59 protein-coding genes and 3 pseudogenes are annotated in these 89,151 nt (G+C 69.3%); 38 read left to right on the top strand and 24 right to left on the bottom strand.

Annotation, left to right across the window (positions count from 1 at the left end; all coding sequences use genetic code 11):
- A partial coding sequence (locus ACFV3E_RS34395) for a hypothetical protein (protein ID WP_500538504.1) occupies positions 1-261 on the bottom strand: 261 nt, incomplete at its 3' end.
- A 694-nt stretch (positions 262-955) separates the two neighbouring features.
- Here ACFV3E_RS34395 and ACFV3E_RS34390 point away from each other — a divergent pair.
- Positions 956-1,249, top strand: a complete 294-nt coding sequence (locus ACFV3E_RS34390; RefSeq protein ID WP_500538502.1) for a hypothetical protein — start codon at positions 956-958, stop codon at positions 1,247-1,249.
- Positions 1,250-1,292: 43 nt separating this feature from the next.
- On the opposite strand, the pseudogene ACFV3E_RS34385 reads toward ACFV3E_RS34390, so the two are convergent.
- From ACFV3E_RS34385 to ACFV3E_RS34365, 5 genes and pseudogenes are all read right to left on the bottom strand, one after another.
- Positions 1,293-1,745 (bottom strand): annotated as a pseudogene (locus ACFV3E_RS34385) (transposase family protein); the annotation flags it as partial.
- Positions 1,746-2,362: 617 nt separating this feature from the next.
- A complete protein-coding gene (locus ACFV3E_RS34380) occupies positions 2,363-4,819 on the bottom strand; it encodes a galactose oxidase early set domain-containing protein (RefSeq protein WP_500538500.1) in 2,457 nt (818 codons plus the stop codon).
- On the bottom strand, positions 4,819-6,033 hold the full coding sequence (locus ACFV3E_RS34375) for a glycosyltransferase (protein WP_500538498.1): 1,215 nt from the start codon (positions 6,031-6,033) through the stop codon (positions 4,819-4,821). The genes ACFV3E_RS34380 and ACFV3E_RS34375 overlap by 1 nt, the downstream gene beginning before the upstream one ends.
- The gene (locus tag ACFV3E_RS34370) at positions 6,030-7,679 is read right to left on the bottom strand and encodes an ArnT family glycosyltransferase (RefSeq protein WP_500538496.1); all 1,650 of its coding nucleotides are present in this window, start codon (positions 7,677-7,679) and stop codon (positions 6,030-6,032) included. Before ACFV3E_RS34370 ends, ACFV3E_RS34375 begins: the two co-directional genes overlap by 4 nt.
- The gene (locus ACFV3E_RS34365; RefSeq protein ID WP_500538510.1) at positions 7,676-8,893 is read right to left on the bottom strand and encodes a glycosyltransferase; all 1,218 of its coding nucleotides are present in this window, start codon (positions 8,891-8,893) and stop codon (positions 7,676-7,678) included. The genes ACFV3E_RS34370 and ACFV3E_RS34365 overlap by 4 nt, the downstream gene beginning before the upstream one ends.
- A 1,258-nt stretch (positions 8,894-10,151) precedes the next feature.
- On the opposite strand from ACFV3E_RS34365, the gene ACFV3E_RS34360 reads away from it, so the two are divergent.
- From ACFV3E_RS34360 to ACFV3E_RS34290, 15 genes are all read left to right on the top strand, one after another.
- Complete coding sequence (locus tag ACFV3E_RS34360; protein WP_500538494.1) at positions 10,152-11,174, top strand: lytic transglycosylase domain-containing protein; 1,023 nt, start codon at positions 10,152-10,154, stop codon at positions 11,172-11,174.
- Between the two features lie 119 nt (positions 11,175-11,293).
- Positions 11,294-12,367: an RNA polymerase sigma factor gene (locus tag ACFV3E_RS34355; RefSeq protein ID WP_500538492.1), complete on the top strand. Its 1,074-nt coding sequence runs from the start codon at positions 11,294-11,296 to the stop codon at positions 12,365-12,367.
- A 111-nt stretch (positions 12,368-12,478) separates the two neighbouring features.
- On the top strand, positions 12,479-13,408 hold the full coding sequence (locus ACFV3E_RS34350) for an ABC transporter ATP-binding protein (RefSeq protein WP_500538490.1): 930 nt from the start codon (positions 12,479-12,481) through the stop codon (positions 13,406-13,408).
- Positions 13,405-14,175, top strand: a complete 771-nt coding sequence (locus tag ACFV3E_RS34345; protein WP_386993462.1) for an MlaE family ABC transporter permease — start codon at positions 13,405-13,407, stop codon at positions 14,173-14,175. Before ACFV3E_RS34350 ends, ACFV3E_RS34345 begins: the two co-directional genes overlap by 4 nt.
- 3 nt (positions 14,176-14,178) lie before the next feature.
- A complete protein-coding gene (locus ACFV3E_RS34340) occupies positions 14,179-15,003 on the top strand; it encodes an MlaE family ABC transporter permease (protein ID WP_386993463.1) in 825 nt (274 codons plus the stop codon).
- 11 nt (positions 15,004-15,014) lie between these two features.
- On the top strand, positions 15,015-16,271 hold the full coding sequence (locus ACFV3E_RS34335; RefSeq protein ID WP_500538508.1) for an MCE family protein: 1,257 nt from the start codon (positions 15,015-15,017) through the stop codon (positions 16,269-16,271).
- Positions 16,268-17,308: an MCE family protein gene (locus ACFV3E_RS34330; RefSeq protein WP_500538487.1), complete on the top strand. Its 1,041-nt coding sequence runs from the start codon at positions 16,268-16,270 to the stop codon at positions 17,306-17,308. Before ACFV3E_RS34335 ends, ACFV3E_RS34330 begins: the two co-directional genes overlap by 4 nt.
- Positions 17,305-18,462 carry an MCE family protein gene (locus ACFV3E_RS34325; RefSeq protein ID WP_500538485.1) on the top strand — a complete coding sequence of 386 codons (1,158 nt, stop codon included), beginning with the start codon at positions 17,305-17,307 and terminating at the stop codon, positions 18,460-18,462. Before ACFV3E_RS34330 ends, ACFV3E_RS34325 begins: the two co-directional genes overlap by 4 nt.
- Positions 18,459-19,568 (top strand): MCE family protein, encoded by a 1,110-nt coding sequence (locus ACFV3E_RS34320; RefSeq protein WP_500538483.1) that lies wholly within the window; start codon positions 18,459-18,461, stop codon positions 19,566-19,568. Before ACFV3E_RS34325 ends, ACFV3E_RS34320 begins: the two co-directional genes overlap by 4 nt.
- Positions 19,565-20,848: an MCE family protein gene (locus ACFV3E_RS34315; protein ID WP_500538481.1), complete on the top strand. Its 1,284-nt coding sequence runs from the start codon at positions 19,565-19,567 to the stop codon at positions 20,846-20,848. Before ACFV3E_RS34320 ends, ACFV3E_RS34315 begins: the two co-directional genes overlap by 4 nt.
- The gene (locus ACFV3E_RS34310) at positions 20,845-22,116 is read left to right on the top strand and encodes an MCE family protein (protein WP_500538479.1); all 1,272 of its coding nucleotides are present in this window, start codon (positions 20,845-20,847) and stop codon (positions 22,114-22,116) included. The genes ACFV3E_RS34315 and ACFV3E_RS34310 overlap by 4 nt, the downstream gene beginning before the upstream one ends.
- An 8-nt stretch (positions 22,117-22,124) precedes the next feature.
- Positions 22,125-22,598, top strand: coding sequence for an Rv1363c family protein (locus tag ACFV3E_RS34305; protein ID WP_500538477.1), 474 nt, complete (start codon positions 22,125-22,127; stop codon positions 22,596-22,598).
- Between the two features lie 34 nt (positions 22,599-22,632).
- Positions 22,633-23,394 carry an Rv1363c family protein gene (locus ACFV3E_RS34300; protein WP_500538475.1) on the top strand — a complete coding sequence of 254 codons (762 nt, stop codon included), beginning with the start codon at positions 22,633-22,635 and terminating at the stop codon, positions 23,392-23,394.
- Between the two features lie 299 nt (positions 23,395-23,693).
- Positions 23,694-25,514, top strand: coding sequence for a sialidase family protein (locus tag ACFV3E_RS34295; RefSeq protein WP_500538474.1), 1,821 nt, complete (start codon positions 23,694-23,696; stop codon positions 25,512-25,514).
- Positions 25,511-26,014: a hypothetical protein gene (locus tag ACFV3E_RS34290; RefSeq protein WP_500538472.1), complete on the top strand. Its 504-nt coding sequence runs from the start codon at positions 25,511-25,513 to the stop codon at positions 26,012-26,014. The genes ACFV3E_RS34295 and ACFV3E_RS34290 overlap by 4 nt, the downstream gene beginning before the upstream one ends.
- A gap of 447 nt (positions 26,015-26,461) precedes the next feature.
- Here the strand turns inward: ACFV3E_RS34290 and ACFV3E_RS34285 are convergent, their stop codons facing one another.
- The 3 genes from ACFV3E_RS34285 to ACFV3E_RS34275 all read right to left on the bottom strand — a co-directional run bounded on the left by ACFV3E_RS34285 (position 26,462) and on the right by ACFV3E_RS34275 (position 30,063).
- Positions 26,462-27,634: a hypothetical protein gene (locus ACFV3E_RS34285; RefSeq protein ID WP_500538470.1), complete on the bottom strand. Its 1,173-nt coding sequence runs from the start codon at positions 27,632-27,634 to the stop codon at positions 26,462-26,464.
- Positions 27,635-27,672: 38 nt separating this feature from the next.
- Entirely contained in the window at positions 27,673-29,022 is a 1,350-nt protein-coding gene (locus tag ACFV3E_RS34280; RefSeq protein WP_500538468.1) for a replication-relaxation family protein, read from the bottom strand.
- A gap of 798 nt (positions 29,023-29,820) precedes the next feature.
- Complete coding sequence (locus ACFV3E_RS34275) at positions 29,821-30,063, bottom strand: winged helix-turn-helix domain-containing protein (RefSeq protein ID WP_500538466.1); 243 nt, start codon at positions 30,061-30,063, stop codon at positions 29,821-29,823.
- Positions 30,064-30,481: 418 nt separating this feature from the next.
- On the opposite strand from ACFV3E_RS34275, the gene ACFV3E_RS34270 reads away from it, so the two are divergent.
- A complete protein-coding gene (locus ACFV3E_RS34270) occupies positions 30,482-30,787 on the top strand; it encodes a hypothetical protein (protein WP_500538464.1) in 306 nt (101 codons plus the stop codon).
- A gap of 992 nt (positions 30,788-31,779) precedes the next feature.
- On the opposite strand, the gene ACFV3E_RS34265 is transcribed toward ACFV3E_RS34270, so the two are convergent.
- Positions 31,780-33,663: a DNA/RNA helicase domain-containing protein gene (locus ACFV3E_RS34265; RefSeq protein WP_500538462.1), complete on the bottom strand. Its 1,884-nt coding sequence runs from the start codon at positions 33,661-33,663 to the stop codon at positions 31,780-31,782.
- Between the two features lie 651 nt (positions 33,664-34,314).
- On the opposite strand from ACFV3E_RS34265, the gene ACFV3E_RS34260 reads away from it, so the two are divergent.
- Together ACFV3E_RS34260 and ACFV3E_RS34255 are read left to right on the top strand one after the other, a co-directional pair.
- The gene (locus tag ACFV3E_RS34260; RefSeq protein ID WP_500538460.1) at positions 34,315-36,417 is read left to right on the top strand and encodes an McrB family protein; all 2,103 of its coding nucleotides are present in this window, start codon (positions 34,315-34,317) and stop codon (positions 36,415-36,417) included.
- Complete coding sequence (locus tag ACFV3E_RS34255; RefSeq protein ID WP_500538458.1) at positions 36,410-37,666, top strand: McrC family protein; 1,257 nt, start codon at positions 36,410-36,412, stop codon at positions 37,664-37,666. The genes ACFV3E_RS34260 and ACFV3E_RS34255 overlap by 8 nt, the downstream gene beginning before the upstream one ends.
- Before the next feature lie 142 nt (positions 37,667-37,808).
- Here ACFV3E_RS34255 and ACFV3E_RS34250 read toward each other — a convergent pair whose 3' ends face one another.
- A complete protein-coding gene (locus tag ACFV3E_RS34250) occupies positions 37,809-38,519 on the bottom strand; it encodes an 8-oxoguanine DNA glycosylase OGG fold protein (RefSeq protein WP_500538456.1) in 711 nt (236 codons plus the stop codon).
- 208 nt (positions 38,520-38,727) lie between these two features.
- Between ACFV3E_RS34250 and ACFV3E_RS34245 the strand changes: the two genes are divergently transcribed.
- From ACFV3E_RS34245 to ACFV3E_RS34215, 7 genes are all read left to right on the top strand, one after another.
- On the top strand, positions 38,728-40,248 hold the full coding sequence (locus ACFV3E_RS34245) for a gamma-glutamyltransferase (RefSeq protein ID WP_500538454.1): 1,521 nt from the start codon (positions 38,728-38,730) through the stop codon (positions 40,246-40,248).
- Positions 40,249-40,941: 693 nt separating this feature from the next.
- A complete protein-coding gene (gene pglW / locus ACFV3E_RS34240; RefSeq protein ID WP_500538452.1) occupies positions 40,942-45,399 on the top strand; it encodes a BREX system serine/threonine kinase PglW in 4,458 nt (1,485 codons plus the stop codon).
- An 89-nt stretch (positions 45,400-45,488) separates the two neighbouring features.
- Positions 45,489-49,235 (top strand): BREX-2 system adenine-specific DNA-methyltransferase PglX, encoded by a 3,747-nt coding sequence (pglX, locus tag ACFV3E_RS34235; RefSeq protein ID WP_500538450.1) that lies wholly within the window; start codon positions 45,489-45,491, stop codon positions 49,233-49,235.
- 24 nt (positions 49,236-49,259) lie between these two features.
- Positions 49,260-53,177, top strand: coding sequence for a DUF6079 family protein (locus ACFV3E_RS34230; protein WP_500538448.1), 3,918 nt, complete (start codon positions 49,260-49,262; stop codon positions 53,175-53,177).
- The gene (gene pglZ / locus ACFV3E_RS34225; RefSeq protein WP_500538446.1) at positions 53,174-55,969 is read left to right on the top strand and encodes a BREX-2 system phosphatase PglZ; all 2,796 of its coding nucleotides are present in this window, start codon (positions 53,174-53,176) and stop codon (positions 55,967-55,969) included. The genes ACFV3E_RS34230 and pglZ overlap by 4 nt, the downstream gene beginning before the upstream one ends.
- Positions 55,970-57,301 (top strand): BREX system ATP-binding protein BrxD, encoded by a 1,332-nt coding sequence (gene brxD, locus ACFV3E_RS34220; RefSeq protein WP_500538444.1) that lies wholly within the window; start codon positions 55,970-55,972, stop codon positions 57,299-57,301. It begins immediately after the preceding gene.
- Positions 57,298-59,442, top strand: a complete 2,145-nt coding sequence (locus ACFV3E_RS34215; protein ID WP_500538442.1) for a DEAD/DEAH box helicase — start codon at positions 57,298-57,300, stop codon at positions 59,440-59,442. Before brxD ends, ACFV3E_RS34215 begins: the two co-directional genes overlap by 4 nt.
- A gap of 289 nt (positions 59,443-59,731) precedes the next feature.
- Here ACFV3E_RS34215 and ACFV3E_RS34210 read toward each other — a convergent pair whose 3' ends face one another.
- Positions 59,732-60,430: a hypothetical protein gene (locus ACFV3E_RS34210; RefSeq protein WP_500538440.1), complete on the bottom strand. Its 699-nt coding sequence runs from the start codon at positions 60,428-60,430 to the stop codon at positions 59,732-59,734.
- Between ACFV3E_RS34210 and ACFV3E_RS34205 the strand changes: the two genes are divergently transcribed.
- A complete protein-coding gene (locus tag ACFV3E_RS34205) occupies positions 60,425-60,952 on the top strand; it encodes a hypothetical protein (protein ID WP_500538438.1) in 528 nt (175 codons plus the stop codon). The genes ACFV3E_RS34210 and ACFV3E_RS34205 overlap by 6 nt on opposite strands.
- Positions 60,953-61,232: 280 nt before the next feature.
- Entirely contained in the window at positions 61,233-62,237 is a 1,005-nt protein-coding gene (locus ACFV3E_RS34200) for a hypothetical protein (RefSeq protein ID WP_500538436.1), read from the top strand.
- A 172-nt stretch (positions 62,238-62,409) separates the two neighbouring features.
- Here the strand turns inward: ACFV3E_RS34200 and ACFV3E_RS34195 are convergent, their stop codons facing one another.
- The 4 genes from ACFV3E_RS34195 to ACFV3E_RS34180 are packed head-to-tail and all read right to left on the bottom strand — an operon-like array spanning position 62,410 to position 67,338.
- Positions 62,410-63,768, bottom strand: coding sequence for an AAA domain-containing protein (locus tag ACFV3E_RS34195; protein WP_500538434.1), 1,359 nt, complete (start codon positions 63,766-63,768; stop codon positions 62,410-62,412).
- Entirely contained in the window at positions 63,765-65,267 is a 1,503-nt protein-coding gene (locus ACFV3E_RS34190) for a hypothetical protein (RefSeq protein ID WP_500538432.1), read from the bottom strand. The genes ACFV3E_RS34195 and ACFV3E_RS34190 overlap by 4 nt, the downstream gene beginning before the upstream one ends.
- Positions 65,264-66,415 (bottom strand): hypothetical protein, encoded by a 1,152-nt coding sequence (locus tag ACFV3E_RS34185; protein ID WP_500538430.1) that lies wholly within the window; start codon positions 66,413-66,415, stop codon positions 65,264-65,266. The genes ACFV3E_RS34190 and ACFV3E_RS34185 overlap by 4 nt, the downstream gene beginning before the upstream one ends.
- A gap of 56 nt (positions 66,416-66,471) precedes the next feature.
- Entirely contained in the window at positions 66,472-67,338 is an 867-nt protein-coding gene (locus ACFV3E_RS34180) for a hypothetical protein (RefSeq protein WP_500538428.1), read from the bottom strand.
- 222 nt (positions 67,339-67,560) lie between these two features.
- Here ACFV3E_RS34180 and ACFV3E_RS34175 point away from each other — a divergent pair, with 222 nt between their 5' ends.
- The 8 genes from ACFV3E_RS34175 to ACFV3E_RS34140 all read left to right on the top strand — a co-directional run bounded on the left by ACFV3E_RS34175 (position 67,561) and on the right by ACFV3E_RS34140 (position 78,113).
- The gene (locus tag ACFV3E_RS34175) at positions 67,561-68,124 is read left to right on the top strand and encodes an Rv1352/Rv1906c domain-containing protein (RefSeq protein ID WP_500538426.1); all 564 of its coding nucleotides are present in this window, start codon (positions 67,561-67,563) and stop codon (positions 68,122-68,124) included.
- Positions 68,125-68,186: 62 nt separating this feature from the next.
- Positions 68,187-68,516 (top strand): hypothetical protein, encoded by a 330-nt coding sequence (locus ACFV3E_RS34170; protein WP_500538424.1) that lies wholly within the window; start codon positions 68,187-68,189, stop codon positions 68,514-68,516.
- 130 nt (positions 68,517-68,646) lie between these two features.
- A complete protein-coding gene (locus ACFV3E_RS34165; RefSeq protein ID WP_500538422.1) occupies positions 68,647-69,081 on the top strand; it encodes a hypothetical protein in 435 nt (144 codons plus the stop codon).
- Between the two features lie 283 nt (positions 69,082-69,364).
- A complete protein-coding gene (locus ACFV3E_RS34160) occupies positions 69,365-71,377 on the top strand; it encodes a TerD family protein (RefSeq protein ID WP_500538420.1) in 2,013 nt (670 codons plus the stop codon).
- Positions 71,378-71,499: 122 nt separating this feature from the next.
- A complete protein-coding gene (locus tag ACFV3E_RS34155) occupies positions 71,500-73,932 on the top strand; it encodes an AAA family ATPase (protein ID WP_500538418.1) in 2,433 nt (810 codons plus the stop codon).
- 119 nt (positions 73,933-74,051) lie between these two features.
- The gene (locus ACFV3E_RS34150; RefSeq protein WP_500538416.1) at positions 74,052-74,417 is read left to right on the top strand and encodes a hypothetical protein; all 366 of its coding nucleotides are present in this window, start codon (positions 74,052-74,054) and stop codon (positions 74,415-74,417) included.
- Between the two features lie 328 nt (positions 74,418-74,745).
- Positions 74,746-76,035: a helicase domain-containing protein gene (locus ACFV3E_RS34145; protein ID WP_500538414.1), complete on the top strand. Its 1,290-nt coding sequence runs from the start codon at positions 74,746-74,748 to the stop codon at positions 76,033-76,035.
- Positions 76,023-78,113, top strand: a complete 2,091-nt coding sequence (locus ACFV3E_RS34140) for an ATP-binding domain-containing protein (protein ID WP_500538412.1) — start codon at positions 76,023-76,025, stop codon at positions 78,111-78,113. Before ACFV3E_RS34145 ends, ACFV3E_RS34140 begins: the two co-directional genes overlap by 13 nt.
- Positions 78,114-78,600: 487 nt before the next feature.
- On the opposite strand, the gene ACFV3E_RS34135 is transcribed toward ACFV3E_RS34140, so the two are convergent.
- A complete protein-coding gene (locus ACFV3E_RS34135; protein WP_500538410.1) occupies positions 78,601-81,111 on the bottom strand; it encodes a tetratricopeptide repeat protein in 2,511 nt (836 codons plus the stop codon).
- A 285-nt stretch (positions 81,112-81,396) separates the two neighbouring features.
- Positions 81,397-81,891 (bottom strand): DUF3293 domain-containing protein, encoded by a 495-nt coding sequence (locus ACFV3E_RS34130; RefSeq protein WP_500538408.1) that lies wholly within the window; start codon positions 81,889-81,891, stop codon positions 81,397-81,399.
- 444 nt (positions 81,892-82,335) lie between these two features.
- Here ACFV3E_RS34130 and ACFV3E_RS34125 point away from each other — a divergent pair, with 444 nt between their 5' ends.
- Complete coding sequence (locus tag ACFV3E_RS34125; protein ID WP_500538406.1) at positions 82,336-82,767, top strand: hypothetical protein; 432 nt, start codon at positions 82,336-82,338, stop codon at positions 82,765-82,767.
- Positions 82,768-82,839: 72 nt separating this feature from the next.
- Here ACFV3E_RS34125 and ACFV3E_RS34120 read toward each other — a convergent pair whose 3' ends face one another.
- The gene (locus ACFV3E_RS34120) at positions 82,840-83,172 is read right to left on the bottom strand and encodes an integrase core domain-containing protein (RefSeq protein WP_500538404.1); all 333 of its coding nucleotides are present in this window, start codon (positions 83,170-83,172) and stop codon (positions 82,840-82,842) included.
- A 568-nt stretch (positions 83,173-83,740) separates the two neighbouring features.
- A complete protein-coding gene (locus tag ACFV3E_RS34115; RefSeq protein WP_500538402.1) occupies positions 83,741-84,367 on the bottom strand; it encodes an SHOCT domain-containing protein in 627 nt (208 codons plus the stop codon).
- A gap of 740 nt (positions 84,368-85,107) precedes the next feature.
- On the opposite strand from ACFV3E_RS34115, the pseudogene ACFV3E_RS34110 reads away from it, so the two are divergent.
- Positions 85,108-85,266, top strand: a pseudogene (locus ACFV3E_RS34110) (integrase); the annotation flags it as partial.
- A 132-nt stretch (positions 85,267-85,398) separates the two neighbouring features.
- On the opposite strand, the gene ACFV3E_RS34105 reads toward ACFV3E_RS34110, so the two are convergent.
- The 4 genes and pseudogenes from ACFV3E_RS34105 to ACFV3E_RS34090 all read right to left on the bottom strand — a co-directional run.
- Positions 85,399-86,907, bottom strand: coding sequence for a UvrD-helicase domain-containing protein (locus tag ACFV3E_RS34105; RefSeq protein WP_500538506.1), 1,509 nt, complete (start codon positions 86,905-86,907; stop codon positions 85,399-85,401).
- A 176-nt stretch (positions 86,908-87,083) separates the two neighbouring features.
- Positions 87,084-87,428 carry a DnaB-like helicase N-terminal domain-containing protein gene (locus ACFV3E_RS34100; RefSeq protein ID WP_500538400.1) on the bottom strand — a complete coding sequence of 115 codons (345 nt, stop codon included), beginning with the start codon at positions 87,426-87,428 and terminating at the stop codon, positions 87,084-87,086.
- A 137-nt stretch (positions 87,429-87,565) separates the two neighbouring features.
- Positions 87,566-88,450, bottom strand: a complete 885-nt coding sequence (locus ACFV3E_RS34095; protein ID WP_500538398.1) for a DUF6083 domain-containing protein — start codon at positions 88,448-88,450, stop codon at positions 87,566-87,568.
- 453 nt (positions 88,451-88,903) lie between these two features.
- Positions 88,904-89,151 (bottom strand): annotated as a pseudogene (locus ACFV3E_RS34090) (hypothetical protein); the annotation flags it as partial.

Below are 89,151 nucleotides of genomic sequence, written 5' to 3'. Positions count from 1 at the left end.
CTGCCACTGCGTGGCGCTCATCGCACGGTTGTCCGTCACGTCGATGCTGGCGGAGGACACCTTCCAGCCACCGCTGATGGCATTGGTGCCCGCAGCGCAGGTGACAGTGACGGTCTTGCTTTGGTTGGCCTCGATCGACCCCACCGGACTGTTCACGGTGTCGGGGGACGAGGCGGTCACTTCCACAGCCAGCGCAGGGGACGCGAGGCTAAGAGCCAGCGCGGGGGCGGCGGCCAGGGCGAGGAGCTTGGTGCGGGTCATGGTTCGACCTCCCTTGAGTGGCTCGTGCATTCGGACGAATCGAACGCACGAGCCCAGACTGGGCGGGGCGGAAGGGAACCGCCATTCGATACCCCCATTGGAGTGATGGAATGCGTAGCGTTGTTTATTGATCGTGGTCGAGTGAGATTGACGACCGCCGAAGGCCCCGCACATCGGCGCAGGCCGCGAAGCCCGCGGCTTCGACGACGACCCCGGGATGGGGATCGAAGTGGCCGTCCATGAGGACCCGCAGTTCGGCCTCCTGGCGTCCCTCGCGCCGTACAGCATCCATGCAGTGGGATGGAGCCGAGGCGCCGCGGTGTACAGCACCGGGCCTGTTGGGGCGAAGTACCCCAAGGTCGCCAGGGTGGCCGTTGGCTGTGTTCGCTGCGGTTCGCCCAGGTCGAAGCAGGAGCACTGGCGGGCGCTGGATCACGCGCGGGACGACGTGTACGCGGGGGTTCGCTGCCCGGAATGTCGCTGGGGAGAGGGTGGCGAGATCGCGTGGCAGGCGGCTCTCACTGCCAGTCGCCCGGGGGTCACGTCCGGCGCCGAGCCGCTCCCCGATGACGAGGGATTCGCCGGCGTCCAGCTCCAGGACGTCGGGGCAGTCGCTGTAGGCGGTCGACCCGCGCTCGGCGGGCGTCGATCCGATATGGCACAGGGGACTCCTTACAGTGACAGGATCGGTGCTATGGGCACCGAGACGGATTGGGTGTACCGGGTCTTCGAGCCGCACGGCTCGGAGGGATGGCGCCCTTATGGCAGGGCTTCCGAGCGGTGGCGGGGCACGATCACCGCAGATGATTCGAACGAGGGCCCCCGATACGCAGTCGCCCTCGTCGTCGCCGACCTGATGACCGAGTGGAAGGTGAGCGGCCTTTCCAGGGCGAGGCACGTGCGCGTCCTCCTCTGGCGTGACGAGGAGGGCGACCAGGCGGACGCGGACATCATCGTGGAGGTCCGGCCGGACATCCACGGTGAGTGACCGGCGGGTGTCCGATTCACCCGCAGCCGAGTATGCGGGTGCCGCCCGCGCCCAGGTAGGCCAGATCTGCCGAGACGGGGATGCCGAGGCGGACGCAGGTGGTCACGATGCGATGGGTGCGGGCCGCGGTCAGATCGTGGGTGCGTCCGGGCAGAGCGCGAGAGGTCCACACGATCTCCCCTTACGGGTCGGTGATGACCTGGAGATTCACGCCGTGGCGGCGGTGCTTGCCGGAGTAGTCAGCGCGCCTGTCACCGGCCCGGTCGCACTCGGCGAGGGTGCCGTCCACCAGCACATACTCCGCATCGGCTGCGCGCGGGGCATGGGCCAGGCCGGGAGCACGGCGGGCAAGGAGACTGGTGACGGATCGGACGTAGGCGTGGGCGGTGCCGACGCTGATCCGGAAGCCGGCAGCGATCTGCGCGAGGGTTTCGTGCTTGCGCAGGTACACCAGCACGACCAGGGCCCGCCGTGAGGGCCGGAGCTTGCAGCGGCGCCGCAGGGCGAGCCGGGTGTCGCAGTCGAAGGTGATCGCGTGGAGCTTCCTGCAGAATTTACCGAAAACCTATTGACTTGCTACATATGTTGTGCATCGTGGTTTATAGGCCATAACACCGGAAGAGTTGCAAAGTCGATGAGGACGTCTAGTCGGCGGAGTGACTTGGACAGGATGTGGTTCAGGCCCCCGGCAAGCCGGCGCGATACCGAGGCGACAGTGACGGCTGAAGCTTCAGGACACGCGCAGATCTACCGGGGACTGTTTTGCCCTCGGAGCCTTCGCACGGGCCGAGCGCCAGTGCGAAGGCTCTGGCACGTCCACTCTCCCAGCGGAATCGAAGAGCAGCAGACGTAGCCCTTTCCTGCAGGCGAGACCTGTTCATTGGACGTCCGCCTACTCGATCAAGGCGCTCCCATCACGCACAGCTCGGCGGCGCGCGGCCCGACGCCTCGGGCCGCCGCTCCTCATGGGGACGTGACCCGGAGGAGAGCCACCAGGACGGGCGGGATGGGCACTGGACGGTCGGTGTTCACTTCCCTGGCCTTCAGCCGCGCCGGTCGTGCCGCATCCCGGCACCGGTCCACTTGCGACCGGTCGGGCATGTGCCCGCGAGGTCACCTGGGTGACGCGCGGTCGCCGCGGTCGCAGGCCATGCCGTTGTTGTCCGGATCGAGCCGCAATGGGTCCTTCGGGTCGTTGACCTTGAGGGGGAGCCGGTAGCCCTGCGCGTCCAGCCAGCCGCAGCGGGCGGCGGAGGTGCGGGCGACCGCCTTCGGGAACGCGACCGGGACGCATACGTCCGGGGTGCCGTAGCGGGGGTCGCAGCCGGAGACGCTGACCTTCACCGGTGCCGAGGTCCGCTTCCTGCCGGGTTTCAGGGGTGCGTTCGCGAGGTCCCGGGCGAAGTCGTGGATGTGCGGGGAGGGGGTGTCCGCGTCGGCCTGGGTGGTGGAGCGCAGCGCCGGCCCGGTCCCGGCGGAGTCCAGGTGGATCCATTTCGCGACCGAGGGCACGCCGTTGGCGTCGGTGGTGAAGAGCATGTACCAGCCGGGCGGGGCGAGGTTGGGGTTGGTGGTGACGTTGAGGTCGATGGTGTTGGCGTTGACGGTCAGTGGCAGGTCGACGAGGCGCTGGTTGGGGTCGGAGGAGTGGGTGACGGCGGCGGGGCGGATCAGTTCGGCCTTGGTGATGGGGCGGTCGACGGTGATCTGCTGGGTGCTGCCGTAGGTCCAGTGGTCGTCGGTGACCGAGGTGATCTGCGGGCGGGGGCCTTTGAAGAGGTAGGCGGGGGTGTAGATCGACACGTTGTGGTTCCAGGTGCCGTTGCCGGGGTTGTCGCCGGTGGCCATGACGCGGCCGTCGGGCAGTAGGAAGGCCGAGGAGTGGTAGCCGCGGGCTTGGGGGTCGGCCGCGACGGGGTGGAAGGTGTCGGTCTGCGGGTCGAAGAGGGAGGTCTCGTGGACGGGGTCGGCCCGGTTGTGCAGGGCGCCGCCGGTCTCCAGGACCTTGCCGTCGGGCAGCAGGACGGCGGAGACGTACATCTTGCCCTGGGTGCCGGTCTGGGGGACGGTGCCGGTGGGCAGGTCGACGGTGCCTTGGGGCAGTGGCGGGCCGGGGGTGTGGGCCGGGTTGGGCTGTTTGAGGTCGATGAGGTCGGTGAGCCGGTTGGCGTCGGGGTTGGTCTCGATGTTGCCGCCGCCGAGGGTCAGTACCCGCTGGTCCTGGGCGGGGGGCAGCAGCACGCTCGCGGACTGGTCGCGCTGGTCCTTGTTCTGCAGCCCGGACACGGGGGTGACGGTGTTGGCGTCGTAGTCGTAGATCGCGGATCCGGTGCCGGGGATGCCGTTGCCGAAGACGTGGCTGCCGGAGTAGAAGAGCCGGCCGTCCTGCATGAGGATCATCGACGGGTACAGGCCCCAGTACGACCAGGTCTGGTTGACCTGCCACAGCGGGAGCCACTTGTCCTGCGCGGCGGACCACCGTTCGGCGGTGACGGAGCCGGTGGAGTCCTCGCGCAGGCCGCCGAAGGACAGGACGTCGCCGTTGCCGAGCTCGGTGGCCGAGGGGTACCAGTGGCCGTCGTTGAGGTCGTTGGTTCGCGTGTAGGTCTCGGTGCCGGGGTCGAAGACGTAGGAGTGGCGGTAGCCCTCGTAGCCGTGCGAGCCGTCGGCGGCCGGGTAGGCCTTGTTGCCGCTCATCACCAGGACCCGGCCGTCGGACAGTTGCACGTGCCCGGAGCAGAACATGTCGTCCGGGGTGGGGATCACCTTGTAGGTGCCGTTCTGCGGGTCGTACACGGCGGAGGTGAACGAGCCGGCCGCGAAGTTGTCGGTGTTGTTGCCGGAGCCGGCGATGAGCAGCACCTTGCCGTTGTTGAGGACGACGGAGTGCATGGAGCGCACGGGGTTCTGCGCGGGCAGGACGTCCCACTGGCCGTCCTGGCACTGGGCGGCGGTGCCCGTGCACACCGGATCCGGTGGTGGGGCGGCGACGAGCTCGGTGGTGTAGTCGTCGGTGGTGACGCTGCCGGCGCCGTAGACCGACACGCCCCAGGTGAGCTGGTCGGTGCCGGCGGGGACGGGCGGGGTGCGCACCTCGGCCCGCGACCACGTGGCGCTTTGCGGGGGGTTGGTCAGGTCGGTCCAGTACTGCCAGCCGTTGGTGGTGTCGTGCCGGAAGAGCGTGACGGAGGTGTCGACGGTGGTCGACCTGTACCAGACGGACAGGTCGTACTGCCGGCCTGCCGTCACGTGGGGGGCGCAGTCGGCGGTCTCGGTCATCATCGCCTTGCGGTCGCCGTCGGCGCGGCGGGTCAGGGCGACGGTCACCGCCGTGCTTCCGGAGTGCGCGTCGGCGGTGGTGGAGAAGGTGAAGTCGTTGTCGCCCCAGCCGGACCTCTCCCAGCAGGCGGGCATGTCGCGGGTGCCGGCCGTCTCGAAGCCGGGGTTGACGATCAGGTTGGTGCCCGCCTGGGCCTGCGGCGGCGCCGACAGCAGGACGAAGGGGGCTGCCACGGCGGCGAGGATGAAGGCGGTGGCGGCCGCGAAGGGGCCGCGGGCGCTGTTCGGCATCAGGACTCCCCCGTCGTCGGGCGGCCGCGCCGGGCCCGGCGCGGCAGGTAGACCAGTACCTCGGTGCCGGCGAAGCGCAGCAGGAAGGTGACCACCAGCGCGAGCGTGGTCGCCGGGAGCACGTCCAAGCCGAGGTGCGCGACGAACAGCGCGATCAGCGGGATGCGCAGCAGCAGGTCGGCGTTGGCGAGCAGCGCGAAGCGGCCCACGCGGTCGGCCCAGTGGCGGTGCCCGCGCCGGTCGCGGAAGATCAGCAGCTCGATGAGCAGGAAGTTCCAGAGCACGCCGAGCTGGTTGGCCGCGATCTCGGCCGGCACATAGTGCATGCCGAGCCCGGTGAGCGCGGCGAGGGCGGCCAGGTTGGGTACGAAGCCGGTGAGCCCGATCAGGCCGAAGAGCACCGCCCGGGCGACCGGGGAAGCGGTGCGCAGGCCCAGCAGGTGGGCGAGGAAGCGCATCCCCTCCCTGGCGGTGGACTTGGACTGGCCGGCGTAGCGGTCCTGGAAGGCGAAGGGCACTTCGGTGACGGCGCGCGGGCGGCAGCGCACCGCCAGCTCCAGCAGGATCTTGTAGCCGAGCGGACGCAGCGCGCCGTTGTCCCGCTGCTCGCGCACCGTGTCGCGGCGGATGGCGAAGAAGCCGCTCATCGGGTCGCTGATGCCGCGCAGGGCGCGGGGGAACAGGGCTTTGGTGAGCCAGGTCGCACCGCGCGAGACGGCGACGCGGTACGCGCCGGCCAGCCCGGCGCGGCTGCCCCCGCCGGTGTAGCGGCTGGCGACGACGAGGTCGGCGCCGGTGCGGGTGCCGGCCCGGACGAGTTCGGGGACGAGGGACGGAGGGTGCTGCAGGTCGCCGTCCATCACCACGACCCACTGCGAGCGGGCCGCCTTCAGTCCTTCGACGACGGCCCCGCCGAGGCCGCCGGCCGGGATGTCGCGGTGGATGACGGTGACGGGGAACGGGCAGTCGCGGCCGGCCGCCTCGGCGACGGCGGGGGTGTCGTCGGTGCTGTCGTCGACGAAGACGACCTCGCCGGCGCCCACCCGCCCGGGCAGTGACTCGCTGAGCCGGGCGAGGAGTTCGCGGATGTTGCCGGACTCGTTGAAGGTGGGGATGACGACGGTGACGGTGCCGGCCGCGGCGGGCGCGGCCGACGCGGCGGCGCGCAGATCGGGGTCGTCGAGCTCTTCGGTTCCGGTGCTGAACACGGTCACCTGGTACCTCCGGTGATGCGGCGGATCTCGATGCGGTCCTCGCCCCGGCCGAAGACCACGACGGGGGTGGAGTGCTGCAGTGCCGCCTCGACGGTCGGCAGGTCGACGGCGTCCCGGCGCACGGTCGGGGAGGCGACCACGTAGTCGACGTCGCGCCAGCCGTTCGGCAGCGTCTTGGCGACGGCCGGGTCGAGGTCGGCCTTGTAGAACCAGATGGCGCCGTCGCCCGGCCGGTACCCGGCGTGCACCAGGTCGAGCCACAGGGCGTCGTCGACCAGGACCCGGGTGCGGCCCGGGTCGGGCACGCCGTCGCGCATCCAGGCGGCGGCCGCGCGGTAGGACGCGTTGGCGTCGGTGGTGAGCGCGGTGAGGTCGCCGTCGTACCAGTGCGGTACGACCAGGACGGCGGCAGCCGCGCCCAGGGCGGCCAGCGCCGTGGCGCGTACGTACCGGGAGGTCCGGCCGGCCCGTCCCGCGCCGCGGCGCAGCACCGCGTGGGTGACGCTCGCGGCCGCTCCGGCGGTGATCAGCGCGAGGAACGGCAGCGCCTGGATGACGTACATGGCGGGCAGATAGCCCGACGGACGCATGATGACCAGGGCAAGGGTCGCCACGGCGAGTGCGGGACCGGCCAGTGCTCTGGCCGTCACCGACCGGCGCACAGTGACCAGCAGCAGGACGGCGCCGGCCAGTCCGGCCAGCGGCAGCACGCGGTCGTAGTAGAGCCAGGACTCGAAGACGGTGTGCGCGTCGGTGCCCTCGGCGAGGATGAAGCCCGAGCCGTCGCGGCTCATCTGGTACGTGATGCCGTCGACCAGCGAGACGTGGCCGCTGCCCGGGAACAGCTCGCTGTTGAGCAGCGCGAACAGCGGATAGCCCAGGCCCGTCAGGCCGCAGGCGGCGACCGCGCCGGCCACCGCGAACTTGCGGGTGTCGCGGTGGCTGTGCCGCCACATCGTCACCAGCAGCGCGGGCAGCACGACCAGCATGGTCTCCTTGCTCAGCACGCCGACGGCGGCGGCGAGCCCGGCCCCGAAGTGGTGCCACAGATGGCGGCTCGGGGAGGCGGCCAGGCAGAACGCCAGCAGCATCCACAACACCGCGATGTTGTCCAGGAAGATCCCCCGGTGGAGCACGACCGCCAGCGGCGACAGCCCGAACAGGGCCATGCCGAGCCCCGCCGCCCAGCGCGGCAGCCCGAGCCGCCTGGCCAGTACGAACAGCAGTACCGCGCCGGCCCCGCTGACCAGCAGCATCGTGTACCGCATCGTCGCCACGGTCATCACGCCCGGGTCGAGCAGCGAGACCGGCCAGGTGACCAGGGCCAGCTGGATCCAGCCGACGGGTGGATGGTCGTACCAGTACGTGTAATGGGCCAGTCCGGTGCCCTGCTGCACCGCCCAGGCCTGGGCGAGATAGGTGCCCTCGTCGTCGCTGAACGTCGGGAAGCGGGTGATGTTCCAGCCCTGGACGGTCAGGATCACCGTCAGCAGGGCGCCGCACAGCACAAGGTCCGGGCGCGAGGTGCGGAAGCGGAATCGAGGCGCGGGGCTTTGCGCGACGCGGTGCTTGCCGCCGCGCGGCGCGGGCACCGTCGCGGGCAGCGTGGCGGTGGGCAAAGTGGCGGCCGGCCGGGTGACGGTCACCGGAGCACGTCCTTCCGGGTCTCTTCGGTGAGATGGGCGCCGACGTGGCGGGTCAGTTCCCAGTCGGTGCGGCCGCGTTGCTCCCGCCACACCGCGCGGGTGGCGGCGCCGGCCAGCAGGAGCTGGTAGAACGGTCCGCCCGCGATGAGCTTGAGGTAGTGCACCAGGCGCACCCGCAGTGCGTACTGGCGGCCGAAGTCGTGCAGGCCGACGACCTCGAAGACGAAGGTGACCACGGCGGTCAGAGCGGGCAGGAAGGTGAACACCGCGATGCCGACCGGGACGTCGAGGAAGAGCGCCACCGCGACGTTGAGCGGGATGATCACGCCGGTGAACGCCTGGAAGAACGGCGTCATGAGCGTGTAGCGGGCGAGCATCCGCTGCCCCAGGGTGGGCAGTTGCTTCCAGTCCCTCTTGCGGTAGACCTGCAGGAAGCCCTGGTTCCAGCGGGTGCGCTGCTTCAGCAGGCTCACCAGGGTGCCCGGCGTCTCCTCGCGGGTGACCATCTCCGAGTCGTACGCGACGACCACCCGCTTGCCCCTGCTGGAGAGCCGGACCCCCAGGTCGCAGTCCTCCGCCAGGCAGTTCTCGTCCCAGCCGCCCGCCTCGCGCAGCACCTCGGTGCGGACGAAGACGGTGTTGCCGCCGAGCGGGATGAAGCCCTTGAGGGCGTGCAGGTGGAGCCGGCTGCGGAACCAGAAGAAGTACTCCAGGCAGTTGCGCAGGCTGTACCAGCTGGAATGGAAGTTGATCAGCTGCACCCCACCCTGCACGACGTCGGCGCCGGTGGTGCGGAAGGCGTGGTCGACGTGGGCGAGCAGCGCCGGGTGGACCTGGTCCTCGGCGTCGAAGACCCCGACGACGGCTCCCGAGCAGTGCGGCAGCGCGGTGTTCAGCGCCTTCGGCTTGTTCTTGGCCTCGTTGGTGTCGACCACCACCCGCACGCGGTCCGGGGCGGAGGCCGCGACGCGCTGCGCGACCTCGGTGGTGCCCGGGTCGTCGTGGCCGACGATGACGATGATCTCGTAGTCGCCGTGGGTGGACCGCAGCAGTCCGTTGACCGTGTGCTCCAGGACCGCCTGTTCGTGCCGGGCCGGCACCAGTAGCGAGAACGACAGCCCGGCCTCCCCCTCGGGACGGGCGAAGCGGGTCGCGGCCAGCGTCTCCGGTGTGCGCCAGGCATGCATCTGCCACCAGAGAGTGAAGGCGGCCATCCAGAACAGCGCCAGCGACGTGGCGGTGATGAGCACGGAAAGCAAGAAAGGCCCCTCAGACGGGCTGTGGAGCGCCACAGCTGTGAACGGGTTCCCCACGGGCTGGTGCCGGTCGCGGAGTCGGCGATGGGAAATCTGGTGATGCTCTTGTTTCCTGGTCGCATGCGCGGACCCGGGCGCGTGCCCGGCGACATGCGGGAGTTCGCACGTCACGAAGGTGGTGGCGTGCGGCAGTGGCTCTGGTTCAGGGCATGTGGCTGAATCGCCCGGTGCACCGGCCTGGTGGAGGGGCGGAAATGTGGAACGAAGGGAATCGACATGCCGTCCCGGTCGGCACGGGCTGCCGCATCAGCGGTCGGTGGTTCTTTTGCGCGGCGTCACCTGTGACGCCGGAGGAGCGGATCCGAGTAGCGCGCGCCCTGCAACTGCCCTCGTACGGCGGCCGGGTGCGGCCTCGCCCTCAAACGGGACAGCCTGCGTACTCGTGGTCGCGTCGCGAAGGCGCCCTCCGTGACGGCCGGAGGCAGGCGCGGCGGTTTCCTCCGCCGCTTGCCCAGAGCCTCGAGGCTGGAGGCGGCCCCGCGGACTCGCTGTCGGGTTCTGGGACGTCGGGCATGGTGATTCCTCTTCGTGACGGGCGCAGGTAGACGTGCGGCGTACGCGAGTGCGCGCACACCATCCCGTCCAGCATCATTGGACGATCTGTCCGGCAAGGCTGGACGCTAGATGCTGTGCGGATCGGCGTGCAAGCCGCTCCCGCGGGAGGTTTCCGTACCACTTTCACCTAAAGGAGAAACCAGCAGGTGAGCGGCCCACGAGCACGGCACGGCCAGGTGCCGGCGCGGAACCGGGTCACTCATACGAGTCAGCCCCGGCCCGCCGGTCTCCCCTCACGTTCCCAGCCGGAGGGCGTGGGCTAGGCACCGCTGCTGCGGCAGCACGCGAACTCCCGGGTGTCACAAGGCAGATCCGCATGGGGCAGGGCCGAAGCCTGAAGCGGGAATCGGCGGGCCGCTCGCCGGTGCTCGACGTGAAGGTCAGGTCCGGGGCTTTCATGAAGGACATCGGCCTGACCCTCAATACAGCTAGCGGCTCGGACAGGGCTGCGGGGCCGGTCCGCCTCACATCGTCCACACGTCTGGCCCGCCGCCACGCCCTCTGAAGAGGCGCCCGCCCGATCCCCAGATTTTTGCGCGACGGACCTGCCCTCCGGCCGCGTAGAGCAGACAACGGATTCATGCACGGAGGGGACTGCACGATGACAGTGCGTGCGCTCATTGGACCACTGAGGGGTGCCAGGGGTACGGCGATCGCGGCGGCGGCGATTGCCGTGCTGACCGCGTCACAAGCGCCAAGGGCGGTCACGGCCGAAGCCGAAGAGCCCGCACGGAAGGCGGCACCCGCCGAGCACGGCCTCAGCGTTTCCGGCGACACCCCGTACCGCACCGAACTTCCGCCGCTGCGGACGCGGAAGAAGGGCATGGCACAGGGAGTGACTGGCGGCAATGTGCCTGCGAGTGTGTTCGCCGCGTACCGGCGTGCCGAGGAGGATCTGGCGCGCACCGCGCCGCGCTGCCACCTGCGCTGGCAGTTGTTGGCCGCGATTGGCCAGGTGGAGTCAGGGCAGGCACGGGGCGGCTGGGTGACTCGGGACGGTACCACCGCGACGCCCATCCTCGGCCCGCGGCTGACCGGCGGCGCCTTCGCTGTCGTGGCGGATACCGACGGCGGCGCGTACGACGGGGACGCGGTGTACGACCGCGCGGTCGGTCCGATGCAGTTCATCCCGTCCACCTGGGCCCGCTGGGGAGCGGACGGTAACGGCGACGGACGGACGGATCCGAACAATGTGTACGACGCGGCGCTCGCAGCCGGCCGCTACCTGTGCGCGGGCGACCGGGACCTGTCGAACCCGGCCGACCTGGACCGGGCGATACTGGGCTACAACCACTCGGACGCCTATCTGCGTGCCGTCGAGGCGTGGTACGTGTACTACCTGACCGGACACCGCGTGGTGCCGGACGCATCCGCCGGATCCCGGCCGGTCCGGCCGAAGCCGTCCGGCCCGAAGAGGCAGAAGCTTGCGCCGCCGAAGCCGTCGGACGACCGGAAGCCGAGCACTGGTCCTTCGCGCATGCCGTCGACGTCGCCCACCGCACCCTCCCCCGGGCCGTCCCTCGCGACCGGGGTCCCGAAGGCGTCCGCGACGCCGCTGGTTCCCGTCCCCGAACTGACCCTCTCGCTGCCCGGGGGCGGCGTGTTGCCTGAGGTTGGCCGCTGACCACTGGCCAGGGCCGGAACGCGATGGGTGTCTGCCCCTCCACAACTGCCACTACTCGGCGGTAATCTCGCCACGTCGGAAGCATGTACCGGCGGGTGAGTGCGAAGGGGCGGGCCCTCATGGCGACGGATATGCCTGCGGACACGGCGGCCGCCGACGAGCGCTGGCAGCGCCTGTGGAGCCATCGTGAGCAGTTGCTCAAGGTGGCCCGGCGGCGATCGGTGAGCCGGGAGGACGCCGAGGACGCCGTTCATGAGGCGATGTTGCGAGCCGCGGAGCGCCCGGACCTCGACGACGAGCGGCTCGGCGCGTGGTTGACGACGGTAACGATGCGGCTGTGCGTTGACCGGCACCGGCAGGTCAACCGCGAGGCCGAGGTGGGCAGCCGCCCCGCACTCATGACACCGGGCCCGGTACCCGTCGAGGAGGCGGTGTGTGACCGGGCCGAGGCGAAGTGGCTGGCGGTGCGCAGCGGCGAATTGCCCGCCCGGCAGGCGGAGGCGCTTCGGCTGAGGTCCGAGGACCTGGACGTGAACCAGGTCGCGGTGCGGATGGGGCTCAGCTACCGGACCGTCGAGTCGCTGTTGGCCCGGGCCCGGCGGACTTTGCGTGCCTCGTTGGCCGGAACGCTCGGGCTGGTGCTGTTCCTGGTCGGGCGCGGACGGTTGCGCGGGGGCGGCAATGCGCAGGCGGTCGCGTTCACTACGACGGCGGCAACCCTGGTGGTGGCGGGGTTCGTGCTGCCGTACGCGCTCGACGCGGGCGGAAACGGGACTGGTCCGGCGCCGCGGCCGGCCGTGTCCAGCGACCCGCGGCTCCTGCACGGCGAGGTCACGGGCCGGGGGCACGCCCCCGCAGCACCCACCCCGTCGTCGCCGGCGCACGGGCCTTGGGGCCGGACGCCCTCACCCACCGGGGGAACGTTTCTGCCGGTGCCGGTGCCATCCCTGGCGGACGTGTCGGCGTTTCCGCCCTCGGCGCCGCAGGTCCCTCAGGTGCCCGGGGTTCCGAAGGTGCCGGGGCTGCCGACGGCCGTGACGGGCCTGCCGACCGTCGTGCCGGGTCTGCCGACGGGGTCGGTCGCCTCGTCACTCCCGTCGCTCCCGTCGCTTCGCCCGACCTCGGTCGTACCTCCGCTGTCTGTCTCCAGCCCGGGGACGCCTTCGCTCACGTCGTCGCCGAAGCTGCCGTAGCGCCCCGCACACACGTCCGCAAAAAAGATTCTTGGTTCACCGCGACGGACGCGCCTCTCTTCCCCGTAGAGCAGTTGTCGGAACTGCTCCACGGCCGAAGGATGGAACCGGATGGGTGTCGAGATCTGTGTGGAAGGGCTGACCAAGTCCTTCGGCCACCAGGTCATCTGGCAGGACGTCTCGCTGACGCTGCCTGCCGGGGAGGTCTCGGTGATGCTCGGCCCCTCGGGGACGGGCAAGTCGGTGTTCCTCAAGACGCTCGTGGGGCTGCTGAAGCCGGAGCGGGGATCGGTGAAGGTCGCGGGCCGGGACATCACCCGCCTGCGCGAGCGCGACCTGTACGAGGTGCGGAAGCTGTTCGGCGTGCTGTTCCAGGACGGCGCGCTGTTCGGCTCGATGAACCTCTACGACAACATCGCCTTTCCCCTGCGCGAGCACACCCGCACGTCCGAGAGCGAGATCAAGCGGATCGTTCTCGAAAAGATGGACATGGTCGGGTTGATCGGCGCTGAGGGGAAGCTGCCCGGCGAGATCTCCGGCGGTATGCGCAAGCGGGCCGGGCTCGCCCGTGCCCTGGTCCTCGACCCGGAGATCATCCTGTTCGACGAACCGGACTCGGGCCTGGACCCGGTCCGCGTGGCCTACCTCAATCAGCTCATCGTCGACCTCAACGCACAGATCGACGCGACCTTCCTCATCGTCACCCACGACATCGCCTCGGCCCGTCAGGTGCCGGACAACATCGGGCTGCTGTTCCGGCGCGAGCTGGTGATGTTCGGGCCCCGCGAGGAGCTGCTGGCCAGTGACGAGCCCGTCGTACGGCAGTTCCTGAACGGCCGGATGCAGGGGCCGATCGGCATGGCGGAGGAGAAGGACGCGGCCCAGGTCGAGCGGGAGCTGGCCCGGATCGATGAGGGTGTTCGGGCCGATGTGCTGGCCCCGCGCCTGCTGCCCAGCCCCGGCATCACCCGCCCGCCCCGCTGGGATGCGATCGCGAGGCGCGAGGCCAAGCTGCACGGTAGGGGGGTGAGGGGCGCATGAGGCTCTCCCCGACGGGTGCGCTGCGGCACTCGGGCAGCCTCTTCGCGATGGCGCTGGACGTCGTCCGGTCCCTGCCCCGACGGCCCTTCCAGGCGAGGGAGTTCATTCAGCAGGCTTGGTTCGTCGCGAGCGTCACGATCCTGCCGACGGCTTTGGTCTCGATTCCGTTCGGGGCGGTCATCGCGCTGCAGATCGGGAGTCTGACCCGGCAGTTGGGCGCGCAGTCCTTCTCTGGTGCTGCGTCCGTGCTCGCCGTGCTGCGGGAGGCATCGCCGATCGTCACCGCGCTGCTGATCGCGGGCGCGGGCGGCACGGCGATCTGCGCGGACCTCGGGGCGCGCAAGATCCGGGACGAGATCGACGCGATGCAGGTGCTCGGCATCGACCCGATCCACCGGCTCGTCGTACCGCGGGTGCTGGCGTCGATGGTGGTAGCCGTACTGCTCAACGGCCTCGTCTCGGTGGTTGGTGTTGCGGGCGGCTATTTCTTCAACGTCGTTCTCCAACACGGCACGCCCGGCGCATACCTGGCGTCCTTCACCACCCTCGCTCAGCTACCTGACCTGTGGGCGGCGGAGATCAAGGCGCTGGTGTTCGGGGCCATCGCTGCGATCGTCGCCTCGTACAAGGGGCTGACGGCGCAGGGCGGGCCGAAGGGCGTGGGCGATGCCGTCAACCAGTCCGTGGTGATCACTTTCATGTTGCTGTTCGTGACCAACTTCGTGATGACGGCCGTGTACTTCCAAGTCGTCCCGCAGAGGGGTTAGCCGATGAGACCGCAAAACCTCCTCGATCGCCCCTTGCGCTCGCTCGAAGAGCTGGGTGCCCAGCTGTCCTTTTACGGGCGCTCCTTGGCTTGGACGGGCCGCACCCTGCGACGCTACAAGAAGGAGGTCCTGCGGCTCCTTGCCGAGGTGAGCTTCGGGCGCGGCGCGCTCGCCGTCGTCGGCGGCACGGTCGGTGTGATCGCGTTCCTTTCCTTCTTCACTGGCACCGAGGTCGGCCTTCAGGGCTATGCGGCCCTCAACCAGCTCGGCACTTCGAACTTCGTGGCGTTCTTGTCGGCGTACTTCAACACTCGGGAGATCGCCCCGCTGGTGGCCGGACTCGCCCTGTCCGCGACGGTCGGGGCGGGGTTCACCGCGCAGCTGGGTGCGATGCGGATCAGCGAGGAGACCGACGCGCTGGAGGTGATGGGCGTCCCGTCGCTGCCGTTCCTTGTGACGACGCGGATGATCGCCGGCTTCGTCGCGGTGATCCCGCTGTACGTGATCGGGCTGCTGTCCTCGTACCTGGCCGCCCGCACCATCACCACTGGCTACTACGGGCAGTCGACCGGCACGTATGACCACTACTTCCACCAGTACCTGCCGCCCGTCGACGTGTTCTGGTCCTTCGGCAAGGTGATCGTCTTTGCTCTGCTGATCATCCTGGTGCACTGCTACTACGGCTATCACGCGAGTGGCGGACCGGCCGGTGTCGGCGTCGCGGTGGGCCGGGCGGTGCGGACCTCGATCGTCGCCATCAACGTCCTGGACTTCTTCCTGAGCCTGGCGATCTGGGGCGCCAACACGACGGTGCGGGTGGCGGGGTGAGAGCGGTGCGCATGCAGAGAATGCGGTTCAGGCTGTACGGCATTGCCTTCCTCGCCGTGCTCGCGCTGCTGCTGTCGCTCGCGGTGGCCGTCTACCAGCAGGCGTTCACCTCGGTGGTGCCCATCACCCTGGAGGCCGACACCCTCGGCAACCAGCTCGATGCACGCGCCGACGTCAAGCTGCGCGGGCTGCTGGTCGGCGAGGTGCGCGAGGTTCATGCCGACGGCACCAAGGCGACCCTGGACATCGCGCTGAAGCCGCAGTACGTGTCGTACATCCCCTCGAACGTGCACGCGCGGCTGCTGCCCAAGACGCTGTTCGGCGAGAAGTACGTCGACCTGGTCGCTCCTGCCGGCGCTGCGCGCGCGTCGGCTCGGCCTATCCGTGCGGGTGACGTCATCACCCAGGACCGAACGAAGGTCGGCATCGAGGTGCAGCAGTTGATGAACGACCTGCTGCCGCTGCTGCGCACGGTCCGGCCGGGTGAGCTCAACGCCACGCTGTCGGCGTTCGCCACTGCGCTGGAGGGCCGCGGCGACCGGATCGGAGGCAATCTCACCCAGGTCGAGGGTTATCTGCGCCGCCTCAACCCGCACATGCCCTCCCTGAAGGAGGACATCACACGGTTCGCGGACGTCGCCGAGGTGTACGGCGACGCCGCGCCCGACCTGATGCGGATCCTGCGCAACACCGTCACCACCAGCCGGACGATCGTCGAGAAGAGGGAGCAGTTGGTGTCGGCTCTGCGCTCGACCGCCTCCGTGGCGGGCACAGCGAACGACTTCCTGTCCGAGAACGGCGACCGGCTGATCACCCTGGGCCGGGTCTCCCGCCCCACGCTGGAGCTGTTCGCCCGGTACTCCCCCGAGTACCCGTGCCTGTTCCAGGGCCTGGTCCGGCAGGAGAAGGCCTCCGAGGAGGCGTTCCGGGGCGGCGAGATGCGGATCACCCTTGAGGTCGTCCGGCCGCAGGAGGCGTACCGGCCCGGCGAGGAGCCGGCGTACGGCGCCCGGTCCGGCCCGAACTGCCGCGGTCTGCCGCATCCGCAGGTGCCCGGGCCGAAGCCCCATCTCGACGACGGTACGTCGGCCGGAGGTTCCGGCGGCGCACTCCCCGGAGGTGCCGACGTGTCCGCCACCCGTGCCGAGCAGCGGGCCGTGGGCTCGCTCGTGGCCCCCGCCATGGGCGTCCCCGCGGACGAGGTGCCGCCCGTGGCGACCCTACTGTTCGGGCCGCTGGCGCGCGGAACGGCGGTGACTGTCGCATGAGCGGGTCCGCAGCGCGGCAGACCGCCGCCCCGCTGATCAAGTTCAGCCTCTTCGCGCTGGTAACGATCGCGGCGACGGCGCTCCTCGCCGCCACCATCGTCAACGTCTCCTTCACCCCCAAGGACACCTATCACGCCGTGTTCACCGACGTCACCGGGCTGGAGAACGGCGACGACATCCGGGTGGCCGGAGTGCGGGTGGGAGAGGTCGAGGGCATCCGGATCAAGGACCGGACGCTGGCGGAGGTCACGTTCACCGTCAGCGCGGACCGGCCGCTGCTCGCCGGGACCCACGCGGTCGTCCGCTACCGCAACCTGGTCGGGCAGCGGTACGTCGCACTCACCGAGGGCACCGGCGACGGCACCGCCCGGCTGCGGCCGGGCGGCACCATCCCGCTGTCCCGGACCGAGCCGGCGCTGGACCTCAACGCCCTGCTGAACGGCTTCAAGCCGCTGTTCGCGGCGCTCAGCCCGAACGACGTCAACCAGCTCGCCACCGAGATCGTCCAGACCCTCCAGGGCGAGGGCGGCACGGTGAACAGTCTGCTCACGCACACGGCCTCGCTCACCAGCACCCTCGCCGACCGCGACAAGCTGATCGGATCGGTGATCGGCAACCTCAACACCGTCCTGGCGACGCTCGACGAGCGCGGCTCCCGCTTCTCCGGACTGCTGACGCAGCTGCGCCGAGTGGTTGCAGGGCTGTCCGCCGACCGCAAGCCCATCGGGGAGTCGCTGGTGAGCATCGGCGACCTCACGGACGTCACGTCGGAGCTGCTCAAGGACGCGCGTCCACCGCTGAAGGACGACATCGCCCGGCTCGGCGATCTCACCGGAACGCTGAACAAGAACGAGCACACCGTCGAGGGCGTCCTGAAACGGCTGCCGAACAAGCTCGAGAAGCTGACGGGGACGGCCTCGTACGGCTCGTGGTTCAACTTCTACCTCTGCGACTTCGACGGCCGGATCGTGCTGCCGAAGACCAAGCAGGTGATCACCCCGGAGCTGCACGTGGCACGGGCGAGGTGTGGCGGATGAGCCTCCGCATCAGGCGGCGCGATGGCCGCCGCCCCGAGCCGCTGGTGAGGTTCCCGGTCCTGCCACCGAAGCTGCCCAGGCTGCTGCCGAAGCCCAAACCAGGCCAGGGACCCCTCGCGAAGGTGCGCGTCCTACCGCCGAAGCTGCCCAGGATCCGGCTCACACGCCCACGCCTGAAACCCTTCCGCGAGCACAACCCGGTCGTCGTCGGCGCCGTAGGCCTCACCGTCCTCGCGCTGCTCACCGTCGCCGCCTTCAACGCCGACAGCCTGCCGCTGATCGGCGGCGGCGACACCTACAGCGCGGCCTTCTCCGAGGCCGGCGGGCTGAGGCCGGACGACGAGGTACGGATCGCCGGGGTCAAGGTCGGCAAGGTCGAGGACGTCGACCTGGACGGCGACCACGTCAAGGTGACCTTCAAAGTGAAGGGCCGGCCGGCGTTCGGCACCGGCACGGGGGCGTCGATCCGTGTCAAGACGATCCTCGGCGCGAAGTACCTGGCCCTCTACCCGAAGGGGCCCGGCCAGTTGAAGCCGGGCAGCGAGATCCCGCTTCGGCGGACCGTGTCGGCGTACGACGTCGTCCAGGCCTTCAGCGACCTGACGACCACCACCGAGGAGGTCGACACGGGCCGGCTCGCGAAGGCACTGGACACGATCGCCGACACCTTCCAGGACTCCCCCGAGGAAGTGCGGGCGTCGATCAAGGGACTGTCGCGGATATCCCGGACCGTCGCCGCCCGCGACAAGGCACTGCGCCAGCTCCTCGACCACGCGAACGGAGTCACCGAGGTGCTGGCCGATCACACGAATGACGTCTCCGCACTGGTGAAGAACGGCGACGCCCTGTTCAAGGAGATCGACAAGCGGCGCTGGGCGATCCACAAGCTGCTCAAGAGCTCCGCGCTGCTGGGCATCGAGCTGTCCGGCCTGGTCGACGACAACAGCAAGGAGATCGGACCCGCACTGAAGAACCTCAACACCTTCCTGGGGATGCTCGAACGCAACCAGGCGAGCCTCGACCGCAGCGTCCGGCTGCTCGCCCCCTACGTCCGCCTCTTCACCAACACCCTCGGCAACGGCCGCTGGTTCGACTCCTATATCCAGAACATGGTCGCCGCCCCGGTCACGCCACGGACGGGAGGCACCCGATGACCCGCAGACTCCTGGCCCTGTTCACCGCGCTCGCGATCGTCGTCGGCCTCGCCGTCGTCCTCTGGCCCGGCCCCGGCCCCGTCCGCGTCACGGCGTACTTCCCTCGGACTGTCGGCATCTACCCCGGCTCCGACGTCCGCGTCCTCGGTGTCCGCATCGGCGAGGTCAGGAAGATCACGCCGGAGGGCGGCCGGGTACGGGTCGAGCTGGAATACGACAGGGGCCGCAAGGTCCCCGCCAACGCACAGGCCGCCATCGTCAACTCCTCGGTGGTCAGCGACCGTTACGTGCAGCTGCTGCCGGTGTACCGCAAGGGCGCGGTGCTGCGGGACGGAGCCGTCATCCCCGAGTCCCGTACGGCTGTTCCCGTCGAGCTGGACCGGATCTTCGACAGCCTGCACACCACCGCCGAGGCGCTCGGCCCGAACGGTGCCAACAACAAGGGTTCGCTGTCCCGGCTGCTCGGGGTGAGCGCGGACAACCTCCAGGGGCAGGGCGTAAGCCTCAACCAGACGGTGCAGGACCTGTCCCAGGCGGTCACCACGCTGTCCGACGGGCGCGGCGACCTGTTCGGGACCGTGCGGAACCTTCAGGTGTTCACGGCCGCGCTGGCGGCGGACGATACCAGCGTGCGGTCGTTCAACACCGACCTCGCCGACGTGGCCGGGCAGCTCGCCGGGGAGCGTAAGGATCTCGCGGCCGCGCTGAAGTACCTGGCTGCCGCACTCGGCGACGTGTCCGGCTTCGTGAAGGGAAACAAGAAGGCGCTGACCTCGGACGTGCAGGGCCTGGCCGAGGTCACCAAGGTCCTCGTCACCCAACGAGACGCTTTGGAGGAGCTTTTGACCGTCGCGCCCACGGGCCTGTCGAACCTGGAGAACGCCTACAACCCCTCCGCCGGCACTCTCGACACCCGCAACAACGCGCAAACCTCCCAGGACCCGTCGTCCCTTCTCTGCTCGGTCTTGAAGACGACCGGCGACGACCATGACAACTGCGAGGGGCTGAAGAAGCTCTTCGCCTCCTTGCCCGAGGTTCCGCCGGTCCCGGCGTCGACGGGCTCGGTCGACAAGACCCTCGGCGGCATTCTGGGGGCACCGGCATGAGCGTGCGGCGCAGGGGGCGGGTGGCCGCCTGGACGGCGGTCTGCTCGCTGCTGCTGACCGGCTGCGAGTTCAACGGCTGGTATGACGTCCCGCTGCCCGGCGGCGCGGCCTCGGACGGTCACGCCTACCACGTCACCGTCGAGTTCCGGGACGTCCTGGACCTCGTGCCGCAGTCGTCGGTCAAGGTCAACAACGTCACCGTCGGCACGGTCGAGAAGGTGGAACTGGACGGCTGGCACGCCCGCGTACGGCTCAGGATCGCCGACTCGGTGAAGCTGCCTGGCAACGCGGTCGCCGATCTGAGGCAGACCAGCATGCTCGGCGAGAAGTACGTCGCCCTGTCCGCACCGGCCGGCACACGCCCTGTCGGACGTCTCCGCGACGGCGACCGCATCCCGCTGTCCCGCAGCGGCCGCAACCCGGAGGTCGAGGAGGTGCTGTCGGCGCTGTCCGCGCTGCTCAACGGCGGCGGGGTGGCGCAGCTCAAGACGATCACCATCGAGTTGAACCAAGCCCTCAGCGGCCGCGAGGACCTGGTCCGGTCCCTGCTGAAGCAGCTCGACATCTTCCTCGGCGGCCTCGACGGCCAGCGGGCGGACATCGTGCGCGCGCTGCAGGGCGTCGACCGGCTCGCGCAGCGCCTGAGGAGGGAGAAGAAAACGATCGCCTTGGCCGTCGACACCATGCCGCCCGCTCTGAAGGCCCTCGCCGACCAGCGCGAGGACCTGACGAAGATGCTCACCGCCCTGTCCAGGCTCGGCAAGACCGGCACCAAGGTGGTGAACGCCTCCCACGACGACACCGTCACCAACCTGAAGAAGCTCCAGCCCATTTTGCAGGAGCTGAACGAAGCAGGAGACGACCTGCCCAACTCCCTCGAACTCCTCACCACGTACCCGTTCCCGCGCAACGCGACGGACGCCGTCAAGGGCGATTACGTCAACCTGAAGATCACCGCCGACCTCGACCTGGCGGACCTCTACGGCAACGTCACCGGTAAGCCGGGCAAAGGCGGGAAGTCCCCGGCCCCCGGGACACCGCATCTTCCCGGCCACCCCACTCCCATCCCTCTCCCGTCCGTCCCGTCCCTGCCGGGCATCCCGTCCGTGCCCTCTGTTCCCTCCGCGCCCGCCGTGCCCTCGACGCCCTCCCACGGCAGCACCCTGCTGTGCCCGCCGGTGTGCACCTCCTCCTACGGCACCGGGGACGGCGCGCGTCGCTTCCCGCCCGGGGTCGATCCCGCGCTCGCCGAGCTGCTGCTGAAGGGGATACTGCCGTGATCACACGTACGGTCAAGGCCCAGTTGCTGGCCTTCGCGACCATCACCGCCCTGGGGGTGGCGTACGTCGGCGCCCGGTACACGGGCCTGGTGGACGACGTCTTGCACCGCGGGTACACCGTGCGCGCCGACTTCGCCGAGTCAGGGGGCGTCTTCCCAGGTGCCGAGGTCACCTACCGGGGGGTGCCGGTGGGCCGCGTGGGCGATCTGCAGCTGACCGGATCCGGGGTCTCGGTGGCGCTGAGGATCAAGGACGACGCCCCGAGGATCCCGGCCGACACGCTCGCAGTGGTCGCCGCCCGATCGGCGGTGGGTGAGCAGTACGTCGACCTCCAGCCGCGGCGGTCGGGCGGCCCGTACCTCAGGGACGGCAGCCCGATCCCGCGCAGCCGCACCCGGACCCCACTGCCGGTCACCGACCTGGTCCTCAGCCTCGACCGGCTGGTCAACTCGGTCGGCAAGGACGATCTGCGGGTCACCGTCGACGAGCTGGGCAAGGCGTTCTCCGGCACCGGACCGAACCTGAGCCGGCTGGTGGACGCCGGTGACGCGCTGGTTGAGGCGGCATCGCAGTCGCTCCCCCAGACGGTCTCGCTGATCGAGGACTCGCGGAAGGTACTCAGGACACAGGCCGACCAGGGCTCGGCCATCAAGTCGTTCTCCCGCGATCTCGCCACGCTCACCGGACAGTTGAAGTCGAGCGACGGCGACCTTCGCCGGCTGATCGGCAGCACCGTGCCCGCCGCGCGGCAGGTCGATTCGCTGCTCAAGTCCACGCGGCCGCACGTGCCGATCCTGCTGGCCAACCTCATCAGCGGCGGCCAGATCACCGTGGCCCGGTTGCCCGGCGTCGAACAGGCCCTGGTCACGCTCCCGCTCACTGTCGCGGGCAGCTACACGGTCCTCCCCGGCGACGGCACCACCCACTTCGGGCTGACCGTGAACGCCGACGACCCTCCCGCTTGCACCCAGGGCTACAACACCCAGCGGCGCGACCCAGCCGACACCGGCACGCGCCATGCGAACACCGACGCGCGCTGCACGCTACCGCGCGGCAGCAAGTCCTCGGTGCGCGGAGCGCAGAACGCGCCCGGCGCCACCGGCCCGCACAGCGGTGACCAGGCCGCGTTCGTGGCCCCGTACGACCCGGAGACCGGCACCGTGACCGGCCCGGACGGAACGCTCCTCGAGATCGGCTCGACGGGCGGGGAACAGGCCGTGTTCGGAGAGGAGTCGTGGCAATGGCTGCTCGTGGGACCGATGGTGTGAGAGGCGGCATGAGGCTGCTGTCTGCGGGGCTCGTCGCTGCGACCGTGTTGACGACCGTGCTGTGTGTCTGGCTGGGCTGGAAGCTGTCCGACCAGCGCGCGGCGGAACAGCGCCGTCAGGACATCTTGGCTGCGGCCCGCCAGTCGGCGCTGAGCTTCACCTCGCTCGACTACCGGCACTACGACCGGGACAGCGCCAATGTGCTGGCGAACGCCACCGGCGAGTTCAAGAGGGAGTTCGCCTCGCAGACCGAACAACTGACGAGGCTGGTCGCACAGAACAAGTCGGTGTCCGACGGACAGGTCCTGGAAGCGGGCATCGTGCGGTACGACGGGCGCTCGGCCCGGGTCCTGGTCGTGTCCGACAGCGAGGTGACCAACAGCGCCGCGCCCGAGGGCCAGGCGCGCACCTACCGGCTCCAGCTCGACCTCGCGTATGTAGCAGGTCGCTGGTTGACCTCCGACGTCGTGTTCGTGGGCTGACCCGGCCGTGAGACCAACAATGAGGAGAGACACCGTGGCGAACCGGACCTTCCGCAGCACCCGCGGCACCGGCTCACCGGCCCGCCGCACCATGACCGCGGCCACCCGCGCGGCGGCCAAGCGCGCCGGGCGGCCTGCGCCTCGCGAGTGCGGTGACCACCAGGAAGATCAGACCCGCTCCGGGCGCACCCTGCTCGCCGATCCGCCGCCGAACGGCTGGGAGGACCCGCCGGAGCCCGAGTCACCCGAGTCGTTCGAGGGGAAGACGGAGGGCGGTGCGTCCCCGCGCAACGCCGGGCGGGGCGTGCTCACCGCGGTGCTGGGCATCGTCCTCGTGGCGGCCCTGGTCGCGGCCGCCGTACTCGGGTGGGAGTACCAGCAGGGGCGGCAGGCGGAGCAGGCCCGCGACGAGGCCCTCGCGGCCGCGCGGAATGCGGCGCCGGTCGTGCTGTCGTACGACTACCGGCACCTGGACGCGGACTTCTCCCGTGCCCGCACCCTGCTGACCGGGCACTTCCGCGACCAGTACGGCAAGACCACGAAGACGGTGGTCGCGCCGACCGCGACGAAGTACCACGGTGTGGTGAAGGCGACCGTGGCGACACCACCCGACGGTGACGCCCCGGCGGTGTCCGTCGTGTCTGCCACACGGGACCGGGCCGTCGTCCTGCTCTTCGTCAACCAGATCACCCGGAGCACTCAGGTCCCACAGCCCCGGCTGGACCTGAACAGGGTGCGCATGACGCTCACCCACACCAACGACGGCTGGAAGGTGAGCGGCGTCGACGCCCTCTGACCAGGCCTCCGTAAGTGCCCTCGCGCGGTCGCGCGGGGGCACTTTTTCGCGGGGAACGGGCGCGGCCGGATTTGGGCTGGCGGGCTTCACTGCGGTCGGGCTGCGGTGGGCCGGGCGACGTTCTTGCCCCCGAGCGGTCTGCCTCACCAACTCGGGCCAACCCCCCTCAGCACCCGTCCGGCCCGCTTCGAAAAGAGTTCGGTTTCTCGCGACGGACACCGCCTGCCTCCCCGTAGAGCAGATGAAGGCTTCACCCGTACCGCCACCCTTCATCCGACTCGCGAATCCACGAGGTACCTGTGGCTCTCCGCTTCGCACGTCGTCCTCACCACCACCTGCGGTCGCGGGGGCGTCGCGCCGTCGGGTTGCTGGTGCTCGTCGCCGGAACCCTGCGGAGTGCGCCGGCCGGCGCCGCGACCCCGTCCTCCGGATCGGTCAGCGACACCGCGCTCACGACCGCGTGGAGCGCCGGGCCCTTCGCCGTCCCGAATGTCTCCGGCAGTGCCGGGACGGTGAGCTGCGGGCATGGGCAACCCTGCGACGACTACGCCCTGAAGGTGTCGGTGCCTGCGGGCTACGACGCCGGTCACAGCCTGCGCATCGACGTCAGATGGCCGGGCTCCGCCGCCGACTTCGACCTGTACGTCCTCGATGCGGACGGCCGAGAGGTGGCCACCTCGGCTTCTTCCAGCGATCCCGAGACCGTGCTGCTTCCGGCGGTGTCGGCGTCGTACACCGTGCGCGTGGTGCCGTACGCGCCGCTCGGCGACAGCTTCAACGGCACCGCGAGCCTGATCGCCGCTCCGGCCGATCCGCCGCCGAGTACGGCCACGCCGCCGACGTACGCGAACTCCCGGGCACCCGACGGCATCGCGGATGCGCACAACGCCGGTGAACCCTCGATCGGCGTCGACCGTGCGAGCGGCGCCGCAATGTTCCAGGCGTACACGTCGACACTCAAGGTCACCTACGACGGTGCCGGTGCCGCCGCATGGCAGGACAAGAGCGCGAGCGCGGCCAACGGCTGCCCCCAGGGAAGCACCACCAGCCTCGACCCGATCCTGTTCACCGACCCGGTCACCCACCGCACCTTCGAGTCGCAGCTCGCCGGCAAGACCGCCCTGACCTGCTACACCGACGACGACGGTGACATGTGGACGCCGACGGGCGGCTCGGGCATCAACTCCGGTGTGGACCACCAGACCATCGGTGGCGGCCCCTTCGCCACGGGCGGTCCAGGCACCGTCACGTCGTACCCGAACGCCGTCTACTACTGTTCCCAGGACATCGCCGACGCCTCTTGCGCGGTCAGCCGGGACGGCGGTCTGACCTACGGTCCCGCCGTTCCGATGTACTCGCTGCTGGACTGCGGCGGCCTGCACGGGCATGTGAAAGTCGCCCCGGACGGCACGGTGTACGCGCCCAACAAGGGCTGCGGTGGCAATCAGGCCGTGGCCGTCTCCGAGGACAACGGGCTGACGTGGACCGTCCGCAAGAACCCGTCCAGCACCCCCGGGGACTCGGACCCGAGCGTGGGAGTCGGGGCCGGCGGGACCGTCTACATGGGCTACCAGAACAGCGACGGCACGCCGCGTATCGCCGTCAGCCACGACAAGGGCAAGACGTGGCTGTACGACCAGAACGTCGGCGCGGCCCTTGGTATCAAGAACATCGTCTTTCCGGCCGTGACCGCGGGCGACGACAACCGCGCCGCGTTCGCCTTCCTGGGCACCACCACCGGCGGCAACTATCAGGACGCGGCCAACTTCACGGGCGTCTGGCACCTGTACGTGGCCACCACCTACGACGGCGGCCAGTCCTGGGTGACCGTCGACGCCACCCCCACCGACCCGGTTCAGAAGGGGTCGATCTGCACGGGCGGCACCACGTGCGGCAACGACCGCAATCTCCTGGACTTCATCGACGTCACCACCGACGCCCGGGGTCGCGTGCTCGCCGCCTACGCCGACGGCTGCACCGGCACCTGCGCGACCGGAGGTGCGCAGAACTACGACGCGCTGGCGTCCATCGCCCGCCAGTCCTCCGGCAACACGCTGTACGGCGCGTACGACGCCTTGATCCTCGGCCGCACAAGAAGCCCTAAGGAAGCCACTAGATGAAGCCATCGCCCCCGGCTGCCGTACTGGCAGGAGCCGTCCTCAGCCTGGCCGCGGTCACCGGATGCTCGGCGGCGAACAAGCACGCCGAGCCACCGCGGGCGACACCGTACGCGGCGAAGCACGCAACCGATCCGCCGGCCGGGAATGCGGTCGGCGTCGCGCCCGGCGGCTGTCCCACTGCCGCGTCACTGCCGCTCCCCAAGGACTTCCCGGAGAACCTGCCCGTGCCCGACAGCGCGGTCGTGACCTCGGTGGTTCACCGCACCGGCGGCCGGCTCGTCGTCGCCACCGTCGTACGGGGCGGCTTCGACACCACGCTGGCGTTCCTGCACAAGCGGCTCCCAAAGGCCGGCTACATCCCCAAGGAGGGCGAAGTGGAGGAGGACGACGCCGAGTCGAACTTCTCCTCCACGAGCGTCCGGGGACGCTGGACGCTGCGGAAGATGTCCGACTGCGAGGGAGGGGTGTACCTGACGTACCTGACGTCTGCTGTCTCCTAAAGCCGGCCCCGGCCAAGCCCTCTCCTGACCGGTGAAACTGCAAGGGGCCACCTTTCGCGGCGAGCGGTACCACGTGCGCCGTTGACCGAGGGGTGGCCTCCCGGACTGGAAGACCCCTGGTGAACGCATGCACCGCGAGTCTGATCGGCCAGCCTGACGCAGCAGTCGGCCGGGGCCGTATGCGGGGCCGGGTTGTCGCTGGTGCGGTGGAGAATGGGTCTTCGCAGGTCGTCGTGTCCGACTGCAGGCTGGGAGCGCAAGCCCTGACCAGGAACTCGGGACCCGGCCCTGCCTTGTTCCTCCCGGTGTCCACCTCGCGCGTCCGCCCCCGTGGTCCTGGGACCGGGGGCGTTCCCAGCCGAGGAGATCGGGGGCACTTCTCCTCGTCCATCGGTCCCGAGCGGTGGCGACGGATCGCGGGTGCGGTGGGTCCCGGGGGCAGCCGGATCAGGACCGGGGGAGGTCCAGGGAGTCGAAGCGGCGCATGAGGGCGGGCTTGGCCAGGTGGGCGGCCCGCAGTTCCCCGGCCCGCCGGTCGAAGTCGGCGGTGCCACCGGTGCGGGCCTCCAGGGCGCGCAGGTCCGCCAGGAGTGCGACGGCGGCGTCGTAGGCGCTGGCGTTCTTCCGGGCGATCAGGTCGTCGACCTCACGCCACGCCTGTTCGGTTCTCTGGGCGAGCTTGGCCAAGCGCGCTTCCTGTGCTTCGGCGGCGGCGCGTGCGCGGGCCTGCTCGGCCACGGCCCGCGCGTTTCGCTCGCGCTGCCTGTGGTCGGTACGACGGCGGTAGGCCGTGTCGAGGAGCTGGGCCGCAGTGCGCCGGCCGATTACGTCACGAGGGCCCGGGATAGTGGTCGCCGCCCGATAGCGGGCCAGGAGTCGGGGCCCTGGGGACGCGGTGGTCAGCGCGGCCTCGACCAGCAGGGCGTCCTTGTCAGCGGCGGGAAGACCCGCGACGAAGGCCGCCAGGGCCTTCCGGTCCAGGACGTCCGCGGTGGCGGGCCGGCTGTCCTCGGCGGCGACCGCCAGCAGGTCCGCGTCGACGCGGAGGAATTCCGCCAGGGCCTGCTGTGGGCCGGTGAGCGAAGCCAGTCCCGCGGGGACGGGCGGCTCGACCTCGCGGGCGTAGTTCTCCTCGTCGTCCTCCGCAAGCTCCCAGGCGGTGAGCCCGGCAAGCCACGCCACGTACAGCGGCCGCAGGTCTCCCGCCGCGAGTTCGGCGCGCAACCCCACGAATGCCGAGAGCGTGTAGGACGTCTCGAATTCCCACTCGCAGCCGTCCTCCGAGGACACGGAGAAGTCCAGCAGCGTGTGTCCGGACCGGGTCCAGACGCCGAGCGCATCCTCCATCGCGTACGCGGTGGCCTCCTTGGCCGGGAGCGAGCCGTCGGGCAGACGTAGGACGAGGCGACGGCTGCCCCAGTTCGCGTAGTACAGATGAGCGTCGTAGAACTGCTCGACCAGCTTCGTCGTATCGCCGCGGAAGTCGCCCCAGTGGTACTCGTTGACGAAGCGGGTCGGGGTGATGTCGGCGCGGGTGGACAGCGCGCGTACCTGCCTGACCTGGTCCTCGTCCAACGGGCAGTCAAGCGCGAGGAACTCGTAGTACTGGTACTCGCTCACGACTTGGCAGCCTACCGGCCGTACACCCTAGGTTCGGGTCAGCCGCGGAGCCATCCGAACAGCCCATTGCCGCGCCGCTCGCGTTCCCACTCCGCCTCCGCTTCGGCTCGCTCGGCCGCGACGCGCTCACGCTGCGTGCGACAGTGCGGGCATTCATCGCCGCGGGTCAGGCCGGGGGCATCGTCGGGGTCGACCTCGCCGCCGCAGGTCGGGCAGGGCCATAGTGAGGCCTCCCATTGCCGGTACTCGTCCTCCCGCCGACGCCTGTCCTCCTCCTCGGCGGCCCGCTGGGCGGCGCGACGTGTTTCCTCTCGATGACCGTAGGCATGCAGGTCGTCGGTGTTGCGCAGGGCATCGGTGAGGGTCTGGGCTGAGCCATGTCCGAAGCGCCACCAGATCGCCCCGCACGGGCCGTGCTGCCGCAGCCGGTCCAGTGCGGTGGCCAGGACGGGCACCGTGCCGTCGTAGTCCCGGTACCCGTCCCACTCTCCGGTGTTCCCTATCGGGCGACCAGGACGCCACGTGCCCTGCCAGTGCTCCTCGGATAAGCGCGCGACCTCATTTATCCGTGTTTGGAGGGCCTTGAGACCAACCTGCTTGGTGAACACGAACGCCACTGGTGGGAAACCGTCGCGACCGGAAGCCTGCCAGAGGGTCGACCACAGTGGGACTTGCTGCCCACCCTGGTCCTTCACGGTGCGCTGGAAGAACCGGCGGTAGCGAACAATCTTGTCTGCCACCTTGGCTGGCGGTTCGGTGCCGTTGTCCACCTCCACGAACAGCACCGGCAGCCCAGCCTCCGGCGCGGTCAGAACCGCGTCGGCTCGCAAGCTGCCCTTGCCCGGAGCGGTGAACGTGCCAGTGACGGGGAGAGCGACCTCGGTCTGCCAGCCGTTAAGGACGCCCAGCCCTGGCGGCCTGACGGGCAGCGGCATCGTCGACCCGCCAGCGGGCAGTGTGTCACGGCGTACGACCGGCTTGGTCGGCTCCGGCGGTGACTGCAGGAACGCGTCGATGGTGTCGGTCACCTTCACCGCGTGCGCCGCGCCGCCCCTGGCCGCCACCCGCGCGGTGCCGCCCATCTCACCGAGCGACCGGTCCAGCTCGGTCGCGGCCACCGCCAATCCGGCCGTGGTGAGATTCCACAACTGCTCACTGACCAGTCGCCCTGCCGGGTTCCAGCTCGTCACCTTGCCGACCGATTCCACCAGCCCGGCGTCGCGTAGGTCCTTGCACGCGTTGCGGACAGTCTGTACGTCGGCGGTGCCCGGCAGGACCAGCTGACGCAGCTGCGCGACCGTAGCGACCTTCACAACGCCGAGCGCCAGCAGGACCAGACTCCGCGTCCGCGCCGTGGACCCGAACCGCCATCGCTTCGCACTCGTCATCGCGCTCGCCCTCCCCACCGCTCCCGGCGCCGCACCACCCCACCCGCGGACCCACCGTCCGCGCCGCCCCGGCGGCAGCCGGTGATCCGGGGCTGGGGCGGGCACCCGGGGCCCCACCTCGCGACCCCTGCACGACCACTCCACCACCCCCCACTGACACACAAAACAAAGAACAGCAGGAGTAAAGGGGTTGTCGACGCGTCCACCATCGGCCAATGCGCGGTCTGACCTGCGGCATCGCTGCACACGAGGTGGAAGGTCACCGTAGGGATCGGTGTAGGGAGAAGTGTAGGGAACGGTGTTGGGGCGTTTGTACGCACCGACGGCAAGTTCGGGCCACTAGCCGGATATGCCCCAGGCCGTGCACCGCGTCCTAGCCGCCTCACCACTCACCGCCCGACTTCCCCCGACAGCCCATGCGCCACGAAACGCACTCCCGGCCATCGGGCCTGCTTGAAGCACGACGGAGAGCGGCCAGCCCGAGTGGAAACTCACCGACTACTGCGGCCGCACTCACCGACCAGGGCTGACGCGGCGGTCGGTAAGTGGTGTCGATCTCATGCACTGAGCTTCGCGGTGGTTCGCGAACTCCGGCGACGAGCAGACGGGCACACTTGGCATCAGCCGACCGACGGACATCGCGAGGACGCGGGGGCCGGCTAACCTGAGGAGCCGCCCGCTGAGAACGCCATCGTTCTCGCGGGGTCCGGGGCGTGTGAACGTCTGGAGGACATGCCGAGAGGGGGCGATCATCACCTCTGGGCATCTGGCCTGGGGCAGCGCGGCGACAGCTCCCGTCTACGCCCCGTCCCGCTCCTCCGGCCTCAGCACGTACGTGCCCATGCCCTTCTCGGAGCGCGTCAGCCCCTCAGCACGTACCCGCTCCATCGCACGCTGAGCCGTCGAGTTGACCACACCGAACTCAGCCGCAATCTGCACCACGCTGGGGACCTTGCTGCCAGGCGGATAGGTGCCGTCCGCGATCCGCTCAATGATCACGTCAGCGATCTGCGGCCACATGGCCCGGGTGCGATCGATCATGGGTCTACTGAAGCGCTCCGAAGTGTTCTCAGCATCCGAAGCGCACTGAGGTATACCGAGGTACACTGAGCCCTCAAACGAAAACGCCCCTGGGAGATCCGGGCTAGGGATCACTCAGGGGCTGACCGAAGAATGGAGCTTCGGCTATGCGGAACCCTATCGCCGCGCTTACCGCGTGGCTCCGACCCGCTCGTGGAAAGCGCCACGCGGCCGAGCCGGCGCAGGCAGTCCATCTCGTCCCGCTGTCCACGCCTCGGCCCTTACATCCGAGTGCGTGGATCGAGGCTGACAGCCTTCCACTCGTGCCGTGGTACCTCGTCGACCACGAGTGCGCCCAGGAAGCACGGCGACAGCGCGACCGGCGAAGGGCACTGGCACTCGCCACGATGGGACAGGACTACGTGCCGGAGCGCACGGCATGACTGACGCTGTGGCGGGGCTCCGCCTGCTGCCGTGGGACGGTCCCAACGAGAAGCCCGCATACACCCCCGACGACAATCCCGATGGCATGATCGCGCGACTCGCCGACCGCATGGAACGCGAACAACTCACCACAGCATCAGACCTGCTTGAGCTTGCCCGTCAGATGCTCGCCGTTACCGAGCCACTGACCTCGGACCAATCGCGCTTCGTCGTAGCACGTCTCTGCGATGCGCTGTCGAACACGCTACGGGTCGCCGAGTCGCGCGGCATGCGTCTGACGACCGGATCCACCGATGAGTAGGCCCGAAGCTCCGCTGATGACCGTGCGCGTATCGCGTGACGGCGGGCGGACGTGGGGGCGCCGCCTGCGCTTCCACAGCAGCGACAACCTGAAGCCGCTTCAAACTTCCGTGTGGCCACCGTGCGAGTGCCGCCGATGCATGCCGAGACTGCACCGCACATAGTGATCCACCCATACGAAGGACCCGTAGCGGCCTGCACAGCCTGGGTCGCTACGGGCCTTGGCAGCCCTCGACGCCCATCCGCCGGAAACCGCGCATTCTGCATACGCCGCCCGCTCCGGCCCCTAGCCAGCATCCGGACATGCCCGACCGATGGTCGGCGAAGTAGCGCGCCCGCCTGCTCGTCGCCCACCAACGGGGAACAAGGGGCCCTCATTTCATAGGTCCCGCGCCACTCACCAGCCGCCCTCCTCCCCATCACGGACGGTAAGTTCGCAGTAGTTGGCGAGTGAGCACTCCAGCCGACCCCTTACTGCTGCACCTCAATCAGGCACAGATGAGATATTCGAACACCAATCGAACGATGCGCAATCAGGAAACACTGCGGTCACCGACTGCCCGGTGCGGGGCGCTTTGCCTGATGCGCAAGCAGCGTGCGTCAGAGTGCGCAGTGGCGAACACCTGACGGGCTCGAGATCATGCTTCTGACCCTGGGCAGGCTCGTCGGGGGGACCGTGCTTCGCTAGTCGGTTGCGTTCAGCGAGCTGACCTCGTCATGGCGTCCCCATCGACAGACAGATCTTCGGCGTGCGGATCGAGCGGCACATACGCCCCCGGGATGGAACGGTCGGATGACTGTCGCCATCCACTCCGCTAGCCACGGCCTCCTGCTGGTCGCCGCACTCGCATCCAAATGCGCCAAACCAGGCTCCCACGTGGGCAAGACGGTGTGGGCCAAACGCGACCTGCCGCAGGCCCTCTCGCCAGTCGCCCCTCGGTCCCCACCTTGTCCGGCCCGCCACCGAACCAGCGACCGACGAGGCTCACTTCGTCACACGGCGGCAACCTGTCGCTCCAGGCCCACCAGCCCGCGCAGCTTGTCCCGCGTCTCCGGGTCCGTCGAGTACACCACCGTGCCGACCATGCCGCGCGTGAGCAGGACCTTGTATGTATTTCGGATCAGGCGGTCCACGTCGGCGTCGGGCGTGGCCTTCTTGAAGACCGGGTCCTTGGACTTCGTACGGTCAGTGACCCAGCGGTCCGTGCGCCAGACCAGGTCGGGGCCGATGATGACGCCGGACCAGTCGTACTCGAAGCCTTGTGCGGTGTAGACGCAGCCGATCTGGCCGAAGCCGGCCGGGTCGGTCGCCCAGAGTGCGGACGGGGGCGCCCCGGAGATGGCACGTTCCCCTCGCAGGTTCCAGGGGCGGGCCCAGTCGCCGATGACGACGTCCGCAGGGAGCGGTTCGCCGGGCTTGGGCTCCGGGGACCACGGCCAGCAGTAGCCGGCGGACATGCGAGCCCCATAGCCCTGCGCGCGACGGTCTTCGAGGAACGCCTCCATCTCCTGTGGGCTCTCGGCGACGAGGAGTTGCATGCGATCGTCGGGCTCCCATGTCACCGAACCACCGGACTCCAGCCCGAGGAGCCGCACCACCCACCTCAGGTATGCGTCGCTGCCGCCGCAGCGGAACTGACTGTCCAGCGGGACGACGTGACACTCGAGCCCCTTGCGCGCAGCTGCCGCCTTGATCTCGGCCACCGTGCCCATCTCGCCGGGTCGTACCACCTGGTGCTCGTCGAGCAGGAAGACGGGGACGCGTGCGACATCGATGAGCTCGTCGATCTGCGGTCTGCCCGTGCGGTGGGCCGCCGAAGTGTAGCGATTCGCCGAAGTCTCCCGGATACGGTGGGCCTCGTCGCAGATCACCACATCCAGGGTGTTCTTCTCTGCCGTCATGAAGCTGTTGAAGTACTTGAAGAGGTCTTGCACCTCGCGCTTGCGGGCGCCCGCGACCTTGCGCATCGTCTTGGTGAACGACTGCGAACCGGTCGCGTGCAGAGCTGGGGCACCCTGCCGGTACAGCTCTCCCAGCAGGGACAGCGCGATGACGCTCTTGCCGGTTCCGGGTCCGCCGGTGACGACCACGACCTCCTTGTGGTCGGAGTGCTTCGCCTTGCGTACGGCGTTGAGCACCATGCGGTAGGCGACCTGCTGTTCGTCGAGCAGTACGAACTGCTCCCGCTCGCGCACTTCCTGCGCCGCGACGGCCATCAGTTGCTTAGACGGGACCGTCTTGCCGTCCTGGAGCTCGTCGGCGGCGCGGGCGCCGGAGTGCTTGTCGCTCAACTTGGTCCGGAGGTAGTCGAGGAACGCTCCTCGATTGTCGGCGGTGAACAACTGCCCTTGGTCGTCGCGTTCGATCTCGCGCAGTCCGCTCACGCCGAACTCGGTCGCGTTGTGCAGGTACGCGACTCCGCTGACGCGCTCCGGGTGCTCGGCGACCGCGCCGTTGAAGTTGACCAGGTACTCGCAATAGCGGCGTACCTGCTCGATGGGGTTGAGAACGGGACGGGCGTAGGCGTCGACGTGGCAGAGTTCCGGGTCGTCATCGTGCGGCGTGGCCTGGCTCCACTGCTTCAGCTCGACCACGACGTAGGACGGTTCCCCACTGACCGGGTGCAGCCCGGCAAGCACAGCATCGGCGCGCTTGCTGTTCAGAGGCAGCGCGTACTCAAGCATGATCTCCACGTCACCGAGGCCTGCGTCACTGAGCGCCGCGGCGAGAACCGGAATGCTGCGCTCCCAGGAGCGGGCCTCGGAAGGCCCGGGGCGGTAGCCATGCATATGGACGAACTGCTCGGTGAGGTGATGGAAGAGCGAACCGTCATGGGCCATGACGGCGACCGTCCTGGCTGACGCGCGGAGCAGCAAGGAATTCCCCCAGGCAGCACGAAGTGACTCGTGCGGGTGGGGGCATGTCCTTTGAGAGTCCACCGGGGTGGAGCGGAAGCCCGTCGGGCCGCAATGACGATGTGATCAAGGGTACCCATTGCGGCAGATGACAGTGAAGATTCTTCACGCAAGGCGGGTGCGAGGCTCACCGCCCAGCGGCCCGAGTGACCTGCACGGAGCCGGGGCGACGTTCTCGGAGATAGTGGAGCCCGCACCCTGAGAGTCGTTGGCGACGGCATCGCCCTCCTCACCGCAGCCCACGTGTCCTCCTACGTCGGCCTGCCCCGGTCAGCCCCGCTCCTTCGCCGTCACGCGAGGCGAGCACCCACCGAGCGGCGGCAACACAGTTACGCCCTGCCCTAGCCTCGTTCGTCTCGATCAGCTGTCCGGAGCCTGGGCCTAAACGACAGATGCCGGGCCTGCGGAAAGACGTCCGCCCAGACACTCCTCCGCCTCGCCCGCCACCGCGTCAGGTCCTGCTCGCCATGCTCTGCGACGACACGCTCTACGAACCCAGAACCCCACCCCTCACTTCATGAAAGACATAGAGGCACCTCAACCCCGAACAGCGCAGACTATGGCTTTGCGAAGAGCGCGTCCTACGTATCGAAGCTCCGGCATGATGCCCTTATGACGGACGATGCGGACCTGCGGGCGGCTGTGGCAACGTTCGACCGGAGCACCGTGTCAGGAGTTGAGACAGCCGCTGAGGACGAGCGCAAGCAGGTGCTGTCCCTGTTCTCCCTGGAGGAGTGGGCGACGATGCCACTGTCGCGCTACGCCCTGGGGCAAGCCGCACCGTCCGGCAATGGGCCGACGTACTGCCGGTTGCTGGAGTTCGGTACCCCGAACCTGGGCAGCATCAAGGGCGGTAGCGCCGGGAAGCACATCATGTACCACCACAACTCCGGTGAGTGGCGGCTGGCGGCGCCCCTGCGCGGGATGGAGCCGCAGGATGCGTGGGTGGAACTTCGCGGACAGTTCGCCCGGGCTTTCGAGGCCGCTGCCGCACAGGACTTCGACGCCGTTGACGATCTGGAGGCGTTGCGCTTCGGCCCGGCGCTGGTGACGAAGTCCCTGGCAACCTACTTTCCCCAGCATTTCCTACCCATCTACGCTGCCGAGCACCTACGCAGATTCGTCACCTTGCTGGGCGGCGCTACAGAGGCGGACGCTCCAGCCTGGCGCACCAATCGCCGACTGCTGGACCTCGTGCGGAACCGCGAGGAGTTCGCAGGCTGGGGCGGGCAGGAGGTGATGCACTTCCTGTACGAGAGCTTCGATCCGCGTCCACGCCAACGTGCCATTTGGAAGATCGCCCCCGGTGAGCGGGGGCGGCTGTGGGAGGAATGTCGCGACAGCAACATGATCTGCGTGGGCTGGGATGAGCTCGGCGATCTCAGCCAGTACCAGAGCGACTCCGAACTGAAGCAGGCCCTCGACGCGCACTGGCCTCGCAGCAGCGGCGGCAGCTTGACGGTCGCGCGTCGGCTACTGGCCTTCCGGGACCTGGAGGCCGGCGACCGGATCGTGGCCAACCGCGGGGTGGACGAGGTCCTGGCCACCGGCACCGTCAACGGGAGCTATCGCTTCGAGGCAGACCGCTCCGAGTACCGGCACCTCGTACCCGTGGCCTGGGACGTCTCCCCCGCGCGGAAACTACCGCCACAGCACGGCTGGCGGTCCACGTTTGCCAAGGTCGACCCGGCGCTCTTCGCCAAGATCACAGCGGGCCAGATCAGCTCCGCGGGACCGCAGACATCCAGCCCGTACAATGGTGTGCCGGTCACGCTGCCCGAGGACGTCCAATCCGTGCTCGAGGCCCTGGAGCGCAAGGGACAAGTGATCCTGCACGGGCCGCCCGGCACGGGTAAGACCCGGCTTGCGCTTGGTGCCGCCCTCGCCGTGGCCGGTCGCGCAGAGGCGCTCGACGCCGCTCCAAATCAGCGGGCCGTAGCCCAGGCCGACATGTTGCGGGACGGCCGCGCCCACATGGTCACCTTCCACCCCTCCTACGGCTACGAGGACTTCGTGGAGGGCTTCAAGCCGGATCTGAACGCCACGGGACACGGACTCACCCTGGCGCTCACCGACGGCGTGTTCCATACGCTGTGCGCCCAGGCCTCGGCTCGCCCCGACGAGAACTTCCTTCTGATCATCGACGAGATCAACCGTGGCGATCTACCCCGCGTCTTCGGCGAGTTGATCACTCTGCTCGAACTCGACAAACGCGGCCTGCCGGTCGCGCTGTCGGTCAGTAAACGTCCCTTCTCCGTGCCGCCGAACGTGCGGATCATCGGGACGATGAACACCGCGGACCGCAGCATCAGCCACCTGGACGCCGCCGTACGCCGCCGCTTCGCCTTCCTTCCCGTCGGCCCCGACCCGGACGCGGTATCCGGTACGGTCGGCCCGCTGGATCTCGCGCAGTTCTTCGAGTCCCTCAACACCCGCATCAGCCGCCACCTTGACGCCGACCACCAGATAGGGCACGCCTACCTGCTCCGTGACGGCGAGCCGATCGCCACCGACGGGGACCTCGCCGCCGCCTTCCACCACGAGGTAATCCCGCTCCTGGAGGACTACTGCCTGGGCCGGGCCGACCTGCTGCACCGTATCCTCGGAAGCCTGGTCGACCAGGACACCGGACGTCCCGCGCTGATGTCGCCGCCTGACCTTGCCGCCGCACTGGCAGCCGAGTTCACCAGCGGCACACCAGGCCCCGATGCCTGACGGCACGGAAATCCGGCTCGGCGAGTACGCCTCCACCCTGCTGAGACACGAACAGCTCACGCCCCGGGACGTCGACCGACTACGTGCCCTCCAAGCGCGCGGCTGCCTCAGCCTGGACCAGGTCCCTGCCGGATGGCGACTCAAAGCCGACTCAACCGTCGGCATCCTGGTGCTGGACCACATCCGCCTGGTCATCGAGCCCAAGTTCGCCATCCCAGGCGAGCACCTCATGAGCTGGCTCGCCTACGCCCTCGGCGCGCCCGCACCACTCCGAGCGACAGCACGACGCTGGGCCACCGGCCCCGAAGGCTACGCAGACCTCGTGGCCCAAGCCCTGCTGCAGCAGTGCGAACAACTGGTACGCGAAGGATTGCGCCGCGACTACGTACCCCATCAGAGCGTGGGACCTGTCCTGCGCGGACGCCTGGATATCGCAGCCCAAGCCTCCCGCCGCTACGGACAACTGGATCAACTGCACGTGCGCACCTTCGACCGGGAAACCAACATCTGGGACAACCGCATCCTGGGGACCGCACTGCGAGCAGCACTCACCCTGACCACAGGTCTGGACCTGGCCCGCGACTTGCACTCAATCGCCCAAGCCTTCCCGCAGGCCCCAACCACCGACGATGCCCTCCGCGCACTGGACCGCACCCAATACACACGCCTGAACGCCCGCTACCGTGCCGCCCACACGTGGGCCCGCCTACTGCTGTGCGGCGGGGGCGTCACCGACCTCCTCACAGACCACGGCACCAGGGCGGACGGCCTCCTGCTGGCCATGCCCGCCCTCTGGGAGGCGGTCGTCCGCCGCCTGACCATCGAGGCCACTGCTCCGCACGGCGGACATGCTGTCCCCAGCAGCGGCAGCAGCGGAATCACCGTGCGAGGCGACCTCGGCAGCACCTCGACCTTCCGGCCAGACGTCCTGCTCAGCCTTCCGGAACGTGACACGATCTCACGCACCCTGTTGCCAGTGGACGCCAAATACAAGCGTTACGACCGCCACAGCGTCGCTGCCGCTGATGTCCACCAGCTCCTCACCTACAGCGCCGGCTACACCCCAAGCGGTGATCCGCTTGCGGTCATCGTCCACCCCCGACCCGGTGAGCACGCTCACCGCATCCTCCAGATCGGCAGCCCGCGCGGCAGCCTCGGAAGCATCCACGTCCTCGGCGTCGATACCCGCGCACTCCCCCAGCAGGCCGCCGCGTGGATCAGGTCGGCGCTGCCCTGGCCCGGCCGCTAATCGGCGCCGCCAGCCCACCGCGACCAGCAACGCCACGGACCGCAGGGCCGTGCCGTGACGAGATAGTTGCAGTCGAGGCGACAGCAGGGGGGATCCGCTACTCTGCGGTTCGCTCGGGGCACCTCAAGCGATGCGGAACCGGTCAGTTGCCGAACAACCAACGCTCGATCTCGTCCGGGCACACATGCCGACCGAGGCGGTCGGTCTCCTCACGTGCCCAACGAGTCAGGAGTGTGCAGTAGCGCTGGTAGGTCTCGGGAGGCCAGTTCCCTCCGCTCCGCAGGGAACGCCATCCACACCGCTTGTTCAGGGTCTTCGCGACCTGGCTGTCGAGGATGACGCAGGGATGTTCTGAGGAGCCGCCGCCAGCAAAGTAAAGGTACTTGGTGAAGAAGGCGGGTCCCAGGTAGGGCAACCGGGTGCCCGTGAACAGCCGCCAGTACGCGGCCTCGGGGTCGGTACGGGCTAGCGAGGCCGCTTCGCGTAGCGCGGCGGCTGCTGCGGCAGTTCCCTCGCCGATGGCGTCCAGTCGGCGGTGGTTGTTTCGCAGTTTGAACCCGCTGCCCCAGGCCAGGACGTGCCACAACAACCGGAGAACGTCCTCATCGCTATCCAGGGGTGCAGCGGCCATCGTGAACAGAGCGGCCCTGCCGATCGAGTTACGGCCCGAGCCGTCCGCAGGTGCCGTGATCGGCCCGCCGGGCAGGCCTCGGGATTTGAGCTCTGCGTTCCACCAGGTGACTGGCACGGTGATCGTGTGGGCGTGGATACGCTGGGCACGCGGCAACGCCAGGGCCGCTTGGCCCTCCGGTGGAAGCGCGAGCGAAGTCAAGTCGGACCCGGGATGCGTCACCTGCGTGATCCTGCCGCATGGCAGCGCGCGAGGGCGGCCGAATCCCGGTCTCAGCGACGCTTTCCAGCGAACAAGTCACAAGCCGGGTACCGGTCCGCGAGTGTCTGATGTCCAACCAGCGCGCACGGGAAGACGACTGGCACCGGTCAGCCTCCAGAATCCGGCGACCGCGCGCAGGGCTGAGAGGCAACTGGCAGAGTGATCGTCCATGGCGGGCCTTTCCGGAGCAAACGATGTAGTGGTGCACGGCAGCGATGTCGTCGATGTTCCAGTCCTGGTTCGGAACGCGCCCGACAGGCGCCCCACGCCGCACTGGAAGACGGCCAGCGCGCCATGGCCGAACACCGGCACGGTGCCACCGCACGGCTGGTACCTGGTGACGACCACCTGGCGGGAGATCCTGAAACATGCCGCAGGTGTCGGCCGTGACGTCACTCCGTGGATCGTCACCCTGCCGCAACTGGCCTTCCAGGAACTGCTGGCCGGGATCACGCCGCTCCAGGCCTATCTCACCATCGAGGTCATACCGGAGGATGAGCAGCAGCTGGGAAGCACAGGCCGCCGGCTCGTACCGAGCGTGGTGCACACCCACGGCGCGGAGCGCTCGGCCAAGGGAGCCTTCGGCTACCGGCTCGGGATGACCATGGCGCAGTGGCTGTGCTGCGGACAGATGGGGCTTCCGGCGACGCGGCACGTGGAGTCCTGGCCGCCAGCAGGCTTGCCCGGCTTCGACGATCCCAAGAAGCGACTGCCCGACCTCGCAGGTCGGCACCCGCATGACAGCCGCCCGTGGTGGCTGATCGAAGCCAAAGCGGGGCTGAAGATCGGTCTTGGGGAACTCAATGAGGGGCAGCAGCAGCTCATCAGCGGGAGCGCGCTCATGGGCGACGTCCCCCACCGTCTGCTACTGACCGGCACCAGCATCATCGACCAGATCTTCATGACGCTGGACGACATCCCCAACCCCCGAGGCTGGGGTGGCAACGGAGTGGGGAGCGGCGTGATCCCGTCCCCCGGTCCCTTCGGCGGCAACGATGCAATAGGGGACGACGACCTCGCCAACGACGATGCCTTGCTGGAAGCGGCGCTCGATCAACTGCTTGTGTACCTGCATCTGCGTTACGGACCCGCTACCGACCTGCGAGTAACGCCGTTCGCCGCCGGCCCACGATCCCGGCGCCAACCCGCAGGCGGCAGCTTGCTCCCTCTCGAAGACGATTCTCAGACCCGTGACCTACGCCGCGAGCTTCGGGCACGCAGCCAGCCAACCGCCCGCGATCTACGGCAAGGCGGCATCACGGATTTCATCTCTGCCCCGATCCCCGGAACCGGCGTACGTCTGGGGATGTCCAGGCGGCTCTTCGCCGCCTGCCAGCGGTTCCACCAGGAACAGGTCCGCATCGTGACGGAGACACCCGACAGCTTGGCGGCCGCCCGCGCCGCGCAGGATCACCTCTTTAACAGTGAGGATGACCTAGAAGCCATGTTGCGGCAGGCGCGGGGCCGCTTCCGGGAGCGCGAGATCACAGAACGCGAATGGGTCCGCGGCCGGGTTCGGAACGGCTACGACACCGGCGGCGAGCAGGACTGGGCCGAGCTTCTGGGTGGCGTGGAGCCGCAGGTTTCCCTCGATGAGGGCGGCCTACTGGAGGCAGCAGGTACATCGTCCTACGTCGCTGTCGAACCCACCGAACCGCTCCGGTCCGCCTCCGCTCGCCGCCGACCCTGACCGGTGTAGCTGATGCGCTGCATTGCCCCCGTGCGCGTGCCAGGGGCAAGAGGTGCATGAGGTCTGGCCTTCGTGGTCATCATGTTCCTCAGGTAGCGGCAGGCCGATTGCCATCGGGGATTCCTCTCGCCTGCGATGCGCCCGTGGCACACCCGCAATCCCCCGCGGGTTCTTCTGCGGCACAGCGCCATGACCGCAGATGACGCCGCCTCGGCACGCCCGGCTCACGGGCCTTTCCTTCCGGCGCATCGCACACACCCGGACAGATCGGAAGGGAACCTGTACCGAGCCTCGGCCCCGGTGTCGAGCTCGTGTCGCGCCTAGGGCACAGGTTCGCCGGCAGGCACTTCACCAGCACGCATACGGGAGACCCCCCTGCCGCGGGCTACACAAATCCACTACGATCTCCACACTAAACTGCCTCGATGGGGAGACTCGGCGATGTTCCCCCACCGAGGTTGAGAACGCGCTCCAGGGGTGGGGTCTAAGGCGAGCACCATGAAGACGTGCATGGTGGCGCCCAGGAGCTCTCACCCTCCCCATAAGCCTCCCGAACGGGCATGCTGGGAAAGCGTGGTGATAATACGGTGGCCAACTGGGCAAGGCGGGCGTAGCTCACAATCAGCTGTCTGATGATCCGCGCCCTGTGGCCGGGCTTAGCAAACAGGACATGGAAAGGCGCGGTGAACGTCGGTGGCGGCAGCCAACGGGTCGGCATCCCCTCAACCGAAGCCAGGACCGAAGCCCGCCCCGCCCAAAGTCCAGCGGTGGCACCAGACCCGCACCTCCCCTTTCCCCTGGGAGCAGGACGCTCTCGACCACATCAAGCGGCTCATGCCGCAGACCGAGCCCTACCGCGCCTGGGCCACGTTCTCCTTCACCGCCTCCTCCGGGCGCGTGAACGAGTGCGACCTGTTCATCGCTGTGCCACGCGGCCTTTACCTGCTGGAGCTCAAAGCCCACCCCGGGCGTCTGGTCAACCACGGCTCCACCTGGTCTTTCCAGGGCGACGACAAGACCCGCACCATCCCCAATCCCCTGCACCTGACCGACCTGAAGTCCAAGGAGCTCAAGGGCCAGCTGGAGTGGGCCGCTCGTCAGCTCTACCCGCGCTTGCGGATCCCGCGGGTGGAGCCTGCCGTCTTCCTCTCTGACCCTGGGCTGGTCAGCCAGCTCGACGAGGTCCAGCGCATCCGTGTCTACGGGCGGGACGGCGGCGCCAATGGTCTGCCCGGCATCTGGCAGGACCTGCTCGGCGCGCCCCCGCAGCGGGAAGGCCAGCGCATCACCGCGGACTTCGCGCGCCACCTAGACGAGCTGATGCGCAAGATCGGTGTCCGGGCCTCCACCGCGCACCTCGATTTCGGTGACTGGCGCCTGGCTTCGCGCCCTCTTGACGCCGGCGGTACCTGGGAGGACCGCCTCGCCAAGCGCGAAGGCCTGGTCCACGAGGAGGGCCGGGTCCGCGTCTACCTGGTCGAGCTGCAGGCCACCGAGACGGCCCGTCGCTCCACCGAGCGCGCCGCGCTGCGCGAGTACCAGGTCCTTCAGGGCATCGCGCACCCGGGCATTGCCCAGGCCGTCGACTTCCGCGAGCACCAGGGCGGCCCGGCCATCCTGTTCCGCCATCGCCACGACGACCTGCGGCTGGACGACTACCTCGCCGCACACGGCGCCCGGCTCACCGACGAGACCCGGCGCAACATGGTCCGCCAGCTCGCGGACGCACTGCGCTACGCCCACCGCCGTAGCCTCTACCACCGTGCGCTGGCCGCCCGATCGATCTACGTCACCGCGCGGCCCGACGGGGAGCAGCCGGTGCTGCGCATCACCGACTGGCAGAGCGCCGCGCGCGACTTCGAAGCCACTTCGCTCCGGTCGCTGGGCAACAGTCCACTGGGCGAGGAGCACATACAGGACGCCGCCGAGGTGTACCTGGCGCCCGGCTTCGATGAGGAGTACGCAGACCCGGTCGAACTCGATGTCTTCGGCCTGGGTGCGGTGTCCTACCTCATCCTCACCGGTACCGCTCCGGCCGCCCGCCGCAGCGAGCTGATGGCTCGGCTGGGTGCCGATGGCGGCCTGCACCCATACGCAGTCAGCGACAGCATCGCTGCTTCCATGGATGAGCTCGTCTACCAGGCCACGCGCGGTGACGCGGCCGACCGGTTGGCGTCTGTCGATGCCTTTCTCAAGCAGCTCGATGCGGCTGAGCAGGACGTCAATTTCCAGGCCGCCGCAGCCGAGGCCGACCCGCTCACCGCGACCCCCGGCCAGGCTCTCGACGCCGAGTGGACGGTGGTGCGGGTATTGGGCAGCGGTGCGACGGCCCGTGCCCTGCTGGTGCAGGACGCCTCCGAGGTCGGAGCAGGAGTCCTCCAGCCCCGCGTGCTCAAGGTCGCCCTGGATGCGGAGAAGGACTCCCGGCTGCATGCCGAGGCAGCGGCACTCAAGCAGGTCGGCGGCGGCCGCATCGTCCGGCTGCTCGACGGCCCGCGAACCCTGGGCGGGCGGACCGTCCTGGAGCTGGAGTACGCCGGCGAACAGTCCCTCGCGCAGCGCCTGCGTGGCCAGGGCCGTCTCACCTACGACGACCTGGAGAGCTTCGGCGAGGACCTTTTCAAGGCGCTGGAGGAGCTCACTGCCAAGGGCGTCCGTCACCGCGACATCAAACCCGACAACCTCGGTGTCCAGCGGGGTGCGGACGGCCGCGAGCATCTGATGCTCTTCGACTTCTCCCTTGCCGATGTCCCCGACCGTGACCTCAAGGCAGGCACCAGGGGCTACATGGACCCGTTCCTCGACCACGGACACCGTCGCGAGTACGACGACTACGCAGAGCACTACGCCGCAGCCGTCACCCTGCACGAGATGGCCAGCGGGGAGCGCCCCGTCTGGGGCGACGGGACCGGCGACCCCCGCACGACCAGCGACGAGCACCCGGCGCTCGCCGAGGACCTGTTCGAACCCGGCCTGCGCGAGGGCCTCACGGCGTTCTTCGCCCGCGCCTTGCACCGAGACACCGCCCGTCGTTTCGACTCCCTCAAGCAGATGAGCGCGGCCTGGCGCGATCTGTTCACCCGCGCCGACGCGGTTCCGCCCGCCACCACCCCGGCCACGATCACCGCCGACGCGACCACCTTGCAGGAGATCCGCGACGCCGCCGCGCAGGCAGCCGAGCTGACGACGGAGCTGATCGCCGCCGGGCTGTCCCCGCGTGCCGTTTCCGTGGCCGCGGACCTGGGCGCGAGCACGGTAGGCGAACTGCTGGCCCTACCACCTCACCGCTTCTCCCAGGCGCGAGGCGCGGGCGTACTCATCCGCAACGAGCTCAAGCGCCGCCACAAGCAGTGGACGACGGCGCTGCGCCGCAAGTCCGCAGCCGGGGCGGCAGAGACCGGAAAGACCTCCAAGGCCGCCGGCGCGTCGGCCAAGGCGGCCGCGGGACCTTCTGGGACCGAGAAGGCGACCGTCGATCAGATGACCGCCCGCGGCTCTGTCGACCAGCTCGCCGCGCTGCTGACACCCGGACCCACCCGCGCCAACTCCAACAAGTCCGAGGTGCTCCGTGCGACCCTCGGCCTGCCGGGCGACGGCCTCGAGCCCGAGCCGTGGGAGGGAAACCTCGCGCCCTGGCCCACCCAGGTCGCCATTGCCGGCGCCTTGGGCACCGCCCAGCCCACCGTCTCCCGGCACCATGTCGCCGCCATCAAGGAGTGGGCGGAGACCGGATGGTTGCAGCACATACGCAATGAGCTCGTGGCCATCCTTGACGCGGGCGGCCGTGTGATGACCGCCCAGGAGCTCGCCGTCGAACTGCGCGTCCGCCACGGCGCGGGTCCCGACACCCCTGCGCGGACACTGGCCAAGGCCCGTGCCATCGTCCGCGCCGCCGTAGAGGCTGAGGCTCTGCCCGAAGGGCGCGACGAGGAACACCAGCCGCGGCTGGCCGTCCTCCGCCGCGGCGAGCGGGTGCTCATCGCCCTGGAGTCGCTGCCGGGATCCGACGCACCCAGCGCCCCCGACCTGGCCGACTACGCCGCCAAGCTGGGCGCGAAGGCCGACGAGCTGGCGGCGTCCGATCCTCTGCCGGGACGGGCCTCGGTGGTGCGCGACCTGCGCGCCGTACCTATGCCCGAGGGCATGGCGCCGCTCGCCGAGACCCGCTTGGTCGCCCTGGCAGCGGCAGTGGCGACAAGAGCGGCGGCATCGCCGAGGCTGGAGCTGTATCCGCGCGACCTCGCCCTGGACCGGGCACTGCGCATCTCCCAGGCCCCGGCCGGTGTCCGGCGCGAGCTGGGCATCACCGTCGAGGACCTGCTGGCCAAGGTCCGCTACCGCTTCCCGGAGCTGGACTTCGGCGCGCCTACGCACGTCACGGTCGAGGACGCGCTCAAGAAGGCGGACTTCCCGCTGGAGTACGACACTGCCGCGCACTGCTTCCGGCCGCCCGCGCCCTCGGTGAACGGAACTCAGCTGCGCAGCGGGGTGTCCACGGGCACCGTGACCGCTGCGGGCGGCGCCGCGATGGGAGCGGCAGCGGCCGGACGCAACCCCGATGCGCTGCTGGAGGCGAAGCTGCGCAGTGCGGTCGAACGCGGCGGGTTCGTGGCCCTGAACGTGCACCTGAAGTATCTTGCGGGCGCGGCGGAGGCGGTGGCCGGCGCCTTCCCGGTGGTGCCGATGAACCTCGCGCAGGTGTTCCTGGCGGAGTTCCGCGCCTTCGCGGGTGAGCGCGGGACGGACTGGGCGAAGGTGCTCGGCGCCGACACCACCTTCACACGCTCCGGCGAGCTGCCCGGGGGCTTGCGCTCGTACGTCGCGCGGGTGTGGCCTCGGGTCGCCGAGCGGATCGCGCAGACGGCACGAGAGCGGCAGGGCGAAGTGCTGTTCGTGCACACGGCCGGCCTGCTCGCGCGGTACTGGGAGGCCGGCGGGCGCGAGGTCCTGATCGACCTGCAGAACGCCGCACGCCGGGGCGGGGCAACTCCGCACGGGCTGTGGCTGCTGTGCCCGTCGGAATCCCCGCGCGGAGCCTCCCACCTCGACCGACGCACGGTAGAGGTACTGGGCGAGGCCGAACGGGTAGTACTGGAGCGGTCGTTCCTCGACACCTTGAGGGCAGACGCGGCCGAACCACTGGTCATCTGAGCGACCGCCGCGCCGGGGGTGGGCGGGTGCTGGTGTTGCTGTCGTAGTCAACGGAGACGAAGAGGGGCGGGCGTGTGTCCGGGCGTGGCGTGAACCAGACGGAGCTGCTGAAGGACCTGCGCAAGCAGGTGAAGACGCTCGAGGACGACCTTCGCGAGCGAAGCGAGGCAGTCGCGGAGTACAAGGCCAAGCTGGAGACCGAGTACACACACGCCCGGGAGGCCAAGCGCACGGCAGCGACGTACGAGACGTGGCGGGACGAGCGGATCACCCAGGTCGCCGCGGCGTGGGTGCTGGCGTGCGTCTTCGTCCGCTTCTGCGAGGACAACCGGCTGATCACCGGCCCGTTCCTGGCCGGCCCGGGCGAGCGTCTGAAGGACGCCGAGGACCGTGACGCGGAGTACTTCCGGCTGAACCCGGAGAAGAACGACCGCGACTGGCTGGTGCACGCCTTCGAGTCGCTGGCCGCAACCAACCCGGCAGTGGCTGGCCTCTTCGACCGCGCACACAACCCGCTGTGGGAGCTGGCACCGTCCTACGAGGCGGCAAGCGCGCTGCTGAAATTCTGGCGGCGACGCGGACCGGGCGGCGAGATCGTGCACGACTTCACCGACGAGCCGGTCGTGGGGACCGACGGCGTCGTCGAGCACGAGGGACTGAGCACCCGCTTCCTCGGCGACCTGTATCAGGACCTCAGCGAGCATGCACGGAAGACCTACGCGCTACTGCAGACGCCGGAGTTCGTGGAGGAGTTCATCCTCGACCTGACCCTCGAACCCGCGGTTCGGGAGTTCGGGCTCGCGCCGGAGACGGTCATTGGCGACGACGGCGAGATACGCAAGGGCCTGCGGACGATCGATCCGGCGTGCGGGTCCGGGCACTTCCTGCTGGGCATGTTCAAGCGACTGCTCGCGAAGTGGAGGGCGGCCGAACCGGGCACGGACGTGTGGGATTTGATCCGCCGCACCTCGGAGTCGGTGCACGGCTGCGACAAGAACCCGTTCGCGGTGTCGATCGCCCGCTTCCGGCTGCTGATCGCGGCTCTGCAGGCAGGCGGCGCGAAGCGACTCGACCAGGCTCCAGCCTTCCCAATCAACGTGGCCGCGGGTGACTCGCTGCTGCACGGCCGGGGCGCTGCGGGTATCCAGGGCGACCTGCTGTCGGACGGCGAGGCGTTCGCCTACCAGACGGAGGACGTCAAAGAGTACGTGCAGCGGTGTGACCTGCTGGGGGTGTCGACGTATCACGTAGTGGTGGGGAACCCGCCCTACATCACGGTTAAGGACAAGCAGGAGAACGAGAACTACCGGTCCTACAAATCATGTTCGGGCAAATATGCGCTTTCCGTCCCATTTGCCGAGCGGTTGTTCCAGCTGGCCGTCCGGACGAGTGGGTCGGATCGAGCGGCCGGGCACGTTGGGCAGATCACGGCAAACTCGTTCATGAAGCGCGAGTTCGGCAAGAAGCTGATCGAAGAGTTCTTCGTCAGCGAGCGGATCGGCGTCCATTTGACGCACATCATCGATACCTCGGGTGCGTACATACCGGGACATGGGACGCCGACGATCATCCTGATCGGACGCAACCACATCCCGCGACAGAAAGAGCCGGTGCGGGCAGTACTGGGTGTGCGCGGTGAGCCGTCGCAGCCCGAGGAGGCGGCGAAGGCGCTGGTGTGGCGGGCAATCGTTGACCAGGTAGGAAAGCCGGGGAGTGAGTCGGAGTGGGTTTCGGTCGAGGATGCCGAGAGGAGGCGATTCGCGCTTCACCCTTGGTCGGTCAGTGGCGGTGGCTCGGGCGGTCTGGTGGGTCTCATCGAAGCGGCTGCCACGGCCAAGCTTGCAAGCATTGCCGACTCTGCGGGGATCACTTCAGTCACAGGCGAAGACGATCTCTTTCTGTTTCCTCGCAACGGTGCCGCCGCCCGCTTGGAGGTCTCCGCGACACGTCTTCTGGTCACCGGAGATGTGATTCGTGATCACACAATGAAACCCACGTATGAAGCACTGTGGGTCTATGATGATAATTTCAAATCCTTGCCTTTTGATGAGATCGACACATCTGCGAAGCTGTTGCTTTCTTACCGAACGGCGATTTCCCATCGAAAGCGCTTTGGTGTGCCCATGTTGCAGCGGGGCATGTCCTGGTACGAGTGGCAGGAAATCTATCCAAATAAGCTCAGGGCGCCACTGTCGATTGCATTTGCGTTTGTAGCGACGCACAACCACTTCGTGTTGGACCGAGGTGGGAAGGTGTTCAAGCAGTCCGCGCCGGTTATCAAGTTGCCGGAGGGGGCAGGGGAGGATGAGCACCTGAAGTTGTTGGGGTTGCTCAACTCGTCGACGGCGTGTTTCTGGTTGAAGCAGGTGTCTCACGACAAGGGCAATGGAGGTATTGGCGGAGGTATCGCGAGCGAGGATTGGGAGAAGTTCTACGAGTTCACCGGCACCAAGCTTCAGGATTTCCCGCTCCCTGCCAGGCTTCCCCTTGCGCTCGGACACGCCCTCGACCGTGCCGCGCAAGAGCTCGCCAGTCACGAGCCTTCCGCGCTCTCTTTGGGTGGCGCCGTCCCGACTCGTGACACTCTCGACGCAGGCCACGCCACCCACACCGCTATTCGTGAGCGCATGATCGCGCTGCAGGAGGAGCTCGACTGGGAGGTCTACAGTGCCTACGGTCTCATCCAGTTGAACGTAAGAAACGATCAGCGCCTCACCGCCCAAGACATTAACTCCGTGCCGCCCGTCAAGCTCGGTGAACGCGCATTCGAGATCGTGCTCGCGCGCAAGGTTGCGGCTGGAAGGATGGAAACCGCGTGGTTCAGCCGTCACCACTCGACGCCCATCACGGAAATTCCCGCCCATTGGCCCGAGTGGTACCGGACTATCGTGCAGAACCGCATCGATATGATCGAGAAGCGCCAGGACATCGCGCTAGTCGAGCGCCCGGAGTGCAAGCGTCGTTGGGCGTCCGAGCCGTGGGAGAAGCGGGAGAAGGAAGCCCTCCGCACCTGGCTGCTCGACCGAGCTGAAGACCGTCGGCTCTGGTTCACGCTTCGCGACGGCTTCGAGCAGCCGCGCACACTCACGGTCAGCCAACTTGCTGACGAGCTCGTCAAGCTCGACCCCAACGTGTCCGCCGTAGCCGCGCTCTACGCTGCCGACCACCTCGGCAAGCGCGACCTGCCGCTCGAAGCGGTCCTGGCCGAGGCCCTCGACACCGAGCACGTCCCCTACCTCGCCGCCCTCCGCTACAAGGACACCGGTCTACGCAAGCGTGCCCAGTGGGAGGAGGTCTGGGACCTCCAACGCGAAGAGGACGCAACCAGCGAGCGACTGAACATTGCCCTCCCGCCGAAGTACGGCTCCGTAGACTTCGCCAAGACCTCCTACTGGTCCAACCGCGGCAAGCTCGACGTCCCCAAGGAGCGGTTCGTCTCCTACCCGGGCGCCAACCCCGATGCCGACCCCACCCTGCTGCTCGGCTGGGCCGGATGGGACCACCGCGACCAGGCCCAGGCACTGGTGAACCTCGTCAAGGACCGCACCTCCCAGCTGAGCTGGGACAACGACCGCATCGCGCCTCTCCTCGCGGGACTGGCCGAGCTGATGCCGTGGGTACGTCAGTGGTTCGGCACCGACGACCACGAGTGGGGCGGCAACGCAGCCGAGGAGTTCGGGACGTTCCTGGACACCGAGCGCGCCAAGCGCGGGCTGACCACCGAGCAGCTCGCGGCCTGGCGTCCCGCGCCGAAGACCCGGGGCCGCAAGGCCGCCGCCCCACGCACCCCGAAGAAGAAGACCGACACCTCCGCCGCCGACACGCAGACGGCCTGAGCGGGAAGAGGGAGACCACCGCCCATGAGTTCCTCCAGCGACGCCCTCTACCTGAAGGACGTCCTCAATCTGCCCGAGTCCGTCCTCGCAGGCGACTTCAAAGTCGAGCTGTCGGGCGGCTTCGGCGAGTCCGGGCAGCGGGTGCGCGAGTACGTCGTCACCGACCAGCTCGAGCAGGCCTTCCGCAAGTCCCTCGGCATCGTCAGAGCGGCGGTCCGCGACAACACCTCGCACGCCGCCTACCTACACGGCTCCTTCGGCTCCGGTAAGAGCCACTTCCTCACTGTCCTCCACGCAATCCTGAATGACAGCGCGGCGGTCGCCCGCGAGAAGCCGAAACTGCAGGCGGTCATCGCGGAACACGCGGACTGGCTGGTTCAGGAGGGCACGAAGAAGCGGTTCCTGATGGTGCCGTACCACCTGGTCGGCGCCGCGTCGCTCGACTCGGCACTGCTCGGCGGCTACGTCGCCACTGTCCGACGGCTGCACCCGGGCGCATCCCTGCCGCCCGTCTACCGAGCCGACGCCGCACTCGCCGACGCCCGCCGGCAGCGCGACTTCCTCGCCGACGACGCGAAGTTCATCCAATGGCTCGGCAACCCCTCCGGCCCGGACGGCGCACAGGGCAACGCGAACGACGGCGACGACCTGGAGGACCTGGACGTACTCGACGCCCCCGACTCCGGTTGGACCTCCGCAAGCCTGGACGCAGCCTTTGCCGCCGCCCCCGGCGACCAACTGCGCGACGCGCTGGTCTCGGCGCTGATCTCGGACTCCGGCCCCATGTCGGCCTACGCCCGCGGCGCGCAGGGCGACAAGAACGCCTTCCTCCCCCTGGAGAACGGCCTCGCCGTCATCAGCCGGCACGCCCAGAGCCTCGGTTACGACGGGCTCGTCCTGTTCCTCGACGAGCTGATCCTTTGGCTACAGGCGCACCTCACCGAGAAGGCGATGGTCAACGACGAGGTCAGCAAGCTCGTCAAGCTGATCGAGTCGGGCGACACCGACCGGCCGGTCCCAATCGTGTCGTTCATCTCCCGGCAGCGCGACCTGTCCCAGCTCGTCGGCTCCGACGTGGTCGGCGCGGACGTGAAGAACCTCGAGCAGCAGGTCGGCTACCTCGCAGGCCGGTTCGACGTGGTGAGCCTGGAGGACCGCAACCTTCCCGCGATCATCAAGGAGCGCGTCCTGCAGCCCAAGGACGACGCAGCCCGCGCCGCCCTGAGCAGCGCCTTCGCCGCCGTCGAGTCCTCCGACGTGGCCGTCCGCGAGGTGCTGCTGGATGCGGCCGGGGCGACCCGTGCGGACTGGGCGGACTTCAAAGAGCTGTACCCGCTCTCGCCCGTCCTCCTCAACACCCTGGTCGCCCTGTCCGGGGCGCTGCAACGCGAACGCACGGGTCTGAAACTCATCCAGGAGATGCTCTACCGCCGCCGCGGCGACATGAAGCTCGGCGACCTGATACCCCTGGGCGACCTGTGGGACGTCCTCGCGGACGGCATGGGCGAAGCCTTCACCGACCGCCTGCGTGCCCAGTCCGAGGCCGCTATCCGCTTCCACACCAAGGTCCAGGCGTTCCTTCTGCAGAAGTACGGCTCCACCGAGGACCCGGGCTACCGCGCGGACGACCGCTTCGTGAAGACCCTCCTGCTGGGCTTCCTCTCACCGGAAGTCCCCGCGCTGACCCGCCTCACCGGCGGACGTCTCGCCGCACTCAACCACGGCTCGCTGCGCTCCCGCGCCGTGACGCCGGGCGAGCTGGCGGTGCGCCGGCTCCGCGAGCTCCAGGCGGAGTTCCCCGGCGAGCTGCGCAGCAACGGCAACGACGCCGACCCGGTGTTCACCCTCCACCTGTCCGATCTCGACGTCGAGCCGATCCTGGATGCGGTCGGTGAGAAGGACAACGTCGGGCAGCGCCGCATCTGGGTCAAGGAGCAGCTGTGGCAGGCGCTGGGGGTCCGTGACACGGGCGCGTTCGTGTGCGAGCACGAGGTGGTGTGGCGCGGCACCAAGCGCATCGCCGAGTTCGTGTTCGAGAACGTCAAGGAACCGGCGACCATGCCGACGACGCAGTTCTCGCCCAGCGTCGAGGGCCGCGTCCGGTTCGTCGTCGACTACCCGTTCGACGAGTCCGATGGGCACCCCAGCGACGACACCGCGCGCATCCAGCGGCTGCGGCAGGACGGCTTCGAGGCTGCCACCGTCGTGTGGCTGCCGTTCTTCTTCTCCCCGCAGCGGTCCGCGCAGCTCGGCCGCCTGCTGAAGATCCAGTACCTGCTGGAGCGGGACCGGCTGGCCAGCTACGCCGCCCATCTGCCCTCCGACGACCAGATCCGGGTCAAGCACCAGCTCGAGGCCCAGCGCGACACCCTCACCAGCCAGCTCACCGATGTGCTGCGGCAGCTGTACGGGATCGGACACGTGGACGAGACCAACGTCGGCGCGGAGACGCCGGACGGGCTGCACGTCTACTCCCTCTATCCTGGGCACACTCCGCAGCTCCAGGGCGGTGCGCCGTTCACGTACAACCTGGCCAAGCTGGCCGACGGGCTGTTCGCCGCGCTGTACCCCAAGCACCCGGACTTCGACCCGCAGGAGACCCGCAAGCCCGTCACCCCTGGCGAGCTGAAGAACGTCTACGGGTGGATCGCGCGGGCCATGGAGGACGGGTCGCGTCGCGTCGTCGTGGACAGCAAGCAGCTGGGGCTGGTGAAGCGGATCGTGCACCCCCTGGAGCTGGGTGAGGTCCACGACGGTCCGCTGAACGTCGGTACCGAATGGCGGCGCCGCATCGAGCAGCACGCCACCGCGCAGGGTGTCACCGGCGACTACGAGGTCGAGGACATTCGCCGCTGGATTGGTGAGCTGGGCTGGACCGGTCTGGACAAGGCGGTCAGCAACCTGCTGATCGCGGTGTATGCCTTGGTCGCGGACCGCTCCTGGGTCTACAACGGCTCCCCGCAGCCGGCTCCCGACCTGGACCGTATCGGTACCGGGTGGGCGCTGCGGGCGCAGGAGCTGCCGAGCGAGCAGGAGTTCACCGCTGCGCATGAGCGCGCCGCCGCGCTGTTCGGTCAGAGCGTGCCCCGGGTGCGTTACGCCCGCAACGTCAACGACCTCGCGGCCAAGGTCCGGGCAAAGGCACAGGGCTGGGAGTCGGCCGTCAACGGGCTGCGGCGGTCCCTGGCCCACCACCGCGCGGCACTCGGCCTGAGCGACGAGCAGAACGCCCGCGAGAGTTCCGTGCGCGACGCCGCCGACCTGATCGCCCGCCTGGTTCGGCACCACGACGCCACCGCGCTCGTGCGGGAGCTGGCCGCACTCGCCTACACCACTGCGGACGATGCCCTGGCGAAGGCCATGTCCTCGGCGCAGCCGACCCTGGACGCGCTGGACCGCGTCAAGTGGCAGCTGCTGGAGAGCGTGCGCGGCCTGACCGGCCGGGGCGACGGCCTCGGGGACCGGGCGCAGCGGCTACTCGCGGAGATCGCCGAGGCGGCTGCGGCCGCGGAGAGCGACCGGGAGCTGGCTTTGGTGCTGAACGGAGCCGAGAGCCGGGCCGTGGACATCATCAGCGAGTCCGGGCGGCTGAACGCTGTTGCAGCGCCGGCGCAGGAGTCCGCCTCGTCACCCGCCGCGGCGTCTGTTCCGGACCCGCGGGGCGCGGACCAGGTGAGCCTGACCGAGCACGGCCGGCCCCCGCTGCCCACCCAGGCGCAACCGACACCCGGTACTCCCCCAGCACCTGCCGCGTCCCCTGCATCCGCGGTTCCCGCCGCCCGGCGCCGCCGTCTGATCGTCGCGACCAGCCCCGGCAGTCTGGAGCCCGAGCTGGCCCAGGTCCTGGCCGAACTGACCCAGCAGATCCGCTCCCACGCGGCTGCCAAGCCCGGCACGGCCATCGAGATCGGCTGGCAGGAAGTGGAAGGTGGTGCGTCATGACGCAGGCGCATACTGGGGCCACCGTCCCGGAGATCGACCAGCGCGCTGTCGAGGCCCTACTGTGGACGGCGCTCCCGCACGCCAAGGGCAGTCGCCTGGTGCTGGTCCGCGGCCGTTACCGCGAGGGCGCCCCGGGCGAGTTCACCACGCGTCTGGTCACGGATGCGTTGGTGGACGGCGAGCCGGAACAGCGCCGGGTCCGTATCAGCCACCAGTCTTCGGTGCTCGGCATCGTCGACGCCTGGCAGAGCCACCTGGCCCGGCAGACTGGCGGTGCCGGGGGCGGTGACATCCTCGTGGTCACCACCGACGCACCCGACACCCGGCCGATGCCGCTGGACCTGCGCGGGGAGGCCATCGGCCGCTCCCTGCTCACCGTGGACCGCGTCGAGATCGTCAAGCAGCGCTTCGGCGCGGTGGACGTCGACCCGCGCATCCGGCGTGAAACCTGGCTCGCCGACGCGCTGCTGGCCGCAGAGCCGCCCGGCGGATGGCGCCCCGTCGGCTCGGTGCTGACCCTGGACGCTGCCATGCGCGCCCTGGTCCACGCCCGGATCGGCCTGGGCGATGGCCTGTCGACCGACGCCGTGCCGCTCGACGTGGAGGCCCTCCTCACCTGGTCCCGCACCCCCGGCGGCCCCGCACGCTTCGCGGAACTGCAGCCCGACGAGCGGGCCGGCCTGACCACCTGGCTGGACCGCACGGTCGGCGACTCTGCGCCGCTGCTGCTCGCCCTGGCGCAGGCCGGACGCGGCGAAGACGCGATGGCGCTGGGCATCGTCGCCGCCGTCCTGACCGGCCCGAAGGCCACGGCGGACGCGGCCCTGGCCGTGGGAGCGCTGTTCGGTTCCGTCCCCTTCCGGCCTGACGAGCTGCGCCACTACACCCTCGCCGTGGAGGGCGTCCTCGCCCGGTGGATCACGCAGGCCACGGCCGGTGGACCGCGCAGCGGCGAGGCGCGCACCCGCGTCCTGGAGGTGTTGGAGCAGGCCGACCGCCTGGCGGACCGGGCCGGTCTGCGCGAGGCCCTCACCGACAGCGGATTCCTTCCCTCCGGTTTCCGCGCCCGGCTGCGGGCACTGGCCGCCACGCTCGCCCCGGCTCCCGACCAGCCCGCCGTTGCGGCAGCCGAAGCCGCCCTCCACCAGCTGAAGAGTCATCACCTTGCGGACCTGCTCTTCTCCGAGCAGGTGCACCTCGCCGAGATGGCGGTACGCCTGGAGCGCTGGCTGACGACTGTGGAAGCCGCCCTCGCGCCCGGCTCCGGAGCAGTGGGCGGCGCAGTGCACGCCCACCTCGGTGACTGGGGCTGGGCCGATCGCGCGCTGAACCGGCTGTGGGCCGGGGACGGGGCGGCGGACCCGCATGTCAATGAGGCGTACCGGGTGGTCCACGACGCCGCCCGGGCCCGTCGCGATCGCCTGGACCGCGGATTCGCCAAGGCCCTGGCCGCCTGGGCGCAGCACGCCACCAGCACGGCTCCTGACGGGGTGCTGCTGGTGGAGAATGTGATGCGGTGCATCGCGGTGCCTCTCGCCGGGAAGCGGCCGCCGTTGATCCTGCTCCTCGACGGCATGAGCAGCGCGGTCGCCGCCCAGCTGGGTGAGGAACTGGGCGCGCCGCGCTGGACCGAGGCCGCACCCGAGGCCGGCCGGCGGACTGCAGCCGTCGCCGCGATCCCGTCGATCACCACCGTCAGCCGCGCCACGCTCCTGACCGGCGGCCTGGTGGCGGGAGGCCAGAGTGTGGAGAAAGACGGCTTCGTCGCGTTCTGGCGCAAGCGCCGGCATGAGGCGGTGCTGTTCCACAAGGCCGACCTACCCGGCCCGGCCGGGCACCGGCTCGCGCCGGAAGTCGTCGCGGCCATCGCAGGCGACGGCGTGGTCGGCGTGGTCCTGAACACCATCGACGACGCGCTCGACCACGGTCAGGAAAGCTCCAAGGGCGACTGGACGGTCAGCAGCGTGCGCTACCTGTCCGAGCTGCTGGACGCGGCCCGCGGCCAGGGCCGCCCGGTGGTGCTGGTCGCTGATCACGGCCACGTCCTGGACCGCACCACCGACGAAGGGCCGCTGCCCGCGCAGGGCGTGGAGTCGGCGCGCTGGCGGATCGGCAGCCCCGGGGAGCAGCCGGGTGAGGACGAGATCCAGCTGGCCGGGCCGCGCGTGCTGGAGGGCGAAGGGACGGTCACCGTGCTGTGGCGCGAAGACCAGCGCTACACCCCCCGCAAGGCCGGCTACCACGGCGGCGCGGCTCTGGCGGAGATGACCGTGCCGGTGCTGGTGCTGCTGCCGTCCGCCGAGGTCCTGCCATCGGGCTGGTCGGTGCTGTCCCCCGAAGTCGTCACCCCGCCGTGGTGGCACGAGCCGGGCCACAGGAATGTGCCCGCCGCGCCACAGCCCAGCTCGGGCTCCGGTCCGGTCCCGAGGAAGAAGGCCGAGCCGCCCCGTGCCGGCGACGCTGCAACGTCCCCGGCCCTTGGCGCCCTGGTAGTGGACACCGGCGTGTATGCGGCGCAGAAGCAGTTCGTCCGCAAGGGCCCGGAGAAGAAGGCCGTTGCCGCCGTCATCGATGCTCTCGTCGCGGCGGACGGTACGCTCTCGCTCGCCGCAGTGAGCGCGGCCGCCGCGTCCTCGGGCGGGCGGGCTCCGCGTAACGCGGAGTTCTTCGTCGCGGCGCTGCAGCGGCTGCTCAATGTCGAGGGCTACCCGGTCCTCGGCCTCATCGACGCGGGCACCCGGGTCAAGCTCGACATCACACTGCTGAAGGACCAGTTCGGGGTGAAGGCGTAGATGAGCGCGGTCTCTCCAGTCAGCCCGGCCCGCCGCCGCGAGGTCGTGGACGCTCTGCGGCGCGGCACCGTGCCACAGTCGGGACTCGACCTGTTCGCCGTCGGCCTGGACCGCTTCTGCGGGGCCCTGGACGACGACCTGGCCACCGTGGCGCGCGGCGGCGGCGCCTTCCGTGCCATCCGCGGCGAGTACGGCTCCGGCAAGACCTTCTTCGCTCGCTGGCTCGCCGAACGCGCCAAGCGAGCCGGACTGGCCACCGCAGAGATCCAGATCTCGGAGACCGAGACGCCTCTGCACAAGCTGGAGACCGTCTACCGCCGGCTCACCGAGCGCCTCACCACGGCCACCCACCCGCCGAGCGCGTTGCGCGCTGTGATCGACTCGTGGTTCTTCACCCTCGAAGAGGAGGTTCTTGACGCGGGCGAGGCCGACGAGGACGATGCCGACGCGCTTGGCCGCGCTGTGGACGCGCTCATGGAGCAGCGCCTTGTTGACGTCGCCCGGACCACCCCGGCGTTCGCTGCGGCCCTGCGCGGCTACCATCAGGCCCGCGCCGCAGGCGATGCGCCCACCGCCGAAGCGCTGATCGCCTGGCTCGGCGGCCAGAAGTCCGTCGCCGGCTCCGCCCGGCGCTTCGCCGGCGTGCGCGGCGACCTGGACCACTTCGCAGCCCTCGGCTTCCTGCAGGGCCTGCTGACGGTCCTGCGGGACGGCGGCCAGCCAGGACTCCTGGTGGTCCTGGACGAGATCGAGACACTGCAGCGGGTCCGCAGCGACGTCCGGGAAAAGGCCCTCAACGCGCTACGGCAGCTCCTGGACGAGATCGACGCAGGACGCTTCCCCGGCCTGTTCCTCGTCATCACCGGAACCCCCGCCTTCTTCGACGGGCAACAGGGCGTCCAGCGGCTGCCTCCGCTGGCCCAGCGCCTGGCCACCGACTTCTCCACCGACCCGCGCTTCGACTCGCCGCGGGCCGTGCAGCTGCGCCTGCCCGGCTTCGACCTGACCCGGCTCGGCGAGCTCGGCCGCAACATCCGCGACCTCTATGCCGGCCAGGCCAGCCACCCCGAGCGGATCACCCAGGCCGTGGACGACGCCTATATCGCCCAGCTCGCCACCGCGGTCACCGGCGGACTCGGAGGCAATGTCGGCGTCGCACCCCGGCTCTTCCTGCGCAAACTCGTGGCGGACGTCCTCGACCGCGTCGATGAATTTCCGGACTTCGACCCGCGCAAGGACTACGCCCTCACCCTGTCTTCCGCCGAGCTCAGCGAAGTCGAACGCAACGCCGCCGCAGCCAGCGCCGACGACATCGAGCTGGACCTGACATGACCCGCACCGCATCCGACGACCGGCTCAACACCGTCCTGCTGCACCACATCGTCAACACCCTCGGCTGGAAATCGCTGCGCCCGCTCCAGCAGGAGGCCATCGACCCGCTGCTGTCCGGAACCGACACCGTGCTGCTCGCCCCCACCGCGGGCGGCAAAACGGAAGCCGCCGCGTTCCCCCTGCTGTCCAAGATGGCTGCCGAGAACTGGACCGGCACCTCCGTGCTCTACTTGTGCCCGCTCAAGGCGCTGCTCAACAACCTGCTGCCGCGTCTGGAGACCTACGCATCGTGGCTGGGGCGCACCGCCGCACTGTGGCACGGCGACGTCTCCCAGCCCAAACGCAAAGCCATCCTGCGCCGGCGCCCCGACATCCTCCTGACGACCCCGGAGTCACTGGAATCGATGCTGGTCAGCGTGAACGTGGACCACCACGCGTTCTTCGGCGGCCTGCGCGCCGTCGTCATCGACGAGGTCCACGCCTTCGCCGGCGACGATCGCGGCTGGCACCTCCTGGCCGTCCTGGAACGCTTGCAGCGCGTCGTCGGGCGACCCGTGCAGCGTGTCGGGCTGTCCGCCACCGTCGGCAACCCTAAGGAACTCCTGAGCTGGCTCCAGGGATCCGCCACCGGCACCCGTCCCGCCCAAATCATCGCCCCGCACTTGGACCCTCAGCCCGACGTGCCATCAGGGATACCGGCCGGTGCACCGCCCGGTGAGGTGCAACTCGACTACGTCGGATCGCTGACCAACGCCGCTACCGTCATCGCCGCCCTCCATCGGGGTGAAAAACGCCTGGTCTTCTGCGAGTCACGACGCCAGGTCGAGGAACTCGGGGAGAGCCTGCGCGCCAAGGGCGTCACCACATTCCTCTCCCACGCCTCCTTGTCCGTGGACGAGCGACGTCGCGCCGAGGAGGCCTTCGCCGACGCCCGGGACTGCGTCATCGTCTCCACCAGCACCCTCGAACTGGGCATCGACGTCGGCGATCTGGACCGTGTCATTCAGATCGACGCTCCCGGCAGCGTCGCCTCCTTCCTCCAGCGCATCGGACGCACCGGACGACGCCCTGGCTCCACCCGCAACTGCCTGTTCCTCGCCGTCGACGAGGGCGGCCTGCTCGCCGCCGCCGCCCTGTTGCTGCAGTGGTCCCGCGGCTGGGTCGAACCTGTCGTGCCCCCGCCCGAGCCGCGCCATATCGTCGCACAGCAGATCCTCGCCCTGTGCCTGCAAGAACACCGGATCGGTGACAGGCTCTGGCAGGAATGGTGGGGCGGCCTCGGCCCCTTCGGCCCGCAAGCCGAGCCCATCGTGCGCCACCTGGTCCGCGAGGGCTACCTCGACCAGGACGGCGGGATGCTGTTCATCGGCCCCGAGGCCGAACGCCGATTCGGTCACCGGCACTTCATGAACCTCACGGCCGTCTTTACCGCTGCACCCGAGTTCACCGTCCTCAACGGGCGCACCGAGATCGGCACCACCGACCCCACCCTGCTGACCGAGGAGTGCGCCGGACCGCGACGCCTGCTACTCGCCGGACGCAGCTGGCAGGTCACCTACATCGACTGGAACCGCAAGCGATGCTTCGTCGAGCCCGTCGACGGCGGCGGCAAGGCAAAGTGGAACGGCGGCGGGCTGCCCGTCGGCTCCTTCGAGCTCGCCCGTGCCGCCCGAGAGGTCCTGCTCGGCGAGGACCCGCCGGTCGCGCTCACCAAGCGCGCGGAAGGCGCCTTGGCGCAGCTCCGCGAGGAGAGCGCGGAAACCGTCCACCCCGGCGGCAACCTGATCATCCGCGATGGCGAGGGCAAGGACCTGCGCTGGTGGACCTGGGCTGGCCACCGCACCAACGTCACGCTGGCCGCCACCCTGAGTGGCATCGCCGACCCCCTCCAACGCGGCAACGACCTGTACGTGCGGCTGCGGTCCGACATCACCCCGCAGATGTGGAAGCACGCCATCACCTCCGCCGCAGACAGCCTCTGTCTCCCCGAAATCGACCCCCGCGCCCTCAACGGCCTGAAATTCAGCGCCGCCCTACCCGAACGCCTCGCAGAAGCGACCCTCGCCGCCCGCCTCGCAGACCTCGACCACGCCGCCCACGTACTAACCGAACCCGCCCGCTTCCTCAACCTCCCTGCCTGACCGCCTGCCCGCAGTGCGGTTCGTCAGCTCCTCCGCCGTCCGGTGAGGCACCCCGCGCGTACGTGGCGACCCACACACGACGACTTCGAAACAGCAGCAAGACGGCACCCGCTGGCGGGCCGGATCCTCAGCCACCGTTGACCGCAGCCGATGATGACGGTGAAGTCCCCTTCGCTTGCCCCGCGGCCCTTGTCGGTGCCCGCTCTTACGATCAACGAGGGGCCACTGCACCCCCACGACAACAGATCCCGGAGCAACCATGCCCGCAGACCCCGAAGACTTCCCAGGGTCACTTGACGCCCACATCCGCGAGAACGGCCCCGGAAGGTACTCCATCGAACTGATCGATGAAGGGTGGCCCGGCAACTCCAACTTCGTGGAGACTCTGACATTCTCCCTCCCCCGCGAAGTAGGAGCCGGTACCGGAACCGACCAGGACACGCGTGTCATGCAGGCAGCGACCGATGAACTCGAAGCGTACGGATACGTTCCCACCTCCGAATTCAAAGGCGGCGGCGACAGCTTCTACGTGCAAGTCGGCGTCACCGACTGGGGGCAGGACCGACTCTGGTACAACGAGTAGCCACCCGCAGAAAAACTCCAGAACCTGCTCGCCGATCTGCAGGCCCTGGGCCTGCACGACCCGCATGTAACCACCACCCCGATAGCCGATGGCCATGCTCCCATCGGCCTCTTCCCGGACCTGGGCGGCCCCGAACAGCGAAACCCTACGGACAACGGTGCAGACCAGGCCTCGATCATCGAGTACGACGACAAGGAACAGTTCCTCGCGGCGGTTGCCACCGACCGGCCGACAACCGTATGTGTCGAGCGGCATCAAGGCGGCTATGCCGGGCGGTTCGAAGGCCAGGACCTGCACCATCGGGGCCTGACCGCAGCAGATCACGAGCTGCTGGCCGAGGCGAAGCGGCAAGACCAGGAACTGGCCGGCTTCACCGTCGCGTTCCGGTCCGGCAGTTCGGTGCACTCGTACACCGTCCAAGCCGACCACTGGGTCGAACACCTCGAGGATCGCCTGGAAGAGCTGCAGGACCGCATCGATGCCTGGGACAACGCATCCGCTGAGGAGCGCGCAACCCTCCAGGAGCAGAGCAAGCAGCTGTACGAGACCCTGATCAACGACGATCACTTCCTCACCGCCCAGACCGCCCTGGAACGGGACACCCGAGTCGAGGACCTCGCCCGCGGCATGCTCGGAGCCGACTACCCGATGAACTCCCCGGCCATCCGCGACGCCATCACACAAGCCCATGCCACGCGGACCGGCAACATCGCCGAGCCCAAGCAGCAAGCGGCACGCGACGCCATCCGCGGGGCAATCCCGACCTGGGGGCGCCAGCTCGCGGCCCTGCCGGACTTCCAGGCAGCCACCACCGAATCAGAACGAGCCATGCTGGCCAGCAACTTCCTGCACGCTCACCACCCCTCGGCCGACACCACCGAGTTCGTCCGCCTGCTGCGTAACACAGCCGCCGACCACACCAGCTAAAACGCGTGGACGAGCCAGTCCGCGGATGCCGCTCCAGGCGCGCGTGCCCGTAAGGGGTGGCAGCGTGGCCGAAGAGGCCCCTGGTGCGCAGCGCGTGCTGCCGTGAGCCGCAGCGCCGGACGATACACGCCGGCCCAGACCCCGGCGGCGGGCCGCCTACACCCGCGGGCAAGCGGGGCGACATTATCGACGATGGCACTGGTGTGCAGCGCACGCCGTCCCCCAGCCATTCCGCCCCCTATGCTCGTCATCACTTTTGAGATGGGGGGGTGCGTGAGCGATGTCCATCAGTCCGTTCGGCCCCGCGGCTGACAAGGCCGGCGAGCAGAGAGCCCGCGACGAGCTGGAACGCGTGTCACATAGGCTCGTTGAGGCGAGCAAGGAGCTCGTCGAGCAGCACAAGAGGGAAGCAGCCAAATACAAGCGGCTCGCCGAGGCGGAGCGCGATCGGCGCCGCGAGGTCGAGGCCCGGTTGCGGGACTGCTCCAAACTGCTCAACGAAGGGCCGGACCTCGAAGCGAAGCTCAACTCCATGATCCCTGACCTGGTCCGAGCAGCGGCGAGCCTTCCGCCGCCCCCCGAGGTAGCCGAAATTCTTGCGCGGCTTGAGGCAACGGAGAAGGACCGAGACACGTTCGCCGAGTTGTTGGACACCGCGACGAAGGAGCGGGACGCTGCGTTGCGGGCCCGCGACGCAGCGATTGCCCGGCTGCAGACCCGCCAGATGGAGATCGAGCAGCCCCCAGGAGACGCGAGGGCTTTGAAGGCCCTGCTGGATGCCCCCACCCTCCAAGGCGTGCTCGAACAAGCGCACCGGCACTGCTCGTCGCTCGTCATCACTGCAGATCTGGATGAGGCCAAGAAGCTGGAGCACCACCAGAAGGCTCAGCACTGGCGTGACCGTCTGGCGGCAACACTGGCCACTATGCAGGCGTACGCCGAAACTAAAGACCTTGCACAGGCGCGTGGTGGCAGGGCCGGCCCCGAGTTGGCCAATCTCAAGGCGTATTGCGCGAGCCAGCCGTACCCTCTACTGGCTGAGGGCAAGGTGGTTGTCAGTGAGGGGCAGACCGCCAGCAGTAGCCCTCGAGGCAAGGCCCAACGAACCCTCCGCGTCCCTGAGCACATCGACCCGTCGGGGAAGGCCGTGATGCTCGAACACATCCGGATCGGCGACGGTGCTCCTCCAGCGCCGCGACTGCACTATCTCGATGACACCAACAGAAGTGGGCAACTCGTCATCGGATTCTTCGGCGACCACCTGTACAACGCCGGAACCAACTGAGCCCCTCCGCGCCGCTCAACCCTGAAGACCCGGATCTGGCTCCCCACAACCGGGGTCCGTACGACCGCTCGGCCCCTGGTCGTCTCGACACCCCTGCGGTTACACCGCGACAGCAACCCGCTCCTTCTGCTTGGGAGGGGCACCGTTCGGTCCGCGTAGCCCCGCGGTCCGTTCAGCCGCGCGAAACGCTGTACTCCGGCTGCCCCAGGTGCTCCAGCACCGTCTGGTGGGCCCGCCAGCCGTCGGGGAACTTCGGCGGGACGTCCAGGTAGACAGGCGAGGTGGACGGGTGGCGGTCGAGGAGGTCCCGGATGCCGGCGCGGCCGATGACGATGCAGGCGTGGCGGTGGCGGGAGAGAAGGACACAGAGGCGCCCGGTTTCGAGGTGGAAGGCGCTTGCGTCGGCGCGGCCGGACAGGGGGTGCCAGACGAGCGTGACGTCGAACTCACGGCCCTGAAGGCGGTTGGCGGTGTCGACCGTAATGTCGGCGAGGTGAGGACCTTGACGGTCGAGGTGTTCGCGGACGGCGGCGACCTGGTCGTTGTGGGCGGCGCCGATCGCGATCCGGGACGCAGTGAGCTCGGCGGCCACCCCGGAGGAATGGGTGACGGCGCCCCGCTGGAGCAGGCGGTTGGCCGTGTCGGCGAGGGCGGCGGCGAGCTCGCCGTCGGTGCGCAGGGTATGGCGGTGGGGCAGTTCTAGGTAGCCCCAGCCGGTGGCAGCGGCCTTTTCGAGGACCTGGTCGACCGGGGTGCCACCGAGGGCAGAGGTGGCCAGGGTCAGAATCCGGTCGCCGTCGCGCGTCCCCGGAGTGAATGGGTAGAAGGGGTAAAAGGCCTGCTCCACCAGAGGCGCTGCGGAGGCCGGCAGCCGCCACGAGATGGGCAGCTGGTGGAGCGGCATGCCGGGGTTGTGGGCGAGGGCGACGTCGACGGCGTTGCGCAGGGGGTCCCAGGTGAGGCCGGCCCAGCGGTCGGTGTCCACGGTGGCGAAGGGGTCGAGCTGGCCGGGGTCGCCGACGAAGAGGGCGTGGTTGAAGAGTTTGGCGGTGCGCAGCAGCGCGTCAGAGCGCATCTGGTAGGCCTCGTCGACGATGGCCCAGTCCCACGAGACGTCCTTGACAAAGGCCCACTTCGCCGCGGTGGCGACGACGACCGGGAAGTCCCGCAGGTCGCCGACGTCGGCGGACAAGGCGACGTTGTCGAGGTCGAGGATGCGGCGCGGGGCGGTGTAGCCGCTGGCGTGGAGGCGGCCTATGCGCAGGTCGGGGCGGTCGGTGGCGAGGCGGGTGACGAGGTCGTCGACCTGTTCGTTGGTCTGGGCGACGATCATGACGGGGCGGTTCTGGTCGGCGAGGTGTCCGGCGGAGCGTACGACGAGGGTGGACTTGCCCGCGCCGGGCGGCGAGTCGACGACGATGCCCCGCTCGTTGGTGGTGTCCAGGTCGTGGAGCACGGCGGAGACCGCGGCGTCGGCACGGGCGCCGGGGCTGTCCGGGCCCTGAGGGGCAGGGGACGTCTGCGTGGTCATTCCCAGACCTCCTGGGCGTCGTCGTCGGTCGGCTGGTAACCCTCGCGCGGGCCGCCGTGCGTCCAGGGGACGTCGGTGTCGTCCGGTACGGCGGCCGTGGTGAAGTGGCCGCCGAGGACGGTGTAGAGGAGTTCCTCGCCGAGTTCGGGGATGGCGCCGGGGAGTGCCGGGGGTTTCTGCTTGCCGAGCCCGCCGGAGAGTTCGAGATCGACGTGGAATCCGTCCTCAGCCTCGCGGATGCCGATGACCACGGCCTTCTGGCCGGTGCGGGCCGGACTGCGCACGTCCTTGCCGTCTCCGGTGCGCGGCCTGGTCTCGGTCCGGAGCGTGATCATGGGCCGGAACACCGGGCGCTTGGGCCCCGGGACCATGCGCTCGGCGTCCCTGGCCACCACCTCGCCGGCGAAGGCGGCGCCGTCCAGTTCGTACTCGGCCATGACCAGCGGATCGTCGAAGGCGCGGTCGGTCTGGTAGCGGGCGACGGCGTCCTCCAGGCGGGCAAGGCGGCGGGCGGCGCCCGCCGCGTGGTCGCGGCGCGGCTGCGGTGCCCCGCCCTCGGCGATGTACTGCGAGCGCAGGGTGAAGGCGGTGCGGTCGTACGCCCAGCGGTCGGCGACGCTCCGGCCGGCCGGCAGGTCGCGCAATAGGTCGATGCCGTGCCACATGTCCCGCCACGTGGGCTGCAGTTGGGTGCGCAATTCCGATTCGAGGTTTCGGACGGCGGCGGCCTGCCGCTGCTCGTCGTCGCCTGCGCTGGCAGCGTCGTAGGCCGCGATCAGTTCGACCAGCTTACGGTCGAAGAGCGGGTCGGTAGCGGGGCCGGCGGGCGGGTGCTCGCCGGGGTCCTCGGCGAGGAGAGCGGCTTCGGGGCCGGTCAGGTCGGCGGGCGGGTCGATCCAGCCCAGCGTCGCGGCCAGGTTGCCGTCCTCGCTGCTGCTCTGTCCGGTGGCCCAGTGCGCGGTGAGTAGCCCGGTCATGCTCAGCAGCAGACTGGAGCCGGGGAACTCGCTCTGGTCGCAAACCCAGGTCAGCCAATTGCCGAGCAGCGGCACGGCCGGGTCGACGGCGTGTTCGCCGGTGGTGCGGCGCAGGCGGGTGGAGCGGCCGAGGAGCCGGGTGAAGGCCAGACCGCCGGGGTTGGGCAGGAGGATCTGCGGGGCGTCGGCGTAGCGTTCGCGGGTTTCCTTGCCACGGGCGGCCGCATAGGTCTCGGTCTGCTCACGGCACGAGTCGAGATACGGCAGGAGCAGCGCGGCAAGTCGTTCGGTGAAGCGGAAGCGCTGGGTGCGGTTGCGCGGCTGGGGTACGACGAGCAGGTGCGGCTGGTCGCGGTCGGTTCCGGCCATGGCCGCGAGCGGCGCGCAGGCCTCGCCGGCCAGCTTGAGCGGGATGAGGACGAAGGGCCGCTCGGTGATGTGGGTGTGCCGGACGGTGGTCACCGGCTGGGCTCGACCCGCCTGCTCGGCACGGAGTTTGGCGAGGGCGGTGAGGGTGCTCATGCGGCGCCTCCGGTGCGGCGTGCGCGCAGCCGGTCGGCGGCGCGGAGGCGCGCGACGATGTCGGCCTGGGTGGGGTCGGGTTCGAGTGCGGCGTCGATGAGACTGAGGGCGCTGCGGGTGGAGTCGATTCCGGGCAGTTCGTTGCGCACGGAGGTGCCCAGGCGGGCCGGTTCGCAGGCGGTGGTGGCCTGGTCCCGGCAGTACTGGGCGAGTTCGCAGAAGTCGAGGCAGGAGGGGCTGTAGGCGGCGGTGAGGTCGTCGAGGGCGTCGGCGAGTTCCCGGCCGGTACGGGCCGGCCTGCCGTCCCGGCCCACGGACAGGTCGAAGCTGGCGTCGGCCGGGAGCATGGCGGCGAGGTCCTCGGCACGGTCGAGGCGGCCGAGTTGGAACTCGATCGCGTCGAGTTTCTGGCGCAGGTCGACCAGCCTGCCGTACGGCTGGTTGGCGAAGTCCTTGGGGCAGATGAGCAGGAACTGGTGGGCGACGGCGTCGGCAGCCGCTTGGGCGTCCAGGCCGACGGCAAGGAGGGTCTGGCGCAGCGCGATGACGTAGACGGCGGCCTGTTTGGCCGCCTCGGCGACCTTGCCCGGGTCGGCCTGGCCGTCGATCGCGGCGAACGACTTGATCTCGGCGACGTAGAACCTGCCGCCGATGCGGTGAGTGACGGCGTCGGGCTCGAGGTAGGCGGTCTGCCCGGCGACCTGGAGGGTGAGGACGGGGTGGTCCAGGATCAGGCGCTCGTCGGTGCCTTCCGTGACGCGGCGCAGCAACCGGCGGGTCTCGGCGGCGCGAAGCTTGAGATCGGTGTTCTGGCCGACCGTGTTGAGGTCGGCCACCCCGGCCTCGCGGACGGGTACGTCGAGCTCGGTGCGCAGCAGGGTGAACAGGGCGGCGTAGCCGTCGGCCTTGACCAGTTCCTCGAATGCGTTGCCGCGGGATATCGCGAACGGGGACTGCCCGAAGCGGGCGTCGAAGCCGACGCGGGCGGCGAGCGCGTTCTTGTCGACGCCCGCGGCGTCGAGCACGGCGCGGCGGGCGCAGCCGGGGTTGGCGGTCAGGGCGGTGATCTTCCGCGCGGTGTACGCCTGCGGGGCGATCGGTCCGCGCAGGCGCGAAAGCCTGTCATCGGTGCTGGGCGGCGGCGCCATGGCATCTTCCTGGGCGGTGCGTGCGAGCAGGGCTGGAACCGGGATCGGGCGGGTCGTTATGAGCCGTCGGTGCCCGTGTGGTCGGCGAGTCCGAGCGCCGGCGCGCCGAAGAGTTTCTGCGTATCGGTCAGTTTGCGCGCGCGCTGAGCGGCAGCCTGCCGCTGTTCGGCGTCATCCTCGGCATGGACCTCGGATTCCGTCGTGGCGGCGCGGATGACCCGTTCCGGGTCGGCGGCGCCGAAGCCTTCGTGGGCCCCCGGCACGTTCTGCGCGAAGCGGTGCAGGAGTCGCCAGGCGGCGTCCGATGGCTGCTCGCCGGTCGCCTGGATGCGCTGGATCTGCTCGGCGACCCTGACGGCCTGGGTGAGGAAGTCGGTGCGCGGGCCGAGCGGCCCGACGATCCGCTGCTCCAGCGGCCAGGTGGACAGGGCGAGGAGCCCTCTGGCAGGGGTCAGCCGGTCGTGGGTGAGGGCCGCACAGATGTAGTAGGGGCGCGCGTAGGCCTGTGCGGCGAAGGACCGCTCCTCATCACGTCGCAGCGACGCCAGGCGAGTGGTGACGATCGTGTCGGCGAAGAACGCCTCATGAGCGGCGGAGATCAGTTTGGGAGCGGCGCTGGCACCGAGGACGGTGAGCGCCTGGTGCACCTGCTCACGCACGGGGATCACGCCGCCCACGGCACGGGAGGGCCTCCTTGCCGGAGACTCCGGTCGTGGCCGCAGCGGGGTTTCGGCCGGCGGTGCCGCGCCCGGGCCCGCGCCCTCTGCCTCCGCGTCCAGGGCGTCGTTCCACGCCTGCTCCACGTCGCGCAGTTCACGTCGGGCCTTCGTCGCGGCGGCCTTGTCGCCCGCGCGCGTTGCTTCGCGCAGAGAGGCACGCAGGTCCGTCATCCGCTGTTCGAGTGCTTCGAGTGACTCGGGCATGACGGCAGCATAGCCCAGACTCCAGCCGCTTCCAATGTTTTCCAAAGGGTTCCAAAGTTCGGCCGGATCGCGCTACGCTCCTGGCAACCGCACGGCTCCAGCCCAACGGGCAGAGCCTGCGCACATCTTTGCTGTGCGCCGTGTCAGGCCCCACCCTGCCGGCGGCTGCGGCGCACTCCCACACCCACTGGCGTCATTTGCCCACTTCACCAAGGAACCGCCATGAGCTCTGCCATGCCTCCGTACCCGCCGAACCCGTCCACCCCGCAGTGGGTGACGCAGCACCCGATCGCCCAGTCCCCGGCGCCGCTGCCGCCTGGCAAGCCCTCGCGGCGCAAGGCCTGGATCACCCACGGCGCGGTCGGAGTCGTCGCCCTGTTCCTCGGCACCGCCGCGGGCGGCGGGGGCGCCGAAGCCGACGGCAACTCGGTCGCCGCTCCGGCCGCCACGGTGACCGCCACCGCCAAGGCGGCCGCCGCCCCGGCGCCGACGGTGACGGTGACCGCCACCAGGACGGTCACGGCCAAGCCGCCCAAGCCCAAGGGCCCGGCCACCAGCGTCGCCGGGGACGGCGAGTACCTGGTCGGCAGCGACATGAAGGCCGGCACTTACCGCACCGCCGGCCCCGATGGCTCCCTGTGCTACTGGGAGCGCGCCAAGGACTCCACCGGCGACTTCGACTCGATCATCGCCAACAACAACCTGCAGGGAAGCGGCCGGGTGACCGTCCGCAAGGGAGAGGTGTTCAAGACGACCGGCTGCCAGAAGTGGGCCAAGGTCGGCTGACGGCCCGACACCCGCTGCCCCCAAACCCCGGCCATCACCCAAGTGAGAGGGAGAATCACAGCTTGACCGAGTCCGGCGAGCCCGAGCTCAGCGTCTACTACCGGCACCTGGCCGCGCTGCTGCAGCGCAGCAACGAGGAGAACTTCCGCGCCCTGCTGGAACAGGCTCGCCGTGTCTCGCGGGGCGAGTACGAGACGGGCCTGTACGACCACCAGCAGGCCTTCCGGCTCCTGTGGCACCACCTGGACCGCAGCGGGTACCTGCGCCAGGCCCACCGCGACGCCCGTACCCGGCTCGCCACCGGCCGCGCTACGCCGGACGAGGCAGCCGAACTGGAGCTCTTTCTCACCGTCTACGCGCAAGTCCGCGGCTTCGCGGCCCGCACCGCCTGAACTCGCACAAAGCACCTTCCACGCCTAGCCATTCGTCCCGCGCGGTGGCGGATGGCCCCGCGCCGCCCGCCACCCACCGGTCGCCGCAGCCGGCGTCCCACTTCACTCTTCCTTCGCAAAGGAACACCCAGTGACCCGAGACAAGATCATCGCCATCGCTGCCTGCGGACTGGCCGCCGCCTGCGGTACCGCGGCCGTGGTCGACTATGTGCGCACCCACTCCGCGCTGGACGCCGCCCGCCACAAAGCCGCCTCTGCCTCGCACCGTGCCGAGCAGGCCGAGGCCCGCCCGCCCAAGGTCGTCACCCAGACGATCACCAAGACCGTGGACAAGCCGGTCTTCGGCCGCTCAACTCTGCTCGGCAGCTACGCGGCCGGCGTCATCGCAGGCGGCGTCTACACCGACGACGGCACAGTGACGTTCACCGCCAGTGACACCACTTGCTCGCTGCAGTACTCCCAGATCTCCAAGGAACCCACCGGCGGCACGATCCACCGCGACGACTTCATGAAGGCCTGCCTCACCAACGTCAACGACACCGCCAAAGCCGACCCCGCACCCTGACCCCGACGGCCCGCAAGCGGAGACGAAGCGTTCCCCTGAACGACACCCTGCGGGACGTCGCTCCGAAGTGGACCAAGGTCGGCTGACTGACGTCCTCCACCGCCGCACGACATCTCGTTCGCCCGCCTCTCGCCAACACCCTCGGCTGACGAGTCCGCCGCTCGGAACCGCTCCATCGCTGGGGCGCCAACTGGGCACGTTCCTCTTCTGTACACCGTTCATCCACGACTTGCGCATACCTGATACACATTGGACGCAGCAGCACACGCGACAAGGACACCGCATGCACGAGATATCCAAGGGCGCCAACATCGGCCTGGCCACGCTCAGCGAGGACACCGGATCCATCCAGGTCGCCCTGGGCTGGACCGATCCCTCGGGGACCGGAGAAGCGGACGTGTCCGTGCTGCTCCTCAATGCGAATGGCAAGGTCCGCAGCGACGAGGACTTCTACTTCTACAACAACCCCGCCAGCGCGGACGGCAGCGTCCAGGTGCTCGGCTCGACGGCGACCGCGGACGGCAGCGAGGACCGCATCAGCCTCGACCTGACGGCCATCCCCGCCGACATCGAGTGCATCGTGGTCGCCGCCAGTCGGACCGGCAGCGCTCCGTTCGGCGAACTGGAGGACCTGCGGCTGACCCTGGCCGACGCGACCGGTGAGCCGCTTCTCCACTTCTCCATCAAGGACGCGAGCGTGGAGACCGCCTTCGTCTTCGGCGAGATCTACCGCCGCAACGGAGAGTGGAAGTTCCGGGCCGTCGGCCAGGGATACCACTCCGGCCTCGCGGGACTGGCCACCGACTACGGTATCAACGTCACGGAGGACGAGCCTGAGGCCGCCGCACCGGAACCGGCCGATGCCCTGATCCCCGCACAGTCCGACGCCCCCAGGGCGCAGGATGACGCTCCGCGAGCACCGGAGCCGACAGAGCCCGCCCGGCCGGCGGTACCGCAGAGGCGCGTACGGATCGCGAAGAAAAAGGTGACGCTGCCCGCAAGCCCCAAGAAGTCACTGGCCGAGAACGAGACCTGGCGGTCTGCCCGTCTGTTCCCGGTGCCGCAGCTCAAGAGCGACCGTGAGCGCGAGGTCCGCGCCACCTCGGTGCTGCTGTCCGTCATGGCGCAGGTACCGGAGTTCGGCCGCCGACTGACCGCCGGGTTCAACGCCCCGGCCGGTGCTATGGAGACCTTCGTCGAGACCTCTTTCACGTACGGTGCGACGACGGTCCGCCCCGACGGCGTCATCCGGGCCTCCCGCGCCGGGAAGATCTGGACCGCGCTGGTCGAGACCAAGACGAATGGCAATCCGCTCAAGGACGAGCAGGTCCAGTCCTACATGGACATCGCGGCCCGCCGCGGCTACGAGGCAGTGATCACGCTTTCCAATGACGTGGCCCTGCCCGGCAGCCCTGTCGTCAATGTCAAGGTCGACGGCCGACGCAAGCACAAGGTCGCCCTGTGGCACCTCTCCTGGGCCGAGGTCGTCCACCAGGCCCAGATGCTCGTCCGCCACGAAGGCGTCGCCAACCTGGCCCACGCGTGGTTGCTCGAGGAACTCCTGCACTACCTCCAGCACGAGAACTCCGGCTGCCACGGCTTCCAGAACATGGGCACGGCCTGGGTCCCCCTCCGCAACGCCATCAGCGAGGACACCCTGGTCCGCGGCGACAAGCAGGCCGTGGAGGTCGTCGAGAGCTGGGAGCGTCTCATCCAGCAGGTCAGCCTCCGTCTCAGCGGCGAACTGGGCGAGAAGGTGTCCCCCGTACGCGCCAAACGCGGTACCGACCTTCAGATCCGGCGCGCCGAACTCGCGGACCGCCTCGCCGACAACGGGCAACTGCACGCAGAGATCCACATCGAGAACGCGATCGGTACCCTCGCGATCACCGCCGATCTGCGCACCGGCCGGCTCCGCACCTCGATCGACGTGCCCGTACCCGAGCAGGGCTACCCCCTCTCCTGGGCCAAACGCCTGGTCCGCCAGCTCACCGAGGCGCCCGCCGACCTGCACGTCGAAACGCTGCTCACCGAGGGCCAGGGAGCCGGGCCGCGCGGCACCCTGGAGAAGCTGCGCCCCGAACCCGGCGACCTGCTGCCCAAGGACTCCGCGCAGATCAAGGGCTTCCGGCTCACCCTCTCGAAGACCATGGGCAACACCCGCGGCAACGCCGAAAGCGGCTTCATCCGCAGCGTCGACACCGCCGTGGACCGCTTCCACTCGCACGTCATCACCCACCTGGGGCTCCCGGCACCGCGTCGTAGCGCGCAGCGCACGGGCCCCACGGACGGCTGACCCCGCACGACCCTCCGTCGCCATACTCCGGTCGCCTCGCCCTCCTCGTGTGCTCCGCGGGGGGGCGATCAGCCGACCCCAAAAGCCATCTCGCCGCCGGACCGCGCCCACAGGAGACCGTCGTGACCACCCCACCACCGGAGCAGCCCTCCGGCACAACTCAGCCCGAAGCCAATTCCGCCGAAGCACCCCCCTCCCTGCGCGACCTGATCCGGATCCGGCTGGCCGGTTCCTCCCTCGCCCCCGAGGCCCAGACACTGCTGCTCGAATGCCTTGGTGAGGAAACGACCTCCTCGAGGGACCGCGCGTCGCGCGCCTACCTCCAGTCGGTCACCGTCAGCGGCTTCCGCGGAATCGGCCGCACCGCCCGGCTCCCGCTCAAGCCCGGCCCCGGCCTGACTCTGGTCGTCGGCCGCAATGGCTCCGGCAAGTCCAGCTTCGCCGAGGCCATCGAGATCGCGCTCACCGGTGACAATGCGCGCTGGAAGACCAGATCCGACATCTGGCGGCGCAGCTGGCGCAACCTGCACGAGGGGAACGACCCGCAAGTCGCCGTGGAGCTGCTGGTCGAGGGTGACACCGCGCCCAGCACCGTCTACCGCGCCTGGACCGGTCAGGACGTCGCCGAGTCGCACGCGGAGTGGGAGCGGCCCGGCCACGAACCCGCCCCACTGACCGCACTGGGGTGGGAGCGGGACCTCGCCCATTACCGGCCGTTCCTCTCCTACTCCGAGCTCGGCGCGCTGATCGGCGGCAAGCCGAGCGAGATGTACGACGCGGTGGCTGCCATCCTCGGACTGGAGCAGCTCGCGGGAGCCGACAAACGGCTGATGGACCAGTCGAAGGAGCTCGACGGCGCTCTCAAGCAAGCTGCCGCCGAACTGCCCACATTGCTTGCGGAGTTGGGCTCCGTCGATGACCCGCGCGCCGCGGCGGCCGTCTCGGCACTGAGCGGGCGTACGCAGGACTTCGACAAGGCCGCGGCGCTGGTGGCCGGACAGTCGGCCGTCGACGGTGACGCCCTCGCCGGACTGCGCCGCCTCGCCGATCTGACCGGTCCCGACCTCGCCGCGGTCGACGCGGCGGTGGCTCGGCTGCGCGAGGCGGCCGCGGGTGCCGAGGACGCACGGGCCACCTCCGCCGAGGACTCCTGGCAGCGTGCGGAACTGCTGTCCGCGGCACTGGACCATCATCGCCGCCACCCCGCCCGCCCCGACTGCCCGGTCTGCGGCAGCGAGGGCCGGATCGACAGCCATTGGGCGGCAGCCGCCGCCGAGCAGGTCGATCGTCTGCGCGAGGAGGCCGAGGACGCCCGTGCCGCCCGCCGCGAGCTGAATGACGCCGCCGAGGCCTTGCGGAACCTGATCGTGCCTCCCCCGGCTTGGCTACCGCCCGACCTCTCCGACCTGTGGCGCGCATGGGCCGGCTGCCGCAGCCTCACCGAAGCGAGGGCCGCCGAGCTGGCATCACGCGCCGAGGCCAGCGCCGCCGTACTGGCCGACGCCTGCCGCCTCACCTCCCAGCAGGCCGCAAAACAGCTCGCGGAGCACGACGAAGAGTGGCGCGGCCACGCCGCCCGCCTCGCGGCGTGGCTGGAACGCGCCCGCACCGCGGAGGCCGGCCGCCCCCGCCTGAACCAGGTGAAAGCGGCCCGCAAATGGCTCAAGGACGCCCACGACGAGTTGCGCGCCGAACGGATGCGGCCCATAGCGAATGGCGCGCAGGCCACCTGGGCCGCGCTTCGGCAGCAGAGCAACGTCAGCCTCGGACCGGTGCAGCTCGGCGGCACCGGCACCCAGCGCCGCGTCGTCCTGGACGTCTCCGTCGACGACATCGACGCCCCCGCTCTCGGTGTGATGAGTCAGGGCGAGCTGCACTCCCTCGCGCTGTCGCTCTTCCTGCCCCGCACCACACTCGCGGAGAATCCCTTCCCCTTCCTGGTCATCGACGACCCCGTGCAGTCCATGGACCCTGCGAAGGTCGAGGGCCTGGCCACGGTCCTGTCCGCGCTCGCCCTGGAGCAGCAGGTCGTCGTCTTCACTCATGACACCCGCCTCCCCCAGGCCCTGAAGTACCTGCGGCTGCCCGCCACCGTCCTGGAGGTCGTACGGCGCGAGCGGTCCGTCGTCCAGGTGAAACAGGGAGACGAACCGGTCAAACAGGCCCTGTACGACGCCAAGGCGCTCACGAAGGCCCGCAACATGCCTCCCGAGGTCGTCTCCCGGGTACTCCCGGGCCTGTGCCGCACCGCACTGGAGGCCGCTTTCCTGCCCGCCGCCCGCCGTCGGCTGCTCCACAGCGGCCGCGACCATGCCTCTGTCGAGCGGGAGATCTCCCGTGCGCACAAGCTGACCGAGCTCGCCGCTCTGGCCATGTACGGCGACCGGGCTCGCAGCGCCGAGGTGCTCCGTGACCTCGAACGCGCCTACGGCGGCTGGGCCGCAGAACTGATCCGGCTATGCAACCGCGGCTCCCACGAAGCCGTACCAGTCCCCGATGTCGACGAGTTGATCGATGAGACCAAGCGGCTCGCCGGGAAGGTTCAGGAGCTGTGACCACCCCGACACCGAGGTTTCCGCCCACCCCTCGCCCGGCACCCTCGGCTGTACCTCGGCCGACGCCGTCACGATCCGCGCAGCCCGGCCCTGCCGCTGCGGCGTTCCCCACCTCCCCCGTGGACCTCCTGTCGAGCACCGACCGGCTGCTCGGCTCTGCCCAGGTCACCAACTCCACTACTGGCGTCTGGCCGCGCGCCGCCGCTCTCCTGCTGCGCCTGGCCCTCGAGGAAGGACTGCGGCAGTACTGGCGCAACGTCCGCCCCGAACTGGCCCACTGCCCGACGCACGCGCAGGCACTCTGCCTTGAGTCGTACACAGGTGCTGAGCTCGCCCGCCGCTGGTCCGCCGTCTGGTCCGGACTCAGCAAGGCCTGCCATTACCACTCCTACGAACTCTCCCCCACCGCTGGTGAGCTGCGCGCCTGGCGCGACGAAGTGGCAGCACTGCTGGGGGCGCTTACGCGGAAGGAGTCTCAAGGATGACCGAGTTCAGAGGCTGTACCTGCGTCAGGCGCAGGCACACTCCATAGGCGTACGTATGCCGAACCGATCTTATGGGTCTGCCATTTCCGCCGCAGGGTACCGCGCACAGGAGAGATCGCCCGTCAAGCACTCACGCACATGACGTCCAGGCACGGGACCGGCCCCACCCACGCCCAGGTCCGCACCAGGCGGGCGGAGGTCGGGAGCTGGTCCAGGCATTGGCCGCCTGACTGCTTGCTACCAGCTGGTCTCTGATAGTTCTTTCGCCGGGGTACGGGCAATAGCCCGGTGCGGCACCTGGGGAGGCGCTGCAAGGGAGGGGATGTACATGGGAACCACCACGCGCAGCGAGATCATCACCGAAGAACAGAAGGCGGTGGACCGCGCCTACGACTGCTACGCCGAGCGGCTGGCCGAACTAACCGGAGGATCGGTCGCCTCGGCATCCGCCAGTGGCAAGGACAGTGTGTCCAACCGTCTCGCGGCTGAGGAGCGGGCCGCCGACTACGGCGGACTCGGTAATGAATCACTCGTCATCAGCCGCATCGATGAACGGTGTGCTGACGGTGGCGAGCCCGACACCTGGTACGTCGGTCGCCGTGCCGTCTCCGACGTCCACACCCGTGACGCCGTCGTCGTCCTGTGGACAAGCCCGCTCGCGAAGAAGTGGTACGAGGCGCAGCCCGATGCTCCAGGGGATGTGCTCCTCCGCCGGCAACTGCGTTGCACGGAGCATGTCGTCGATGACTTCTTCGACGAGATCGCCGTCCCCGGCCTGAGGCCCGTCACAGGTGACGCCGGTCCGGTCACCGATGGGGTCACCGTTGCACAGCAGGAGGACAAGGCAGGCAAGCCCGCTCTCACTCCGACCGACATCGCCGGCCTCCACCGGCGAAAGCCGCAGCAGCCGGACGATTTCCTCCTGCGCGAGCTCCAGCGCTCTCGCAGCGGCAGCATGCGGGACATCGTCGAGACCATACGACGCGACCAGATGGCTTTGGTCACCGGATCGCCCTCCGACATCCTGGTGGTGCAGGGTGGTCCGGGTACCGGAAAGTCCGCGGTCGGTCTGCATCGCGTGACCTGGCTCGTCAACAATGAGCACTTCAAGGCGCAGGACGTCCTCGTTGTCGGTCCCCATCAGCGGTTCCTGGACTACGTGAGCCGGGTCCTGCCTACCCTCGGCACCCGGAACGTCAACGCCGTGCAGATGACCCGCCTCTGGGAAGGCGAGATCTTCGGCACTGACTCACCGCGGGCGCGGGCGGTGAAGTCCGACGAGCGCATGGCGGCTGTCCTGAGGCGGCGCGTGGAGATCGAGTGCCGACCGGAGGCAGTCGACGAGTTCACCAGCACCCCCTCCTACGAGGGGGCCAAGCCGGAGGTCACCGTCTCGGTCGGCAGCACCACCCTGCGTATCCCAGGGTTCGAGGTACTCGCCCTCCTCGAGGACGTGCGGGAGAACGACGGCTCGTACCGTGAGCGCCGCGACCGCTTCCGCAGCCTGCTCGTCGACCGCCTGCTGCAGGAACTCGTCGCCGTCGCGCCGCGCCGCGCCGCAGCCGGGACGACGCGATCCGCCGCGATCTTGAACGCAACCGCCAAGTGGAGCGCCTGATCGAGCGCGTCTGGCCGTCGCCGGGCGCCAGGGAGGCGTTGCGAACCCTCTACGACTCGCAAGACCTCTTGCACACCTGCGCCGAGGGCATTCTCGACGAGGAAGAACAGGCTTCTCTGCACCGCGCCCGGGCTGAGAAGACCGAGACAGAACCCTGGACCCTCGACGACCACGTCTGCCTCGAAGAACTGCAGTACCTGATCACTGGGGAGACGCCGCAACGGTACGGGCACATCGTCTGCGACGAAGCACAGGACCTCACGCCCATGCAGGCTCGCTCACTGCGCCGGCGTTCCGCCGTGAACGGCTCCATGACGGTCCTGGGCGACCTCGCCCAGGCCACCGGCCCCCAGACCTACACCGACTGGGACCGCCTCGGCGACCTCCTCTCCGATCACGGCGACTGGCACGTCGCCGAGCTGAACACCAGCTACCGCGTGCCCGCCGAAATCATGGACTTCATCGCGCCCCTAGCCCGCACGATCGCCCCCACGCTGCCCTATCCACAGGCCGTACGGGAGGCCGGAGCGGACGCCGTACGCACGATGGCGACCGAGCCGTGGAAACTCCTCGACGAGACAGTCGCCCAGGTCACTCGTCTCGTCGGCACCAGCGACGGGAACATGCTGCGTTCCGTCGCTGTCATCGTTCCCGACGATTCGGGCTGGCTGGACGAGATCGGCCTCCGCCTGGACCAGGCCGACGGCATCACCAGCCAAGAGCGTGAGGCGGTGTCTGTCCTGGCTGCCGCCCAGGCCAAGGGCATGGAGTACGACCACGTGCTCGTCGTCGAACCGGCCACCATCGCCGACCGCGGCCCGGCCGGACTGCGCCAGCTCTACGTCGCCCTCACCCGCAGCACCCAGAGCCTCACTGTCCTCCACGCCTCCCCCCTCCCGGAGGCGCTCACGAACAGCGACGGCGCCACCAACCATGCGCCCGACGAATCCCCTGCGCAGAGCACGGGCGACGTGCCCGACATCGGCACGGACATACGAGTCCGGGTGATCGGCACAGGACCCGGCGGCCGTTACAAGGTCAAGGCTCTGTCCCCCGCAGTCCAGGGCCCCCTCTTCCTGACCGTCCGCCACGGTTCGGTTCCTCCGCGCCCTGGCGATGAACTGGACTGCTGGGTGTTCGCCCACGAGACCAATCACTCGGTACTCACGGCCGATCCGCGCGGCCGCCAGCCCATTTCACGCCGGATGGCGGAACGCTATGTGCCGGCCCTCGGAGTTCTCGACGAGCTGATCAGCGGCGCCGACGCCATCCCGGAGAACGCCCGCGATCACCTCTCCGAACTCAAGGGGATGGCCAACCGCATCCTGCGCCGTGACCAGGCGGACTGGGTGGGCGTGCAGCGCATCCTCGGCTCCCCGGACCGTCATCGTCTGCGACTCCTGCGCGACCTCGCGGGACGCACCAACCGCGCGCTCAAGGACGACGACCTGGACCTGACCCAGCTCCAGAACGAGCTGACCCGCTCCGGCTGGGCGCAAGCCCTGGCCGACGCCCGGGAAACGCTCCAGCACCGACTGGCCGCCATGGTCGAACCGGAATCCAAGCAGGCGCCCGCCCCCGCTGAGCAGCACCCCGATCCGAAGGAAGCCGAGTCCGTGACCACCGCCGATGACACCCCTGCGACACCGGCAGCACCCGCTAAGGATCTCCTGCACGCGCTGGAGGCCGCGGCGGCCGAGGACCGCGCCTGCAAGAAGCACGAAGCGGTCCGCCACGCCCTGATGTCGGCCCTGCTGTGGGCCGACCTCCTGCCGACCGACTCCCCGGTCATCGATGTCAGCCGCGTCGCCGACGACGGCCACTTCCTCTACGAGGTCCTCGGTGCCGGCCGCTCCACCTACGCCGACCTCCGCTCGGGAGCCACCCGCCTCCTGGAGATCAACCACACCCTGTCGACTCCTGCCGACCGCCTCTACCTGGTCCTCTCGGAGCCGCCCGCCGAGGACTGGTCGGGCGACGCCGTGCACGGCGTCTTCGGCGTCCACGTCATATGGCGCACGCGGGACAGCTGGGGCGGCCAGGAGGCGGAAACCGCCCTGGGCGCCGGCCAGGGATGAACCTAGGCGGAGATGCGCCGGCCCATGCATGTGACAGCGCCAAAGACGAAGGACTTGCGCACCAACCATCACCCCCGGAGGAAGATCGCAATGGGGATGTACCCCATGCCCACACCCAAGACCTGTCCAGGCTGCGGACGGTCCCTCCAGGAACCGCCCGCAGCGCTGAGAGTGGCTGTGAAGGGCTTTCCCGCCGAAGTTGCCTATGGGACGGACCCCGTGTGCGGTGCCCGCTGGCACGTGTGGGACAAGACATCCCCCCTCCGCATGCTCGCGCAGCAACACGTCGATGCGGCCGGTCTCTCTGAGACAGCGTCGTAACCATACTGCGACCGCGGCGTCAGCGCCGCCGGGAACGGTGTCGAACATGACGATGCCGATCTCGTTTCCCGGACGCCAGCGCAGCGCACCTTCGGAGGCTAGCTTCCTACAGGGGCAGTGATCTTGTTGAGCCGGGAGGTAGCTCCTCAATGCCTCCCGACATCCGTCAACGGGTGAGGTCTTTGATGCGTGCCCGGGTTCTTTGGGCCTGGTCGGGTCGGTCGAGGGCGTAAAACAGGGTCGCGGTCAGCTCAAGGTCGGAGATCAAGGAGGCGGTGTGCATGCCGGGATCGGTCTCGGCGAGGCGTTCGCGCAGCGGGACGGCCCGGCCGACGGCGCCGAGAGCTTCCAGGGGACGTGCATCGGCGAGCAGGTAGACAGCGAGATCGTGGTGGAGTTGGGCGAGCCAGAGCAGGTAGGGGTGGTCGGTTTCGTTTTCGATCGGGCCGAGCAGATCGATGGCGTGCCGGGCCAGATGGATCGCGTCCTTGGTTCGGCCGCAGCGGTGCAGTGCGAGGGCCCCTCGGCAGTGGATCATGGCGCGTGCGTGTGGGTCCTCGGGGACGGCCTTGGCGCTGCGAGTAAAGGACTCGATGGCGTCCTGCGCAGCACCGATGTTCAGCTGGAGTCCGCCCAGATCGCCAAGGGCCATGCCCAGTTGGAGGGGCTCGGTTCCCGGGTGCGTCTCAAGCACGGTAACGCGCAGTCGCGCGGCCTCGGCCGCGGTGGTCAGTTCGTCGGCCTGGGCACCGCAGTGCATCAGGGTTACCAGGGCTCTCAGCAGGTGCGCGTGGTGGGAGACCGGGTCGGCCTGCCACTGGCGGTGCAGGATCGCCGCGGCGCGGGACGCACAGGCGAAGGCCTCGTCGTTTTCGCTCAAGCGGCCGTGGCTGACGGCGAGGTTGTGGAGCACGTCGCTCAGCTGGGTTTCCTGGTGCGGCGCGAGCGGTGCGTGACCGTCGTAGACCGCGACGGCTTCGCGGAAGTTGTCGGCGGCCTGCCGGTGGCGGTTCAGTCGGGCCAGGGCGACGCCGACGAGGTACAGGGCGCTGCCGCGGCCGATGTTGTCGGCGGGCCACAGCGCGGCGGCCCGGGCGGCCGCGGCGGCGGCCTCCTCCGGCCGGTCCACGCCGAGTAGCCGGTTGGCAAGGGTGTTCCAGGCATGCGCCAGGCCGCCGGGGACGTCGGGGTCGTCGTCGCCCGCGTCGGCGAGCGCGATCCACAGGCCGACGGCGGCACGGCTGGCCTGTTCGGCCTCTTCCGCACGTCCGACACTGGCCAGGCAGGTGGCCAAGGTCTCCTGGGCGCGGGCATGTACGGCGCTGACGTGGTCGTGTGCCGAGGCAACGGACAGGTGGTGCTCGGCGATTGTCAGGGCTTCGTCCTGTGCCCCGATGCGCAGGCAGAGTTCGGCATACACGCCCAGGGCGTGGCAGTAGGGAGGTGTCCAGTCGGGATCGGCGGCGGCCAGCTGCCGGTAGGGCGTCAGGGCGAGGGCGACGGCGGTGGCGGCGTCACCAACGCGGGTGAGGTCGGCCAGGCGCCCGTGCAGGGTCATGAGCTGGACGGCCAGTTCCTCCAGCCACGGGGCGGGGGCGTGCTCGACGATGGCGGCGTAGGCGGACAGGAGTCCGTCGACCGTGGAGTCGTCCCAGTCCTCGGTTTCGCCCGGGTGGTCCAGGATGCGGCGGCTGTGCAGCCACAGCGCCATGAGCTGGAGGAAGGAATTTTCAGTCCGGTCTGCCGCCTCGAGGGCCTCGGCGGCCAGCGCGAGGGCTTCATCGTGTTCTTTGGCGTCGGCCAGCAGGTCGGAGGTCAGCTCCAGGGCCGTCACCAGCGTCCCGAGGTGCGGGACGGAGGAGGAGGCGGCGATGCGCAGCAAGTCCACGGACTGGCGTCCGGCGGCCACGGCATCGTCGAGGCGGTCCAGGCGTGTCAGGGCGCGGGTTCGCAGCCATTGGGCGTAGGCAAGATCGGGCAGTGCCGCGTCGCGGTACGGTGCGAAGTCGGCCATGGGGCCGAGCACGCCGACAGCTCGGTCGGCGGCGCTGAGGGCGTCGGTGGCCGTGTCGGTCTGCTCGAGCAGCATGTCGGCCAGACGGATGCAGGTGATGGCTACGTTGCCTTCGAATCCGGAGGAAGCGGCGGCGCAGCGCTCATAGGCGGCCAGTGCCTGCTGGCGTATCTGGATGCCGTCCTGGAGTTGGCCGAGTTCGCCGAGGCAGCCGCCCAGGTCAAGCAAGGCCCGTGCGTACAGGGCCAGGCCGTCCAACGCCTCGCGGTCCGTGGCAAGGCGATCGGTGTTGATCTCCGGGGCAGCACAGGGGGCAAGCAGGGTGACGCATTCCCGCAATGGCACGACCGCGTCGCCGGGGCGGCCGGCTTCAGCCAGAGCTGCGGCCCAGATGCCCGCCGCGTTGGCGAACTCCAGCGGGTCACGCGCGCGGTGCAGGCGCAGCAGATCCACAACGAGCTCGCGGGCCTGCAGGTACTCGTCGCGGGCACCAAGCCTGTCGAACGCCAGCGACAGGTCGATGGCGTGGTCCACCGAGACCGGCAACGCGGCGGGCAGGAGCGGCAGCGACTGCTGCACAGGTGCGCCAAGCGCGATCGCACGCTGTTCCAGCGCCGAGGCCCGGTCGGCGAAGGCAATAAGGTCGGTTTCCAACGGGTCCATGGTCGGCTCCAATCAGGGATCTGAACAAAGAGGAAGGCTCGAGTCCGGGGGCGCACGTGGCGAATCGGGAAGCAGGCGAGCTTCCGGCGAAACTGGCGGCCTTCCACAAGGGAGAGGCGGCCGTCGGTACCGAGGCAGCTAAGAGCAGCAGCAACGGTGCTCTCGCACCGCGGGGCGTCGGCGCGAAGGTGGAAGCAAGGGGCGCCAGGAGTCGGCAAGGGAAGCCGTGGCAGGTCCTGTTCGGGCGAAGGCGTCGCGTTCGCGGGAACGACCGATCGTCCGGGGTTACGTGGCAGGCGACCGGGAGAACCGGTGGGATGGCGACTCGAGGATGACGGCGTGCCAGCCGGCGCTGACTGAGTCGTGGGCTGTGTCGGCGCAGGCCAGCAGTCGCCACGAGGATGGTGACCAGGCGAACACGGCGTCCTGGCCGAACCTGCGGCCCAGCGCCCGGGCCTGTGCGTCGTCCATGCCGACCACCGCTGCGCTGATCTCGGCGTGGGAGTCGTCCAGGTTGCCCCCGACGGCCGGCCACCACTGCAGCCCGCGAACGCTGATGTGATGCAGCAGCTCGTGCTGCGCCCGGAGGTTGGCCCGCGCCGTGGCGTTGCGCCCGCCGGGGTTGAAGGCGGTGACGATGTGGATCGTTTCCGCGCCATGGAGCGGGTACGGGAGGCCCGACACGCCACCCGGAAAGCGCGTGACACGAATGCTGCGCGCGGGAAAAGCGATGTCCACGACCGCGCACAGATAGTGCGACCACGGCGTGGACTGCGCCAAACGACTAACGGCAGGCACAAGGGTCTCCTTCGAAAGGGGACCCCCTTACCTGCCGGCAGGGAGATCTACGGGCTCCCGCTGATGCGGGACCATCACAACTGTCAGGTGTTGAGCACCTGACGAGCACAACGCTGCCACACGGCCATATCCAAAGTCCAGTGACCGCCCCGAAAAAATGCTCGCCGTTGGTACACACCCGCGGCCATGGCGTTACCAGGGGCGCGGGCACAGTTCCTTCCTCAGTTGCCCGCCGAGAACTTGAAGTCGCAGCGGAAGAGCCGCTTCGCCGAACTCTCCGATGCCGAACTCGCCCGGCTGGCGCGGGCGATGCATCCGAGCGTCTACGCGGCACGATGATGCGCGTTAGTGTCCGCGCCCTCCTGTAGGTTGCTCGCCTGCCGATACCCGACGCGAAAAGACGCAAAGAGACGAGAGGGAACCTCCTTGCCTGACCACGAGAGCACCGGCGCCACGCCAGGTCCGAAAGCCCACGAACTGGCCCGGTTTTACCTCGACACACTCGAAGACCTCATGGACCCCAAGGAGTACAGGGACCTGCGCGTCCTCACTTTCACCCTGCTCGAGGCAATGACCGAGCCCATCAGCCCGGACGATCCCCCCTCGCAGCACCACCTGGACATCAACCTGACCCCGGCCGTCCGCGATGAGTGGCTGACCATCATGGGCATCCTCGACAGCGGCCGCATGGACCAGCAGATCGTCGAGGTCGGCGACGGCTCCCGCACCGTCGTGGACAGCGAGACCGCCGCCGACCCCGAAGCGCTACGCACCTTCTGCGCCCAGGTCCGGGAGCGGAACCGGCTACGCCAGGAGGAACGGGACGCCCTCGATGGGATAGAGGCCGCCTCCACCTGAGATGCACCGATCCTCGGCACGCCCTTCGGCACGGTCACCGATGTCAATCCCCTGGTTTTGTAGAGACGTTGGTTATGCGGTCCGGCCATCCTGATCGGTCCGCACTCGCGCTTCCTGGATGATCCGTTCGAACTCGACGGGCGGCTTCCCGTCTGCCGCGCTGTGACGGTGCTTCGCGTTGTAGAAGTCAGCGATCCACGTCGCGGTCTTCAGCCGGGCCTCGGTGCGGGTGGCGAAGGTGTGCTGGTGGATGTACTCGACCTTGAGGACCGAGTGGAACGACTCCGCGGCGGCGTTGTCCAGGGCCGACCCGACTCGCCCCGTCGACTGCACCACGCCCCGGCGGCCGCACAGCTGCTGGAACGCCTCGGACGTGAATTGGGCGGTCTTGCCTTGAGTCTGCACACCTCTCGGCTGGTTGGGTGCGTTACTTCTTGAGTGATGGGTGGGTGGCTACGGTCACGCGGCGAGGCCGAGTTGTCCCTGGTAGCAGCGGACCCAACCGCACCCTGGCGGACGCACGCAACCAGCGGCTCACCCGCTGGGTTGGCGACTTGACGCTGCTCCAGAGTGGCAGTGCGAGGCGGGCGAGTGTAGGGGCAGCTCGCCCGGCGCGACGTGCTGCTCTACGCGAGGATGACGAGACCGCCCGCTGGTCCGTAAAGGCCCGCGACCGAGCCCTCAAGGGCAAGAGCCGCGGGTGGGACCTGGCATGCGAGCCCGACGCCACGCGCCTCGTTGAATGATCCGATGGCGGACTCCATACCGGGGCGACACGTGGCGCGAGCTGCCGACCCGGTGAGTCATCCCAGGACGTGGCCGAACCTGACGCTCACCTTGCGGCAGATCCGGTCGGTTAACTTTGCGGAGTAGAGTCGAACCACCTGGGCGAGAACGGCATCAGCCCCACGCCAAGAGATTTGGATCGTGCGCGTCGCCCCCAAGCCCGGGCGATGACTGGCCGCCTCAAGTGTCAGAGTCGCGCGAGCAGCTCAGCCTTCTTCTCCGCGAACTCCTCGTCCGTGAGGATGCCAGCGTCGTGGAGCGACGCGAGCTTCGCGATCTGCTCGACAACATCCGGCTGATCTGCGGCCTCGGCCGGTGCCCCAGGCTTGCCTCGCTGAATCACCGAAGAAGCGAGGTCCAAGATCTTCTCGGTCACGCCAGGCTGCGCCGGCAGGGGTTCCGAAGACTCGGTCTGCGCGGAGGTATCAGTTACGACCTGCTGGCCCTTGAGCAATGCGGAGAAGATCACGAACAGCTTCTCCGGCAACTCAATGATCGACTGATTGCCGTCGGCCCAGTTCACGCGGACCGTGTGCCCGGATTTCATGGCAGCCCCGAGGCCGGCACCGACAGCCTTACCGATCATCCCAGGCAGAGCAGCCTTCGCGGCAGCCTGGCCCATTGCTCCGGCGACACCTTGCCTGGTCGAGAGTTCTTCCCACTCGAGCACGGTCTCGGCGTTGAGCTTGGGCCGCTTGAATGGGTTGCGCGGGTGCTGGATGGTGAATCCGCCGTGCCCTGAGAGAACGCTGCCGCTCGCCAGGTGGCCGCCCACTACGCGTCCCTGGTTCGTCAGCTCCTGCAGAATCGCCATTCGCGAACCGTAGAACAAGTCTTCGACCCCACGCAAACGTTGTGCGTATGAAATCGGTTTCGACAGGCCGCCGATGCGTCGGCGACGTTGTCGGCGCGCGGGGTTTCGCGGTTGGTCTCGCGCTCGCTCAGCAGTGGCGAGCATCGCGTTCCGTGAGCGGGGGACCACCACCCGGTGCGCCGGACTGGTTGCCGGGTACCGGCCCAGGATCTCGCCGATTCGAGTCTCCGGTCGATCTCCCAACCACCGGGAGCCGTCACAAGGTCGAGAAACGTGAGCGCATCGAGATCGTCTGGATCTGCGGCGGGCAACTCCGCGAGCCGCTCGCTCAATCGACGGGGGGCGTTTCTTCTGGAGGGACGAGAAGCCCCTGATCAACGCCATGCACCTGCGGCAAGCACGGCGCCGGAGACCCTCGCCGAGTCGGAGAACCAACCACGTCCGAGCCGTTCGGCAGCGAGGTCCCTCAAGGAGAAACGCACCCCGGCTGGTTGATGAACTCGCCTGCCCCGGCCAGGTGATCACTCACTTCAGTTGCGGCCCCTTGCCGAAGAAGGCCCTGCACTTCGCCGCGGCGCCGATCCTTGGACGATCCTCTTCACCCAGGCTGGCGTATAGGCGTAGCGCCTGCGGGGTGACTCGCCTTACTCGCCCTCCGAAGCCGCGTCCCGTGGCGACTGGCGAAGTTCCTCGATGACGCACACCGCGTAGGCGTGCTGCGCCAAGTCGGCAGCGCGTACCAACTCGTGGCACTCGGCATCAAGGTCGCCGCCTCCACCGTCTGGGAAGTCCTCAAGGAGCACGACAACCCACCCGCCCCCGAACGGCAGGGCACGACCTGGGCTGCCTCCCTGCGCGGCCAGGCAGACGCTCTACTCGCCTGCGACCTGTTCGAGGTTCTCCCATCACCCATGCCCTGGGCCAATTCCTGACCCGCAAGAGGGAGCGGGACCCGCGCTGGATGGCGCGGGCCTGACTTCACGTGGACGGAGGTCGCCTGCTGCTGACGCTATCGATCGCCCTACAAAGAGTCAGTCTGCGTCGTCAGCCGGACCGTCGAGTGGCCAAGGTAGTGACGCCGGAGGGTTTCCATCGGGGTGGTCGTTGATCCAGTTCAGGCCGCCGGGGTCAAGGCGTTGGCGGGCGCGGGTGACGGCGACGTAGGCGAGGCGGGCGTCGGCGTCGTCGATCGGTCCGGGCAGGGGGTTGCCGTGCTCGTCGGTCTCGTCGCTGTCTTTGGGTGGGTGGAAGTCGTCGGCGATCTCGACCTGGGGCCATTCGCGGCCCTTGGCTTTGTGCGCGGTGGACACCGTGACCTGCGCGTCCTGCTCGCGGACCAGGCGGTTGACCGCGGCGAGGATGGCGTCGGTGCCGTGGTAGTCGACGAGGTCGACCAGGGGCTGCAGGTCACTGCCGACGGGGTCGTGTTCGGCGTAGTCCCGCAGTTGACCCCAGGAGGTGAACAGCACCAGTTCGGGGTGGGAGGTGCGGCGTCCGTCCTGCAGGTCCCGGGCGGCCAGCGCCTGAGCGCGCAGGGCCGCTCCTCCCACGGCCAGCGCGACCCTGCGGCCGAGAGCGAGGAAGTGGAAAATCTGTGCCATCGCGCCGATGTTGCTGCGGCACAGCACCGCGTCCGGCTGGGTCACCTTTCCGACCTCGGTGGGGATCGTCTGGCTGCCTTCCAGGCGGATCGGGGCGTCGGCGATCGCCAGCCACCGGTTGGCCTCCAGTGCCAGCAGGGGGCCGAACCGGAAGGACCGGGTCAGGAACAGGGCGGTGCCGTCGAAGCCGGTCATCACGTCCTTGGCACCACGCCAGCCATAGATGGCCTGCGCCGAGTCCCCGACCATGACCAGCTGGGCGTGGCCGCGCTGGTTGAGCAGGACCTGTTCCAGGACGGGGTTGGTGTCCTGGGCCTCGTCCAGGAGGACGAAATCGGTGCGCAGTTTCGGGTCGGAAAGGGCCCACAGTTTCAGGTAGTGGTCGTGTTCGAAGCGGACGGCGCCGATGTCGGGGTGTTGCAGGTCGGCCCAGGCGGCGCGGGCGTAGGGCAGGATACGGCGGGCGAGCTCGGCGTGCAGGTCCTCGGTGTCCAGGCCGCGTAGCGGGGGCACGTGGTGGCGCTCGATGACCGGGTCGGCGGAGTGGCAGAACCGGGTCACGGTGCGCTGGGCCGTGGAGGTCAGCGTGGCCGGCCACACGGTTCGGTCGCCGATCCGCATGGGCTTGGTGATGCCCAGCGCGTCGGCGGTGTGCCGGCCGGGAAGGCGGGGTCCGTTCAGGCGGGCGCGGTAGCGGTGCCCGATGGCGGCGTAGGCCAGGGAGTGGGCGGTCTTGCACAGCACCGTGCCGGGGAAACGGCCGACGGCGTCCTGGGCGATAGCCCGGTTGAACGCGACGTACAGGCCGCGGCGTGAGGTGTCGGCGGCAAGCTGGGTGAGGGTGGTGGTCTTTCCGGTGCCGGCTCCGGCCTGGATGACCAGGTGGTCCCCGGTGGCGAAAGCGTCGGCGGCCGCGATCCTTTCGTCGGTGGGCTGCAGCATCGTTGAGCATCGTCGTTCCGTGAGAGCGCGGTTCGTGGCGCGCAGGAGTGGTCAGGTGGTGTCGTCGTCCATGAGGAAGCCGCGCATCGGCACCGGCGGCAGCCCCTCGGAATGAGCGGTCGTATGGCGGCGCAGTGCGGCCAGGTCTCGGACGATCGCCGCGTAGTGCGCTACTACCGGCTCCGCCGGTACCGCGGCACGGCCAAGATCGGTAACCAGGTGCTTGGCCTGCTGAGGAAGGCGGCCGTGCTCGTTCGCTGCCGCCGGGCGAGCTCGGCCGTGACGGCCGCGGCAGTGCAGGGCTCCTTGCGGTAATGAATGGCGGCCGCAGCAAGGAAGACCTCCCAGCAGGCCGGGCTGCTGAAGTAGGCCGGGTGCAGTACGGCCACCAGGTACGGGACCAGCTGCGGGTGGTGGAGCAACGCGGCCAGGACCACGCGTTCGGCATGCTCATCACGCAGGGCAGGCCGGGGCGGGGGCTGGTCAGGGTCGGGAGTACCGATCAAGGTCTTGGACACCAGGGGCCTCCGAAACGGCCAAGAGAGGGACATCGAAACCGCCGCAGCGAGAGCTGCGGCAGGAGCGTGGCCGTAGTGGCCGCCGGGTCCACGCGGGCGGGGCGGCCGAGCGGAACGGTCACTCGGGGGCAGCGGGCTCACTCCAGACCACGGCCCGAGGCGGGCGCCCGCAGCGACGGGTCGGGAAGCCGGTCGCGGATGTACAGGCGGTGGCGGACCGGGTCAAAGGGCTCCCAGGCAACCAGAGCGCTGTCCGCAGCACCGCGGACAGTGACATGAGCGGTACAGCGCTGGGCGCGCCAGCGCAGCTGTTCGGCGTACGGCAAGCCCGTGAGGTCGTACAGGGCCATCACCTCCGGATCGGCCGGCAGGTGCCCGTCGCCGGGGCGAAGAAGCGGATCGACAAGCTCCAGCCGCCACGTGCCGGGCAGGGCCTCGGGGTCCAGGACCGGCAGGGAGCAACGACGCCTGGCGCGGGTCCGGGCCACACACTGGACGTCCTCGACAGGACCAGGGGCGAGATAGCGCGCGCCGATGATGCGCACGACCGGCCGGACAGGCAGATCCGGCGCGGCCTGGGCCGGCTGCTCGGGCCGAGGCGTGAAGAGGCCAGCATCTTGCAGGCGGCGGGAGTTCAGCGCGAGGGCTCGGCACAGCTCCTCCAGAAGCGGGCTGCGGTTGCCCGCCGGACCGGCCGGACACGGCGCGTGGTGCCGGATGCGGCACCACGCGCTCCCGTCATGGGAGGCATGAGCGACACCCGAAGAGACATGCCAGCGCTCCCCCGGCGGCACCGACCCGGCGGGCAGCTCTACCGGATGCAGCGGAACAGCAGTACTGCCCGGGCGCTGGTGCCACTCAACAGGGTTCCCGCAGAAATCACACCGGCCGCCCTGCGCAGTACACAGCAGCCGGCTCGGACTGTCGTCGGCGATGCGCAGGGACCGGCGCGGCCGGTAATTCTTGCGGCTGCCGTCCCAGGCGAAACCATCGTCAGCGAAGGAGTTGTTCGTAGAGCGCATGACGGCAGACGGTGAGGGCAGACACGCCACAACATGGACGACCAAGCCGAGGAAGTCACTCTCTCGACCCCTTCAAGTCGAACAAAAGTTCGCCGAATAGCTCATGCATTCCATCGGGCCCCTCGAAACGGTCGATGCACACAAGGGTGCCGTGCACCCCGCCCCCTTCGACCGCAAGACGCGACTGACCGCCCATCCAGCCGACGCACTCAACACCCGTCGCTCATGCGGTCGTCTGCGACAGGATCCGCAGAAGCGCCGCCTCGCCCTATGCCTGCTCCAGGACGATCTCCGCCCCAGGGGGCTCATCGCCGAACCTGACGCCCTGGAGGCATCGATTGAGGCGGCACTTGCCAACAGAACGACCGTAACCAGCGCCGCAACGACGCGTCCGCCAGCACGAGCGTGCGGAGAAGGCGGCCGTACCTGCAACTCACCTGGCCCGTAAAAGGCTTAGTGGTCGGCTCCGGAAGTCTTTCGGGGGTTGACTCCGGGGTTGGTCGGGTGCCTGGTGTCCAGCCAGATGTCCGGGGTGGCGAGCTGGAGGCCGCAGGCACAGTCCAGGGCGTCCTCGGGGGTGCCGGTGGGCAGGAGGGTGTCCTCGTACTTGTCGGTGCTGGCGAGGTAAAGGGCGAAGCCCCAGGTGGTGGCGGATCGGCCGTAGCGCAGGCGCGTCAGTTTGATGCTGCCGCCGACGGCGA

Origin of the sequence: Streptomyces sp. NPDC059718, from assembly GCF_042733315.1 — a bacterium.
Taxonomy (GTDB): Bacteria; Actinomycetota; Actinomycetes; order Streptomycetales; family Streptomycetaceae; genus Actinacidiphila.
Note: the sequence above shows the minus strand (reverse complement) of the source record. Positions and strands in the feature narration are given on the sequence as shown.

Coding starts and splice junctions, on each gene's coding strand:
- ACFV3E_RS34390 (WP_500538502.1), top strand. CDS start 956: ATGGGCACCGAGACGGATTGGGTGTACCGGGTCTTCGAGCCGCACGGC.
- ACFV3E_RS34380 (WP_500538500.1), bottom strand. CDS start 4,819: ATGCCGAACAGCGCCCGCGGCCCCTTCGCGGCCGCCACCGCCTTCATC.
- ACFV3E_RS34365 (WP_500538510.1), bottom strand. CDS start 8,893: ATGGCCGCCTTCACTCTCTGGTGGCAGATGCATGCCTGGCGCACACCG.
- ACFV3E_RS34360 (WP_500538494.1), top strand. CDS start 10,152: ATGACAGTGCGTGCGCTCATTGGACCACTGAGGGGTGCCAGGGGTACG.
- ACFV3E_RS34355 (WP_500538492.1), top strand. CDS start 11,294: ATGGCGACGGATATGCCTGCGGACACGGCGGCCGCCGACGAGCGCTGG.
- ACFV3E_RS34350 (WP_500538490.1), top strand. CDS start 12,479: ATGGGTGTCGAGATCTGTGTGGAAGGGCTGACCAAGTCCTTCGGCCAC.
- ACFV3E_RS34345 (WP_386993462.1), top strand. CDS start 13,405: ATGAGGCTCTCCCCGACGGGTGCGCTGCGGCACTCGGGCAGCCTCTTC.
- ACFV3E_RS34340 (WP_386993463.1), top strand. CDS start 14,179: ATGAGACCGCAAAACCTCCTCGATCGCCCCTTGCGCTCGCTCGAAGAG.
- ACFV3E_RS34335 (WP_500538508.1), top strand. CDS start 15,015: ATGCAGAGAATGCGGTTCAGGCTGTACGGCATTGCCTTCCTCGCCGTG.
- ACFV3E_RS34330 (WP_500538487.1), top strand. CDS start 16,268: ATGAGCGGGTCCGCAGCGCGGCAGACCGCCGCCCCGCTGATCAAGTTC.
- ACFV3E_RS34325 (WP_500538485.1), top strand. CDS start 17,305: ATGAGCCTCCGCATCAGGCGGCGCGATGGCCGCCGCCCCGAGCCGCTG.
- ACFV3E_RS34320 (WP_500538483.1), top strand. CDS start 18,459: ATGACCCGCAGACTCCTGGCCCTGTTCACCGCGCTCGCGATCGTCGTC.
- ACFV3E_RS34315 (WP_500538481.1), top strand. CDS start 19,565: ATGAGCGTGCGGCGCAGGGGGCGGGTGGCCGCCTGGACGGCGGTCTGC.
- ACFV3E_RS34305 (WP_500538477.1), top strand. CDS start 22,125: ATGAGGCTGCTGTCTGCGGGGCTCGTCGCTGCGACCGTGTTGACGACC.
- ACFV3E_RS34290 (WP_500538472.1), top strand. CDS start 25,511: ATGAAGCCATCGCCCCCGGCTGCCGTACTGGCAGGAGCCGTCCTCAGC.
- ACFV3E_RS34280 (WP_500538468.1), bottom strand. CDS start 29,022: ATGACGAGTGCGAAGCGATGGCGGTTCGGGTCCACGGCGCGGACGCGG.
- ACFV3E_RS34275 (WP_500538466.1), bottom strand. CDS start 30,063: ATGATCGATCGCACCCGGGCCATGTGGCCGCAGATCGCTGACGTGATC.
- ACFV3E_RS34270 (WP_500538464.1), top strand. CDS start 30,482: ATGACTGACGCTGTGGCGGGGCTCCGCCTGCTGCCGTGGGACGGTCCC.
- ACFV3E_RS34260 (WP_500538460.1), top strand. CDS start 34,315: ATGACGGACGATGCGGACCTGCGGGCGGCTGTGGCAACGTTCGACCGG.
- ACFV3E_RS34255 (WP_500538458.1), top strand. CDS start 36,410: ATGCCTGACGGCACGGAAATCCGGCTCGGCGAGTACGCCTCCACCCTG.
- ACFV3E_RS34245 (WP_500538454.1), top strand. CDS start 38,728: ATGGCGGGCCTTTCCGGAGCAAACGATGTAGTGGTGCACGGCAGCGAT.
- ACFV3E_RS34230 (WP_500538448.1), top strand. CDS start 49,260: ATGAGTTCCTCCAGCGACGCCCTCTACCTGAAGGACGTCCTCAATCTG.
- pglZ (WP_500538446.1), top strand. CDS start 53,174: ATGACGCAGGCGCATACTGGGGCCACCGTCCCGGAGATCGACCAGCGC.
- brxD (WP_500538444.1), top strand. CDS start 55,970: ATGAGCGCGGTCTCTCCAGTCAGCCCGGCCCGCCGCCGCGAGGTCGTG.
- ACFV3E_RS34215 (WP_500538442.1), top strand. CDS start 57,298: ATGACCCGCACCGCATCCGACGACCGGCTCAACACCGTCCTGCTGCAC.
- ACFV3E_RS34200 (WP_500538436.1), top strand. CDS start 61,233: ATGTCCATCAGTCCGTTCGGCCCCGCGGCTGACAAGGCCGGCGAGCAG.
- ACFV3E_RS34195 (WP_500538434.1), bottom strand. CDS start 63,768: ATGACCACGCAGACGTCCCCTGCCCCTCAGGGCCCGGACAGCCCCGGC.
- ACFV3E_RS34190 (WP_500538432.1), bottom strand. CDS start 65,267: ATGAGCACCCTCACCGCCCTCGCCAAACTCCGTGCCGAGCAGGCGGGT.
- ACFV3E_RS34185 (WP_500538430.1), bottom strand. CDS start 66,415: ATGGCGCCGCCGCCCAGCACCGATGACAGGCTTTCGCGCCTGCGCGGA.
- ACFV3E_RS34180 (WP_500538428.1), bottom strand. CDS start 67,338: ATGCCCGAGTCACTCGAAGCACTCGAACAGCGGATGACGGACCTGCGT.
- ACFV3E_RS34175 (WP_500538426.1), top strand. CDS start 67,561: ATGAGCTCTGCCATGCCTCCGTACCCGCCGAACCCGTCCACCCCGCAG.
- ACFV3E_RS34160 (WP_500538420.1), top strand. CDS start 69,365: ATGCACGAGATATCCAAGGGCGCCAACATCGGCCTGGCCACGCTCAGC.
- ACFV3E_RS34145 (WP_500538414.1), top strand. CDS start 74,746: ATGGGAACCACCACGCGCAGCGAGATCATCACCGAAGAACAGAAGGCG.
- ACFV3E_RS34135 (WP_500538410.1), bottom strand. CDS start 81,111: ATGGACCCGTTGGAAACCGACCTTATTGCCTTCGCCGACCGGGCCTCG.
- ACFV3E_RS34115 (WP_500538402.1), bottom strand. CDS start 84,367: ATGGCGATTCTGCAGGAGCTGACGAACCAGGGACGCGTAGTGGGCGGC.
- ACFV3E_RS34095 (WP_500538398.1), bottom strand. CDS start 88,450: ATGCGCTCTACGAACAACTCCTTCGCTGACGATGGTTTCGCCTGGGAC.